Source organism: Streptomyces sp. NPDC048270, assembly GCF_040652335.1.
GTDB lineage: Bacteria > Actinomycetota > Actinomycetes > Streptomycetales > Streptomycetaceae > Streptomyces.
Map to the genome: position 1 here is coordinate 1 of NZ_JBEZLV010000023.1, position 112,188 is coordinate 112,188.

General features: G+C 74.2%; 99 protein-coding genes and 5 pseudogenes (1 of these 104 only partly in view). 55 read left to right on the forward strand and 49 right to left on the reverse strand.

Features of this window, described 5'->3' with window-relative positions:
• The first annotated feature begins 804 nt into the window (after window positions 1-804).
• The 3 genes from AB0D66_RS21050 to AB0D66_RS21060 all read left to right on the forward strand — a co-directional run bounded on the left by AB0D66_RS21050 (window position 805) and on the right by AB0D66_RS21060 (window position 4,700).
• Window positions 805-2,253, forward strand: coding sequence for a hypothetical protein (locus AB0D66_RS21050; protein ID WP_362305435.1), 1,449 nt, complete (start codon window positions 805-807; stop codon window positions 2,251-2,253).
• A gap of 20 nt (window positions 2,254-2,273) precedes the next feature.
• Window positions 2,274-3,755 (forward strand): hypothetical protein, encoded by a 1,482-nt coding sequence (locus tag AB0D66_RS21055; protein ID WP_362305438.1) that lies wholly within the window; start codon window positions 2,274-2,276, stop codon window positions 3,753-3,755.
• Between the two features lie 159 nt (window positions 3,756-3,914).
• A complete protein-coding gene (locus AB0D66_RS21060) occupies window positions 3,915-4,700 on the forward strand; it encodes a lysophospholipid acyltransferase family protein (protein ID WP_362305441.1) in 786 nt (261 codons plus the stop codon).
• 184 nt (window positions 4,701-4,884) lie between these two features.
• Here AB0D66_RS21060 and AB0D66_RS21065 read toward each other — a convergent pair whose 3' ends face one another.
• From AB0D66_RS21065 to AB0D66_RS21080, 4 genes are all read right to left on the reverse strand, one after another.
• Window positions 4,885-5,508: an ATP-binding protein gene (locus AB0D66_RS21065; RefSeq protein WP_362305444.1), complete on the reverse strand. Its 624-nt coding sequence runs from the start codon at window positions 5,506-5,508 to the stop codon at window positions 4,885-4,887.
• 26 nt (window positions 5,509-5,534) lie between these two features.
• Window positions 5,535-6,560: a glycosyl hydrolase gene (locus tag AB0D66_RS21070; RefSeq protein ID WP_362305447.1), complete on the reverse strand. Its 1,026-nt coding sequence runs from the start codon at window positions 6,558-6,560 to the stop codon at window positions 5,535-5,537.
• 422 nt (window positions 6,561-6,982) lie between these two features.
• On the reverse strand, window positions 6,983-7,246 hold the full coding sequence (locus AB0D66_RS21075) for a hypothetical protein (protein WP_362305450.1): 264 nt from the start codon (window positions 7,244-7,246) through the stop codon (window positions 6,983-6,985).
• Between the two features lie 36 nt (window positions 7,247-7,282).
• Window positions 7,283-7,900, reverse strand: a complete 618-nt coding sequence (locus tag AB0D66_RS21080) for a TIGR03086 family metal-binding protein (RefSeq protein ID WP_362305453.1) — start codon at window positions 7,898-7,900, stop codon at window positions 7,283-7,285.
• Between the two features lie 195 nt (window positions 7,901-8,095).
• Here AB0D66_RS21080 and AB0D66_RS21085 point away from each other — a divergent pair, with 195 nt between their 5' ends.
• On the forward strand, window positions 8,096-8,401 hold the full coding sequence (locus AB0D66_RS21085; RefSeq protein WP_362305456.1) for a hypothetical protein: 306 nt from the start codon (window positions 8,096-8,098) through the stop codon (window positions 8,399-8,401).
• 121 nt (window positions 8,402-8,522) lie between these two features.
• Here the strand turns inward: AB0D66_RS21085 and AB0D66_RS21090 are convergent, their stop codons facing one another.
• Together AB0D66_RS21090 and AB0D66_RS21095 are read right to left on the reverse strand one after the other, a co-directional pair.
• The gene (locus AB0D66_RS21090; RefSeq protein WP_362305459.1) at window positions 8,523-9,812 is read right to left on the reverse strand and encodes a cation:proton antiporter; all 1,290 of its coding nucleotides are present in this window, start codon (window positions 9,810-9,812) and stop codon (window positions 8,523-8,525) included.
• A 594-nt stretch (window positions 9,813-10,406) separates the two neighbouring features.
• Entirely contained in the window at window positions 10,407-10,958 is a 552-nt protein-coding gene (locus tag AB0D66_RS21095) for a hypothetical protein (protein WP_362305736.1), read from the reverse strand.
• 523 nt (window positions 10,959-11,481) lie between these two features.
• Between AB0D66_RS21095 and AB0D66_RS21100 the strand changes: the two genes are divergently transcribed.
• A complete protein-coding gene (locus AB0D66_RS21100; protein ID WP_362305462.1) occupies window positions 11,482-12,060 on the forward strand; it encodes an HPP family protein in 579 nt (192 codons plus the stop codon).
• A 97-nt stretch (window positions 12,061-12,157) separates the two neighbouring features.
• Window positions 12,158-13,201: a sulfotransferase gene (locus tag AB0D66_RS21105; RefSeq protein ID WP_362305465.1), complete on the forward strand. Its 1,044-nt coding sequence runs from the start codon at window positions 12,158-12,160 to the stop codon at window positions 13,199-13,201.
• Between the two features lie 35 nt (window positions 13,202-13,236).
• Here AB0D66_RS21105 and AB0D66_RS21110 read toward each other — a convergent pair whose 3' ends face one another.
• Complete coding sequence (locus AB0D66_RS21110) at window positions 13,237-13,494, reverse strand: DUF5133 domain-containing protein (RefSeq protein ID WP_362305468.1); 258 nt, start codon at window positions 13,492-13,494, stop codon at window positions 13,237-13,239.
• A gap of 205 nt (window positions 13,495-13,699) precedes the next feature.
• On the opposite strand from AB0D66_RS21110, the gene AB0D66_RS21115 reads away from it, so the two are divergent.
• Together AB0D66_RS21115 and AB0D66_RS21120 are read left to right on the forward strand one after the other, a co-directional pair.
• Window positions 13,700-14,152 carry an SRPBCC family protein gene (locus tag AB0D66_RS21115; protein ID WP_362305470.1) on the forward strand — a complete coding sequence of 151 codons (453 nt, stop codon included), beginning with the start codon at window positions 13,700-13,702 and terminating at the stop codon, window positions 14,150-14,152.
• Window positions 14,145-15,734, forward strand: a complete 1,590-nt coding sequence (locus tag AB0D66_RS21120; RefSeq protein ID WP_362305473.1) for an NAD(P)/FAD-dependent oxidoreductase — start codon at window positions 14,145-14,147, stop codon at window positions 15,732-15,734. Before AB0D66_RS21115 ends, AB0D66_RS21120 begins: the two co-directional genes overlap by 8 nt.
• A gap of 33 nt (window positions 15,735-15,767) precedes the next feature.
• Here the strand turns inward: AB0D66_RS21120 and AB0D66_RS21125 are convergent, their stop codons facing one another.
• From AB0D66_RS21125 to AB0D66_RS21165, 9 genes are all read right to left on the reverse strand, one after another.
• On the reverse strand, window positions 15,768-16,196 hold the full coding sequence (locus tag AB0D66_RS21125) for a hypothetical protein (RefSeq protein WP_362305476.1): 429 nt from the start codon (window positions 16,194-16,196) through the stop codon (window positions 15,768-15,770).
• Window positions 16,197-16,289: 93 nt separating this feature from the next.
• Window positions 16,290-16,529: a hypothetical protein gene (locus tag AB0D66_RS21130; RefSeq protein WP_362305479.1), complete on the reverse strand. Its 240-nt coding sequence runs from the start codon at window positions 16,527-16,529 to the stop codon at window positions 16,290-16,292.
• 66 nt (window positions 16,530-16,595) lie between these two features.
• Complete coding sequence (locus AB0D66_RS21135; RefSeq protein WP_362305482.1) at window positions 16,596-17,081, reverse strand: DUF6328 family protein; 486 nt, start codon at window positions 17,079-17,081, stop codon at window positions 16,596-16,598.
• Between the two features lie 221 nt (window positions 17,082-17,302).
• Window positions 17,303-19,030: a thiamine pyrophosphate-dependent enzyme gene (locus AB0D66_RS21140; RefSeq protein WP_362305485.1), complete on the reverse strand. Its 1,728-nt coding sequence runs from the start codon at window positions 19,028-19,030 to the stop codon at window positions 17,303-17,305.
• Window positions 19,031-19,079: 49 nt separating this feature from the next.
• Window positions 19,080-20,663, reverse strand: coding sequence for an FMN-binding glutamate synthase family protein (locus tag AB0D66_RS21145; RefSeq protein ID WP_362305488.1), 1,584 nt, complete (start codon window positions 20,661-20,663; stop codon window positions 19,080-19,082).
• Between the two features lie 40 nt (window positions 20,664-20,703).
• Entirely contained in the window at window positions 20,704-22,071 is a 1,368-nt protein-coding gene (locus AB0D66_RS21150) for a mycothione reductase (RefSeq protein ID WP_362305491.1), read from the reverse strand.
• Between the two features lie 215 nt (window positions 22,072-22,286).
• Window positions 22,287-22,649 (reverse strand): PRC-barrel domain-containing protein, encoded by a 363-nt coding sequence (locus AB0D66_RS21155; protein ID WP_362305494.1) that lies wholly within the window; start codon window positions 22,647-22,649, stop codon window positions 22,287-22,289.
• Between the two features lie 133 nt (window positions 22,650-22,782).
• Window positions 22,783-23,049 (reverse strand): DUF4235 domain-containing protein, encoded by a 267-nt coding sequence (locus AB0D66_RS21160; RefSeq protein ID WP_362305497.1) that lies wholly within the window; start codon window positions 23,047-23,049, stop codon window positions 22,783-22,785.
• Between the two features lie 342 nt (window positions 23,050-23,391).
• Window positions 23,392-24,702 carry an MFS transporter gene (locus AB0D66_RS21165; protein ID WP_362305500.1) on the reverse strand — a complete coding sequence of 437 codons (1,311 nt, stop codon included), beginning with the start codon at window positions 24,700-24,702 and terminating at the stop codon, window positions 23,392-23,394.
• Between the two features lie 99 nt (window positions 24,703-24,801).
• Here AB0D66_RS21165 and AB0D66_RS21170 point away from each other — a divergent pair, with 99 nt between their 5' ends.
• A complete protein-coding gene (locus tag AB0D66_RS21170) occupies window positions 24,802-25,887 on the forward strand; it encodes a DUF5937 family protein (RefSeq protein WP_362305503.1) in 1,086 nt (361 codons plus the stop codon).
• A gap of 31 nt (window positions 25,888-25,918) precedes the next feature.
• Here AB0D66_RS21170 and AB0D66_RS21175 read toward each other — a convergent pair whose 3' ends face one another.
• A complete protein-coding gene (locus AB0D66_RS21175; protein ID WP_362305738.1) occupies window positions 25,919-26,557 on the reverse strand; it encodes a DNA alkylation repair protein in 639 nt (212 codons plus the stop codon).
• Between the two features lie 305 nt (window positions 26,558-26,862).
• Between AB0D66_RS21175 and AB0D66_RS21180 the strand changes: the two genes are divergently transcribed.
• The 6 genes from AB0D66_RS21180 (at window position 26,863) to AB0D66_RS21205 (ending at window position 32,097) form a co-directional block, all read left to right on the forward strand.
• A complete protein-coding gene (locus tag AB0D66_RS21180) occupies window positions 26,863-27,027 on the forward strand; it encodes a heme-binding protein (protein ID WP_362305506.1) in 165 nt (54 codons plus the stop codon).
• 268 nt (window positions 27,028-27,295) lie between these two features.
• Window positions 27,296-27,892, forward strand: coding sequence for an ankyrin repeat domain-containing protein (locus AB0D66_RS21185; protein WP_362305741.1), 597 nt, complete (start codon window positions 27,296-27,298; stop codon window positions 27,890-27,892).
• Between the two features lie 125 nt (window positions 27,893-28,017).
• Window positions 28,018-29,124: a YncE family protein gene (locus tag AB0D66_RS21190; RefSeq protein WP_362305744.1), complete on the forward strand. Its 1,107-nt coding sequence runs from the start codon at window positions 28,018-28,020 to the stop codon at window positions 29,122-29,124.
• Window positions 29,125-29,361: 237 nt separating this feature from the next.
• Complete coding sequence (locus AB0D66_RS21195) at window positions 29,362-30,627, forward strand: MFS transporter (RefSeq protein WP_362305747.1); 1,266 nt, start codon at window positions 29,362-29,364, stop codon at window positions 30,625-30,627.
• A 99-nt stretch (window positions 30,628-30,726) separates the two neighbouring features.
• Window positions 30,727-31,248 carry a hypothetical protein gene (locus tag AB0D66_RS21200; protein ID WP_362305509.1) on the forward strand — a complete coding sequence of 174 codons (522 nt, stop codon included), beginning with the start codon at window positions 30,727-30,729 and terminating at the stop codon, window positions 31,246-31,248.
• 231 nt (window positions 31,249-31,479) lie between these two features.
• A complete protein-coding gene (locus AB0D66_RS21205; protein WP_362305512.1) occupies window positions 31,480-32,097 on the forward strand; it encodes a TOPRIM nucleotidyl transferase/hydrolase domain-containing protein in 618 nt (205 codons plus the stop codon).
• Between the two features lie 24 nt (window positions 32,098-32,121).
• On the opposite strand, the gene AB0D66_RS21210 is transcribed toward AB0D66_RS21205, so the two are convergent.
• Entirely contained in the window at window positions 32,122-32,622 is a 501-nt protein-coding gene (locus AB0D66_RS21210) for a hypothetical protein (protein ID WP_362305515.1), read from the reverse strand.
• 153 nt (window positions 32,623-32,775) lie between these two features.
• On the opposite strand from AB0D66_RS21210, the gene AB0D66_RS21215 reads away from it, so the two are divergent.
• Window positions 32,776-33,735 (forward strand): glycosyltransferase family 2 protein, encoded by a 960-nt coding sequence (locus tag AB0D66_RS21215; protein ID WP_362305518.1) that lies wholly within the window; start codon window positions 32,776-32,778, stop codon window positions 33,733-33,735.
• A 13-nt stretch (window positions 33,736-33,748) separates the two neighbouring features.
• On the opposite strand, the gene AB0D66_RS21220 is transcribed toward AB0D66_RS21215, so the two are convergent.
• The 3 genes from AB0D66_RS21220 to AB0D66_RS21230 form a co-directional block, all read right to left on the reverse strand.
• A complete protein-coding gene (locus AB0D66_RS21220; RefSeq protein ID WP_362305521.1) occupies window positions 33,749-34,963 on the reverse strand; it encodes a hypothetical protein in 1,215 nt (404 codons plus the stop codon).
• Between the two features lie 134 nt (window positions 34,964-35,097).
• Complete coding sequence (locus AB0D66_RS21225; protein ID WP_362305524.1) at window positions 35,098-36,471, reverse strand: deoxyribodipyrimidine photo-lyase; 1,374 nt, start codon at window positions 36,469-36,471, stop codon at window positions 35,098-35,100.
• 74 nt (window positions 36,472-36,545) lie between these two features.
• Window positions 36,546-38,144 (reverse strand): SDR family oxidoreductase, encoded by a 1,599-nt coding sequence (locus AB0D66_RS21230; RefSeq protein ID WP_362305527.1) that lies wholly within the window; start codon window positions 38,142-38,144, stop codon window positions 36,546-36,548.
• Between the two features lie 269 nt (window positions 38,145-38,413).
• Between AB0D66_RS21230 and AB0D66_RS21235 the strand changes: the two genes are divergently transcribed.
• The gene (locus AB0D66_RS21235) at window positions 38,414-39,016 is read left to right on the forward strand and encodes a sigma-70 family RNA polymerase sigma factor (protein ID WP_362305530.1); all 603 of its coding nucleotides are present in this window, start codon (window positions 38,414-38,416) and stop codon (window positions 39,014-39,016) included.
• Window positions 39,017-39,020: 4 nt separating this feature from the next.
• Here AB0D66_RS21235 and AB0D66_RS21240 read toward each other — a convergent pair whose 3' ends face one another.
• On the reverse strand, window positions 39,021-40,046 hold the full coding sequence (locus AB0D66_RS21240; protein ID WP_362305533.1) for a MerR family transcriptional regulator: 1,026 nt from the start codon (window positions 40,044-40,046) through the stop codon (window positions 39,021-39,023).
• Between the two features lie 438 nt (window positions 40,047-40,484).
• Here AB0D66_RS21240 and AB0D66_RS21245 point away from each other — a divergent pair, with 438 nt between their 5' ends.
• Window positions 40,485-41,282: a VOC family protein gene (locus AB0D66_RS21245; protein WP_362305536.1), complete on the forward strand. Its 798-nt coding sequence runs from the start codon at window positions 40,485-40,487 to the stop codon at window positions 41,280-41,282.
• 135 nt (window positions 41,283-41,417) lie between these two features.
• Here the strand turns inward: AB0D66_RS21245 and AB0D66_RS21250 are convergent, their stop codons facing one another.
• Entirely contained in the window at window positions 41,418-41,843 is a 426-nt protein-coding gene (locus AB0D66_RS21250; protein WP_362305539.1) for a Rieske (2Fe-2S) protein, read from the reverse strand.
• Window positions 41,844-42,054: 211 nt separating this feature from the next.
• Here AB0D66_RS21250 and AB0D66_RS21255 point away from each other — a divergent pair, with 211 nt between their 5' ends.
• The 11 genes and pseudogenes from AB0D66_RS21255 to AB0D66_RS21305 form a co-directional block, all read left to right on the forward strand.
• Complete coding sequence (locus AB0D66_RS21255) at window positions 42,055-42,525, forward strand: DNA starvation/stationary phase protection protein (RefSeq protein ID WP_362305542.1); 471 nt, start codon at window positions 42,055-42,057, stop codon at window positions 42,523-42,525.
• Between the two features lie 113 nt (window positions 42,526-42,638).
• Complete coding sequence (locus AB0D66_RS21260) at window positions 42,639-43,490, forward strand: arylamine N-acetyltransferase (RefSeq protein ID WP_362305545.1); 852 nt, start codon at window positions 42,639-42,641, stop codon at window positions 43,488-43,490.
• 48 nt (window positions 43,491-43,538) lie between these two features.
• The gene (locus AB0D66_RS21265; protein WP_362305548.1) at window positions 43,539-43,946 is read left to right on the forward strand and encodes a DUF3224 domain-containing protein; all 408 of its coding nucleotides are present in this window, start codon (window positions 43,539-43,541) and stop codon (window positions 43,944-43,946) included.
• A gap of 188 nt (window positions 43,947-44,134) precedes the next feature.
• Window positions 44,135-44,938 carry a cupin domain-containing protein gene (locus tag AB0D66_RS21270; protein ID WP_362305551.1) on the forward strand — a complete coding sequence of 268 codons (804 nt, stop codon included), beginning with the start codon at window positions 44,135-44,137 and terminating at the stop codon, window positions 44,936-44,938.
• Complete coding sequence (locus AB0D66_RS21275) at window positions 44,935-46,008, forward strand: hypothetical protein (protein ID WP_362305554.1); 1,074 nt, start codon at window positions 44,935-44,937, stop codon at window positions 46,006-46,008. Before AB0D66_RS21270 ends, AB0D66_RS21275 begins: the two co-directional genes overlap by 4 nt.
• Window positions 46,005-47,105 (forward strand): hypothetical protein, encoded by a 1,101-nt coding sequence (locus tag AB0D66_RS21280; RefSeq protein ID WP_362305557.1) that lies wholly within the window; start codon window positions 46,005-46,007, stop codon window positions 47,103-47,105. The genes AB0D66_RS21275 and AB0D66_RS21280 overlap by 4 nt, the downstream gene beginning before the upstream one ends.
• Complete coding sequence (locus tag AB0D66_RS21285; protein WP_362305559.1) at window positions 47,102-48,022, forward strand: hypothetical protein; 921 nt, start codon at window positions 47,102-47,104, stop codon at window positions 48,020-48,022. Before AB0D66_RS21280 ends, AB0D66_RS21285 begins: the two co-directional genes overlap by 4 nt.
• A gap of 43 nt (window positions 48,023-48,065) precedes the next feature.
• The gene (locus tag AB0D66_RS21290) at window positions 48,066-48,611 is read left to right on the forward strand and encodes a hypothetical protein (protein WP_362305562.1); all 546 of its coding nucleotides are present in this window, start codon (window positions 48,066-48,068) and stop codon (window positions 48,609-48,611) included.
• A gap of 59 nt (window positions 48,612-48,670) precedes the next feature.
• Window positions 48,671-50,458: an asparagine synthetase B family protein gene (locus AB0D66_RS21295; protein WP_362305564.1), complete on the forward strand. Its 1,788-nt coding sequence runs from the start codon at window positions 48,671-48,673 to the stop codon at window positions 50,456-50,458.
• Between the two features lie 233 nt (window positions 50,459-50,691).
• Window positions 50,692-50,889: pseudogene (locus AB0D66_RS21300) on the forward strand (helix-turn-helix domain-containing protein); the annotation flags it as partial.
• 120 nt (window positions 50,890-51,009) lie between these two features.
• A pseudogene (locus AB0D66_RS21305) lies at window positions 51,010-51,426 on the forward strand (MarR family transcriptional regulator); the annotation flags it as partial.
• Window positions 51,427-51,451: 25 nt separating this feature from the next.
• Here AB0D66_RS21305 and AB0D66_RS21310 read toward each other — a convergent pair.
• Entirely contained in the window at window positions 51,452-52,141 is a 690-nt protein-coding gene (locus AB0D66_RS21310) for a DUF5701 family protein (protein WP_362305567.1), read from the reverse strand.
• Between the two features lie 147 nt (window positions 52,142-52,288).
• A complete protein-coding gene (locus AB0D66_RS21315; RefSeq protein WP_362305570.1) occupies window positions 52,289-52,822 on the reverse strand; it encodes a DoxX family protein in 534 nt (177 codons plus the stop codon).
• Window positions 52,823-53,079: 257 nt separating this feature from the next.
• Between AB0D66_RS21315 and AB0D66_RS21320 the strand changes: the two genes are divergently transcribed.
• Together AB0D66_RS21320 and AB0D66_RS21325 are read left to right on the forward strand one after the other, a co-directional pair.
• On the forward strand, window positions 53,080-54,690 hold the full coding sequence (locus AB0D66_RS21320) for a PHB depolymerase family esterase (RefSeq protein WP_362305573.1): 1,611 nt from the start codon (window positions 53,080-53,082) through the stop codon (window positions 54,688-54,690).
• A 179-nt stretch (window positions 54,691-54,869) separates the two neighbouring features.
• Window positions 54,870-55,355, forward strand: coding sequence for a VOC family protein (locus AB0D66_RS21325; RefSeq protein ID WP_362305576.1), 486 nt, complete (start codon window positions 54,870-54,872; stop codon window positions 55,353-55,355).
• Window positions 55,356-55,643: 288 nt separating this feature from the next.
• Here the strand turns inward: AB0D66_RS21325 and AB0D66_RS21330 are convergent, their stop codons facing one another.
• The gene (locus tag AB0D66_RS21330) at window positions 55,644-56,219 is read right to left on the reverse strand and encodes a TetR/AcrR family transcriptional regulator (RefSeq protein WP_362305579.1); all 576 of its coding nucleotides are present in this window, start codon (window positions 56,217-56,219) and stop codon (window positions 55,644-55,646) included.
• Between the two features lie 266 nt (window positions 56,220-56,485).
• Here AB0D66_RS21330 and AB0D66_RS21335 point away from each other — a divergent pair, with 266 nt between their 5' ends.
• The 4 genes from AB0D66_RS21335 to AB0D66_RS21350 are packed head-to-tail and all read left to right on the forward strand — an operon-like array spanning window position 56,486 to window position 61,392.
• Window positions 56,486-57,052, forward strand: a complete 567-nt coding sequence (locus AB0D66_RS21335; protein WP_362305582.1) for a 2Fe-2S iron-sulfur cluster-binding protein — start codon at window positions 56,486-56,488, stop codon at window positions 57,050-57,052.
• Complete coding sequence (locus AB0D66_RS21340; RefSeq protein WP_362305585.1) at window positions 57,049-58,041, forward strand: xanthine dehydrogenase family protein subunit M; 993 nt, start codon at window positions 57,049-57,051, stop codon at window positions 58,039-58,041. Before AB0D66_RS21335 ends, AB0D66_RS21340 begins: the two co-directional genes overlap by 4 nt.
• Entirely contained in the window at window positions 58,038-60,173 is a 2,136-nt protein-coding gene (locus AB0D66_RS21345) for a xanthine dehydrogenase family protein molybdopterin-binding subunit (RefSeq protein WP_362305588.1), read from the forward strand. The genes AB0D66_RS21340 and AB0D66_RS21345 overlap by 4 nt, the downstream gene beginning before the upstream one ends.
• The gene (locus AB0D66_RS21350; RefSeq protein ID WP_362305591.1) at window positions 60,166-61,392 is read left to right on the forward strand and encodes an XdhC/CoxI family protein; all 1,227 of its coding nucleotides are present in this window, start codon (window positions 60,166-60,168) and stop codon (window positions 61,390-61,392) included. Before AB0D66_RS21345 ends, AB0D66_RS21350 begins: the two co-directional genes overlap by 8 nt.
• An 88-nt stretch (window positions 61,393-61,480) precedes the next feature.
• On the opposite strand, the gene AB0D66_RS21355 is transcribed toward AB0D66_RS21350, so the two are convergent.
• The 3 genes from AB0D66_RS21355 to AB0D66_RS21365 form a co-directional block, all read right to left on the reverse strand.
• On the reverse strand, window positions 61,481-62,254 hold the full coding sequence (locus tag AB0D66_RS21355; protein WP_362305594.1) for a hypothetical protein: 774 nt from the start codon (window positions 62,252-62,254) through the stop codon (window positions 61,481-61,483).
• A 132-nt stretch (window positions 62,255-62,386) separates the two neighbouring features.
• The gene (locus AB0D66_RS21360) at window positions 62,387-64,471 is read right to left on the reverse strand and encodes an FG-GAP-like repeat-containing protein (protein WP_362305597.1); all 2,085 of its coding nucleotides are present in this window, start codon (window positions 64,469-64,471) and stop codon (window positions 62,387-62,389) included.
• A 109-nt stretch (window positions 64,472-64,580) separates the two neighbouring features.
• A complete protein-coding gene (locus AB0D66_RS21365; RefSeq protein ID WP_362305600.1) occupies window positions 64,581-65,357 on the reverse strand; it encodes a DUF2071 domain-containing protein in 777 nt (258 codons plus the stop codon).
• A gap of 249 nt (window positions 65,358-65,606) precedes the next feature.
• On the opposite strand from AB0D66_RS21365, the gene AB0D66_RS21370 reads away from it, so the two are divergent.
• Together AB0D66_RS21370 and AB0D66_RS21375 are read left to right on the forward strand one after the other, a co-directional pair.
• A complete protein-coding gene (locus AB0D66_RS21370; protein WP_362305749.1) occupies window positions 65,607-66,071 on the forward strand; it encodes a DM13 domain-containing protein in 465 nt (154 codons plus the stop codon).
• Window positions 66,072-66,151: 80 nt separating this feature from the next.
• Window positions 66,152-67,387, forward strand: coding sequence for a glycosyltransferase (locus AB0D66_RS21375; RefSeq protein ID WP_362305603.1), 1,236 nt, complete (start codon window positions 66,152-66,154; stop codon window positions 67,385-67,387).
• Between the two features lie 128 nt (window positions 67,388-67,515).
• On the opposite strand, the gene AB0D66_RS21380 is transcribed toward AB0D66_RS21375, so the two are convergent.
• Window positions 67,516-68,064 carry a hypothetical protein gene (locus tag AB0D66_RS21380; protein ID WP_362305606.1) on the reverse strand — a complete coding sequence of 183 codons (549 nt, stop codon included), beginning with the start codon at window positions 68,062-68,064 and terminating at the stop codon, window positions 67,516-67,518.
• Window positions 68,065-68,298: 234 nt separating this feature from the next.
• On the opposite strand from AB0D66_RS21380, the gene AB0D66_RS21385 reads away from it, so the two are divergent.
• From AB0D66_RS21385 to thpR, 3 genes are read left to right on the forward strand one after another with little or no spacing between them, the layout of a single operon-like run.
• Entirely contained in the window at window positions 68,299-69,663 is a 1,365-nt protein-coding gene (locus AB0D66_RS21385; protein WP_362305608.1) for a cytochrome P450, read from the forward strand.
• Window positions 69,664-69,704: 41 nt separating this feature from the next.
• Window positions 69,705-70,799, forward strand: coding sequence for an amidohydrolase family protein (locus AB0D66_RS21390; protein WP_362305611.1), 1,095 nt, complete (start codon window positions 69,705-69,707; stop codon window positions 70,797-70,799).
• Between the two features lie 60 nt (window positions 70,800-70,859).
• Window positions 70,860-71,444 carry an RNA 2',3'-cyclic phosphodiesterase gene (thpR, locus tag AB0D66_RS21395; RefSeq protein WP_362305614.1) on the forward strand — a complete coding sequence of 195 codons (585 nt, stop codon included), beginning with the start codon at window positions 70,860-70,862 and terminating at the stop codon, window positions 71,442-71,444.
• Between the two features lie 61 nt (window positions 71,445-71,505).
• Here the strand turns inward: thpR and AB0D66_RS21400 are convergent, their stop codons facing one another.
• The 6 genes from AB0D66_RS21400 to AB0D66_RS21425 form a co-directional block, all read right to left on the reverse strand.
• On the reverse strand, window positions 71,506-72,027 hold the full coding sequence (locus tag AB0D66_RS21400; protein WP_362305617.1) for a hypothetical protein: 522 nt from the start codon (window positions 72,025-72,027) through the stop codon (window positions 71,506-71,508).
• A 60-nt stretch (window positions 72,028-72,087) separates the two neighbouring features.
• On the reverse strand, window positions 72,088-73,023 hold the full coding sequence (locus AB0D66_RS21405; RefSeq protein WP_362305620.1) for an arginase family protein: 936 nt from the start codon (window positions 73,021-73,023) through the stop codon (window positions 72,088-72,090).
• Between the two features lie 105 nt (window positions 73,024-73,128).
• A complete protein-coding gene (locus tag AB0D66_RS21410; protein WP_362305623.1) occupies window positions 73,129-73,749 on the reverse strand; it encodes a nucleoside/nucleotide kinase family protein in 621 nt (206 codons plus the stop codon).
• A gap of 58 nt (window positions 73,750-73,807) precedes the next feature.
• Entirely contained in the window at window positions 73,808-75,247 is a 1,440-nt protein-coding gene (locus AB0D66_RS21415; protein WP_362305627.1) for an extracellular solute-binding protein, read from the reverse strand.
• On the reverse strand, window positions 75,244-78,075 hold the full coding sequence (locus AB0D66_RS21420; RefSeq protein ID WP_362305630.1) for a VWA domain-containing protein: 2,832 nt from the start codon (window positions 78,073-78,075) through the stop codon (window positions 75,244-75,246). Before AB0D66_RS21420 ends, AB0D66_RS21415 begins: the two co-directional genes overlap by 4 nt.
• Before the next feature lie 4 nt (window positions 78,076-78,079).
• On the reverse strand, window positions 78,080-78,445 hold the full coding sequence (locus AB0D66_RS21425) for a hypothetical protein (protein ID WP_362305633.1): 366 nt from the start codon (window positions 78,443-78,445) through the stop codon (window positions 78,080-78,082).
• Window positions 78,446-78,764: 319 nt separating this feature from the next.
• Here AB0D66_RS21425 and AB0D66_RS21430 point away from each other — a divergent pair, with 319 nt between their 5' ends.
• Together AB0D66_RS21430 and AB0D66_RS21435 are read left to right on the forward strand one after the other, a co-directional pair.
• Window positions 78,765-78,977 carry a hypothetical protein gene (locus AB0D66_RS21430; protein WP_362305636.1) on the forward strand — a complete coding sequence of 71 codons (213 nt, stop codon included), beginning with the start codon at window positions 78,765-78,767 and terminating at the stop codon, window positions 78,975-78,977.
• 16 nt (window positions 78,978-78,993) lie between these two features.
• Window positions 78,994-80,304 (forward strand): cytochrome P450, encoded by a 1,311-nt coding sequence (locus AB0D66_RS21435; protein WP_362305639.1) that lies wholly within the window; start codon window positions 78,994-78,996, stop codon window positions 80,302-80,304.
• A gap of 31 nt (window positions 80,305-80,335) precedes the next feature.
• On the opposite strand, the gene AB0D66_RS21440 is transcribed toward AB0D66_RS21435, so the two are convergent.
• Window positions 80,336-81,373, reverse strand: coding sequence for an NAD-dependent epimerase/dehydratase family protein (locus AB0D66_RS21440; protein ID WP_362305642.1), 1,038 nt, complete (start codon window positions 81,371-81,373; stop codon window positions 80,336-80,338).
• A 139-nt stretch (window positions 81,374-81,512) separates the two neighbouring features.
• Here AB0D66_RS21440 and AB0D66_RS21445 point away from each other — a divergent pair, with 139 nt between their 5' ends.
• Together AB0D66_RS21445 and AB0D66_RS21450 are read left to right on the forward strand one after the other, a co-directional pair.
• Window positions 81,513-82,226, forward strand: a complete 714-nt coding sequence (locus AB0D66_RS21445; RefSeq protein WP_362305645.1) for a response regulator transcription factor — start codon at window positions 81,513-81,515, stop codon at window positions 82,224-82,226.
• A gap of 5 nt (window positions 82,227-82,231) precedes the next feature.
• Window positions 82,232-83,392, forward strand: coding sequence for a HAMP domain-containing sensor histidine kinase (locus AB0D66_RS21450; protein ID WP_362305648.1), 1,161 nt, complete (start codon window positions 82,232-82,234; stop codon window positions 83,390-83,392).
• A 36-nt stretch (window positions 83,393-83,428) separates the two neighbouring features.
• Here AB0D66_RS21450 and AB0D66_RS21455 read toward each other — a convergent pair whose 3' ends face one another.
• The 3 genes from AB0D66_RS21455 to AB0D66_RS21465 form a co-directional block, all read right to left on the reverse strand.
• On the reverse strand, window positions 83,429-84,073 hold the full coding sequence (locus AB0D66_RS21455; RefSeq protein ID WP_362305651.1) for a dihydrofolate reductase family protein: 645 nt from the start codon (window positions 84,071-84,073) through the stop codon (window positions 83,429-83,431).
• 57 nt (window positions 84,074-84,130) lie between these two features.
• Window positions 84,131-84,781 (reverse strand): M15 family metallopeptidase, encoded by a 651-nt coding sequence (locus AB0D66_RS21460; RefSeq protein WP_362305654.1) that lies wholly within the window; start codon window positions 84,779-84,781, stop codon window positions 84,131-84,133.
• Between the two features lie 89 nt (window positions 84,782-84,870).
• Window positions 84,871-85,176: an acylphosphatase gene (locus tag AB0D66_RS21465; protein WP_362305657.1), complete on the reverse strand. Its 306-nt coding sequence runs from the start codon at window positions 85,174-85,176 to the stop codon at window positions 84,871-84,873.
• A 29-nt stretch (window positions 85,177-85,205) separates the two neighbouring features.
• On the opposite strand from AB0D66_RS21465, the gene AB0D66_RS21470 reads away from it, so the two are divergent.
• Window positions 85,206-85,592 (forward strand): VOC family protein, encoded by a 387-nt coding sequence (locus AB0D66_RS21470; RefSeq protein WP_362305660.1) that lies wholly within the window; start codon window positions 85,206-85,208, stop codon window positions 85,590-85,592.
• 67 nt (window positions 85,593-85,659) lie between these two features.
• Here the strand turns inward: AB0D66_RS21470 and AB0D66_RS21475 are convergent, their stop codons facing one another.
• The gene (locus AB0D66_RS21475; protein WP_362305663.1) at window positions 85,660-87,159 is read right to left on the reverse strand and encodes a long-chain fatty acid--CoA ligase; all 1,500 of its coding nucleotides are present in this window, start codon (window positions 87,157-87,159) and stop codon (window positions 85,660-85,662) included.
• Window positions 87,160-87,399: 240 nt separating this feature from the next.
• Here AB0D66_RS21475 and AB0D66_RS21480 point away from each other — a divergent pair, with 240 nt between their 5' ends.
• Both AB0D66_RS21480 and AB0D66_RS21485 read left to right on the forward strand, forming a co-directional pair.
• The gene (locus tag AB0D66_RS21480; RefSeq protein ID WP_362305666.1) at window positions 87,400-88,107 is read left to right on the forward strand and encodes a hypothetical protein; all 708 of its coding nucleotides are present in this window, start codon (window positions 87,400-87,402) and stop codon (window positions 88,105-88,107) included.
• Between the two features lie 57 nt (window positions 88,108-88,164).
• Window positions 88,165-88,998, forward strand: coding sequence for a dienelactone hydrolase family protein (locus AB0D66_RS21485; RefSeq protein WP_362305669.1), 834 nt, complete (start codon window positions 88,165-88,167; stop codon window positions 88,996-88,998).
• A 34-nt stretch (window positions 88,999-89,032) separates the two neighbouring features.
• On the opposite strand, the pseudogene AB0D66_RS21490 reads toward AB0D66_RS21485, so the two are convergent.
• A pseudogene (locus tag AB0D66_RS21490) lies at window positions 89,033-89,131 on the reverse strand (carboxymuconolactone decarboxylase family protein); the annotation flags it as partial.
• Window positions 89,132-89,193: 62 nt separating this feature from the next.
• Between AB0D66_RS21490 and AB0D66_RS21495 the strand changes: the two are divergent.
• Window positions 89,194-91,449: an FUSC family protein gene (locus AB0D66_RS21495; RefSeq protein WP_362305672.1), complete on the forward strand. Its 2,256-nt coding sequence runs from the start codon at window positions 89,194-89,196 to the stop codon at window positions 91,447-91,449.
• A gap of 81 nt (window positions 91,450-91,530) precedes the next feature.
• On the opposite strand, the gene AB0D66_RS21500 is transcribed toward AB0D66_RS21495, so the two are convergent.
• The gene (locus AB0D66_RS21500) at window positions 91,531-92,739 is read right to left on the reverse strand and encodes a cytochrome P450 (protein ID WP_362305675.1); all 1,209 of its coding nucleotides are present in this window, start codon (window positions 92,737-92,739) and stop codon (window positions 91,531-91,533) included.
• 367 nt (window positions 92,740-93,106) lie between these two features.
• Between AB0D66_RS21500 and ctaD the strand changes: the two genes are divergently transcribed.
• Both ctaD and AB0D66_RS21510 read left to right on the forward strand, forming a co-directional pair.
• On the forward strand, window positions 93,107-94,765 hold the full coding sequence (gene ctaD / locus AB0D66_RS21505; RefSeq protein WP_362305678.1) for a cytochrome c oxidase subunit I: 1,659 nt from the start codon (window positions 93,107-93,109) through the stop codon (window positions 94,763-94,765).
• The gene (locus AB0D66_RS21510; RefSeq protein ID WP_362305681.1) at window positions 94,762-95,160 is read left to right on the forward strand and encodes a cytochrome c oxidase subunit 4; all 399 of its coding nucleotides are present in this window, start codon (window positions 94,762-94,764) and stop codon (window positions 95,158-95,160) included. The genes ctaD and AB0D66_RS21510 overlap by 4 nt, the downstream gene beginning before the upstream one ends.
• A 70-nt stretch (window positions 95,161-95,230) precedes the next feature.
• Here the strand turns inward: AB0D66_RS21510 and AB0D66_RS21515 are convergent, their stop codons facing one another.
• The gene (locus AB0D66_RS21515) at window positions 95,231-96,811 is read right to left on the reverse strand and encodes a cytochrome b N-terminal domain-containing protein (RefSeq protein WP_362305752.1); all 1,581 of its coding nucleotides are present in this window, start codon (window positions 96,809-96,811) and stop codon (window positions 95,231-95,233) included.
• A 448-nt stretch (window positions 96,812-97,259) separates the two neighbouring features.
• On the opposite strand from AB0D66_RS21515, the gene AB0D66_RS21520 reads away from it, so the two are divergent.
• Window positions 97,260-99,950 (forward strand): exo-beta-D-glucosaminidase, encoded by a 2,691-nt coding sequence (locus AB0D66_RS21520; RefSeq protein WP_362305755.1) that lies wholly within the window; start codon window positions 97,260-97,262, stop codon window positions 99,948-99,950.
• Between the two features lie 96 nt (window positions 99,951-100,046).
• Here AB0D66_RS21520 and AB0D66_RS21525 read toward each other — a convergent pair whose 3' ends face one another.
• Window positions 100,047-101,885 carry a hypothetical protein gene (locus tag AB0D66_RS21525; protein WP_362305684.1) on the reverse strand — a complete coding sequence of 613 codons (1,839 nt, stop codon included), beginning with the start codon at window positions 101,883-101,885 and terminating at the stop codon, window positions 100,047-100,049.
• Between the two features lie 170 nt (window positions 101,886-102,055).
• On the opposite strand from AB0D66_RS21525, the gene AB0D66_RS21530 reads away from it, so the two are divergent.
• The gene (locus AB0D66_RS21530) at window positions 102,056-102,805 is read left to right on the forward strand and encodes an RICIN domain-containing protein (RefSeq protein ID WP_362305687.1); all 750 of its coding nucleotides are present in this window, start codon (window positions 102,056-102,058) and stop codon (window positions 102,803-102,805) included.
• Window positions 102,806-103,038: 233 nt separating this feature from the next.
• Here AB0D66_RS21530 and AB0D66_RS21535 read toward each other — a convergent pair.
• Both AB0D66_RS21535 and AB0D66_RS21540 read right to left on the reverse strand, forming a co-directional pair.
• Window positions 103,039-103,749: pseudogene (locus AB0D66_RS21535) on the reverse strand (IclR family transcriptional regulator C-terminal domain-containing protein); the annotation flags it as partial.
• Between the two features lie 908 nt (window positions 103,750-104,657).
• The gene (locus tag AB0D66_RS21540) at window positions 104,658-105,236 is read right to left on the reverse strand and encodes a sigma-70 family RNA polymerase sigma factor (RefSeq protein WP_244291365.1); all 579 of its coding nucleotides are present in this window, start codon (window positions 105,234-105,236) and stop codon (window positions 104,658-104,660) included.
• 450 nt (window positions 105,237-105,686) lie between these two features.
• Between AB0D66_RS21540 and AB0D66_RS21545 the strand changes: the two genes are divergently transcribed.
• From AB0D66_RS21545 to AB0D66_RS21555, 3 genes and pseudogenes are all read left to right on the forward strand, one after another.
• Window positions 105,687-107,102 carry an MFS transporter gene (locus tag AB0D66_RS21545; protein ID WP_362305691.1) on the forward strand — a complete coding sequence of 472 codons (1,416 nt, stop codon included), beginning with the start codon at window positions 105,687-105,689 and terminating at the stop codon, window positions 107,100-107,102.
• A 29-nt stretch (window positions 107,103-107,131) separates the two neighbouring features.
• Window positions 107,132-107,794: pseudogene (locus AB0D66_RS21550) on the forward strand (response regulator transcription factor); the annotation flags it as partial.
• A 131-nt stretch (window positions 107,795-107,925) separates the two neighbouring features.
• A complete protein-coding gene (locus AB0D66_RS21555) occupies window positions 107,926-109,308 on the forward strand; it encodes a HAMP domain-containing sensor histidine kinase (protein WP_362305694.1) in 1,383 nt (460 codons plus the stop codon).
• Window positions 109,309-109,326: 18 nt separating this feature from the next.
• On the opposite strand, the gene AB0D66_RS21560 is transcribed toward AB0D66_RS21555, so the two are convergent.
• Window positions 109,327-110,295: a TAXI family TRAP transporter solute-binding subunit gene (locus AB0D66_RS21560; protein WP_362305697.1), complete on the reverse strand. Its 969-nt coding sequence runs from the start codon at window positions 110,293-110,295 to the stop codon at window positions 109,327-109,329.
• Window positions 110,296-110,315: 20 nt separating this feature from the next.
• On the reverse strand, window positions 110,316-112,188 hold the 3' portion of the coding sequence (gene fxsT / locus AB0D66_RS21565; RefSeq protein ID WP_362305699.1) for an FxSxx-COOH system tetratricopeptide repeat protein. 1,733 nt of this gene lie beyond the right edge of the window; only the last 1,873 of its 3,606 coding nucleotides appear in the window; the start codon falls outside the window, past its right edge; the stop codon is at window positions 110,316-110,318.

The window sequence follows — 112,188 nt, forward strand, 5'->3', positions numbered from 1 at the left end:
CTTCTTCGAAGCGGCGATGCGGCGGATGACGGTGTGGGACACGGATTGACCTTCCGAAGGGGACAGGGACGGTCGCGGCACACCGAAGCGTGCGTAAGCCACTCACGCGGAGGAGAGGGGTTCGTCGGCGGGGGGTGAAGCACCCCGCTGCCTTGCGACTCATCCAGTTCTACAGACCCCCCGACCCCCTGGCAACGACCCCTCCTACTAGTGGACCTCGCAGCCGGGGTGCAACGGCCCCCGTCCGCCGGGGACGGCGTCCGCGCAGGTGGCGGCTGGTGTCAGGGGGTGTGCGGGGGACCTTCTGGGACCACTATCCCGGTTCGTATGTGACCTAGGTCCTGTGGGGCGGGTCACCGCCGAGGCGCCGGAATGTCACCTTCTGTGGTCGATTCATGCCTTTTGTCGGTGTGGTCCGGGCCACTCCCCGCCCCCGAATCGAAGGAAATCGGCACCCGGCAGCCCCGATCCCCGAGGCCGGCCGCCGCCGCGACGGGACGGCGGCACCACGAAGCCGGGGGCCGCCGGGGGGCCGCCGTCAACACCATGATCCGCCGCTCATCCTCCCGACCCGGCGGAATCTCGCGGGCCGGATCCGACGCGGCCCTGCCCCGCGGGCACCCGTGGAACCGGGCTCCGAGGGCCGTCGGCGCGGGCCGAGCGGGGTCCGGAGGCGGGGTCCGGAGGCGGGACGGCACCCGCCGGCGGCCTCACGCGTGCGCGAAGTGGATCTCTTTCGGTGCCAGCATGCCTGGCGAACAGGGGGCAGCGCGGTGGAACCGCACAGCGATGAGAGGGAGGACCGTGACGCTTCAGGCAGCCGATGAAGCAGTACAGCCCATTCCGGGGCAGAGCAGGCCGACCGTCCACCCGCTGGGCGCGGCTACCGGCGCCGGGTCCACGACGGCCGGCCCCGACGCGGAGCTGCTGGTCGCCGCGTCCGTGCTGCTGGCGGACGCGGCCCTCACCGCGAAGCGGGCCGGCGGGGACCTGACCGGGGCGTTGAGCAGCTGGCGGTTCGGCCTGGCCGCCCTGCGCCGTCCCGGGTGGGCGCTCGGTACGGCGGTGTCCTGCGCGAAGGCGCTGACCAGCCCGTCGGGGCTCGGCTTCGGTCCCAACGGCGGGCTCGTCGGGGAGCTGGCCCGGATGGCGGGGAACGTGACCTACCGCCGCCCGGCCGCGGTGACCATGGCGGTGGACGCCTTCGCGCTGCGGATCGAGGCAGCGGCGGTCGAGCACCCGAACCTCGACTCGGCACTGGCGAGGCGGCTCACCGACGCCATGGTGGCGGGAGACCGGTGGGAGGCGCTGAAGGCGCTGTACGCACTGGTCGAGCGGCTGGGTGTGACCCGGGCCCTGACGACCGTCAGCCCCGTGATCATGGAGCTGCTGGCGTTGCTGGGGCTGCTCGACGAGAACCCGGTCAACGACAGCTTCTCCTGGGTGACGCTCGCCGGCGGGGTGCCGGACACGGACCCCTTCTTCGGGCTGCCGAGTTCCGTGCTCCGCTACCTCAACCCCGGACCCGGACGGGCCGAGCGGACCGAGCCCGACGCCATCCTCGCGAAGGTGCTGAGGACCTCCCGCAACGACATCGTCAGCTACATCAACGACATCGGCGCACTCGGCAACCACGGGCTGGCCCTGCTCCGGCGCGTGGAGTGCGCCGACGGCCGCGTCAGGTTCGTACTGCTGCTGCCCGGTACGAGCTTCGGCCTGCCGAGCAACAGCACCCCGCAGGACCTGATCGGCGCCTTCGACGGGTGCCTGCGCTCCGACACCACCTACACCCGCGCCGCCGGCAAGCTGCTGCGTCGGGCGGGGCTGCCCGCCGGGGCCGAGCTGATGCTCGTCGGGCACAGCCTGGGCGGGCTGACGGCGATGAACCTGGCGATGGACGTGGAGCTGGCATCCACCTACCGGATCACGCACGTGGTCACGCTCGGCTCCCCCATCGACAACAAGCGCCCGGCCGACCACACCACCCAGGTGATCAGCCTGGTCAACAAGCACGACGTGATCCCCATGCTCGACGGGCGCGGTCCCGCCTCTCCCAACGACATCCCCGCCGCCTGGGTCGAGCTGACCTGGCTGGACGAGTCCTACGACTACCCCCTTTCGCACGCGCCGCAGGCGTACTCCGACACCCTCCGCGGGGACATGGCGCACCACCGGGACCGGGTGAACGAACTGATCAAGGTCTACGACGGTGAAGTCGTCGGGAACCAGCCGTACATGCTCCGCGACAAGTGACCACGAGGGAGACCCGACCCATGACCGAACCCGACGGCACGACCGCGACCGCGACGGCCACGGCGTCACGGCCGGAAGCGGCCTGGCCCCTGGAGAACATCCTGTTCAGCGCCGCGCTGGTGGCCCGGCGCCTGCCCTGGGCGGACCTGCCCGCGCGCACGCTCGGTCTGGAGGCCCTGACCCGTGAGGGGCTGACCCGCCGGCTGACGACGCACCTGCGGGGCGGCCGGGAGGGACGCCCGGTGCGGCTGCGCACCCCCTTCGGCACCTTCGTCGTGCCGCTGACCCGGGCCGGCGCCGAGGGCCTGCTGGCCGGTGCCGACGGCGCGGGGGCGCTGGGCCCCGCGTCCGGTCTGGCCGCCGACGGGCGCCGGTACACCCTGTCGCCGCACGCGGCGCCGGCGGGCGCCTGGGACGTGCCGGCGCGGGACGAGCTCGACGGGCTGACCGCCCGGGTGTCCGAGCAGCTGGTCCAGGTGCTCGCTGCCCGGCGGGAGGACGGCACCCTGGATCCGGCCCGATGGCACGACGGGATGCTGCGGCTGAGCCGGCACGTCGTGCTGGGTGCCGGCGCCGCGGAGGACACCTTGCTGAGCGAGCTGGTCTCGTCGGCGGGCGCCACGGGCGGCCGTAGGCACGAGGCGTCGCGGGCGGCGGCCGTGCGCCGGCGCCTGGAGCCGTACCTGGCGGACCCCGAGCCCGGCTCCCTCGCCGATCGGCTCACGGCCCGCGGCCAGGCAGACCCCGAGAGCCACCTGGCCGTCGCGCACGCGCTGGCCCTGGTGTCGACGGCCACCAGCGCGTCGGCGCTCCACGCCCTGGCGCTGCTGGGTGCGGGTGCGGGTGCGGGTGCGGCCGGCGCAGGGTCCGAGGAGGACCCGGACGCCGTGGCAGCGGCCCTGGACCGGTATCCGCCGCTGTCCGCCGTGGTGTATCCGGTCCGCGCGCCGTTCGAGGCCGACGGCGCGGCCCTCCGAGCCGGCGAGGAAGTCCTCTACCTCCCGGCGTTGTGGGGGGCGCGCGCCGGGGGCGCGCGCACGGACGCCTCCCGGTCGCTGTGTGCGAACCCGGCCGGGTGCGCGCTCGCGCGGTTCGCCGCGCTCGTCTGCGGCGCGGTCGTCCGCGGGATCACGGCCGAGGCGCGCCCCGTACTGCTCGCTCCGCGGTTCACCGCGGACCGGCTGCCGGACGTCCTCGATCCGCGCACCGTGGCCGTGGCCCTGACCGCGGCACCCGGGCCCGGGGCCGCTCAGGCCGGGCACGGTGCGTCGTCCGCCGGGCCGGCGGGCGCCGCGCCGCTCTCCGGGTACGGCGTGCTGGGGCACGCCGGCGCGGACCGGCTGGAGGGGCACGCCGAGAGCCTCGCCGCCTGCGCGGCCGACACCGGCTGGAACGGGAGCGAGGCCGGCGAACGGTTCCGCATGGTCCTCCTGTCCCACGCCGACCGGTGTGCGAGGGCGGCAGCCGACGTACGGAGTGCCGCGCGGCGGCTGTCGGGCTGAACCCGGACGCGGACGCCGCTCCGCCCCGGCCTCGAACGAAAGAATTCACGCGGTTGTATCGCGAGCGGCCGTGATCAACAGACCGCAGAGCCGTTGAACCGGCGGAAACCGTGTCGCCGACACCTGGTCGTCCGACGTGCGATGTGACAGTGAGGTCCGATGGTGAAGGACAGCGTGGCCGAGATGATCAAAGCGACGGGGGCGGAATTCAGCTCCGTCAAACGGTTGCTCGGCGAAGCCGGCGGTGTGGCGTGGGACCGCCTCCTCGACTGGCTCGTCGACGACTACTTCCGGGTGGTCGCGCTCGGCCTGGAGAACATCCCCGCCGAGGGCCCGGCCGTGATCGCCGTCAACCACTCCGGCGCCTGGGGGCTCGACGCGTTCGTACTGGACAAGGTCCTGGGCCGCGCCCTGGACCGCCGGGTCCGATTCCTCGCGGCCCCCTTCGTCTTCCGCACCCCCATCCTGGGGCAGCACGCCCGCCGCAACGGTGCGCTGCCCATCGGTCCCACGGCCGGCGTCGACCACCTCAACGCGGGGCGGCTCGTGGGGGTGTACCCGGAGGGCATCGCCGGCCTGGAGAAACCGTTCACCGAGCGGTACCGCCTGCGCTCCTTCAGCCCGGGTTTCGCGGTCGCCGCCATCCGCTCCGGTGCGCCGGTGGTACCCGTGGGAATCGTGGGCGCGGAAGAGGCCTGCCCGAAGCTGGGCGAGGTGCCGACCCTCGCCCGGATCCTCGGTGTGCCGTACTTCCCGGTCACCACGCCCTTCCCGCTGCCGTCCAACTGGACGATCACCATCGGGGAGCCGATCCCGGCGCCGGCCCGGCCGGACGGCCTGGCCGCCCGCCGGGACGCCGCCCGGGGGCTCAGCGAGACCACGCGCAGCGCCGTCCAGGAGCTGATCGACCGTGAGCTGGCCGAGCGGGAGACCCTGTTCGACTGAATCCCGTCGGCGCGCGGCACGGCAGGAGGACGGGCTCAGCGAGCCCGCGGACCTGCCGCGCGCCTGCGTTCGAGCCAGACGCCCAGCCGGACGGCGGGGTCCTCGACCGCGCTGACCTCGACCGGGCCCTGGACCGCCTCGCGGAGGTCCTGACCCGGCCCGTCACGGCGGTGACCGGGCCCGGTCACCGCCTCCGGTCTTCGATGCGAACCTCCAACTGCGGCCAGTGCGCGGCCAGGAGCGCGAGCCCGGCGGCGGCCGGCCCGGTCAGCGGCCCGACCGACCCGCCCGGCCGGAAGTGGACCAGCGTCCCGGTCGTGCCGTCGGCCTCCACGGGCTCGAGACCGGTGACGGGGACGCCGTGTTCGTAGCGCTGGGTCCAGGAGCCGTCGAGGCGGTGGTTGGTGTGGACGAGCCACTCGCTGAGCGCGGCCACCACGGACATGCCGCGCCGGGGGTGGCCGTCGGGCAGCACCTGGGCCTGCGGGAAGTCGAAGAACCGGAGGTCCTTCGTCGCCATGACCGGTTTCCGCACGCTCCGGCCGTGCCCGTCCACGCGGGTGTCGGTGCCCCGACCGTCGTCCCGGACGGACAGGGAGCCGTCGGGATGGAGGACGACGACGCAGCTTCCCCCGCCCCTGCCGGAGGCCTCGTCGGCGGCGTAGGCCAGGACTTCGAGGAGCAGGTGCCGGGCTCCCTCCGGAGAGAACTCCGCGGGAGTGCGCCGGATATGCGCCAGATGCTCCGCGTCGACGACACCGGCCCAGTCGTGTGTCGTGTTGGTCCAGGAAGCTCGCGATACGTCCATGGGGCCGATTGTCCCATCGACCGCGGTCAGTCCGGAGGGCGGAGCCCGGCGGCCCAGCGGCCGTCCTGTGATGAGGACAGGAACTCCTGGAAGACCTCGGCGGAGCGCGGGTTCTCGTCGCACTGCCACACACCGTGCGGGCAGTAGTCGGTGATGCTGTGGTAAAGCGGCCGGTGCTCGGCGATCCAGCCCAGCATGTCCCGCATGTACTCGGGGTTGTCGCCGTTGCGGAACAGCCCCCACTCGGGGTACGAGATCAGCTTGCGATGCGCCTTCGCGAAGTCGACCTGCTGGCGGAGCCCGTAGGGCTGGGTGACCTGTTCGTCGAAGGAGTGGCCGGGCGGCTGGTCGTAGGAGTCCATGCCGATGATGTCGACCACGTCGTCCCCGGGGTAGCACTTGGTCCAGGCGATCGCGTCGCCGCCGCGGTTGGGGGCGAAGTCGAAGCGGAACCGCTGGCCCTTCACCGTGCGCATGGCGCCCACGATGCGCCGCCAGTACCTCTTCCAGTTCTCGGGGTCGGGCCGGCAGCGGTGGGTGTAGTTGAAGCCGTTCATCTCCCAGCCGAGCACGATCACGGTGTCCGGCACCCCGAGGGCCACCAGCCGCTTGGCCAGCCGCTGGAAGTGGTGGTCGTTCTGGCCCCGCGCGCCGGCGCGGATCAGCTCGGCGACCCGGGCGTCGGGGACGCCTGCCTCGTTGCGCTCCTGCATGGGCACGTTCAGGACGAACAGCCGATCGGCCCGCTCCTTGCGCCAGCGTGCCCAGCTGTGCAGGGAATCGGGCGCACCCTCGATGTTGGCCCAGGTGTCGCCGGGCAGGTAGGTGTGCCCTGCGCGCAGCTCCGTACCGCCCAGCCAGTGCGAGAGTTCCTCCATCCTGTCGACGCCGGGCGAGCCGTAGTGCAGGTAGGCGCCCACCGCGACCTCGGTCCGGGCGTCACCGCCGGCGGCCTGTCGCGGCGGCGGGGCGAGGGCGCCCCCGGTGACGAGCAGGCCGACGGCGACCGTGCTCATGCAGGCGCCCGTTATCCAGCGACCTCGTTGGGACATGGGGTCTCCACAAGCCTCGCGAACGAATGTGTCTGTCTGCGACGGTAGGCACCTCCTGCGACTCGCGGCCTGTCCGGTGTCCCGATGCTGGGCCATTCGCGGCAGCGGGCCGCCCTCGGCTTGGCCCGGCCGGGTGGCGGTCCCCGGCCGCGCCTGGGCCGATTCGGCGGGCGCGTGCTTCCATGAAGGCGTGGAGGGCATCACCCGGCGCCTCCTGACGAAGGGCTGAGCGCCGTACGCGCCCAGGGAGTGTGCCGTACTCGATCAGGGGGTGCGCCGTACGCGATCAGCGGGTGCGCCGTACGCGGCAGGGGATGCACACCCGGCACCCGTTCGGCGGCACCCTGCCGGGGAGGCACCGGGAGGCGGAGCGGCGGCCCAAGGGCCCGGGGCCGGCCCGGGCGGACGTCCAGGTTGCCTGCCTACTGGCCGGACAGCCGCTGCCTGACCAGGAATTCGGCGTGGTCGGACAGCTCGGCGCGCCGGCTCTGCACCCTCGCGATCTCCGCCTCCCGTCGCAGCGCCAACTCGGTCCGCAGCACCGTGGGCCTCGGGACCGGTACCCGCTGGCCGGGCTTCTCCGTGAACGGCCTCAGCTCCTCGGCGACCGCCTGGGCGCCGCCCGATGCCCCGCGCCGCAGGGCGAGGAACACCCGGGTCAGCCAGTCCGCGGGGATCTGCACCATGAAATCAGTCATGCTCGTGCAACGACGGGACACTGGTCACGTATCGCTGGACAGCTCGTCCGGCCCAGCAGCGGTCCACTCCGGGTCGCGCCCGCTCAGACCGACGGTCCGGTCCAGCAGCGGGGCGCCGTCCGGTAGGGGTACGACGGGGCCGAAGATCTCCCCGCGGCCCTCGTCCTCGACGCTCGCCAGCAGGAAGGCGTGCGAGGCGTGCAGCGCGGCCTGGTCGGGTGCGTACTCCTGGCCGGTGGCCCGGGCCAGGTCCCAGCCGTGGACCACCAGTTCGTCGACGCACACCGCGCCCGCGATGTCCCCGGGCAGGTCCACGCCGCCTGCGCGGGTCATGCCGGTCCAGGCGGCCGGATCCTCCCAGGCCTCGGCCAGTTCACCGAGGACGCGGGGCAGTGCCTCGCGCCAGTCGGCGGGCAGGGTGGGCGCGTCCTCGCCGGGCTCCGTGTCCGTGGTGGAGCCCAGGTCCTTGCGGGCGGCGTCACGGAAGGCGATGGCCAGGCCGGTGATGTGGCCCAGCAGATGGCCGACCGCGTAGTCCGGGCAGGGCGTCGGGTCGTCGAGCCGGGCGTCCGGGACGCCCGCCGCGAGACGGGCCACGATCCGGGTTTGTGGTCCGAGGTCGATGGTGGTCGTGTCGGTCATCTGGCGCTCCTCCGGGACGATGGGCCTGAAGGGTAGACCGGCGGCGGTGCCCGATCTCATCGCCACACGGACCGCGGATTCCTCCGAGCGGATGATCGGGCACCTCTCCGCCGGACCTGGGTATCCGCGGGGTGGACGACGGCCTGGACGTACCCGCTGCGCCCGCCGCAGCCTCGAACGGAAGGCGCACCACCCATGACCCATGACACCGCACCGGCGAACGTCCCGCACGAGCCCACCCCCGAGGAGCGGAGCGCCCGCGACCGGGTGCGCCGACGGGCCGAGGGCATGACGCACCACCAGACCGCCGAGGCGCTGGAGGCCGCCGAAGGGGCCGCGGGCGACCTGGAGACGGCGGACGAGGGGACGCGCGCGGAGGTGGCGGAGTGGCAGCGCATCACCGACCTGCTCTTCGACCACGGTGGCCCGTACACGCCGGAGGCCGACGCCTTCGTACAGGGGCAGCTCACCGCCCGCGCGAACCGGCGGTCCTCCCGCTGAGCGAGGTGGACCCCGGTCCCCCGGCCGGCAACGGCCGCGGCCGCACGCCGTCGGGCGGGGCCGTCACCGGTCGGTGACGGCCCCGCCCGTCGGGCACCTGCCCTCCCGGGCCGGCGGATGGCTAGAGGCTCGTGCGTACCGCTCCCGCCGTGCGCTCGGCCGCGGCCGGCGCCTCGGGGGCCTCGAACCCCTTGGGCCGCTCGCCGTCCGTCGGCCGGCCGAGGAACCAGGTCAGCAGCGGGCCGGCCATGGCGGTCGTGACCACGGCCATGACGACCATGAGCGAGTAGAGGCCCTGGGAGAGGAAGCCCAGTTGCAGGCCCACGTTGAGGACGATGAGCTCGGTCAGGCCGCGCGTGTTCATCAGCGCGGCGAGCGCGGCAGACTGCCGCACCGGCATCCGGTTCAGCCGGGCGGCGACGTACGCGCCCGTGAACTTGCCTCCGACGGCCACCAGGAGGATCAGCGCCAGGGCGCCCAGCCCGCTCATGTCCAGCTCCGAGAGGTCGACCTTGAGTCCGGCGACCAGGAAGAACACCGGCAGCAGCAGGGTGCCGTTCATCTCCCCGAGCCGGTCGTGCACCTCGGAGCGGAGCCGCTCGGTACCGGTACGCGGGAGGACCACGCCGAAGAGGAACGCGCCGAAGATGTAGTGCAGGCCCACCCATTCGGTGACGGCGGCGGACAGCAGCAGCCCGGCGACGACGCACGCGAACACGGTCGGGGTGAGGCGCAGTTCCGGCCGGCGCTCGACGAAGCGCCGCAGCATGGGCCGCAGGACGAAGAGCATGCCCAGCAGGTACGGGATGGCGAGCAGGATGCGCCACTCGTCCGAGCCGGCCGATCCGCTCATGGCGACCACGGCGGCGAGCACGGTCCACGCGAGGACGTCGTCGATGGAGGCGCAGGCCAGGGCGACCGCGCCCAGCGGGGTGCGGGTCATCTTCCGGTCGGTGAGGATACGGGCGAGCACCGGGAAGGCGGTGATCGACATGGCGATGCCCATGAACAGCATGAACGCGGTCTGGTCGTCGGTGCCGTACTCGTCCATCAGATAGAGCGCCAGCACCATGCCGAAGCCGAACGGCACCAGGATGGAGCTGAACGATACGGAGGTGGCAAGGCTTCCGCTGCCGCGTATCAGCTTGGCGTCCCATTCCAGGCCGACGATGAACATGAAGACGGCGACGCCGACCGCGGCCAGCGCGCCCAGCAGGGGCCTGATGGATCCGGGGAAGAGGGCGTCGGATATCGCCCCGTGGAACAGGGTCGGGCCCAGCGCGATGCCGGCGAGGACCTCACCGATCACCGGAGGCTGGCCGAGTCGTCGGGCCAGCGCACCGAGTACGCGTGCCAGGATCACGATCACGGCGAGGCCGAGGAGGAGTGACGTGGTCTGATGCATGGTCATACGGTCGGTCTCCGTAAGTCAGGGTCTGTCCCCCCGGAGGCCGCCGAGGCGGTCCCCGGACTCCGGTCGAAGTACCTCGGAGTGGCAGCAGTTCGCGGGACTGCTCGAGACTCTGCACCTTCTCGAAGGAGCGGTGGTCCAGTCCCGCCGGAGGATCATTCGAGAACCGGGGGGTGGAACGGGCCCTGACGCCGGGGAAGGCTGCGCATCCGGCGATGGTGACCTCTCCTCAGAACCTGTGGGGGGAGAGGGTGTTTGACGGAGGGAAGCCGGGTTAGACGCGTGGATACCGGAAGCTGCCGCCCGCGGGTCGGGGGCTTCCGGAGCGGGCCTCGGCCGCGGGGCGTACCTCCCCCGGCGTCGTGCGGCCGGCCCGCCCGCACGACGGGCTGCCGCCCGGCTCCGTACGGAACCCGGCCGGTCCGGGTCCCCGGCGCCCTACCGGCCGGGAACCCGGGCCGCGCCCGGCGCACCCCCGACGACGGCGCTCGTACCGCCGTCCCCGGGCAACGGGTCCGACGGCAGCAGCCCGGCACTCGCACGCCGCACCACGCCGCCCGCACCGCACGCCCCGCAGCCCGCACGGAGCACGCTTCAGCGGGTGCGCCGGGGGCCGCCGCGGTGCGGGCGGCGGCGGGCGACGGCTTCCGGAGCGGCCTCGGGTGAGGAGAAGCCGCCCGCCACGGCCGCTCGGGCCGGAACCGGTGCGGCGGGGACGTGCGCAGCGGGAGCCGAGGCCGCGTCAGGCCGGGCAGCCGTCGGACCGCCCTGGGCACGGCCGAGGACGGCGGTGTGGGAGATCAGGGGCGCGCAGCCCTGGCAGATCTCGGCGAGGGTCCAGACCTGGCCGACGGCCGGGTTGTGGATGAGGACGAGGAGCGGGGCGCCGGTACAGGAGGCTCTGGTGTCCTCGTGGAAGCCGCATTCGGCGGCCCGGCAGGCACACGCGGCGTGCGGGCGCACGGTGGCGAGCCGGCCGTGGGCGCGTGCGTGCTCGGCGGCGAACCGCCGCATGGCCGCGGTGTCCTTGGAGCGGGGCGGCATGCGGCACGCCTCGGTGCTGCAGCTGACGGAGACGGTGTGGTCGCCGTGGCCGGTCAGACGGACGATCCAGGTCCGCCCGGGGACACGGGATCCGGGAATCATGGTCAAGGCAGAGTTGTCCGTTCACATATGCGGTGGATTGCCCGCTGTTTGACGAGTCTCAGGCAGGAGACGGTGAGTTGCACGCGACGTCGGCCCCGACCCCGGCCCCGGTGAGGGCACCGGCAGGTGCGGCGGCCCGGTCATGAGGAGAAGCGCACCCCAGACGAGGAAGCAGTTGGCGAACACGCCCTGAAGTCTTTGTCGCACGCCGTCCAGCAGGTGTCAACAACGCGCCGTACCCGTACCCGTCGGTCGTGCCGCGCGTTGACCCGGGCGTTTGAGCGGCGGTCCGTTCACGAACACCGCCCGGACGTTCTCCGGCCGGCCGCCCGGCACGGTCCGGTGGACCGTCCCGCCCGGCCGAGGACCCTCGCGGAGCCGTCGGGCACCGGACGGATAGGGTCGTAGCGGACGTCCCCGGCCGACACCCGCCCCGGGCCACGCCCGCCTCGGCACCACCCTCGCCCCGGCGCCCTCCTGTCCTGCCCCGGCCCGCCGGCCGCCCGTCCCGGAAATGTCGCACATGAGTACCGACGCGGCGCTGCGTCCGCAGCCCACGCCCGCCCCGGCCGACACCGCCCCCTCGGACCCCGCCGCGCCGCGCCGGCGCCCGAGGGGATCCGCCCGGGCCCCGGCCAGGCCGACCCCCGCGGCGGCCCTGCACAGCATCGGTGCGGCGACCGCCGTCCTGCTGGCCCTCGTCGCGATCGGCGCGATGATCCACGAACCGGTGCTGATACCCCCGCTGGCCGCCAGCGCCGCCTTGGTCCACAGCGCCCCGACCCTGCCGCTCGCCCAGCCGCGCAGCGTCGTCCTCGGCCACCTGGTGGGCAGTGTCGCCGGCTACGCGGTACTCGCGGCGGCCGGCAGCAGCGCGTGGGCCGCGGCCGCGGCGGCCGGTGTCACGCTGGCTCTGAACATGGCCGCCCGCACCCCGCATTCCCCGGCCGTCGCCACCGCCGTGATCATCGTGCTCCAGACCCCCGCGCCCGGCCGTTTCATCCCGCTCCTCCTCGGTTCGGCGGTCCTGCTGGTCCTCACCGGGTACGCCGCTTCCCGCGTGCGCCGCAAGGCACCGAGGTACCCGGCCTATTGGTGGTGAGCAGGCGGAGCCGAGGAGTCGGGCGGCCGTGTACGGGGAAGTCTGCCGGCATCGGTACAGGCATCGGTACGGACCGTCGTCGAAGGAGACTGCCGGCATGCGCACGCTGACGTTCGTTGTGGGTACGGGCCGCAGTGGGTCGACCGCGCTGTCGGGCATCGTCAACGCGCATCCGGACGTGCTCAGCCTGAACGAGCTGCTGTCGTCGGTGCAGAGCCGCGGCTTCCCGGCGGGCTCCCTGGGGGGCCCGGAGTTCTGGCGGCTGCTGGCCGACCCCAATCCGGTGTTCGAGCGGATGATCCGCAGCGGGGTCCCGATGCCCGAGTTCGTGTACACCCGCCGCCCCGGACGCTTCGCGACCGACACCACCGGTATCCCCGCCCTGTCCCTGATGGTGCTTCCGCACCTGACCGACGACCCGGACGGCCTGTTCGACGAGCTGGAGAAGGAGGTGTGCGGCTGGCCGGAGCGGACAGCCGTCGGCCACTACGAGGCTCTGTTCTGCCTGCTGTGCACGCGCTTCGGGCGCAGCGCGGTGGTGGAGCGGTCGGGCTATTCACTGGAACGGGTGCCGCTGCTGCGCACCGCCTTCCCGCAGGCCCGCTTCGTGCACCTGTTCAGGGACGGGCCGGACTGCGCGCTGTCCATGAGCCGGCACACGGGCTACCGGCTGATCTTCCTGCTGCGGGACATCCTCGTCCGGACCGGCGCCGCACGCGTCGAGGACCTGACCGAGGACCAGGTCCGGTCCCTGCCGCCCGAGCTGTCGCAGCTGCTGGCCGAGCGTTTCGATTCCGCGCTGGTCCTGAACCGCGACCTGCCGTCGGCCGGATTCGCGGCGCTGTGGTCGGACATCATCGTCCGGGGGGTGGCCGGCCTCGGCGAGGTGCCCGCGCCGCTGCGGACCACGCTCTCCTACGAGGACCTCCTCGACGGGCCCCGCGAGGAGCTGACGCGCCTGGCCGGGTTCATCGGCGTCGAGCCGCTCCCCCGGTGGCTCGACGCCGGTGTCGCGCGCTTGGACGGCAGCCGGCGCGGCGCGTCCCGCCGCCTGCCCGCGGCCGAGCTGGCGGCGCTGCGCGAGTGCTGCGAACCCGGCACCCGCGCGCTGGCGGGCGCCCGGGGCGACGCCCGGGGATAGGGGACGGGCGCGCCGCCCGGGCCGGGGCCGCCGGGTCAGGCGGGCGTGCGGTGCCGGGTGGCCGACCGGGGGCCGAGGATGGAGTCGTCGAAGGTCCGCGCGCCGGGGAGCCGGTAGCGGGCCGCGGTCAGGGCGGCGTGCACGTCCGAGGTGCCCGTCGCGACGCACAGCGTGGCCGCCACGTCCTGCAGCCGGCCGTGGGCTTCGGGGCTCCCGCTCTCGGCGCTCAGGACCGACAGGGCCCAGTAGCGTTCGACGAGGCCGGAGAGTACAGCCGGATGGGCCATGAGCATGAGCGGTTCCTTTCGCGATTCCGGTCGCACGTGGTCATCGGCTGCCCCTGATCGCAGTGCCTACACCCCCCGCCCGTTGCACGGCCCCGGTCCGGCCCCGTGGCCGCGGTGAGATGCGCGGCGGTTCGGGTGCGCGCACCATGACTGTGACACCGGCCCCGAGCGCGAGCGTCCGTACGGGGCGCCCCGGCAGGAGGACCCCCTCATGGCTGTCCGGCACCAGTTGATCCGGCGTCCCCCGCACGCGGTGTGGGCGGTGCTCGCCGACCCCGCGCGGTACGGGCAGTGGGTGGTGGGCCCGTCCGAGTCCACGCCCCTCGAGGGCGCCTGGCCGGAGGTCGGTTCCCGGCTGCGCTACACGCTGCGGCTGGGTCCCTGGTCGACCGAGGGGGTGACGACCGTCCGCCACCGGGAACCCGGCAGGGAGCTGGAGCTGGAGGCCGCCTTCAAGGCGCTGGGGACCGCGCGTATCTTCCTGCAGCTCCGGCCGTGGGGCGAGGAGACCCTCGTCGTCTGTGACGAGCACCCGCTGCGCGGCATCGGCGCGGCGCTCCACAACTCGGCGAGCGAAGCGCTCCTCCAGCTCCGCCACCGCGGCATGCTGGCCCGCCTGGCCCGGGTCGTGGAGCAGGACCGCGAGGGGGCCCGCCGTGCCTGACGCGGTGGTCATCGGGGCGGGCCCGAACGGCCTGGTGGCGGCGAACCTCCTGGCCGACGCCGGCTGGAGCGTGGAGGTCCTGGAGGCGCAGCCGGAGCCCGGCGGGGCGGTCCGCAGCGACCGGGGCGTCCATCCCGACTACGTCTCGGACGTCTTCAGCGCCTTCTACCCGCTCGCCGCCGCCTCCCCCGTCATCGCCCGTCTCGACCTCGCCGCCGAGGGCCTGCGGTGGAGCCACGCCCCGTCCGTGCTGGCCCACCCGCTGCGCGACGGGAGGTGCGCGGTGCTGGAGCGCGGCGTGGACGGTACGGCGGCCGGGCTGGCGGAGTTCGACGGGGCGGACGGGGACGCCTGGCGGGACATGTACGACGTGTGGCGGCGGGTCGGCCCGGCCCTGGTGCAAGGCCTGTTCACCCCCTTCCCCCCGGTCCGCGCCGGCCTGCGCCTGGCGGCCCGGCTCCGCACCTCGGGCGGGCTGCGGCTGGCCCGGAAACTGACCCTGCCCGTGCGCCGGCTGGGTGAGGAGGAGTTCCGGGGCGAGGGCGGGCGGCTCCTGCTGGCCGGCAACGCCCTGCACGCCGACCTGGCCCCCGAGGCCGCGGGCAGCGGCGGATTCGGCTGGCTGATGTCGATGCTCGGACAGAGCCACGGCTTCCCCGTCCCGGTCGGCGGGGCCGGCGCCCTGACCGCGGCGCTCGTGAGCCGTCTGCAGCGCCGCGGAGGGGTCGTGCGCTGTGGGGAGCGCGTGGTGTCCGTCGTCGTCCGGGGCGGGGTGGCCGTGGCGGTGCGGACGGCCGGCGGGGAGACCGTCGGCGCGCGGCGCGCCGTGCTGGCGGACGTGTCCGCGCTGTCCCTCTACCGCGACCTCGTGGGCGGGGAACACCTGCCGAACCGCCTCCTGCGGGACCTCGAGTGCTTCCAGTGGGACTTCTCGACGTTCAAGGTCGACTGGGCGCTGACCGGCCCGGTGCCGTGGTCCGCGCCCCAGGCGTCCGCGGCGGGGACGGTCCACGTGGCCGACGGCATGGACGGGCTGACCCGGTTCGCCTCGCAGATCGCCATGGGCCAGGTGCCCGACGAGCCGTTCGCCCTGTTCGGCCAGATGACCACGGCGGACCCGAGCCGCTCGCCGGCCGGCACGGAATCGGCGTGGGCCTACACCCACCTGCCGCAGCGCATCGTCTCCGACGCCGGGTCCGACCGCATCACGGGCCGCTGGGACGCCCGGGAGCAGGAGGCGATGGCCGACCGCGTCGAAGCACAGGTGGAGCGGTTCGCGCCCGGCTTCCGCAAGCTGATCGCAGCCCGCCGCATCCTGGCCCCGACCACGCTCCAGGCAATGGACGAGAACCTCCACAACGGGGCCCTCAACAACGGCACCGCCGCCCTCCACCAGCAGGCGTTCTTCCGGCCGGTGCCCGGCACCGGCAGGCCCGAGACACCCGTCAGGCACCTCTACCTCGCCTCCGCGGCCGCCCACCCGGGCGGCGGCGTGCACGGCGCGCCGGGGGCGAACGCCGCCCGGGCGGCCCTGCGACCCCACGGGCTGCACATGCTGCTCCACCGCGCCCAGCGCCTCTGAGGGCCGTCGGCGCACTCCGGGGCGGGGGTGTGGTCAGAGGTCGGCGCGCGCGGCGGACTGCGCGGCGCGCAGGGCGACGTTGGCCGCGTCCTCCACGAGCGGCGCGACCGGCCGGTCACCGCCGGTCAGGGTCCAGCCGCACAGTGCTGCCCAGGTCAGGGACGCCGTGGCGGCCATGGCGCGCTCGGAGCGGCGGGCCAGGAAGGTGCCGAAGAGCAGCGCGTCCGCCGCGTCGACCGCGACCCGGCACAGGACGGCCGTACGCAGCGCCGCGCCTTCGGGGACGCTCACCATCGCGGCGCCGATGACCGCGTCCCGGACTCCCAGGGCGCGGATCAGCAGTGCCGAGGAGCCCTGTTCGGACAGGCCGCAGGGGCGTGCCAGCAGCCCGGGGCGCCAGGCGACCGCCACTCCTGATGCGAGGGTGGCCGCGCCCATCGCCCTGGCCTGTGCGGTACGCATGCAGATCACTCCTTTCGCCGGACCGCGGCCACGGATGGGGGCTGCGGGCGGAACAGGCCCGTGCGGGGCCGGCAGGCCTGCTCGAGGCCCCTGTCAGTGGTCTTCGCCGCCCGAGGGACGGCTGCCGTCGGGGTCCGGCCGGGCCTGCTCCTCGCGGCCGATACCGGGGCGCGAGCGCTTGGCCTCATGGCCTCCGGCATCCGCCTCGTCCGCGCCCGAGCGCGGGACGACGGCTTCGTCCGCCTGCTGCCGGGCTTCGCGGTCCCCGCTCTCCCCGACCGCCTCGGACGGGGTGGTGCGCGGGTGACGCCGGGACTTGTCGTGCGCCGTCATGTCGGCCTCCTCCGGTGGTGGTCTCCAGCGACTACCCCGCCGCTTCGCTCTCAGACGGTCCGGCCGTCAGTTCTCGGTGGTGTCGCGGATCCGCGCCCACAGCGGCAGCGCGAACCAGCACAGCAGGTACCAGGCCAGTACGCCGCCCACGAGCCACGGCACCAAGGCGTTGTGGGTCGCGACCCGCAGCACGAGGAAGAGGGCCGCGGTGCAGGTGGCCAGCAGCAGGACGAGGCCCGTCAGGGTCATGCGCCCGGCCCAGGCGACCGCCTCGGGTTTGATGCGGCGGCCGGTGACGATGCGGTGGAGGGCGACCGGTCCGATCAGGGCGCCCGTCGCCAGGGATCCCAGCACCACCGTCACGATGTAGATCGTCTTGTCGGTCTGCGCGAGACCGTGGAATACGGGGGTGAACGCGACCGTGAGCAGGAATCCGAAGAGGATCTGGACGCCGGTCTGGGCGACGCGTATCTCCTGGATCAGCTCCTGCCACTGCCGGTCCGCGCGTTCGTCCACGGTCTCGTTCCGGCCGTCCGCGCCGGCGTCCCGCATGTCGGCTTCCTGGACGCCGGTATTTCTCGCGTGTGGCTCCGTGGTCGTCATCGGGGTGCCCCTCCCTGAAGTGCTTCGCGTCCGTAGGGGCGGCGGGGCGTTCCCGCCGCCCTGCAACGCCCGTGCTCCCGCCGGGCGTTGCCTGCCCGGCGGGGTACCGCGCGGTTACCCCGCAACGGGCCGGTCACACGTGCGAAGCCGGAACACCCGGGCGGGTCCGGTCAGCCTTCCCGGCTCGGGAGGATCTCCCTGACCTTGGCGATGGCGAAGCCCCAGCCCTGGCTGACGGTCGGCTTCCCGGGCACGGCCACCTCGTCGGGGTTGGTCAGGACGTCCAGCAGGACCGGCCCCGGGGTCTCCAGCGCCCTGCGCACACTGTCGTGGAGGTCGGCCGGGTCGGTGACGCGCATACCGGTGATGCCGAGTGCGGTCGCGACGGCCGCGAAATCGGGGTTGTCGAGTTCGGTGCCGAACTCGGGCAGGCCGGCCTGCTCCTGTTCGAGCTTGACCATGCCCAGGCGCCGGTTGTCGAAGACGACCAGTTTCACCGGCAGCCGGTACGTCTTGATCGTCATGAGGTCGCCCAGCAGCATGCTCAGGCCGCCGTCGCCGCAGAAGGCGACGATCTGGCGGTCGGGCGCCCAGAGCTGCGCCCCGAGGGCCTGGGGCATGGCATTGGCCATCGAGCCGAGGTTGTACGAGCCGATCAGGCGCCGGCTGCCGCGCATCGTGACGAAGCGGGAGAGCCAGACGGTCGCCATCCCGGTGTCGGAGGTGAACACGGCGTCGTCGGCGGCGTACGCGTCCACCGCGGCGGCCAGGGCCTCCGGGCGGATCTGGTGGTCCCTGTTGTCCAGGGCCGCCCGCAGCCTGCCGGCCCAGCGGCGTTCGTGGGCCGGGTCGGCCAGCCGCTGCTGTCCTTCCTGCCACTGCGCGAACCGGTCCCGGGCGTCCTCCAGGTGCGTGCGGTCGGGCGTCTCCTTCAGGAGCGGCAGCAGGGCCCGCAGCGTCGCCCCCACGTCCCCGGACAGACCCACGTCCACGGGCACCCGGCGGCCCAGGTTCTCCTCGCGGGTGTCGATCTGGACGACCTTGCAGTCCTTCGGGTACCAGTCGCGGTACGGGAAGTCGGTGCCCAGCATCAGGAGCGCGTCGCCGTGGTCGAGCGCGTGGGAGGCGGCGGGGTTGCCGATCAGCCCGGTCTGGCCCACCTGGAATTCGTTGCCGTCCTCGAAGCCCTCCTTCGCCTTGAGGGTGAGCACCATGGGCGCGGCGAGGAGCTCGGCGGTACGGAGCACCTCGGCGCGGGCGTCGCGGGCTCCGCGGCCGACGAGCAGGGTGACGCGGGAGGCGGAGTTGAGGAGTTCGGCCGCCTCGGCGAGGGCCGGATCGTCGGGGCGGGTGACGGCGCGGTCGAGGGCGAACCGGGTGGGGCGGTCCTCGCTCAGCTCCTGGTCACCCAGGTCTCCGGGCACGGTCAGGACCGCCACCCCGCCCTGGCTGACGGCCGCGCGCACGGCGGACTCCAGCATCCGGGGCATCTGCTCCGGGGAGGTGACGGTGGCGCGGTAGACGGCCACGTCGCGGAAGAGCAGGTCGTTGTCGACTTCCTGGAAGTAGTCGCTGCCGATTTCGGCGAGGGGCACCTGACCGCAGATGGCGAGGACGGGGGCCCGGCTCTTGGCGGCGTCGTAGAGACCGTTCAGGAGGTGTACGGAGCCCGGTCCCACCGTGCCCATGCAGACCCCGAGGGTGCCGGAGAGCTGGGACTGCGCTCCGGCGGCGAAGGCCGCGGCCTCCTCGTGCCGGCAGCCGACCCAGTCCAGGCCGTCGGTGGTGCGGATCGCGTCGGTCAGCGGGTTCAGGGCGTCTCCGACGACGCCGAAGACGTGCTGCACGCCCAGTTCCTTGAGCGAGTCGACGATGACGTGGGCGACGGTACGTGCCACAGGAAGTGCCCCTTCGGTCCGGTGCGGCCCCGCGGTGCGGTGGCCGTGTTCAGTGCGTGAAGCGGTCCGGGTCGGCCGCCTGCCAGTCGCATGCCCAGTCGGCGGGCGCCGATGCGAGCAGCTGTCCCGGGGTGAGCCAGGTGTGGAGTTCGGCGTAGGAGCGGACGGTGTGCGGATCGACCCGGTGGAGCAGCATGTGGGGGCCCAGCCCGCGCGGGTCGTCGACCCCCATCGAGGCCATGATCTGGAGCGCGCTCTTGACCGTGGCCTCCTGGTAGCGCCGTACGCGCTGTGACTTGTCGGTGACGTCGACGGCGCGGGCGCGCCGCTCGTCCTGCGTGGCGACGCCGACGGGGCAGGTGTTGGTGTGGCAGCGCTGGGCCTGGATGCAGCCGATCGCGAACATCATGGCGCGGGCGGCGTTGGTGTAGTCGGCTCCCTGGAGGAGGCGTTTGACGAGGTCGCTTCCGGTGGCGACCTTGCCGCTGGCCCCGACGCGGACGCGGTCGCGCAGCCCGCAGCCCACGAGGGCGTTGTGCACGGCCATCAGTCCTTCGCCCAGGGGCAGGCCGACGTTGTCCACGAACTCGAGCGGCGCCGCGCCCGTGCCGCCCTCCGCGCCGTCGACGACGATGAAGTCCGGGGTGCAGCCCTCCTCCAGCATGGCCTTGCACACGGCCAGGAACTCACGGCGCGATCCGACGCACAGTTTGAACCCGACGGGCTTGCCGTCGGCGAGCTCGCGCATGCGGGCCAGGAAGCGCACCAGCTCGCGGGGGGTGGAGTACACGCGGTGGAAGGGCGGCGAGAGGACGCTGCGACCCTGCGGGACGCCGCGGACCTCGGCGATCTCCGCGTTCACCTTGGCGCCCGGCAGGACGCCTCCCATGCCGGGCTTGGCTCCCTGACTGATCTTCAGCAGTACGCACTTCACCTGCTCGTACGCCGCCTTCTCGGCGAACTTCCGCTCGTCGAAGCCGCCTTCGTCGGTCCGGCAGCCGAAGTAGCCGGTGCCGATCTCCCAGACCAGGTCCCCGCCGGGGCGCAGGTGGTAGTCCGAGAGGCCGCCCTCGCCGGTGTCGTGGGCGAAGCCGCCCAGCCGTGCTCCGGTGTTGAGGGCGAGTACGGCATTGGCCGACAGCGAGCCGAAGCTCATCGCCGAGATGTTGAGCAGGGCCATGTCGTAGGGCCGGGTGCAGTCGGGGCCGCCGATGCGGACCCGCGGCGGGTCGGTGCTCACCGGCCGGGGGGCCATGGAAGGGACGAGGTATTCGCTGCCGGACCGGTAGAGGTCGAGTTCGGTGCCGAAGGGCTCCTCCGCGTCGGTGCCCTTGGCGCGTTCGTAGACGATGCTGCGGGTGTCGCGGTCGAAGGGGCGGCCGTCGAAGTTCCGCTCGATGAAGTACTGCTGGAGCTCGGGCCGCAGCGCCTCCATCGCGAAGCGGAGGTGTCCGAACACCGGGTAGTTCCGCAGGACGGAGTGCTGTCGTTGCACGAGGTCGTGGACGGCCACCAGCGTGAGCAGGAGCAGGGGGACGGCCGCCGCCGACCACCAGGGCGAGGCCAGGACGGTGGCGAGCGCGGCGCCCGCCGCGAGCAGGCCGAGGACGGCGACCACAAGTATTTTCAGCACATCGCGCTTGTGTCCCGACCGGGCCCGCTCACGCGCAGGGTCACAGGTCGAGGTCGAGGAGGGCGTTCTCGACGAGCTCGGTGGGCGCCGGGTGGATCCAGTACGGGGACGTGGCGAGGGTGGACGCGTCGATGCCCAGGGTCATCGCCAGGACGAGGGGCTGGATGAGGGCGGGGGCCTGCGGGCCCATCAGGTGGGCGCCGAGGAGGCGGCCGGTGCCCCGTTCGGCGAGGACCTTGCAGAAGCCCGTGGTGTCCTCCATCGCCCAGCCGTAGGCGACGTCCGCGTACCGCGCCTGCCCCACCAGGGGATCCAGCCCCCGGTCTCGGCACTCCTGCTCGGTGGCGCCGACCGAGGCGATCTGGGGGCGGGTGAAGACGGCCGCCGGCACCAGCCCGTGGTCCGCCGCGATCAGGTCGTCCGGGTGGCGGAGGTTGTGGGCGACGACCTGCGCCTCGCGGTTGGCGACGTGCTTGAGCGGCACCGGTGTGCATACGTCCCCGAGTGCGAAGACGCCCTCCGCGGTCGTGCGCTGGTGGGCGTCGACGACGATGCGGCCGTCGTCGTGGGTGGCGACACCGGTGGCTTCGAGGTTCAGCCGGTCGCTGTTGGGCACCCGGCCCGCGGCCACCAGCAGCATGTCCGCCTCGACCGTCGAACCGTCGTCGAGGCTCAGCCGCAGCGCGCCGGGACGGCCGCCGACCTCGGTGACCTCCCGGCCCAGTCTGAGGTCGTAGCGGTCACGGGCCAGTTCGGTGAACCGTTCGGCGACCGTCTCGTCCTGGGGGCCGAGCAGGCGCTCCTCCTTCTCGACGATGACGACCGAACTGCCGGCCGCGGCGAACACCTCCGCGAGCTCGGCCGCGATGTACCCGCCGCCGAGGACGGCCAGGCGCCGGGGCGGTGCGTCGATCCGCATGACCGTGTCGGACGTCTCGTACGGCAGCCCGGAGTCGGCGACGGGCGGGGGCACCGAGGGCCGGCCGCCGACGGCGATGACGATCTGCCGGGCCTTGATGTCCACGGCACCCCCAGGGCCGTCGATCCGCAGTTCCCGGGGTCCGGTGAAGCGCGCCGTCCCCTCGTACACGGTGACGGAGTCCGCCTCGCGGCGAGCTCGGCGGCCCTCCTCGCGCTCGGCGTCCAGGCGCTCGAACACCCGGTCCCGCACCGCCCGCCAGCGCACGGCGAGCAGTTCCGCGTCGATGTCGTAGGTGCCGGCCTCGCTGACGGTCCGGGCCACGTGCGCGGTGTAGACGAGCATCTTGCTCGGGATGCATCCTGCGTTCAGACAGGTTCCGCCGAACCACCTCTCCTCGACGACGGCCACGTCGAGACCGGCGAACGAATCGTCGATGACGGCGTTGCCGGATCCCGCACCGATGACGACAAGATCGTGCTCACGCATGCCGCCAGGCTACGTCGGCGACCGGCGGGCTGCCCCCGGGCGGGGCCGCGCACGCCGGCGCCGTCACCGGGCCGAGCGGTGACGCGCGCACGGACCCGGCTCCGCCCGGTCAGCCGGCGAGGGGTCCCGTGGGCGAGGTGCGCGGCGGACACGGCCGCGGCCCCGGACCCCCCGCAGGGGTCCGGGGCCGCGGGGCACCGGGCGGGCCGGAGCCGTCAGAACCGGCCGAAGGTGCCGCCGATGCCGTAGTAGGAGCCCAGCTCCGCGCGGTACGCCGCGTCGTCGAGGTGGTTCTCCCGGTGGAACTCGGGGGCGGCCTTGACCTGGTCCTTGGTCCGGTCGACGTAGATCCGCTGCTCCTCCGGGTCGATGCTGACGACCGTACTCGCGGGCAGCAGGACTTCCTTCCCGAAGATCCACACGCCCGTGTCGACGACCAGGTAGGCGTCGGTGGCTTCGTCGGAGTGCTTGTCGACCTTGCCGATGCTGCCGTCCGTGGCCTCGACCTTGTAGCCGGTGAGGTCGGTGCCGGTCAGACGGCCCGCCGCCGGCCGGTAACTCCACACGTTCTCGGTCACGCGAAAACAACTCCTCCGGTACGTCAGAGATTTCCGTGCTGTGCATGACGGTGCATGCGTTCCGTCTCGCGCTCGCCTTCCCCGCAGGCGCGGAATGAACCAGTGCGGCATCACTGGGGAAAGCGAATTCCCGTCAGGCCGGCCAGGTCCCGGTGAGGCGCCGCACGCCGGTCGCCCCGGCGCGGTCGACCGCTGCCTTGACGGCCGCGAAGACCGCGCCCTGGATCGCGGCGGCGATGAGGATCTCGCGCCAGGAACGGCTCTCGTCCATGGCATCGGGTGCGTCGTCCTGGTGGCCCATGAGCTTCCACGCCTGTTTGAAGACCATTCCGGCGGCGAGACCGCTCGCGGCGCCCAGGGCGAGCCCCACAGGCCGGTAGGCGATTTTTGCGGTGTTCATGTCGTCCTCTTCCTGTGAGTCATCTCTGCTTCTGCCCGGGGATGCGGCCGGTATGACATCGGGCGCCCGGGCAAACCGCGACGGGCAGCGACCTCTGGCGTGCGGCACAGGCCTCCTGGACCTCCTCGGCCCGGTCGGTCCACCAGGGCGGCAGGGCCTCGTCCGCCAGCGTCGGCCAGGTCCGCCCGGGGCCGGTGGAAGTCGCCGTGCGTCCACCCGTACGGTACGCCGACCCCGCTGCGGCCGGAACGGCGTGCCGTGGCCCGGGGGCCCCCTTTCCCACCGGGTTGCGGGTTGCCTCGGCGCGTTTCGGGAAGTGGGCGCCGAATCGACAACGGAGCACTACGCCTGGGGGTTGGAGCGACACGCCAACACGACATCGCGGGTGGCCTTCGGCTCCGCGGGCGGGCCGCAGGTCCCGTCGCCCTCACAGCCGCCGGGCCGCGCCGGTGCGGGCTGCCGCGGGTCCTTCTCGGTGGCGACGGCGCCGGCGGAGAGCAGTGTCGCGGCGGCGAGGCCGCCCCAGAGGGCGGCCGGCCCGTGGGGGGCGAGGGCGGTGATGGCCGCCGGGGAGACGGCGAGGCCGAAGCCCGAGGAGAGTTCGAAGCGGGCGAGGGTGCGTCCCAGCACATGGGCCGGGGCCAGGGCGGTGACGAGGGCGGTGGCGCTGCCGGCGTAGACGATCTCGCCCAGTGTGCAGACCACGGCCACCGCGGCGACGGCCGGGGCGCCCCAGCCGGGCCCGAGGGAAGTGGCCGCGAGGAAGCCGAGGTAGGACACGGTGAGCACCACGCCGGCGAGGGCGAGCACGGTGCGGCGCGGGAAGCGGGACAGCAGGAGGGTGACCGGGACCTGCAGGGTCACCACCAGCACCGTGTTGGCCACGAAGATGGCCGCCGACCACACCGGGGACGCGTTCAGCTGCGTCAACAGGACCAGGGGGAGGGCGATTTCCGGCACGTTGAGGCAGAAGACGTAGATCACGTTGGCCGCCAGCAGGGCGCGCATCCGGGGCGCCGGCCCGGCGTCCGCGCCGTCGGCCGGGGCCGCGGCCGGACGTGCCCGGACGTGCACCGACCACGCCAGGGCCGCCGCGGTGAGGTAGGCGAGCCCGGTGGCGGCTGCCAGGGCCCGCAGGGCGCCGGTGCCCCCCGCCAGGCAGACGGTGGCGAGCAGCGCGCCCACGCCCAGGCCGGCGTTGCGCAGGGCGCGGCCGGCGGCGAGAGCGGCGTCGCGCTCCCGGCCGTGGGTGACGGTGGCCACGAGGGCCGCGTGGGCGGCCGGCCACGCCTGGTTGCCGGTGCCGAGGAAGAGCGAGGCCGTCGCGAACAGCCAGGCGTTCCCCGTCGGGGTGGCCAGCAGCAGCGCCACGCCCGCCACCCGCACCAGCATCGAGGCGGCCACGACCGTGCTGCGCGCCCCCCGGTCCAGCCACCGGCCCACCGCGGGCATGCACACCAGGCCCACGACGACCCCGGCCGTCATGGCGATGCCGGTGGCCGGCGCGGACAGCCCCAGCACCGTCACGCCGTAGATCAGCAGGAAGGGCCGCAGCAGGCCGGTGCCCAGCGCGTCCACGGCCAGGGCGACGGCGTAGCGCGGGCCTCCGGAGGCCCGGACGAGGGCACGGGGACGCATCGTGGTGGTTGCCATGGCGCCCACCCTGCGGCCGGTCCCCGGAACGGCTGCGCCGGTTGACGGTGTCCGTCAATCGGCGCCGCCGCCGGCCGCCCGGTCGGTGATGATGAGGGGGTGACGTTGAGGATCGACATCAGCGGCCTGCGCTCCGGGCACCTGCGGTTCGCCGCCTCCCCGCTGGCCGAACTGACGGCGATGCTGCACGTGCTGGCCGAGCCCGGGCACCATCCGCAGCACGCGGGCTGGGCCGGGGAGGTCTGGGCCGGGCTGCCGCCGGAGCTGGCCGAGCGCTTGCGGGAGGCGGAGTTCCTCTGGCGTTCCTCACAGGCCGACTTCCTGCTCCCGGCCCGGCCCCGGCCGACGCTCGCCGAGGAACTGGACGACGTCGACCGGATCGACGACGGAACGTACGTGACCGCGGCGCTCGTGACCACCTGCGGCGGCAGCCGGGTCCACTTCGCGGCGCCGTCCCCGCTCACCGACCCGACGGCGCGCGAGCGGGCCCTGGACCTGGCCCAGGCCCGCGGCGCGCGGCAGGAGGCCTTCGCGGAGCGGCTGCTCGCCGACCCGGCCGCCGTGCGGGAGCGGGTGCGCCACACCCTCGAACTGTGCGCCGAGGCCTTCTTCGACGCTGCCTGGACGGGCGTCGCCGTGCGGCTCGCCACCGACCTGCGGCTGAAGAACGACCTGCTGAAGCGCCAGGGCATCGGGGCGGCGCTCGCGTCGGTCTCCGGCTCGGTCACCCTGGCACCGGACGGCGACTGCATCATCGTGGACAAGCTGCAGGACAAGGCGACCGCCGCCCGTGGCACCGGGGTGACCTTCATCCCCAGTGTCTTCAACCGCCCGCACCTGGTGGCGGTCCACGCGCCCGGGTGGCAGCCGGTGGTGCAGTACCCCGTGTCCGGGCCGGGTCCGTCGGAGCCGGTGCCGCTGGAGACCGTCACGCTACGGCTGGAGGCACTCGCCCATCCGGTACGGCTGCGTCTGCTGCGCACCCTGGCCCGCGGCCCGCACACCACCGGTGAACTGGCCCACGCCTGGGAACTCTCGCCCCCGGAGGTGTCCCGCCACCTGGCCGTCCTGCGCCGCGCGGGCCTGCTCACGGGCCGGCGCGACGGGCGTTACGTCCGGTACACGCTCAACGTGCCCGATCTGACGGCTTTGGGCTCCGACCTGCTGACGGCCGTACTGCGCTGAGTGGCGCGGGACACCGCCGCCATCGGGGCGGTCACGCCCGCCGGCGCACCAGCTCGGTGATCCACACCGGCGCGAACGGGGACGTGCAGCCCGGGGACGTCGGGTAGTCCTTGAGCACCTCCAGCCGCTCGCCGATGTCCAGGGCGCGGGCGCGGTGCTCGGCGTGCTCGATCCCGATCTGGGCCAGGCAGTGGTTCATCGCCCACTGCAGTCGGTCCGGGGCGTCCTTCATCTGCGCCTCGATCACATCGAGGAGTCCCGCGAGGTCGAGCCCGCCCGGCTGCTTCGCCACGCGTTCGGTGGTCAGCGCCCAGCCCGCACTCGCGACCACCGGATCCGGATCGGCGGACCAGGCCACGCGCAGTTCCTCGGCGTGCGGGTTCTTCTTCACCACGTAGTTCACGAGCCAGTCGTGCACCTTGGGCGTGCGCGCCTCGCGCAGCATCGTGTCCAGCGCGTCGCGCCCGAAGGCCTTCGGGCGGCAGATCAGCAGCGCGAGCAGCCTCGCCGCGGTGTCGTCCGTCACCCAGAGCCGGCAGGCGAGTTCCTGCTGCGTCTTCAGCCGTTTCGCGATCGCGCGCAGCCTGCCCAGGTTCACACCGTGATCGTCACCGTGCTTCTCGTTGACCGCGCGCGCCTTCGGGTCCTCGAGCCCGGCCAGCTCGGCCATCACCTCGTCGACCGTCGCCCCGGTCGGCGTCGTCCCGGCCACCTCAGCCTCCTCCGGCTCCCGCCCGCCACGTGCGGGTTCACCCTACGACGGAGCCGGCTTCCCGTCGCACACGCCGGCCGGACGGCGGGCGGGCGGACGGGGGTCATCCGATCGGTTGACCCCCGCGTCAGCCGTCCGCGCGCGCCGTGCAGCCGGAACGTCGACGGGGCCGGGCCCCGCGCGGGCCCACCATGGATGTCGGAGCGGGGCCGGCCGGACCGGCCGACCCCCAACCAGGCATCCGAACCCGGGAGTTGGCCCCCATGAAGCACATCGAGAAACTCTCCGGGCGTACCCGCGCCCGCACCGGCGGCGCCCCGGTGACCGCCGAGGGCGCCCCGGTCGCGGGCATCGGCGTCGCGGGCGCGCCCTCGGGCGACCTGGACGAGAGGTTCGCCCGGGCCGGTGTCGCGGCGCTGGACGCATAGCCGCGCCCGCGGCGACGCGCTCCGCCGACGGTCCCATGACCCCGTTCCCACCACCCACGATGTCGCGGAGGTCCGGGTGACCACGTCCAGCAGGGTTTCCGCACCGACCCCGGCGGCGCGCGCCGCCCCCCGTACCGTGCGCCGCCGGCCCTTCGACCCCGCACGGATCCGCGCGAGCATCCGGCCGGGGATCCGCTTCACCGTGCGTACGAGGACCAGGAAGGCCCTGGCCCCGCTGCGCCGCCTGACCCACCCGAGGAGCACCGCCATGCCCCCTGCCGACCGAGACCTGCTGGCCGCCGTCCGGGACGATGACGCCGACGCCGTGCGCGCGGCCCTCGCCGACGGCGCCGACGTCGAGGCCCGCGACGAGCACCGTCGCACCCCGCTCCTGATCGCCGCCCTCGGCGACCACGTGGCGGCCGCCGTCGCCCTCGTCGCGGCGGGCGCCGACCCCGATGCCCAGGACGACCGCGAGGACAGCCCCTGGCTGGTCACCGGCGTCACCGGCAGCGTCCGGATGATGCGCGCCCTGCTGCCGGCCGGACCGGACCTCACCCTGCGCAACCGCTTCGGCGGCAGCTGCCTGATCCCCGCCGCCGAGCGCGGCCACGTGGACTACGTACGGGCCCTGCTGCGGGAGACCGACGTCGACGTCGACCACGTCAACCGGCTCGGCTGGACCGCGCTGCTCGAGGCGGTGATCCTCGGCGACGGCGGCCACGCGCACGAGGAGGTCGTGGAGCTGCTCATCACCGCCGGCGCCACCCCGCACCTTCCCGACGGCGAGGGCGTCACCGCGCTCGAACACGCCGAGCGCCGCGGCTTCGCCGGGATCGCGGGCCTGCTGAGGGCCGTACGGTGATCCGCCGCACGGACACCGGACGGACGGACACCGGACGGACGGACTCCAGCCCCACGGGCCGCCCCCGCAGGGCCCGTCACCGGACCGCGCTGTCCGCGGCGGCGGTCACGGCCGCCGTTGCCGCGCTGCTCGCGGGCTGCACGCAGCCGGGCCCTCCCGAGGCGGCCGCCCCGGGTCCCGCCGCGTCGGCCGGGCCGGGTGCGGGCACCCCTCCCGGGCCCGGAGGCGGCAGCGGCACCCGCGCGGAGGGCAGGACCCCGGACGGGACCCTCCTGGTCGCCGACTTCGGATCGGACACCGTCACCTTCGTCGACCCGGCCGAAGGGCCCGTGGACTCGGTGAAGGTCGGCACGGCACCCTACGGCCTGGCCGTCGGTGCGGACGGCCGCGCATGGGTCGCCACGGCCGAGGGCGTCGCGGTGGTCGACACCGCCGCCCGCACGCGCCTGGCCGTCGTCCCCTACACGACGGCGGGCCTGGGCCCCGCCACGCACGGCGAGTACCGCGGCGGCGGCATGGGCATCGCGCTCGCGCCGGACGGCGGCCGCGTCTACGTCGGCGTCAACGTCCCCGGCGGCAACGGCGCGCTGGAGGTGATCGACACCGGCAGCCTGAAGGTCACCGGGAGCGCGGGCACCGGCCGCCGCCCCTTCGACGTGGACGTCTCCCGGGACGGCGCCCAGGTGTACACCACGGACCACGACTCCTTCGCCGTCACGGTCGTCGCCGCGGACACCCTGGACACGCGCCGCATCGAGGTCGCCCCCTACGGCACCGAGGGCGGACTCGGCTCGTGGCTCAAGCCGCACTACACGGCCGTGCGCCCCTCCGACGGCCGCCTGCTGCTGCCGTTCGAGGGCGAGAAGCTCGTCGTCGTCGACCCGGACACCGGCAGGACCTCGGTCGAGCGGATGACCGCGAACACCCACCAGCACGGCGCGGCCGTCACGGCCGACGGCACCCTGCTCGTCGTCGGCACCGGCCCGATCGACCCGGCCGCCGACGGGGGCCCTTCGCTCACGGTGCGCGGTCCGGACGGCAAGGAGAGGGTGATCCCGCTCGGCGGCCCGCACGAGGACGTCGCCGTCTCGAAGGACGGCCGTACGGCGTACGTCACCGGGGGTTTCACGCGCGACGGCCACTGGAACGGCATCACGGCCGTCGACCTGGACTCCGGCGCGGCGCGCAGGCTCCCCGCGGGCCACCGTCCGCTGGGCATCGCGGTCCTCTGAGCCCGGCTCGCGCTGCGGAGCGCCGTGCGCCCGGCGGGGGGGCTTCGCGAGCTCGGGCTGCGCGAGCTCGGGCTGCGCCCGGAGTCCGGCGGCGCCGGCGCCGCCGGGTCCCGCCCGCGCTCCGGGACCCCGTGCCGGATATTTGACCCGCCGGTGTGCCACTCGCTTTGATCTCGCTGGTCGATGTTCGGCCAGGTCGGCCGTTCGGGCCGCGAGGACGGGGAGGGCGCGCTGATCATGGCGGCGAGGAGGTCGCTCGGGCGGCAGTTCGGCTGGCTCTGGGCGGCGTACGCGGTCAGCGCCCTCGGCACCTGGCTCGCGTTCGACGCCTTCCCACTGATCGCGATCCTCGTGCTGGACGCCGGGACGACGGAGGTGTCGTTGCTGGCCGCCGCGGGCACGGCCGTCGCCGCGGTGGTGGCGGTGCCGCTCGGCCCCTGGGTGGAGTTCCGCCGCAAGCGGCAGGTCATGGTCTCGATGGACCTGGTCCGCTGCACGGCGCTGATGACCATCCCCGCGGCGTTCGCCCTCGGCCGGCTCGGCTTCGCCCAGCTCCTGGTCGTGTCGATCGTCGTCGGGGCAGCCGACATCGCCTTCACGGCGGCCGGCGGCGCATGTCTGAAGACCCTGGTGAGGCCGGCGGACCTGCTCGTCGCGAACGGCCGGTTCGAGTCCACGACCTGGACCGCCACCGTACTCGGACCACCGCTCGGCGGGGCCGCGATCGGGCTGTTCGGCCCGGTGCTGACCGTGCTGGCCAACGCGGTGAGCTTCCTGCTCTCGGCCGTGGGGATCCGGGCGATCGGCGGACGGGAGCCGCGCCCCGCACCTGCCGGGGCACCGCGGCTGCGGGCCGGCGACCTGCTCGACGGGTGGCGCTACATCCTGGCCGACTCCGCGCTGCGGCCGCTGTTCGCCAACACGGTCCTGGTCAACGGCCTGATCATGGCGGCCTCTCCGCTGCTGGCCGTCCTCATGCTCGGCCGCCTCGGGTTCGCACCGTGGCAGTACGGACTCGCCTTCGCCCTGCCCTGCCTCGGCGGCCTGATCGGCGCGCGCCTGGCCCCGCGGCTCGTGGACCGGTTCGGGCGGCACCGGGTCATGCGCACCGCCGGGGCGCTACGGGCCTGCTGGCTGCTCGGGCTGGCCTTCATCGGCCCGGGCCCCGCAGGACTCGTACTCGTCATGGCCGTGGAATTCGGGATGATCACGTGCATGGGAGTGTTCAACCCGGTCTTCGCGACCTACCGACTCCACCGGACCCCCTCGGACCGGGTGGCCCGCACCCTGTGCGCGTGGTCGGTGACCGGCAAGGCCGGCATCGCCGCCCTGACCGCCCTGTGGGGCCTGCTGGCCGGCGTCGCCGGTCTCCGCCCCGCGATCGCGATCGCGGGGCTCCTCATGCTGGCGACCCCGTTCCTGCTCCCCCGTCACGACGAGCCGCCCCGGCACGGGCGTGAGCCGGCCCCGGGGCCCGGTCAGGTGCGGCACGAAGGCGCCTGACGGTCCGGCAGCTCACGTGTCCGCGGCCGGTGGTCCGTCAAGATCAGTGGGGTGGGAGACTGGCGGACCCTGCGGAGAACCGAGAGGACGGACACCATCGTGGGACGACGACACGGGCGCGCGGCCCTGGCGCCCCTGGTCATGGCGGCGTTGCTGGCGGCGTCGGCGACGGCCTGCGCCCCGATGCTGCGGGACCTCGGCCCCCTGCCCCCGCGTTTCACGGGTCCGCCGTTGTCGGCGGACGCGGTGGTGTCGGAGATGACCTCGGTCCTGGCGGCCGAGGGCATCACCGTGCGGCGGGAGCCCTCGGGCACGTGGGGCCGGTGCACCGAACGGCTCTCGGGACGGCACGAGCCGCAGACGGTGGACGCCGCCCTGAAGGCGGCCCTCGCGCGGGCCCGTTCCGAACACGGCTGGCAGACCGGTCCCGACACGGGCGGCGAGACGCTCACCCTCACCAAGGGCAACTGGACGGCCGTGGTCGGCTTCCACGGCGAGCCCGCGCAGGGCATCCAGGCACCGGTCGTCATGTCGCTGATCTGCCTGGACGGGGGCGACACCTCCACTGCCCCCACGGCACCTTCCGGACCGGCGTTCACACCCGTACCGACGTCGCCCTGAAACCGGTCCCGGCGACGCCCGGGAAGCCGCGCGGGGTCGGGCCCGGTTCGGGCGTGACGTCACGCCCGCCCCGTCGTTGATCCCCACGGTCAGCGAAGTGACACCACCAGGCCCCGGGGACCCGTTCCCCGGGGCCTGGTGCGCGTGCCGGCGGGGGCGGGGGGCGCGGTCCCAGTGTTCGGCGTCGAATAATTCCGTGCCGTCGCCTGGGCGGAGATGCAGACTCGCACCATGGTGGACATGCAGACGTTCCGGCACGAGGTCGGTCTCCGTGCGGCGGGCGGGCCCGGCGGGCCCGCGAGTGAGCTGGCCCGGCGGCTGGGGGTGCGCACGGCGGTCCTGTTGGAGGGGGCGAGCGACCTCGCCGCCGTCGAGGCACTGGCCGAGCGGCGCGGCCGGGACCTGGCCGCCGAGGGGGTGTGCGTGGTGTCGATGGGCGGGGCGATGAGCGTCGGCCGCTACGCCGGGCTGCTCGGGCCGACCGGCCTGGGCCTGCGGCTGGCGGGTCTGTGCGACGAGCGGGAGCGGCCCTTCTTCGACCGCGGCCTGGCGCGGGCGGGAGCGCGGCGCGAGGACGTCTTCGTGTGCGTCTCGGACCTGGAGGAGGAGCTCATCCGCGCGCTGGGCACGGCGAAGGTCGAGGAGATCGTCCAGGCGGAGGGCGATCTGCGGGCCTGGCAGACCTTCGTGCGCCAGCCCGCCCAGCACGGCCGCCCCACGCACCAGCAGCTGCGCCGCTTCCTCGGCACGAAGAAGGGCCGCAAGATCCGCTACGGCCGCCTGCTCGTCGAGGCCCTCGACCAGAGCCGGGTACCGGCACCCCTCGACGACCTCCTCGCGAGCCTGTGACCGGGGCCGGCCGGTGTGCCGGGGTCAGCGGCCGGCGCGGTGGTCGTAGACCGTGAGGGACAGGTCCTTCATCGCGGCCTGGGCGCGGTCCGCGTCGAGGCCCTGGTCGAGGGCTTCCAGCGCGGCCGCCGCGGAGACCCGTACCGCGAGGGGCAGGCCGTCGTAGGCGGAGACCCGGTAGGCCACGGTGCGGCGCGCGTCGCGCTCCTCCTCGCTCACGCCGTCCCGGGTGAGGGGGAAGACCGCGGCCTGGTAGGTCGCGATGCTCACGAGCACCGCGTCGGCGATCCCCTCCGCGTACCCGTCGGCCCGCAGGGCGCCGGGCTCCGGCTGGAGGAAGGCCACCACCTGGCGGCGGGAGAGGAACGAGCCGATCCCGGCTCCCAGGCCGGCCGCGCCGCCGGCGACCAGGGCCGTCGTCCTGCCGCCCAGCAGAAGGCCGAAGCAGATCCCGCCGACCGCCCCGCACATCACCAGCACGAAGGTGATCATCAGATGGATGCGGGCGGGGATCGAGGACGTCATGCCAAGCAGTATGCACGGGCCCGCGGGCACCGCCGGGAGTCATCTGCGCCACAGTCCGCGGATGTGAGGAACCCGTCATGAGGTGCGGCCAGGTGCGGGCGCGCTGCGGTTCTCGGAGTGCCGGGTCCAGGTGCGTCCCGCATCATCAGTGCTGTGTACGACACAGGCACGGGATCGATCGCACTGTCGGTCGTGGTTCCCGTCTTCAACGAGGAGGAGGCCCTGCCTGTGCTGGCGGCGCGGCTGCGGCCCCTCCTGGACGGGGGCGGCGAACCGTACGAGGTCCTCGCCGTCGATGACGGCTCGACCGACGGCACACCGCGGCTGCTGGAGGACCTGCGTACGGTCTGGCCCCAGCTCCGCATCGTCACCCTCCGCCGCAACAGCGGCCACCAGGCCGCCCTCACCGCCGGCCTGCACCGGTCCCTCGGTGCCTACGTGATCAGCATCGACGCGGACCTCCAGGACCCCCCGGAACTCATCCCCGACATGCTCGCCCTGGCCCGCGCGGACGGCCTCGACATCGTCTACGGCGTGCGGACCGACCGGTCCACCGACAGCGGGTTCAAACGCCGGACGGCCGCCGTCTACTACTGGCTCATGCGCCGCCTGGCAGGCTCCTACGTCCCCGCCCAGGCCGGGGACTTCCGCCTGCTGTCGCGCGCCGTCGTGGAAACCCTCAAGACGCTCCCCGACCAGCAGCAGATCTACCGCCTGCTCATCCCGTGGCTCGGCTTCCCCGGCGGCCAGATCACCTACCAGCGCGCGGAGCGGGTGGCCGGCACCACCAAGTACCCGCTGCACAAGATGGTCCTGCTGGCCCTGGACAGCGTCACCAGCTTCTCGGCGGCGCCCCTGCGCCTGGCCACGGCGATCGGCGCCTTCAGCCTCGTCCTCTGCCTGGCCTTCCTCACCTGGGCCCTCACGGTCTACGCCATGGGCAACACCCTGCCCGGCTGGACGTCCTTGATCATCACTGTGCTGTTCTTCGGCGCCGTCCAGCTCTTCTGCCTGGGCATGCTCGGCGAGTACGTGGCCCGTATCTACACCGCCGTCCAGGGCCGGCCCACGTACTGCGTCGCCGGCGACACGGAGGACGAGCACCGGCAGTAGCCCGTGCGGGCGGTCACACCAGCACTCCCGCGAAGAACATCGCGCCCAGGAAGAAGTACTGGACCGTGCAGAGCAGCAGCAGCGGCACCTGCACCCACCGGGACATGCGCGCGACCAGGATGAGCCCGACGAACATCTGCGCGTGGTTGCGGTACCACGACATCTCCGCGCCGGCGAAGAACGGCGCGAAGAAGACCGCGACCGTCAGGACCAGGGCGGCCCACTCCGGGACGGCCAGCCGCCGGTCGCGCAGGAGGCGGACCGCGGCCGTGGCCAGGATCAGCAGGACGAAGGCGGTGTTCAGCCAGAGCTGGGGCCGGTGCGCGGCGAGGCTGTGCTCCACCAGCCAGGGCAGGCGCCCCTGGGGCGTGTACCAGTGGCTGAACGGGAAGCCGTAGGCGTTCCGCATCTCGCCGAAGGGCTCGTGCAGATCGCCCTGCCGGTAACTGGACCGCTGGAGGACCTCGTAGGCGTCCCAGCGCCCCGTGCCCTGCCACATGAGCCATCTGGCCCAGAGCATGCCGCAGCCGGCGAGCGCCGCCGACGATCCGGCCTTCGCGAACCGGATCGGCCAGGCATCCCCCCGCCAGGCGAAGAACGCGCTCGACAGCAGCATGCCGACCGCGACGGCACCGACCGGATGGCAGGCGACCGCCACGAAGCCGGCGGCGGCGGCAAGGGCCCAGGAACCGCGTGCGACCCCGACGACGCAGAGGAGCAGCGCCAGCGTTCCCATGGCGATCGGGAACATGGCATGGAAGTACATGCCGCCCGGGAAGACCGTGCCCACGGCGAGGGTGAGGCCCGTGGCCCAGGTGAGCCGGGCGCCCAGCAGCCACCACAGCACCGCGAACATGCCGAGCAGGGACACCTCGGTGACGAGGACGGCCGATATCTCGTAGGACAGGCCGGTGGCGGAAGTCGCCCGGACCGACATGGGGTAGCCGGGAAACCAGGCGACGTTGCCGCACATCACGTCGCGGAAGCTGGGGTAGCGGTCCCGGCACCAGAACATCTCGTAGCCGGACCTGGCGATGGACAGATAGTGTCCGGAATCCCAGCGGTGGCGGCTGTCCGTGGACCAGTAGGCCACGGGAGATCCGTCGCCGGCGACGGACGCCTTCGCGACCAGCCAGCTGACGAGGTTCGCTACCAGCCAGGCGGCGACCGGCGGAAGCAGACGGCGGACCCCGTCCCGGCGACGCACCCGCCGGGTGGGTTCGGTCATCTCCACCCCCGCGATCGTCTCGCCGGTGAGCCCCGGTGACCGCGGGCCCCTGGACGGCCACCGGTACGGCGCCGTGCCTCACGATCAGTCTGGCGAACCCCGCACGGAGCTGCATCCGGAGGTGCCCGTCCGGCTCAGCCGATGCCCCGGCTGTGGCGGAAGCGGCCGAGGCCGTCGGCCAGGTCCACGATGGGCTCGGGGTAGTCGAGCGCGGCGCGGTCCGGGCCGGAGAGCTTCCACGGCTGGTGGACGTAGGGGACGGACAGGGCGGCGAGTTCCGGGACCCAGCGCTGCACGTAGGCGCCGTCCGGGTCGAAACGGCGGGCCTGGAGCAGCGGGTTGAGGACCCGGTTGGGGCGGGTGTCGGTACCGGTGCCGGCCGCCCACTGCCAGTTGAGCTGGTTGTTGGCGATGTCCCCGTCGACGAGCAGGTCGAGGAAGTGCCGCGCGCCGATGCGCCAGTCCACGTACAGGGTCTTGGTCAGGAAACTCGCCGTCAGCAGCCTGGCCCGGTTGTGCATCCAGCCCTCCTGGCGCAGCTGGCGCATGGCCGCGTCGATTACCGGGTAACCCGTGCGGCCCTCGCGCCACGCCTGGATCTCCTCCCCGGCATCCGCCTCGGTGCGCCAATGGTCGTGGCGGGGCCGGTAGTCCGCCGCGGCGGCGTCGGGGCGCGCGGCGAGCACCTGGTGGTGGAAGTCCCGCCAGCAGATCTGGCGTACGAAGGCCGACGCGCCGAGCCCGCCGCGCTGCTGGGCACGCCGGACGGTCTCGGTGGCCGAGACGGTGCCGAAGTGCAGGTGCGGCGAGAGGCGTGAGGTCGCGTCGCCGGCGAGGTCGTCATGGGTCTGCGCGTACTGCCGGATGCCGCCGCCCAGCCAGCGGGCCAGCAGCTCCCGGCCCTCGGACTCACCGCCCCGTGCCAGCAGATCGGACACGCCCCGGACGGCGGCGCGCTCGGGCAGGGCCTCGGAGGCGATCCCCTCGGGAACGGGCACATGGCGCGGGGCGGCCGAGAGCGCGCGCAGCGGGAGCCCCGCCCAGCGGCGGAAGTACGGGGTGAAGACGGCGAAGTGGTCGGAGCCGGCCGGGGCCACCTCGCCGGGGGCGACGGCGGTGACGACCCCGTCGTGTACGTACAGCCGCCGGCCCTCCCGCTCCAGGGCGTCGCGCAGGCGTGCCTCGCGCGCCCGGGCGTACGCGCTCACGCCTGCGGCCATGTGGACCTCGTCGGCATCGGCCTCCTGGGCCACCGCCGCGACCGCCGCCACGGGGTCTCCGGAGCGCACGACCAGCCGGCCGCCGCGGGCGCGCAGCCCGGCGTCGAGGTCGGCCAGGCAGTCGGCGAGGAAGGCCTGCCGGTTGGGGGCGCCGAAGCCGCCCGCCTCGATGCGGCTGTCGCGGACGAACAGCGGCACCACCTCCTGTGCGGACGAGAGGGCCGCGCGCAGCGGCGGGTGGTCGTGTACGCGCAGGTCGGAGGTGTACAGGACGATGGCCACGGTCATGGGAGCGCGCTCCGTATCGGTAGGGCGGATGCCGGCTGTGAAGGTCTTCGCCGGTGCGGGCGTCTCCGGATGCGCTATCCGTCGCGGGTGGCGGACGCGGGGGCGGAAGCGGAGGAAGCGGAGGGGGGAGCGCCGTCCGCGCGTTCGGCGGCCCGGGTGATGTTGCGGGCCATGCCGCCGAAGACCACGGCGTGGAAGGGGGCCACGCTCCACCAGTAGAGGTGGCCGAGCAGCCCGCGCGGATGGAAGAGCGCGCGCTGGCGGTAGGTCGCGCCGCCCGTCCCGGGGGGCCCGGGGTGCGGATCGGCGTACATCTCCAGCCAGGCCAGTCCCGGCAGCCGCATCTCCGCGCGCAGCCGCAGCAGCCGGCCCGGCTCGATCTCCTCGACCCGCCAGAAGTCCAGCGAGTCGCCCACCCGCAGCCGCGACGCGTCGCGCCGGCCGCGCCGGATGCCGGCTCCGCCGACGAGCCGGTCGAGCCAGCCGCGGACCGCCCATGCGAGCGGGAAGGAGTACCAGCCGTTGTCGCCCCCGACTCCCTCGATGATCCGCCACAGCGCCTCCGGGGAGGCGTCCGTGGCCAGGGTCCGGTGGTCGGTGTAGAGGCTGCCGCCCGCCCAGTCCGGGTCGGTGGGCAGCGGATCGCTCGGTGCGCCCGGCAGGGAGGCGTTGGACCAGCGGGTGGCGACCTTGGCCTCGCGCACCCGTTCGAGGGCCAGGGCCAGGGCCCGGTCGAACGGGATGGGCGTGCCGGCCGGGTCGGGGACGTACCGGGCCACGTCGTGCTCGTCGCAGACCACCTCGTGGCGCAGCGATTCGGCGAGCGGCCGGGCCAGGCCCCGCGGGACCGGGGTGACCAGGCCGATCCAGTGGCTGGACAGGCGCGGGGTGAGCATGGGTACGCGCAGGATCAGCCGGTGGGGCAGGCCCGCCACGACGGCGTAGCGCCGCATCATCTCCTCGTAGGTCAGCACGTCCGGTCCCCCGATGTCGAAGGCCCGGTTCACGTCGGCGGGCATGCCCGCGCTGCCCACGAGGTAGCGCAGGACGTCGCGGACCGCGATCGGCTGGACGCGGCTGCCCACCCAGCTCGGGGTGACCATGACCGGGAGCCGCTCGGTCAGGTAGCGCAGCATCTCGAACGAGGCGGAGCCGGATCCGATGACGACGGCCGCGCGCAGCACCGTCGCCGGGACCTCGCCCTCCAGGAAGATCCGGCCGACTTCGGCGCGGGAGCGCAGGTGCGGGGACAGGCGGCCGGCCGGCACCCCGGCGGGCACCAGCCCGCCGAGGTACACGATGCGCCGTACGCCTGCCAGGCGGGCCTGTTCGGCGAACGTACGGGCCGCCGCCCGGTCCCGCTCCTCGAAGCCGGGTCCGGAGTTCAGCGAGTGCACGAGGTAGTAGGCGACGTCGACGCCGCGGAGCGCGGCGCCGGTCGACGCGGGGTCGGCGACGTCTCCCCGTACGACCTCGACCCGGTCGGCCCAGGCGTGGTCGCGCAGCCGCTCGGGCGTCCTGGCCAGGCACCGCACGTGGTGGCCGGCGTCCAGCAGGTCCGGCACCAGGCGGCCGCCGATGTAGCCGCTGGCCCCGGTGACCAGGCAGCGCAAGGGGCCCGGCCGCTGCTCCGGCTCCCTCGCGGGGCGGGGTTCGTCACTGCGTGCGGGCATGGGGGGCCTCCACTCCGAGCGGCTTCGTCCGATGAACCGGCCGGTTCGCCACGGCCGGGGGACCGGTGGGACGAGCCGGCCCGTGAACCGTTCTGCAAGTGCCTTCCCCGTGGGAGGCCCGCTCGGATGCACCATCCGCGGGACGGGCGGGCCGCGGCGCCCCCGGATATCAATGCGAAAACGATGCAAGTTGCGGCCCGCTGCCGGGCGGAGTCAGGCTCGTCGGGCCGCAGCATCCAGCCCGTTCTCGCCACGAGGAGCCGGACATCATGGTTCTCGCCAGCACCACGGCACCCGGTCCCACCGACGAGGTGCGCGAGCTCGTCGACCTGTCCAGGCGGTTCAGGGAGGGCGACGAGGAGTCCTTCGCCGCCGCCTACCGGCGTTGGGGCGGCATGGTGCACACCATGGCCTGGCGCACCACGGGCGACCGGCACACCGCGGAGGACATCACCCAGCAGGTCTTCTTCGACGCCTGGCGGGGCCGTCACCGCTACGACCCGCAGCGCGGCGACCTGGCGGCCTGGCTCGCGGGGATCACGCGGCACAAGGCCATGGACGCCCTGACCGCGCGCACCCGGACCACGATGGCCGTCCGCGCCGCCCTCCCGGACGGCGACGCCCGGCCCGAGGCGGCACGCGGCGACAGCCCCGAGGCGGCACTGGACCGGGTGCTCGTCCTGGACGCCCTCGCCGCCCTGCCCGCGACCCAGCGCGAGGTCCTGTGCCTCGCCTTCTACGGCGGACTGACCCACGTGCGGATCTCCGAGTGGACCGGCATCCCGCTGGGCACGGTCAAGAGCCACGTGCGCCGGGGGCTGCTGTCACTGCGCCGGAGCCTGGGCGGCCCCCGCGGGTACCTGGAGTGGTGATCCGTCAGCCGTCCTTCAGGGCCGGCCCCGTGCCCACGATCCCGCGGATCACTTCCAAGCCCGAGCCGAGCCCGGTGAGCAGCCGGGATCCCGCGTCGCGGACGCCCGCCCACCCCGGTCCGGCCAGCAGCAGCTTCGGGTGCGACCGGGCGCCCTGCACCCCCCATTCCACGCCGGCGACGGAATCGACGACCCGGCCCAGGTCCACACCGGCCGGCTTGACCTGCGCCCACAGCACGACGACCGAGGGGCCGACCCTGCGCACCGCCTCGCGCAGCGCGTCCACCGGCAGCGCGGGGCCGAACATCCGCCGGGGCAGCCCGGCCTCCGCCAGGGCCGCGTCCAGGGCCTCGAGCGGCAGGCTGTGCTGCTCCCCCGGCACGCAGGCCAGCAGGACGGGCGGCACTCCCGCGGTCTCGGCGGCCTGCCGCCCGCGCCGCAGCGCCGTGGACACGTGCCACGACAGCAGGTGCTCGACCTCCACGTAGCGCTCCCCCGAGGAAGCCCACTTGCGCCCCACGGCGTGCAGCGTCGGCGCGATGATCTCCTCCCAGGTGACGACGCACCCGTAGGCGTCGAGCGCTCGTTCGAGGAGTTCGCCGACGGCTGCCGCGTCCAGCCTCACCGCCGCACGGGCCAGCCCCCGGCACTCCTGGCGCACGGTTCCCAGCGGCAGCGCGCCCCGCCCCCCGGGCGTGTGGAGGCCGGCGCCGACCGGGACCTGCCCCGCCCCGTCCGGCTTCTCCCCCAGGGCATCGGAGGCACGGCTCATCGCCGCCCGGGCCGCTTCGGCGGGGGGCACGCCCTGCGCGGTGAGCAGACACATCAGTTCGAGCCGGGAGACGTCGGTGGGCGACCACCGCCGATGCCTGCCGTGCTCCCTGTCCGCCGGTCCGATCCCGTACCTGCGCTCCCAGGAGCGCAGGGTGGTCGCGGACACCCCGAGCCGCCGCGCCACGGCTCCGGTGCTCAGGCCCACCCCGCCCGCAGCGCCGGGGCGGGCGCCCGGGGCGGGCTGGTCGAGGCTCATCCCGTCAGCGTAGTGGGATGGCGTGCCGCCTTCGGTGCGACGGCGGTGCGGGCCCCCCACCCCCGTGGGGGGGCTCCGCGCTCCGTGTCCACACGAACGGCCCCGGGCAACCTGGCCGGCGGCGCCGACGGGGCGCCGCCAGGATGGTGTGGAGCACGCTCCGGCCGGCGGCGCGCCGTGTGGGAACGACCGCCACGCTACGGCCGGGGAGCCGGCCGGCCCAGGACCGCACGCGCCAGGCAGGGGACCGTACGCGCCACGGGCGGCCCGCCGCGAGGGGACCGTACGCGCCACGGGGCGGGGACCCGCCGCGCCGAGGGCGGGGACACCGGGCGCCGGGATCCGGTGATGAGCGCTCCCTTCGCTCGATACCGACGGGCGCGTGTCAGTGGCCGGTGCCACGCTGGGGTCGTAGCCGATCCGTGAAAGGCCATGGCCATGATCACCACTGACTTCGCCCCCGGTTCACCCTGCTGGCTCGACCTCGGCGCTCCCGACGTCCGCGCGGCCGCCTCCTTCTACGGCGCCGTGCTCGGATGGGAGTACGAGTCCATGGGCGAGGGGGAGGACATGGAAGGCGGCATGTTCCGCAAGGACGGCAAGATCGTCGCCGGGCTCGGCAAGCTCACCGAGGAGGGTGCGCGCTCGGCGTGGATGATCTACTACAGCGTCCCCGACGCGACCGCCGCGACCCGGGCCGTGGAGAGCGCCGGCGGCACGGTGCGGGTGCCGCCGAGGGACCTCGACGAGTGGGGCCGGATGGCGCAGTACACCGACCCGCAGGGGGGCCAGTTCGCCGTCTGGCAGCCCGGGACGAGCAAGGGCGTCGACCTGGTGGACGAGCCGGGCTCGCTGTCCTGGACCGAGCTGTTCACGAGCGACGCCTCCGCCGCCAAGGAGTTCTACGGCGGTGTCTTCGGCTGGCAGTTCGGAGAGATGGAGCTGCCGGGCGGGTCGGGCACGTACACCCTGATCACCCCGGCCGGCCTCCCCGAGGAGCGCATGCACGGCGGCCTCATGCAACTCGACGGGGAACGGCTCGCCCTGACGGAGGGGCAGGCGTACTGGCACCCGGTCTTCCACGTCACCGACTGCGACGCGGCGGTCGCCCGGGTCACCGAGAACGGCGGCAGCGTGCAGATGGGGCCGGAGGACGCCGAAGGCGTGGGCCGGCTGGCCGTCTGCCTCGACCCGTCCAACGCCGACTTCGTGCTGCTCACCCCGGTCTCGACGTAGCCCCGCGCCCCCGGGGATGCCGGATCGGCCGGGTCAGGCGCCGACGCGGGACGCGTACGACGCCCATGCCCGCCGTCGAGGCCCCGGCCCGGCCGACGCAGCGGTCGGGGCGGACGAGGAACACGCCGGCGAAGGTCAGACGAGGTAGATCACACCGCCGGCGACGCGGATGCGCTTCGGCGCCAGGGGTTCCGAGGCCGGCCCGCGGGCCACCGAGCCGTCGGAGACGCGGAACATGCTGCCGTGACAGGGGCAGTGGGCCGCTGCGCCCGAGACGCCCGAGAGCGTGCAGCCCTGGTGCGTGCAGGCCGCGCTGAACGCCCGGAAGGTCCCTTCGGCGGGCTGGGTGACCACGACTCCCTTGTCCTCGAAGACCTTTCCGCCCCCGACCGGGATCTCCGCGACCCGCGCCAACCGCACCCCCCGCCCGCCGGGCCGCTCCGCGTGAGCGTCGCCGCCCGTGGCGGCTTCGGCCTCCCGGACCCCGGCGCACGCGGACACGGCGACCGCGGCCCCGACCGCCGCGGCCCCGTGCAGGACGTCCCGTCGTGACGCTTCCATCGGCGAACTCTCCCGCTGCGGGCGCTCGGGGTGAGCACCGGGAGCCCCATCCTTAGCAGCTCGGACGAAGCCGCATGAAACCACCTCACTCGGACGGCGCAACCGGGCTGCCTGCGCAGCGCCACGTTAACGGCCGCGGATCAAGGGTATGGGATGGTTCGTACAGAATTCCGGCCGTCTCCCGCTGACGGCCTTACGAAACGGAGATGCTGTGTCCGTCGTCAAGAACGCCCTCCCGGAAGCCGATCTGAAGGTCGTCGGCGACGCCCTGCAGGGCGCCCTGGTGGACCTGGTGGACCTGGCACTGGTCGCCAAGCAGGTGCACTGGAACGTGGTGGGCCCCCGCTTCCGGTCCGTCCACCTCCAGCTGGACGAGGTCGTCACCTCGGCGCGTACCCACTCCGACGTGGTGGCCGAGCGCGCGTCCGCTCTCGGAGTGACGCCCGACGGCCGCGCGGCGACGGTGGCGTCGTCCAGCGCGATCACCGGCGTACCCGAGGGATGGGTGAAGGACACGGACGCGGTCCGCATCCTGGGGGACGCCCTCGACGTCGTGATCGACCGCATGCGCGAGCGCATCCGGTCGACCGGGGAGGCCGACCCCGTCACCGAGGACATCCTGATCGGCCTGACCGGGGACCTCGAGAAGCACCGCTGGATGTTCCGCGCCGAGAGCGCCTGACCTGCCGAGCGGGCGGGCGGGCCGCCCGGGCGCCGGCCCCGGCCGACAAGGCCGGGATGACCACGGCGTGGAACCCGGGGCCCGCCCCGCTCCCCGTTGCGTAGGGTCGGGGCATGACGAGCAACGACGCCACCGCCCAGGACACCGCCCCGCGGTGGGACCCGGCCGCGTACCTCGCCCGCATCGGCTGGACCGGGGAGCGGCGCCCGGACGCCTCGGCGCTGCGGTCCCTGCACCGTGCTCACATGTACGGCATCCCGTTCGAGAACCTGGAGCCGCTCGGCGGCGCGGCCCCCTCCCTCGCGCTGCCGGACCTGGAGGCGAAACTGGTCCGCGGCGGGCGGGGCGGCTACTGCTATGAGCACAACACCCTCCTGGCCGCTGCCCTGGAGGCCTTCGGCTTCGGCGTCACGCGCCTTGCGGCGCGGGTCGTCCTGGGCGCCGACGGCGCGGTCCGCCCGCGCACGCACATGCTGCTGCTCGTCGACGTCCCCGGCGAGCCGGGCCCGTATCTGGCGGACGTCGGCTTCGGCGCGGGCGGCGCGCTGCTCGAACCGGTCCCGCTGGTCGCGGACACCGAGTTCCGGGACGCGCCGCGGCGGCACCGCCTGGTCCACCGGCCGCACCGCGGGCCGCTGGAGCTGTGGGTGCTCCAGGCGTACGAGGACGACGCGTGGGCGGATCAGTACGCCTTCACCCTGGAGCCGTACGAGGCACCGGACTTTGAGGTCATCAACTGGCACATCGCGACCAACCCGCGTTCCCCGTTCTCCCACCTCCTCTACGTCCAGCGGACGACGCCCGAGGCCCATCTCGCGCTCAGCGGCCGCCACCTCGTCGAGACCCGCCCGGACGGCTCCCGCAAGGAGCGGGAGCTGTCGGGACACGACGAGATCGCGCGCGTGCTGACGGCCGACTTCGGCATCGCGGTACCGGAGGGCCTGGAGCTGGACGCACGGACGTGATCCGCCGTCCGGGCCGGATGTGTCGGACCTCTTCGGTACGGTCGGCACATGAGAGCTACGGCAACTTTCAAAGTCAACTCGTTCGTCCCGGCTGAGCTGAAGGCCGAGCCCGCGGTGTCCACCGGCACGCCGGTGGGTGTGGCGACCATGGAGAAACTCTTCGAGGGAGAAGTGGTGGGGCGCGCGGCGACCCTGTTCACCGCCGCGTTCGACGACACGACCGGGGTCGGCACGTATGTGGCCATGGAGTCCTTCGAGGGCACGGTGCGAGGGCGCAGCGGCTCCTTCAACTTCGTGCACTCGGCGTCGACCTCCGGCAGCGACCGCACGGCGGAGTTCTTCACCATCGTGCCGTCGAGCGGCACCGGCGAACTGACCGGGATCTCCGGCGCCGGAGGACTGGTCGTCGACGCCGACGGAACGCACCGCATCTGGTTCGACTACGAGATCGGCTGACCGGCGGCTCCGAACGGGAGGCACCGGACCGCGCCCTCCGGCCCCGCCGCCGCGCGGGCCCGGCACGGGGCGGTCACCCCCCGGTTGCCCGGGGTACGTCCCGAGTCCTCCCGTTCGTGGCCGTCAGGGACCTACGATGCGGACGCGGGGCGCCCGGAGCGCACCGCGGGGCGTCAGGGGGAGGCGCGATGGCCGCACGACCGTACGACCGCACACCCGGACCGCGCGCGAGGTCCGGGGACGGGCCGGAGCCGACCGGGCGCGGACTGCCGGGCGGAGTGGAGCTCTACCACCTCAGGCCGGACGGCGGCATCCTGCTGGCCGACCGGGAGGGGTCCCGGGAGCTGGGGCCGGAGCGGGAGTTCCTCCGGTTCATCGACGACGGGCAGTTCGCGCACTACCTCGTGGGCGACGCCGGCACCTCGCCGGAGCGGCCCTCCAACGCCACCGTGAAGCTCGGGGTGGTGGGGCCGCGCAGTGCCTTCACCCCGCACGCGCACGGCGGCGAGCACTTCGTCCTCAGCCTCGGCCACGCCGCCTGCGGTCTCTACGACGCGGACCGCGACCGTGTCACCGAAGTCCTGCTCGCACCCGGCATGTTGATCCGCATCCCGGAGATGATGCCGCACTCCTTCGCGAACCGGGGCGCGGCCCCGCTGACGATCCTCGCCGCCAACACGGGGTTCGGGATCGACCACGAGGACTACGCGATCACTGCGGCGGAAGCCGAACGGCGTGCCGCCCCGGATGCCGCGCGGCCCGGCCCTGCGGGCATCCGCGGCGCGGTGGGGCCCGGCGCGGCCGGGCTCGCCCCGGCGGCGGCCGCCCACGCCACCGCGCCGGCGAGCGCCACGGACTACCGGGCCCTCGCCGCCGCGCTGCGCGACATCGAGCGCGCCCAGCGGCTCCACGGCATCGCCGCCACCACCGTCCGCGAACGGCTGGCCGCACGGCTGCGCCGGGTGGCGACCGCGCTGGAGGTCCGCAGATGATCTGCCCGCACTGCGAACGCGACCTGCTCCGCAAGGAGCGCACCGGCAATATCTGCGGCCGCTGCAAGCGGCCGTACGCACTGGACCCGAAGACCAACTCCCTGCGCCTCGGCGACCTCCGGGTGCGCCGGATCACCGACGGCCTCACGGACGACGGCCGGATCCGGGTCACCCCGGGCCAGTTGTGGTACGCGCTCACGCGCAGGCGGCTCACGGCGAGCGCCTTCGCCCCCGGGTGCGCGGGCTGGGCGCTCTTCGGCGGTGTGCTGTTCGGCCTCTGGGGCGTCTTGGGCGGGATGACGTACATGCTGTACGCCGCCGGCGCCCTGCTGGCCGCCGCGCTCGGCGTGCTGGTCGCCCGGGAGACGGGCGCGGGCCTCGGCATCCCGCCCATGAGCCGCGCGGCCTTCCGATCCGAGGCCCTCGCCGCATGGCTGCGGGTGTACGGGAGCCTGCCGCCGGGCCTGGTCGACGACGGCGGCCACCCCTGGCCGCGGCGGCCGGCCAACGCGCCTGCGCCGACGGCGGTGCTCGTCTGCCCCGATGCCTCCATCGCCGCCTTCCTCGCCGCCGACGGCCTGCCCGAACGCCACGGCATCGCCCTCGTCCAGGGCCCCGAGCAGGTCACGCCCCTGCTCCCCGCCCTGCCGGAGCGCGCCCCGGTCCTGGTGCTCCGCGACGCGGACGCGCACGGTGAGCTGCTCCTGCACCGGCTACGCGAGACCCTCCCCGGCCGCCGGGTGGTGGACGCCGGAGTGTCGCTGCGCACGGTACGGGGGCTGGCGAAGGCCGTTCCGTACCGCGATCGCGCCCGGAAGCCCGCGCCGGAGGAGATGCACCGGCTGGCCGCCCTCGGCCAGTTCACTGCACAGGAGCTGAAGTGGCTGGCGCGCGGCTGGCGGTTCCCGCTCGTCGGCCTGCCCCCGGCCCGGCTGCTCGCCGTGGTCGACGGGCTCGCCGAGCGGATCGGCCGCAGCGTCGACCCCGAGCGGCGCGACGCCGCGGAGGTCGGCTTCATGACCTGGCCCGGGGCTGCCGGCGGCGGCCCGGATGCGGCGGGTGGGCGGTGATCTGCCCGAACTGCTCGACCTCGCTGAAGCTCCGGGAGCGCACCGGCCAGGTGTGCTCGCACTGTCGCCGCCGCTTCGCCCTCGACCCCAAGGTGCACGGCCGCGGCATGCACGACCTGCGGATACGCCGCTGTGCGGACTCCCTCACCGACCGCGGCCGGCTCGAGGTGACCGTCACCCAGCTCTGGTACCGCTGCCTGACGTCCAGCCGTGCCTGGCCGGCGCGTGAGGCGCGCGGGGTCCGGCCCTGGATCCGCCGGCTCGTGGCGCTGCCGCTCAGCGCCGGGTTCCTCGTGTGCTGGGCCCTGACCGGCGGAACCCCCGCCGTACTGGCCGCGGCCGCCGCCGTCGGCGTCCTCATCGCGGCGCCCCGGCTCCTCCCGTACCACCCGGCCCTGCCCGCGGGCTCGTATCTGAACCCCGCCGAGCAGCATTTCCGGCAGCTGATGACGGGCGAGTGGTCGGCGGTGTACGGGGCGCTCCCGCCGGGCGTGGTCGACGACGGGCGGCGCGGGCCCGGCCACCGCGCACCGCGGCCGCCCCGGCCCAGGGCCGTGATCGTGTGCACCGACCCCGCCGTCGCGGTGTTCCTCGAGGCCAACGGCATGCCGGAGCGGCTGCGCGCGGTGCTGGTGGAGGCTGACCCGGGCTCCGCCCACGACGCCCTCGTGGACCTTCCGGGCCGGCTGCCGGTCGTGGTGCTGCACGACGCGAGCGCGTTGGGCGCGCTGCTGGCACCGCTGCTGCGCATCGCCCATCCGGACCGGGCCGTGGTGGACGCCGGGCTTCCGGTGGCCGCGGTCCGCCAGCGGAGGGGCGCCGTCCACCGCATCGGGCGCGTTCCGTCCGGCGGGCGCGCCCCGGCTGTGGACGCCGGGGAACTGCGGGCCGTGGCGGGCCTGTCCGAGGAGGACGCCGCCTGGCTGGCCCAGGGGTTCTGGAGCCCCGTCGCCGCCGTCCCCCCGCCGCTGCTGGCCGCCGTCGTCGAGGAGGCCGTGGAACGGGCCGCGGCCTCGGGGCCCCTGGACACCGGCCCGGCGCACGGCTTCCTGACCTGGCCCGAAGCCCCCGCGACGAAAGGCACTGCGACCCCATGAGCACGCGTACGAGGACGCCGAGCCGGATCGGCTCCCCGTCCCACAGCACCGCGGGCCCCGCCTTCGGCGACCGCCTCCTCGACCTGGCCATCGGCGTGGCGGCGGCCCGCGCGGGCGACCCCGGCGGGCTGCGGTTCACGGAGCGCCAGCTGTACTACGAGACCTGCCGCGTGCTCAGCCCGGCCGCGCCGCTGCTGCGCCGTGTCGTCCCCGGCAGTCCGCGGCCGGCGCTGCGCCTGACCTCGTTCACCCGCGCGCTGCACGGGCGCGGCCGGGAGGCCGTACCGGGCCTGCTGGCGGACCCGGCTCCCCCGGCGGGCGCCGAGGCACCCCCGGAAGACCCCGCCCGGTCCCGGCCGTCCGAACCGGACCTGTACGACTACGGGCTCCCCCGCCTGCTGCTCTGCCAGGACCGCTCGATCGCCGCGATGCTGCTCGCCAACCACGTCCACCTGGAGGCGGCCTGCCCCGTCCTGGCGGCGCCCGACGCGCTGCCCCTGGCCCCGCTCCTGCTGGCGGCCCTGGCCCGGGCGGAGGGCGCCACGGTCTACGTCCTGCACGACGCGAGCCCCGGGGGTGTGAGGCTCCCGGCCCGGGTGCGGGCCGCACTCGGCCCCGTCCCCGGGGTGCGGGTCGGCTCGCTGGGACTCGTACCGCGGCACGCCGCCGCCCTGCGGCTGCCTTCGGGGCGCGGCCCGGCACCGGCGGCGGGCGCCGACTGGCCGGGTGCCCTGCGGCCGCGCGAGGCCGCCTGGCTGGCGCGCGGCCGGTTCGCCGAGGTGGCCGCCGTACCGCCCGCCGCGCTCGTACGGACGGTGCTGCGCCTGGCCCGGGGCCCGCGGCCGCCCCGCGACTCCCTGTGGGGCGAGCTCAGCGGGCTGCGCGCCGCCGGCTTCATGACCTGGCCCGCCGCGTGAACGGCCCCCGCGATCCCCTCCAAACACCCGAGGTACGCACACCATGATCCGTCCCCAAGAGATCGGCTACGCGGACGAGCTCCTCGCCGACGGCACGGTCCACCGCAGGTACGAGGACGGCCTCGAGGAGTGGCGCAGCCGTAGCCCCGGCCGCCCCCACCTGGTGACCTGGCACGACAACCGCGGCGGCTCGGGCACCGACGAGCTGCTCGGCGGCCGCGTCGTCAAGCGCACCCTCGCCGACGGCACCGCCACCTACGCCCGGGACATCGGGTACGGCCGCACGGTCTGGGCGCGCGGCGAGCGGGTCACCGTCAACCGGAGCTCCCTCGGCGGCCGGGTGGGGGCGCTGCTCACCGGACTGGGGGTGGCGGCCCTCGCCGTCACGGCCGCCCATCTGCCGCCGCTGAGCATGACCCCGCAGGAGGAAGAGGCCCTGCGCCGCCAACAGGAGCAGAGCCAGGCCTCGTCGGGGTCCGGCGGGGACGGCGGGGGCGGGGACGCCGGCGGGGACGGGGACTCGGGCGACGACAGCTGGGAGACCGGCTGGGACGACGTGGACACCTGGAGCGACGACGACTTCGGCTGAGCCGGAGCGCGGAACACCGGCCCGGAGCAGTACGCGAGCACGAGGAAGGGAAGCCGTCCGTGGCACGTTTCGCCGCCTGCCTGGCCGACACCACCGGGCAGGCCCACGCCCATCTGGAGGCGATGGGCGCCGCCGGGCCGGGGCCCGTCCCCGTGGACGTACCGGGAGCCGCGCTGCGCCTCCTCAGCGGGGAACCCGGGCGGGCCGCGGGCCCGTTCACGGCCCACGGACGCACCGCGGTCGGCGAGGTCACCCTCCACAACCGCCCGGTGCTGCTCGCCGCCCTCGCGGCCCGGGCCGCTGCCCCGCCGCCGGCACCCGACTGCCCGGACGCCGAACTCCTGCTGCACTGCTGGGCGTTGCTGGGCGAGGCCGGAGTGGCGCTCGCCGAGGGGATGTTCGTACTCGCCGTGCTGGACGGCCCCGACCTGGTGCTGATCCGCGACCACGTCGGCGCCCGCACCCTCTTCTACGCGCGGGCCGCAGGCGCCTGGGCCGTCTCGACCTCGCTCCGGACGCTGCGCCGCTGGCCGGCGCTCGGCACGTCCGTGAACCTGTCGGCGGTGCGCTCCTTCCTCACCTTCGCGTACCTGCCGGGCGAGGAGACCCTTCTCACCGGGGTGCGCGAAGTACTGCCCGGACGCGTGCTGCGGCTGGCCCGCGACGGCGGGGTCGGCGAATCGGTCCACTGGGAGCCCCGGGAGCGCGTCGAGGACCCCGGCCCCGCCGGGCCCGCCGGCCATGTCCTGGCCCTGCGCGCCCTGTTGGAGCAGGCCACGGCGGCCCGGCTGCCCGTGGCGGAGCCTGCGGCGGTGCTGCTCTCCGGCGGCATCGACAGCTCCCTGGTCACGGCCCTGGCGGCGAAGCTCCACTCGCACCCCGTGCACACGTACTCGATCAGCTTCGGCGACGACCTGCCGAACGAGCTCGGCTACTCCGGTCTGGTGGCCTCCCACTGCCACACCCGGCACCGGATCCTGAACGTCTCGGGGGCGGCGGTCGCGGCGCGGCTGGCCGAGGCCGCGGCGCTGCTGGACAGCCCGGTCGGAGACCCGCTGACGGTGCCGAACCTGATGCTGGCCGAGGCCGCGGCCACGGACGGTGCTTCCGTGGTCCTCAACGGCGAGGGCGGCGACCCCGTCTTCGGCGGGCCCAAGAACCTCCCGATGCTGGTGCAGGAGATGCACCGGACGCCGGGCGCCCCCTGGGACGAGGACCGGGCGACCGCGTACCTGCGCTCGTACCGCAAGTGCTGGACGGACCTCCCGGTCCTGCTGGCGGCGCCGGCCCTGGAGGCACTGCGGGACGCCCCGCGCCTGGAGCGGCACGTGGAGCCGTACCTGCTGCCGCGGGCGGGCGGCGGCGGTCCGTACGCCATGGAGCACCTCCTGAACCGGCTGCTGCACTGCAACCTCCGGACCAAGGGCGCGCACCACATCCTGACGAAGGTGGAGCGCCTCACCTCCTCCCGGGGCGTGGAGGGCCGCTCCCCGCTCTTCGACCGGTCGGTCATCGATCACGCCTTCGCCACGCCGCCGGGGTACAAGCTGCGCGGGACGGCCGAGAAGTGGATCCTCAAGGAGGCCGTACGGGACCTGCTGCCGGACACCGTGGTCGACCGCCCCAAGAGCGGGATGCGGGTGCCGGTCCAGCAGTGGCTGACCGGTCCGCTGCGCGACCTCGGCCACGAACTCCTCCTCGGCAGCCGGTCCCGGGATCGGGGACTGTTCCGTCCGGACACGATCCTTACCTGGCTGAAGGGCGGAGGCGCGCTCCTGCCCCGCCAGGGCGGCAAGCTGTGGCTGGTGCTGACGCTGGAGCTGTGGCTGAGGTCGTACGACGTATGAGGCGCGGGTGCCGCCTCGCGGTCTTCGTTTCCTGCATCAAAAACGCTACGTTGCCTTTCGTGAGTCGACCACCCCATCGTTGCGCTCGGCCTTCAACATCACAGGCAGACGCCCTCTTTCGTTGCAAGGGATGTGAACGCAACGCAACGATCCCGGCGCGGATCATTGCAATGAACTCGGAATAAACGCTACGCTGGCGGCCTCACCCACCCGCGGCCGCGAAGGAGACCCCGATGCCGGGAGGCAGGCTCACCCAGCAGGAGCGCCAGCAGATCGCCCTGGGGCTGGCCGACGACCTCGCCTACGCGGAGATCGCCAGGCGTCTCGGCCGCCCCACCTCGACGGTCACGCGCGAGGTGATGCGCAACGGCGGCCCCACGTCCTACCGCGCCGACCTGGCCCACCGCGCCACCGGGCAGCGCGCCCACCGGCGCAGGCGCCCCGTCCCGCGGGACCCCCACACGCCCCCGCAGGCCCACGGACGCGACGCCGAGGCCGTGCGCGAGTACGAGGAGGTGTTCGCCACGGTCTTCATGCAGTCGGGCCTGCCCAGGATGACGGCCCGGGTGCTGGCCGGCCTCTACACCACCGACGCCGGCAGCCTCACCGCCTCCGAACTCGCCGCGCGCCTCCAGATCAGCCCGGCGTCCGTCTCCAAGGCGATCGCGTTCCTCGACGGCCAGGGCCTCATCCGGCGGGAGCGCGACGAACGCCGCCGCGAGCGCTACGTCGTCGACGACGACGTGCTCTACCAGTCGACGATGGCCGGCGCCCGCGCCACCGCCCACCTCGGGGAGATCGCCCGGCAGGGCGTGGACGTGCTCGGCCCCGGCAGTCCGGCCGCCGCCCGCCTCGAAAACATCGCCCGGTTCGTCGACTTCGTCTCCGAGAGCATCGCCCGCGCCGCGGACCAGGCGCGCGAGATCCTCCACTCGAAGCCGGCCCCGGCCCCGGACACCACCGCCTGAGCGGCGCGGGGAACCGGGGGCGGCCTCACCCGGTCCGGCCGGAGCGCCCCTCGTCCACGCGGCCGGTGGCGGAGGCGAAGCCCAGCCAGGTGTGGCGGTTGCCCCACCAGCACCAGCCGACCTTCGGTGCGTCGCGCCGCTCGCCGCCGTCCCGCCCGAGGCCGTTGCTGATCCAGATCGCCGGGGTACGGGCGTCCAGGGTGCCGTTCGGCTTGCGGAGCCGGGAGCCGATGGTCATGAAGCAGCGGTTGCGCTCGAGCGCCGCCGGCTGCTGGAGCAGCCAGTGGATGCCCTCGGTGAGCACCAGCGGGGTGCGGTCCGCTTCGGCGAGGGCGGGCAGCGCCTCGGACGGACTCCAGTTGGCCATGTGGTCGCCCCGGTCGAGGCCGGTGACGAGGTAGAGGGGAGCCCCGGGCAGTGCGACGGCGCAGGGGGCGAAGCCGTCGACGTCGGGCATGTCGGAGACGACGAAGCCGGGCTTGTCCTGGCGGCGCAGCAGCGGTGCGAGGGCGGAAGCGGGGGCGCGGTCCGGGTGGACGGCGAGCAGGGCGCCGCCGTGCCCGCGGCCGGCACCCTCGGCGAACCCGCGCAGCTCGTCGGCGGGCATCCCCGCGAGCTCGTGCACCCCGAGCCCGATCAGGCGTTCCGCCTGGGCGGTGAGCGGGGGGAGGGCGGGCACGGTGGTGGGGGGCGGGGTGTCGGGCACGGTACTCATAGGCTCCCGATCTGCGGCGGCGGACCCCAGGTGAACGAGGCAGGCCGCTGCGGGGTTCCCGGTACGGCGCCTACCGCCCGCGGGCCGGCGCGCACGGGGGCCGGGCCGACGGCAGGGGGCTCCCCCGAGCGGGAACGGACCCCCGGGTCAGTCCCGCAGCAGCAGGACCACCACCGCCAGGACGACGGCCAGCAGGAGGGCCAGGACTCCGTGGATGACGCGGTGGTGGCGCAGGACCGGCAGCAGGCTGTCGACGGCGTAGCGGCCCGGGCCGGTGAGGGCCAGGGTGACGGCCGCGGCGGCGATGAGGGACTCGAACTCGACGCCCTCCACGCCCAGCACGGCGCCGACCCACTTGACGGAGATGGCGTTGATCATGATGCCGACGACGGCGGCGGCGGCCAGCGGGGTGAACAGGCCGAGGATCAGGCCCAGGCCGCCCAGCGTCTCGGTCAGGCCCGCGATCACCGCCATGGTCTCGCCCGCCGGGTAGCCGGCCTTGGCGAAGAACATGCCGGTGCTCTTGACGCCGAACCCGTCGAACCACCGGAACAGCTTCTGCGTTCCGTGGACGATCATGATCGCGCCGAGCACGATGCGCAGCACGGGCAGGCCCACGTCGAAGGGGGTGGTGGCTGCGGCCGTCGTGCGGGGGCCGGGATAGGACGGGGTCACGGTCATCGTGGGCGCCTTCGGTCGGGGGCGGGTGGGAGAGAGGGAGCTCTCCGATGGCGTCAGCCAGACCCAGGGTGACGAATGGCGGGAGGAAATGCCCGGTATGCGGATGTGCGAGTCGCCCGGCCGGAGGGCGTCCAGGGCGGCAACCGCCACACCTGTGCGGCCTGTTGTGGTCGCCGCCACCGTGCGTACGCGCCGCGGCCCGTGGCTATCGTCGCAGCCATCCGGACCAATGGGCTGTTCACGGCAGTGGAGGGTGCATGCATCCAGTTCTCGGAAGGCTCGGCGGGGCCGCCGCGGCCCTGCTGCTCGGCGTCGGCGTGCTCGCCGGCGGATCGGGACCGGCGGCGGCCGGAGCAGGCGCGGCAGCCGCCGAGCCCGTGGCCGGCGCGCTCGAGCGGTACCGCGTCGACGGTGTCTACAGCGCCGGCGTGTCGTCCGGCGGGTACATGGCGACCCAGTTGCACGTGGCGTATTCCGGCACGTTCGACGGGTCGGCCGCCTTCGCCTCGGGGCCTCAGTACTGTGCGCAGAATGACCTGGGCAAGGCCCTGAACGCCTGTATGGAGGTCTACCAGGACCTCCAGCTCGCCGCCCTGAAGCAGACCACCACGAACTGGTCGGCGCAGGGCGTCATCGATGACGCGGCCGGGCTGCGCGGCGACCCGGTCTACGTCTTCAGCGGCGCCAACGACTCGACCGTCGAACGCCCCGTGTCCACCGCGCTCGACGACTACTACCGGCACTTCGGCGCCGACGTGCTCTACAACAAGAGCACCGCCGCGGGCCATGCCTGGATCACCCCGCTCGGGCCGAACGCGTGCACGGTCACCGCCAGCCCGTGGCTCAACAACTGCGGTTTCGACGCCGAGCGAGAGTTCCTGGGGCACCTCCTCGGCCCGGTCAGCGCACCCGCGGCCGCGCCGGGCGGACGCCTGATCCGGTTCGACCAGAACAGGTACGCGCCCGGCGGCGCCGCGAAGCCGATCTCCATGGACGAGAACGGCTTCGTCTACGTCCCCACGAGCTGCGCGAACGGCGCGGCCTGCAAGGTGGTCGTCACGCTCCACGGCTGCAAGCAGGGCTACTCGTACCAGGGCTTCGGCACCCGGTTCATCGACAAGGCCTATCTCAACGAGTACGCCGACACCAACGACCTGATCGTCCTGTACCCGCAGGCCGTCCCGACCACGACCCTCGACAACCCCAACGGCTGCTGGAACTGGTGGGGCTACCTCGGCGACCCCGCGTACGCGCGGCACGGCGGCAAGCAGATCGAGACCATCATGGGCATGGTCAAGGCCCTCGGCGGCGCCGGCCCGACGCCGCCGCCCACGGGCCGGCTCACCCTGCCCAGCCTGGATGCCGAGGACGGCTACATCAAGGCGGCGGGCGACGGCTCCGGGCCGGCGGTCGGCACCCTGGAGGACACCTACGGGCTGGCGCTGGGGCGCGGCACCGACGGCCGGACCAACCGGAGCGTCCTGTCCTTCGACACCGGCGCCGTCCCCGCCGGGAAGGAGATCACCCGGGCCTGGGTGACCCTGACGAGGAGCAGCGGTTCCGGCGACCCGTGGGCCGTGCCCGCCGGCAACCGGCTCCTCGTCGACGTCCACACGGGCTGCCTCGGCGGCTGCACGGTGGAGCCCGGTGACTGGGCCGCGGCCACGACCGCCGCCGGGGCCGCCGACATCGGCGCCTTCGCCTCGGGGAGCAAGGCCTCCGGCGACCTGTCGGCGGCGGGCCTGTCCGCGGTCAACCGCTCCGGGCGCACCCAGGTCCGCCTCCGGTTCGACCAGAACCCGGCGGCCACGGCGTACCTCTTCGTCAACAGGGACGCGCGGGCGACCCTGACCGTGGAATACCGGTAGCGGGCGGCGCGCCGGCCGCGGACCCGTCGGGCCGCGTGCCGCGCACGGCCGACCGGCCCTTCGGGGCAACCGCGGCCCGGCTGCCGCGCGGCGCGGGCGGCCGGGCCGAGGCTTCGGGATATCTGTGGGGCAGGCGGCGGTCGCAAGGGGCCGTCACTGTCCGGAAAGGCGGGAGCCCGGTGGCCGTCCAGCCCGTTCCCGAGGGATATCCGCGCGTCACTCCGTACCTCTGTACCGACGGAGCCGCGGCCGCGATCGACTTCTACGTCGCCGTGCTCGGCGCACGCGAGCTGATGAGGATGCCCGCGCCGGGAGGCAAGATCGGCCACGCCGAGCTGGAGCTCGGCAACTCGGTCGTCATGCTCGCTGACGAGTACCCGGAGATGGGGTTCCGTTCGCCGAAGTCGGTGGGCGGCACGCCCGTCACCCTGCACGTGTACGTCGAGGACGTCGACACCGTCTTCGCCGCGGCCCTCGCCCGGGGCGCCACCGAACTGCGGCCGGTGAGGGACGAGTTCTACGGTGACCGCACCGGCCAGTTCCTCGACCCGTTCGGCCACCGCTGGAGCGTCGCCACGCACGTCGAGGACGTTCCCGCGGAGGAGATGCAGAAGCGGTCGGAGGAAGCCCTGAAGTCGACGGAGTCCACCCCCGACGGCGGATGATCCGCGGACGGGCGGATCCTCCCGACGGCGCCGGCGGCACCGGACGGCTGACCCCGGCCCGCGTCGCGGACCTCGGCCCCCGCCTCCGTGACCGCTCCCCGGCGGCGTTCCGTGAGCCCCGCCGGCGCTAGTGCTGTGGCCGGAAAGGTTTGCCGGGGCGCGGCGTCCGGTGCGGTGCATCGCAAGGCGGAGGGCCACGGCTCGTACTGGACGTACGTGCGCGGTCCGACAACGCAGCGAGGTGCCGTGCCGGGCGTCGCGACCCGGTGAACCTTTGCGGTCACAGCACTAGCCGGGCGCTCCCGCGCGCAGGCCGTCCATGACGAGGTCGAGGAGCCAGGTGGCGCGGGGCTGCCAGTCTCCGTGGGGGTCGATCAGCCAGAGGCCCGCGATGGCGAGGATGAAGTCGTCCGCGCTCACTCCGGGACGGATGGCGCCGGCCTGCTCGCAGGCGCGCAGCAGCAGGTCGGCCGCGGAGGTGAGCGGCTCGTGTCCCGGCTTCGCGGGGCCGCCCGGTGCGCTGGCCGCCTGGCGGATCGCGTCCGCCAGGCCCGCCTTGGCCATCGCGAACCGGGCGAGGCCGTCCATCCACTCCCGCAGGGCCTGGTCCGGCGGCCGGGTCGCGACCAGGTGGGCGGCGGAGTCCGCGACCTGCCGCATCTCGTGGCGGAAGATCTCGAAGACGAGGGATTCGCGGTTGGGGAAGTTGCGGTAGAAGGTGCCCTGGCCCACGCCCGCCTTCTTGGCGATGGCGCTCAGCGGGACGTCGGCGGAGCAGGTCAACTCGGCCAGTGCCACTTCCAGGATGCGCTCGCGGTTCCGTTGCGCGTCCGAGCGAACGGGAGCGCTTCTCTTCTCCTGCACTCGTCCTCCTCGCGGGTACGCCGACGGACCCGGCCTTGCTAACCGGACAGCTGTCCGGTACGTTCTCGAGTAACGGACAATTGTCCGGTTGATTCCACCTTAGCCGTGGACGCGGCCGACGGGGACCGCCACCGCGAGCGCGGCCGACGCCCCGTTCCCCGCATCCTGCCCTCTCCCGAGCCGGCACCGCCACGTACAGCGCCATCTCTTCACCGCCCGCAGGGTCCCGCCTCGGCGTGCCCCGGATCCGCGAAAGAAGGCTGATCATGGTCGCATCGACGTCCAGCGCCATCGTCCTGAGCGTCAACGGCGAGAAATACCCGCTCTCCGTCGACCACCGCACCACCCTGCTCGACGCCCTGCGCGAGCGACTCGACCTGACCGGCACCAAGAAGGGCTGCGACCAGGGGCAGTGCGGCGCCTGCACCGTCCTGCTCGACGACCGCCGGACGGTCTCCTGCCTCCAACTCGCCGTGGCGGCCGAGGGACGCGAGATCACCACCATCGAGGGCATGGCCGACGGCGACCGGCTGCACCCCGTACAGCAGGCGTTCCTCGACTTCGACGGGTTCCAGTGCGGCTACTGCACACCCGGTCAGATCTGTTCGGCCGTCGCGGTGATCCAGGAGCATGCCGCAGGCTGGCCGAGCGCGGTCACCGGGGACGTACGGCCCGAAGCGGGGCCGCCGCCGCTGACCGCCGAGGAGATCCGGGAGCGGATGAGCGGCAACCTGTGCCGGTGCGGGGCGTACGTGTCGATCGTGCAGGCGGTGGCCCAGGCCGCCACGGCCGGAGCCGGGGCGGCAGCGGCCGACGAGGAGGCGGCGGCATGAGGGAGTTCGGCTACCAGCGCGCCCATGACGTCGCGGGTGCGGTCGCACTGCTCGAAGCCGACCCGGACGCGCGCGTGCTCGGCGGCGGCACCAACCTCGTCGATCTGATGAAGACCGGCGTGGAACGTCCCGCGCACCTCGTCGACGTGCGCGAACTGCCGCTCCAGCACATCGAACCGACCGCGGGCGGCGGCCTGCGCATCGGCGCGACCGTCACCAACAGCGACCTCGCCGCCCATCCCGAGGTCCGCCGCCGCTACCCCGCCCTGGCCCAGGCCGTGCTCGCCGGCGCCTCCGGACAGCTGCGCAACATGGCCACCCTCGGCGGAAACCTGCTCCAGCGCACCCGCTGCGGCTACTTCGCCGACGTGACCCAGCCCTGCAACAAGCGTTCTACGGGCAGCGGTTGCCCGGCCATCGCCGGTGAGCACCACAACGCCGCGATCCTGGGCGCCTCCGGCCACTGCGTGGCCGTCCACCCGTCCGACATGGGCGTGGCCCTCACCGCCTTCGACGCGGTCGTGTCGTTCGAGACCGCCGACGGGCCCGGCGAGCTGCCGCTCGCCGACTTCTTCCTCCCCGTGGGCCGCACCCCGCACCGGGAGACCGCCCTGCCGCCGGGCGCGCTGATCACCGGTGTCACCCTGCCGCCCGCCCCGGTCGCCGCGACCTCGCGCTACCGCAAGGTGCGCGAACGCGCCTCGTACGCCTTCGCGATCGGCTCGGTCGCCGCCGCGCTCGAAGTGGAGGCAGGGGTGGTACGCGACGTGCGCATGGCTCTGGGAGCCGTCGCCTCGCGGCCGTGGCGGGCCCGGGAGGCGGAGCGGGTGCTGACCGGCGCACCGGCCGACGCCCGTACCTTCGCGGCCGCCGCGGACGCCGAGCTCGCCGCCGCGCGACCGCTGCCCCACAACGGATACAAGGTGACCCTGATGCGCAACCTCATGGTGGCCGTACTGACCGAACTCGCCGAGGAGGACGCCCGATGACCACCGTCACCCCCTTGCAGGGCTCCGTCGGCACCGCGCACACCCGCGTCGAGGGACGCGACAAGGTCACCGGGGCCGCACGGTACGCGGGAGAGATCCCCTTCGCCGCACTCGCCCACGGATGGCTGGCGTTGTCCACCACGGCCCGCGGACGCGTCCGCTCGGTGGACACGGACGCCGTCCTGGCCATGCCCGGCGTCCTCACGGTGCTGCACCACGGGAACGCCCCGCGGCTGGAGACCGGCTACCCGGGTCTCATGGGGATGCGACCCGACGTCTCCATCGCCCTGTTCCAGCACGACCGCGTACCGCACGCGGGCTGGCCCGTGGCGCTGGTGGTCGCCGAGACCTCCGAGCAGGCCAGGGAGGCGGCGGAGGCGCTCGTGGTGGAGTACGACGAGGAGCCGCACGACACCGACTTCCACGCCGACCGGCCCGGTACGTACGCCGCCTCGGACGAACCGCACGCCGCGGCACAGACCTCCAAGGGCGACCTCGAGGCCGAACTCGCCCGGTCCGCCGTCGTCGTGGACGCCCGCTACACCACGCCCGAGGAACACCACAGCCCGCTGGAGCCGCACGCCGCGACGGCCCGCTGGGAGGCCGGCCGGCTCGAGGTCGTCGACTCCAACCAGGGCGCCGTATGGGTGCAGGGCGAACTCGCCGGCCTGTTCTCGCTCGACCCGGCATCGGTGCGGGTGCGCTCCGAGCACATCGGCGGCGGCTTCGGCTCCAAGAGCGTGCGCGCCCACCAGGTGGCCGCCGTGATGGCCGCGACCGTCCTGCAGCGCCCGGTCCGGGTGGTCCTGACCCGCCGCCAGATGTTCTCCCTCGCCGGCTACCGCAGCCCCACGGCGCAGCGGATCAGGCTCGGTGCCGACGCCGACGGGCGGCTGCGCGCACTGGGCCACGACGCCCTGAACCTCACCTCCACCGTGCACGAGTACCTCGAGCCGAGCGCCATGCCGGGCCGGGTGCTGTACGACGCCGACGCCCATCACACCGCGCACCGGATCGTACGGCTGGACGTGCCGAGCCCGACCTTCATGCGCGCGCCGGGCGCCGCACCGGGGTCGTTCGCCCTGGAGTCGGCGCTCGACGAGCTCGCCGCGAAGTGCGGCGTCGATCCGATCGAGCTGCGCGCCCGCAACGAGCCCGGGGCGGGTCCGGTGTCCGGACTCCCCTTCGCCGGCCGCACGCTGGTCGCCTGCTTCCGGGAGGGGGCCCGCAGGTTCGGCTGGGCCGACCGCGATCCGCGTCCCGGCCTGCGCCGCGACGGCCGGTGGCTGCTCGGCACCGGCACGGCGTCCGCCTCCTACCACGCCGGGACCGCCCCCTCCACGGCGGCGGCGACCGCCGAGGCGGACGGCACCTTCACCATCCGGATCTCGGCGGCGGACATCGGAACCGGCGCCCGGACCGCGCTCACCCTGATCGCCGCGGACGCCCTGGAGGTGGCCCCGGACCGCGTCCGCGTGCTGATCGGGGACAGCGACTTCGGGCCGGCGATGATCGCGGGCGGCTCCATGGGCACCAGCTCCTGGGCCTGGGCGATCACCGCGGCGGTGGCGGAGCTGCGCGAGCGGCTCGCCGGCAGCCTCGTCATCCCGCCGGAGGGCGTCACCGCCCGCGCCGACTCCACGGCCGCCATCGTCGCCCTGCCGCCGAAGGAACGGCACTCCTACGGCGCGCAGTTCGCCGAGGTGGCCGTCGACGTCGGCACCGGCGAGGTCCGCGTGCGCCGGATGCTCGGAATCTTCTCGGCGGGGCGGATCGTCAATCCGCTGACCGCACGGGGCCAGTTCGTCGGCGGCATGACCTGGGGCATCTCCATGGCCCTGCACGAGGAGGCGGTCCGGGACCGGGCCTCGGGCGCCCACGTCGGCGCCGACCTCGCCGGCTACCACGTGGCGGCCCACGCCGATGTCCCGCACATCGAGGCGGACTGGCTGCCGGCCGAACGGGACGAGGACGACCCGATCAACATCAAGGGCATCGGCGAGCTCGGCATCGTGGGCGCCGCGGCGGCGGTCGCCAACGCCGTCTGGCACGCGACCGGCGTACGCCACCGCCACCTGCCGATCCGGCCCGACCGCGTCCTGTCCGCGGGGATCAGCCCCGAACATGCTTGACATCGCGGTGGAGTTGGACCGCTGGATCGGTGAGGGGCGGGACTTCGCCGTCGCCACCGTCGTGGGGACGAGCGGCAGCGCGCCGCGCGGCCCGGGCGCCGCCCTCGCCGTCGACGGGGGCGGCGCCGTGATCGGCTCGGTCTCCGGCGGCTGCGTGGAGGGAGCGGTGTACGACCTCTGCCTCCAGGCGCTCGCCGACGGCACGACGGTCCTCGAACGGTTCGGCTACAGCGACGAGGACGCCTTCGCGGTCGGCCTCACCTGCGGCGGGGTCATCGACGTCCTGGTGACCCCGGTCCGCGCCGACGCCCCCGCCCGGCCGGTGATCGCGGCGGCCGTGTCGGAGGCCGCCCGCGCCCGGCCGGCGGCGCTCGTCCGGGTGGTACGCGGGCCGGCCGGGTTCCCGGGCCGGTCGCTGCTGGTCCGCCCGGACGGCTCGTACGACGGCGGTCTCGGCGGCGGGCCGGCAGCGGGCGGGGCGGCGCGGGACGGGACGGCCCACGAGGTGAGGGCCCACAACGGGGCGGGCCACGACGGGACGCCGCTCGACCGGAGGGCGGTGGCCGAGGCCGGGGCCATGCTGGACCTCGGCCACACCGGCACGGTCGAGGTCCCGGAGGACGGCTCGGGCTGCCCCGGCGGGCTCACACTCCTCGTCGAGGTGCGCGTACCACCGGCCCGCATGATCGTCTTCGGCGCGATCGACTTCGCCGCCGCACTCGTCCGCGCGGGCCGGTTCCTGGGATTCCACGTGACCGTCTGCGATGCCCGGCCCGTCTTCGCCACGCGTGCCCGCTTCCCCGAGGCGGACGAGGTCGTGGTCGACTGGCCCCACCGCTACCTGCGGCGCACGGCCACCGACGAGCGGACGGTCCTGTGCGTGCTCACCCATGACACCAAGTTCGACGTGCCGCTCCTCGAGGCGGCCCTGCGCATGCGGGTCGCGTACGTCGGCGCGATGGGCTCGCGCCGCACCCACGCGGACCGCGACCGGCGGCTGCGCGAAGCCGGCCTCGGCGAGCGCGAACTGGCCGGGCTGAGGTCACCGATCGGCCTCGACCTGGGCGCCCGTACGCCCGAGGAGACGGCCCTGTCGATCGCCGCCGAGATCGTCGCGGCCCGGCGCGGCGGCACCGGCCTGCCGCTGACCGGATCCCGCCGCCCCATCCACCGGGCCGCCGGTCCGCCTTCGGAGCGGGTGCGGGAGGCCTCGGTGTGACCGAGGTACGGGCAGGTCCCGGCCGCAGGGGCCGCCGCTGGTGAAGGCGGCCACGGTCAGGCGTGGCCGGCGCGGTCCGACGTGCGCTTCAGGGCGTTCCGTCGTCACCCGGCTCGCGAGGGGGCGCGGGCGGTCCCGCGCCGGGTGACCCGTGGGGACCCGGCCCGGGCTCGACGGCCGGCGGTCCCGCCGGATCGGGGCCTGGTCCCGGAAGGGGTTCGAGGCCCTTCTCCGCGCGCAGGTACTCCGCCTCGGCCCTCAGGCGCTCGGCCTCGGCCCTCATCAGGGCGGCCCGGCCCTCGTACTCCGCGGTGACCTGCGCCGCCCTGCCCTCCGCCTCGGCCCGGATCGCCGCCGCCTGGCCCTCGTACTCGGCCTGCGCCCCCTGCCCCCTCGCGTGGCGCTGGGCGCCCTCGGCGCGCAGCACCCGCGACACCGCCAGGCTCACGGCCGTCAGGAACGCCGAGAGCGCACCTCCGGCCACGAGGAGGTCGGGCGCGTCCTGCGGACCGAGGCGGCCGCTGCTCTCGTAGCCATCGAGGACGTTGCGCATCGCGAACCACGCCAAGAGCGCGAACACGACGATCAGTTGCACGTCCATCCGGCCCACAGCCGCAGGTCGCCCACCGGTTGTCCGCCCGGCCGAACCCCCACCCTGCCGGCCCGGCACCGCGGAACCGCGCAGGAGCCACTCCGCCCCGAGGACGACCAGCATGACGGCGATCGCCGCCGGGTACACCCAGCCCGGATACCCCACCCCCCGCATCGCCTCGTAGAGGACCAGGGCGAAGCCGGCGAGGGCGAGGACCACCGCCGGCATCCTGAAGGCCTGGAGGAAAAGGGATCGTCTTGGCGTGGACATGCGTCGAGTATGCCGCCCACGGCACCAAGCCCGGCCCGGTGTCGGCGGGTTGCCCGAGCGGCAGACCGCCGCGCGGGGAAGGGCCCCCGGTCGCCGCGGCGGCCGAGGGCCCTTCCACCTGTCCGTCGACGGTCAGCCGAGGACCACCGGGGTGGCGTCGATGCCGCTGGCCGTACCGCGGAACAGCACGGGCCGGCCGTCGGCGGCGACGGACCACAGGTCCGTCAGGCCGTCGCCCGTGAGGTCGCCGGTCGAGCCGAGGACCGGGTGGGCCGCACTGGCGATTCCCGAGGCGATCTTGGTCCGGGCGGCGCTCCAACTGGCGGGTACGAGCTTGCCGTCGGCGCCCTTGGCCCCCGCGACGGCGAAGACGTCACCCGTGGCGTCCTCGCGCAGCCAGAGGTCGGCCGCGCCGTCACCGTTTACGTCGCCGGGGGCGACGACGGTGACCGAGTCCCAGCCGGTCCCGCCGACCAGGACGGGAGGGGTGTTGTCCAGGTACGGGAAACCGCCGTAGTACAGCCAGAGTTCCGAGCCCTGCCTGACGAGCAGGTCCGGCCCGCCGTCACCGTCGACATCGCCTGCGGCGGCGATCTGCTGGGCGTTGAACCAGTGGTCGTCGGCGGTCTCGCAGCCCTGCTCCGGGTCCTGCACCGGGCAGGTGACCGTCAGGGAGGACCGGCTGGCCTCCGTGACCTTCCCCAGCCCGTCATTGGTGTACGTCCACAGCATCTTGGTCCGCGTGACGTCGTTGTGTTCCAGCACCACCAGGTCGTTGTAGCCGTCGCCGGTCCAGTCACCGCTGGCGACGGCCTGCGCGCCGGCAGCGAGGGTGAGACCGCCGTCCACCGGGGCGGCGAAGGTGCCGTCGCCCTTGCCGGCGCGGAACTGGAGGCGGTTCGCGGGGTCCACGGTCCAGAGGTCGCGGTGCCCGTCACCGTTCAGGTCGCCGGAGGCGTCCGGAGCCGGGCTGCCCTTGGCGAAGAAGGAGTACGTGGCGGTGTCGGACACGTTGCCTGCCTTGTCCAGGCTCTGCGCCCGGACCGTGTGCGGGCCCGCGGTCGGCGGAACGAGCGTCACGGCGGCGCCCGGCGCCACCGACACCCGGCGGGAGTCCCAGTCCGTCCAGTAGACGATCTCGGAGACGACTTCGACTCCGCCGGCGGCGAAGGTGAAGGTGCCGGGCGTACGGGCGTTGCCGGTCTGCGCGGGCACCCCGTTCGACGCATCGGGGAACTGGACCGAGCTGATCACCGGCGGTGCCTGCGGCCGCGTCCGGTCTACGGAGAACGCGCAGGTCTGGGACCAGGCGGAGGTCTGTCCTGCGGCGTTCACACCACGGACGTTCCAGGTGTAGTCCCCGGTGGGCAGGTCCGCGTCGGGAATCGACCAGGTCGCGGCCTTGCCCTTGAGGGCCGGGATCGCCTGGGTCAGCAGCGGGGCGCTCTGGCCCGGGCGGAAGACCTGGAACTCCGCGGTGAGGTTGCCCGCCTCCGGGCTGTCGACCGTGGCGAAAAGGCTCAGCGGGGTGTTTCCGACCAGTCCGCCGGTGCACGCGGTGGCCGGGGAGGTGCCCGGGTCCGAGACCGTGGGCGCGGCCTCGGTCCTGGTCTCCAGCACCGCGGTGCGGGCGTCGAAGCGCTTCCACGCCGTCGGGTCGGTTTCGTCGGAGGCGTACAGGCCGATCGTGACCTCGGCCTGATGCTTCGCCGCGGCCTCCTTCACCAGGGCCGTGGCGTCGAACTCCAGGTTGCCCGCCGCACAGCCGGGGCGGCCCTTGGCTGCCGTGACCGTGGCCAGCTTGATGCCCTGGGCGGGCTGCGTGTTCCACGTGGTGTTCGCCGAGATCGCGCCGGTGCTCCACAGCTCCACCGGGGTGGCGGTGCAGGATCCGGAGCCGGTGTTGCGGATGCGCAAGGTCGCCTGAGCGACCGGAGCGCCCTTGACGCCGCTGGTGTCGAGCCGGATGAAGGAGCGGTGCAGGCCCTCGGCCCGACCCTCGCTGCCGGTCCGCAGAGCCTCCGCGGACTTCCAGGCCGTGCGGTTCGGAGACTTCTTGGAAACCTGGGTCCAGGCCTTCGCGCCGCCGAACGTCTCCCCCGCGTTCGTGACGCTCGCCGTCGGCCCTGACGCGGCTGCTGCCGGTGCCAGCGCGACGACCGCCGAAGCGGCCAGCGCGCCGGCCAGCGCAAGCGCGGCCGCATTTCTTACGGACATGCACACTCCTGTTGTCTGATGGACAAGCAGACCCTAGAGCACGTGTGCGAGCCCGCCCTACCCATTAAATGCGCAGCTCAGCGGGCACCCACCGGTCAGGCCGAGGGGGTCACGGGGTGGGGAGGCCGCCGGGGCGGCGGGGTGGGGGGCCGAAGCGGACGGGGACGCCGGGCGAGTAGAGGACGCTCGCCGGCGGGCCGGCCGGGGCGGGCAGGCCCGCGGCCGCGACCAGGTTTTCGTCGCAGTCGAGGAGTTCGGCGCGGTGCAGGGGCCACCGGGGGTGGGTGTTCGGGAGGTAGAGCGGCCGTCCGAAGAAGGTGCTGTGCATGCCCCAGCGGGCGGTGAGGAAGTGTTCGAGCGCCGTGGGGTGCCCGATCCGCTCGCCGACGCGCACGGAGACCCTGCAGTGCGCGCCCCGGGGCCCGGGCAGGCGCCGGGTGCTGGTGTACGTCACGGTGTCCCCGTCGTGGCGGACCGCCATGCGCGACCAGGCGTACGGGAGGCGGAACACGGACCGCGCGACGGCCACGGGAATCAGGCGGGCGGCGTCGAGCGAGCGGAAGACCACGCCGCGGCGGCCGTGCGCGTCCACGGAGTAGAGGCGGACGTTGGTCTCGGGGAAGCTGCCGAGGTAGGGGACTCCGGGGAGGTGGAACCATCCGACCTTGTGCATGCGGAAGGCGACGAGGCCGACGTACGTGACCCCGTCCAGCGTGTCGGGCACGGTGCCGGGCGGGAGCAGCGGGGCGACGTCGGCGGGGTCGACGGCCCAGTGCAGGAAGGCCAGGTCCAGCCAGGACTGGGTGAGCAGCGGACGGTCCGCCGGGTGCGGCGGATCCGCCGTTATGGGTTCCGGGTGCGCGGACCGCGGCGGGGTCTTCGGCATGGCGCCAGTATCGCCGCACGGGTGCGGGATGCCGCGGCCCCTGCGCGCCGGGAGCGGCCCAAGAGCGCCGGGAGCACCGGGAGCGCCGGGAGCGCCGTAAGACTTTCGTCATCGGGAAAGGCCTGGTCCCGGCGGTGCGGGTGCCCTTGAATGCGGGGGAACGGTTCCGTGTGGAGAGGACAGGCAGTGGCAACGAAGAAGTGGGGCGGCCGGAGGCTCGCCGGGATCCTGGTCCTCGCGACGCTGGCGATGGGCGCCGGCCTGTACTGGTTCCAGCCGTGGAAGCTGTGGCAGGACGACACCGTCCGCGAGGCGCTCCCGGCGGCGGCGCCGGCCGGTCCCTCCCCCACCTCGGCGGCGCCGAGGACCGTGGCCGAGGGCACGTTCATCAGCCACGAGCACGCGACCACGGGCACCGTGAAGCTGATCCGGCTCCCCGACGGCTCCCACACCCTCCGGCTGGAGGACCTCGACACGAGCAACGGCCCCGACCTGCGCGTGTTGATCACCGACGCGCCGGTGAAGGAGGGCACCGCGGGGTGGCAGGTGTTCGACGACGGCAAGCACGTGAGCCTCGGCAAGCTCAAGGGCAACAAGGGCGACCAGAACTACGAGATCCCGGCCGCGCTGGACCTGGCCGAGTACTCCAGCGTCTCCGTCTGGTGCGACCGATTCGACGTCTCCTTCGGCGCGGCCGCCCTCAAGGCGGTCTGACCCGCCGCCCGCCCGGGGCGTGTTGCAGAATCACTGGCCGAGGCCGAAGGCCAGTACCTGCAGAAATGGGAGTCCCGGAAATGCGCGTGTTGTTGTCTACCTACGGGTCGCGTGGCGATGTCGAACCACTGGTGGGACTCGCGGTGCGGTTACGTGAACTCGGCGTCGACGTAAGGGTGTGCGCGCCGCCGGACGAGGAGTTCGCGAGGCTGCTGGCCGGCGCCGGGGTGGAACTGGTGCCGTTCGGGCCGTCGGTGCGGGCGCTGGTGACCGGGGCGGCGGCTCCGCCGGCGGGGGGCGCGCCGCAGCGTGCGGCCGAGCTGGTCGCCGCGCACTTCGGCACGATCGCCGCCGCGGCCGAGGGCTGTGACGTGGTGGTGGCGTCCGGCCTGATACCCGCCGGTGTGCGGTCGGTGGCCGAGAAGCTGGGCATCCGCTACGTGTACGCCTGCTTCCACCCCTTCGAACTGCCGTCGCCGCACTACCGGCCGTCGCTGCGGCCCGGCCGGCCGTCGCCGCCGGAGGTGACCGACAACCGGGCGCTGTGGGACCTGGACGCCGAGCGCGTGAACGCGCTGTACGCGGAGCCGCTCAACTCCCACCGGGCGTCGATCGGCCTGCCGCCGGTGGACGATGTCCGCGACCACGTCTTCACCGCCCGGCCGTGGCTGGCGGCGGACCCGGTCCTGGGCCCGTGGCAGGCGATGACCGATCTCGACGTCGTCCAGACCGGCGCGTGGATCCTGCCGGACGAGCGCCCGCTGCCGGCCAAGCTGGCGGCGTTCCTGGACTCGGGTCCGGCGCCGGTGTACGTGGGCTTCGGCAGTATGCCGATGCGCACGTCTCCGGACATCGCCCGGGTGGCCGTCGAAGCGGTCCGCGCACAGGGCCGGCGCGTACTCGTCGGGCGCGGCTGGGCGGAGCTGGCCCTCACCGACGGCCGGGACGACTGCTTCGCCGTGGGCGAGGTCAACCAGCAGGCGCTGTTCGGCCGGGTGGCCGCCGTGGTGCACCACGGCGGCGCGGGCACGACGACGACGGCCGCCCGGGCGGGCGCGCCCCAGGTGCTGGTGCCCCAGATCGTGGACCAGCCGTACTGGGCCCGCCGGGTGGCCGAGCTGGGCATCGGGGCGGCACACGACGGTCCGACTCCGACCGTCGCGTCCCTGTCGGCCGCGCTCAGGACCGCGCTGGCCCCCGAGACCCGCGCCCGGGCCGGGGCCGTGGCCGCCTCGATCCGCACCGACGGGACGACGGTGGCCGCGAACCTCCTGCTCGACGCGGTCCGCCGGGACAGCTCGCCCGTCTCGGCCTGAGACCCGCGTCGCGGCGTACCGGGGCGGGCCCGCACGGGCCTGCCCCGGTGTGCCGGCGGCGCCGGTGTGCCCGTGCCGCCGGGGTGCCCGTGCGCCGGGTGCCCGTGCCGCGCCGGTGTGCCGGCGGGCTATTTGGGCGGGCGGGTGGTGCCGGGCCGGCAGGTCACCGCCGGGTTGTACGTCTCGAAGGCGCCCAGGGGGTTCTTCTTCCACAGCCACAGGTGCAGCGCGTAGTGCACCGGCTGGCCGGGGAAGTGGCCGCGCTGCGGTCCCTCGAAGGCTCTGCCGAACAGGCTGGGCCGGTCGTCGTCCGTCGCCGGGTTCTGGTCCCGGTCGTAGACCAGCCACTGGACCCCCACCAGGCGCTTGCCGCCGCGCCCGTCGTCCTCGTAGAACAGCGCGGCGGGCTTCGCCGGGTCGACGGAGTTGTCCAGCGTGTGGTTGAAGTTTGGGTAGCCGAGCGCCCCCGGGCCCTCCTTGTTGACGACGCAGTACTTGTCCGGCACGTAGCCCGCCTTCACCGCGTTGGCGTGGTGCTGGAACCTGGCGGTCGCCTCGTACGTGATCGCGCGGGCGGCCGCGCCCTTGCCGGCGTCGGCTCCCGCCGCCGGAGCGGCGGCGAGCGCCAGGGTCAGCGAGGCGGCGATCGTGAGGACCGGGGTGAGGCTTCGGGCCATGTTCGGACTCCTTGGGACGGGCTGGCGTCACCAGCAGCCTGTCCCGCCTGCCTGCTGCCCGCCACACCGTGCGACAGGTCGGCTGACCGCCGCCCGGGTGACGGCGGGCCGTGGCGGACAGCCCCCGGCGGGCCGCGAACGGCTCACCCCATCGAGCCAACGGTGGTTTCGCGTCCGACTCCCACAGGGAACCCGTGTGTCCGCAGAAGTCGAGTGGCACGGAGGGTGCGGAACATGACGCAGGACCACGCGGCACCGGACGACCACGGTGCGCTGCACGACCTCGTGTCGGCCGTGTCCAGGGGCGCGCCCGAGTACCGGGCGTGCCCCCATCCCGTCTACGCCGCACTGCGCGAGCAGGCCCCGGTGTGCCGGCTGACGCCCGCGCACGGGGTCGACACCTATCTCATCACCCGCTACGAGGACGCCCGGGACGCCCTGTCGGACCCGCGTTTCAGCAAGGACATGCGCGGGGCGATCGACACCTACCACGCCGTGTACGGCAGCTTCTTCGACGCGCTCGACGACAACGTCCTGAACTCGGACCCGCCCCGGCACACGCGGCTGCGCCGGGTCCTGCGCAGCGGCTTCACCCCCCGGCGGGTGGAGGAGATGAGGCCGAAGGTCACCGCGATCGCCGAGGGCCTCCTCGCCGCGTGCGGCAAGACCGAGGCGGTCGACCTGATGTCGTCGTTCGCCTTCCCGCTGCCCATCGCGGTCCTGTGCGACCTCATGGGGATCCCCGAGGGGGACCGCCCCGAGATCCTCTCCCACTTCGCGGTGGTGTCGCGCGCCCGGTTCGACCCCCGGATGGGGGCGGAGCTGCAGGCCGCCGAGGAGTGGCTGCGGGACCGGCTGGCCCGGCTCATCGCGCACACCCGCGCGCATCCCTCGGATTCGTTCCTCAGCGACCTGATCCGTGCGGAGGAGGAGCTGGACGATGCCGAACTGATCTCGTCGCTGTGGGTCCTCTTCTTCGCCGGCCACAAGACGACCGCGTTCCAGATCGGGAACTCGGTGCTGAACCTGCTGCTCCGTCCGGAGCAGTTGCGAAAGCTCCGCAAGGACCCGCTCCTGATTCCGCGGGCGGTGGAGGAGCTCCTCCGGTTCGAGGGATCCGTGGAGTCGTCGACCTTCCGGTACGCGACGCAGGACGCGGAGGTCCGGGGAACGGTGATCCCCAAGGGCTCCCTCGTCCAGATCGCCATCACCTCGGCCAACCGCGATCCCGGGAAGTTCGACTCGCCCGACGTCCTGGACGTGACGCGCGAGGGGCTCCAGAGCACGCACCTGGGCTTCGGCCACGGGACGCACTACTGCCTGGGCGCGCCCCTGGCGCGGCTCGAACTCGAGATCGCCCTCGCCTGCCTGCTGCGGGAGTTCCCGGAGATGGAACTCGCGGACGCGGAGGCGGGCAAGGGGGCCTGGCTCAAGGGCCCGATGCCGGCGTTCCGGGGGCTCCAGGAACTGCGGCTCGTCCTGGAGCCGTCCCGGCCGGCCGGCCCGCCCGCGGGACCCCTGGACTCCGCGACCTCCCTGTCCTGCGTGTCCCCCGCGGCCCCGGTGACGCCTGCGGCCTCCACGACTTCCGGAAACTGACCGACCAGCTGACCCAGCCCCCGACGGACGGTGGATTTGGCATGACGGATTCCGCGAGCACTTCCAGGCTAGGCCTCCTCGGACCCCCGACCGACGAGCCGCTGATCTCCGCCGTGGACACCGAGGAGGTCGTCGGCACCGCGCGGGACTCGTCCGCCCCGGGCACGACGGACGTACACGCGGCGACCTCGAAGATCGACATGCACCACCACTACTGCGCGCCGGAATGGCGCGAATGGGCCGCGCGGCACGGGCTGGTCAAGCCCGAGAAGCTGCCCCCGTGGTCACGGCTCGACACCGAGGCCGCGATCGGCTTCATGGACCGGGCGGGCATCTCCACGGCCGTCCTCAAACCCATGCTGCCGGCGCGCTACCGCTCCACGGCGCAGCTGCGCGAGGCGATCAACATCACGCTGCAGTCGATGCTCGAGGTGGCCAGTTCGCACCCGGGACGGTTCTCGTTCTACGTGCCGCTCTTCCTCGACGACCCCGACGCGTCCTCCTGGGCCGTACGCCGCGGGCTGGGGCAGCTCGGGGCCGTCGGCGTGAACGTGACGGCCAACTACGGGGGCGTCTACCTCGGCGATCCCACGTACGACCGGGTTTTCCACGAGCTGAACGAGCATGCCGCCGTGGTCGACACCCACCCGCACAACCTCCCGGACGGCGCGCCCGGCGCGGTGACGGTTCCCGGCATCCCGAACTTCATGTGCGACTTCCTGCTGGACACCACGCGGGCCGCCGTGAACATGATCGTCCACCGGACGCTCGACCGCTTCCCGAACATCTCGGTCATCCTCCCCCACGCTGGCGGCTTCGTCCCGTACATCGCGGGGCGTCTGGAGGCGCTCGGAGGCTTCTGCGACCCGCCCCTCGAACCCGCCGCGGTCCGCGACCACCTGCGCCGCTTCTACTACGACACCGCGGGGCCCATGGCCGGCGCCGCCACGCTCCTGGAGCACGTGCCCGCCGACCACATCCTCTTCGGCACCGACTGGCCCGCCGCCCCCGCGGACACCGTTCTGAAGCTGGCGTTCCCGGCTCTGGACGCGGACCCCGCCTTCACCGCGGACCAGCTGCGGGGCATCTACCACGACAACGCCCTGCGCCTGATCCCGCAGCTGGCGAGCGTCTGACGGGGCGGCCGCACGCCCGGAAGATGACTGGACCGTGCTTCGCACGGTACGAAGTCCTCTGTGAACGCACCGATCCAGTCCTCGACCGTCCGGATATTCATCGCCCTCGCCCCGCCCGACGACGCGAAGGAGGAGCTGGCGAGGGAGCTGTGCCCCGCCTACGAGGCGTACCCGCGCATGCGGTGGAACCGCATCGAGGACTGGCACATCACCCTGGCGTTCCTCGGCGAGCTCCCGGTCGAGACCGTTCCGCTGCTGCGGCCGCCGCTCGCGGCCCTCGCCGCGGGGCACCGGCCCGTACGGCTGGCGCTGCACGGCGGCGGGCACTTCGACGACCGGGTGCTGTGGAGCGGGATCGGCGGGGACCTCGAAGGCCTGCACTCGCTCGCGGCCGAGGTGCGGGCCGTGGTCAGGGAGTGCGGTGTGCCCTTCGAGGACCGGCCGTTGCGCCCGCACCTGACGCTGGCCCGGTCCCGCCGGAACGCACCGTCCTGCGCGGTGGAGGCGGCCGAGGCGCTGGACTCCTTCACCGGGCGGCTCTGGCTGGCCGAGCGCCTGCACCTGGTCGGCAGCAACATCGGCCGCGGGCCGGGGCCGATCCACTACCGCGACATCGAAGCGTGGGGCTTCGGCGGCGGGAGCTGAGGCCTTGCCGGTGTCGTGTCCCGCACCGGCAAGGCCCTCGATCCGGTTGCGGCCGGACGGTCTAGAGCGCGCTCTTCGAGGCGCTGGAGACGACGCACTCCTTGTACTCGCTGCCGTCGCCCTTGCCGGTGTACGGCGTCTTCGCCTCGGCCTGCTGGGAGGCGCCCGCGCTGACGGTGAGCGCTGCGACCCTGGCCTGGGCGGGGGTCGCCGTCGAGGTGGAGTCCCCGCGGAACTTCATGGTGATGTTGTAGGTGTAGCCGACGGAACCGCTGTTGGTGACGGTGATGCGGGCGACCAGGTTCTTGCGCGTGTCGTCCAGCTTGCAGCTGTCGATCCTGATGTCGCGCTCGGCCTTGTTGCTGCTGGTACCGCCCGTGACGGAGCCGCCGCTCGAACTGCCGCTGGTGCTGGTGCTGTCGCTGTCGTGGTTGCCTCCGGTGCTGCCCCCGCCGGAGCTGCTGGAGCTCGAACCGGAACTGCTGCTGCCGCCGCAGCTGGCGCCGTGGGAGCCGCGGGCTCCGGTAAGTGCGAACACGGCGATACCGAAGACGGCGACTGCGCGGACATGGCGAAGCTTCACGTTCAACCCCGTTGGAATGTCAGTAACTGAGACGGCCCGCCTTGACGGGCACACGTCACCCTAACAGCGAACTTGCCCAGCCCCGTCCCCGCTTGTGCCGTCCCCGCCGGTGCGCGTCCGCGCCGCCAGCGCTCGGCGCAGGCAGGCGGTCAGCCGTGCCGCGATGGTCCCTCCGGCGTCGAGGCGGGGGTTGAAGATGGTGACGTCGAAACCGACGGCCCGTTCGCCGGCCAGGGCCGTGGCCAGCACGTTCTCCAGTTCCCCCCACGACAGGCCGCCGTGGAGCCGGTAGTCGACGGCGGGCATGACCGCGTCGTCCAGGACGTCGGCGTCGAGGTGGACCCAGTAGCCGGCGCTCCCGTCGTGCGTGAGCCGGCCGACCGCCGTGCGCGCGGCGGCCGCCGCGCCGGCCGCGCGCACGGCGTCGAGGCCGATCGCGTGGAGCCGCGGCGGCAGCGGCTGCATCCCGGCCGCGTCGGACTCGGCGGAGTCCCGGAAGCCGAAGGCGACGGCGTCCTCGTCGCGGAGCAGGGGGCCGAGGCCTTCGAGGTCGGTGAGCAGCCGGGGTCCGCGGCCCGTGGCCAGGGCCAGTTCCATCGAGGCCGCCTCACCGGTCGGCTCCGCCGAGGGCTGGTAGAAGTCGGTGTGGCCGTCGAGGAACAGCAGGCCGTAGCGGCCGCGGCGGCGCAGGGCCAGCAGGTTGCCGAGCAGGATGCTGCAGTCGCCGCCGAGGACCAGCGGGAAGCGGCCGTCGTCGAGGACGGCGCCGACGGCGTCGGCGAGCCGGACCGAGTACGACGCGATCCCGACGGGGTTGAGGACCCCGGTCGCCGGGTCCCGCCGGGGGTCGTACTCCGGTGCTTCCACCCGGCCGGCGCGCACCAGCCCGGGGTGGTCGAGGAGACCGGCGTCGAGCAGGGCGTCCGGGAGGTCCTGGACGCCGGACGGGCGCAGCCCGAGTACGGAGGGTGCTTCGATGACCGCGATCCCTTGCACGACCCAGCCCCTTCGCCGCCGGCCGAGGGCCCCCGCACAGACCCATGGTCCCGCACGGCGGCCGCCCGCGGCGAGCCGGGAGCCGTGCGGCGGCCGCGGGGCGGGTCAGCCGGCGTCGAGGACGAGGTCGGCGCGGTGGCGGCCGGCGGCGACGAGGCGGGCGTTCGGTTCGTCCGAGCGGGCCACCCAGCCGCGTGCGTGCGCCGGGTCCTTGCCGTGGCGCACGTGCCGGTCGACCAGGCGCCGGACGCGCAGGTCCTCGTCGGGGGCGAGGTACCAGGCCTCGTCCAGCAGGGGCCGTACGGACGCCCACTGTCCCGCGTCGTGCAGCAGGTAGTTCCCCTCGGTGATCACCAGCGGTACGGCCGGGCCGACGGGGACGCTGCCCGCGATCGGTTCCTCGAGGGAGCGGTCGAAGGCGGGTGCGTACACCGTGCCGGCTTCGGATCCGCGCAGGCGGCGCAGCAGGCAGACGTACCCGGCGGCGTCGAAGGTCTCCGGGGCGCCCTTGCGGTCGGCCAGCCCCAGGCGGACCAGCTCGGCCTGGGCGAGGTGGAACCCGTCCATCGGGACGACCACGGCCGTCCGCGGCCCGAGCGCTTCGGCCAGCCGGGCGGCCAGGGTCGACTTCCCGGCCCCGGGCGGCCCGGCGATGCCGAGGATCCGCCGGCTGCCCGCGGCGGCCAGCGCGGCCGCCCTCCCCACCAGTTCCGTCGTCGTGTGCACCCGCCCATCCTGCCCGTCCCGGCCGAGCGGCACGCGCGGGCGGGTGCCGGGGTCCTCGTCAGGTGTGGGGCAGCGCGCTCTTCAGCTTCGCGTGCAGGTCCTGCGCCAGTCGCGCCGCCGAGGGGGGTTTGTCGGTGTAGAGGCGGCGCAGTTCGGTGGTGAAGGTCTGGGTGAACGCTCCGTACAGGGGCGTGCGGGGGCGCTGGACGGCGTTCTGCAGGGCGGGCAGCAGGATGTCGCGCGCGTACGTGGGGCGGCCCTGCTCGTCGCGCGGCATGCGGTCGGTGCTCTCCGCGTTCGGGGTGGCCGGAGCGGGGGGCTTGGCCACCCGGCACGCCGGCCCTTCGTGGTAGGCGGACAGCCGGGTGGCCGCGAACCCCGCGTCGAGCAGGCAGCGTTCGCTCTCCCGGCCGGTGAGGAACCGGATCAGCTCCTGGGCCGCGGAGGCCCGCCTCGATCCCTCGGTCACGGCCAGGTTCTGGCCGCCCAGGACCGCTCTGCCGGGCAGCGGGGCCACCCCGAGCTGCTCGCCGGTCAGGGTCTGGTGCAGGGTGCCGTAGGCGTACGGCCAGTGGCGCAGGAAGGCGGTCCGGCCGTCGGCGAAGTCGCCGAGGGATTCGGACTCGTCGGAGCGGCCCGCGTCGCCGAGCGTGTACGGGGCCTGGGTCCGGTCGCGCAGCTCCTCGATCCCCGACTCCAGGTCCTGCTCGGAACCGGTGTACCGGCCGGCGCCGTCGGTGAGGGCCTGCCCCTCGACGGCGGAGGCGAACGCCTCGATGCCGTTGACGGTGAGGCCCTCGTACGGAGCGAGCTGGGTGGTCCACCCCTTCTCGTAGCCGTCCGCCGCACTGCGGCCGGCCTCCCCCACGGTGCCCATCAGCCGCTGGACCGTGGCCCAGTCGGTGCCCTTGCCCAGCTCGGTGTCGGTGACGCCCGCCTTCTTCAGGTAGTCGCGGCGGTAGAAGAGCAGCCCCACGTCGCTGTTGAACGGAACGGCGTACACCTTCCCGTCCCAGCGGGCGGTGGCGGCGACGGACGGGATGACGTCCGCGTCCAGCAGGTCGTCGGAAAGCGGCCGGACCAGGCCGGCGTCGGCGAACTCCGGTACCCAGGTCACGTCGAGGTTGACCACGTCGTACTCCGCGCTGCCGGACTGGAGCGCGCCCAGCAGCTGGCTGCGCTGCTGGTCCGCCGAGCCCGGGAGTTCGACGAGCCGGGCCCGGGAGGCGGAGCCCTTCTCCTCCTGCTGCCGGTTCCACTGCTCGATCAGCTTCTGCCGGATGCCGCCCTTGCCGGTGACGTCCCGTCCGCTGGCCACGACGATGTCGCCCTCCGCGACGCCCGTGTCAGCCGACTGGCCGGCGGTCTCGGAGCCGCCGTCGCCGCTCCCGCTGCACCCGCCCAGCGTGAGGGACGCCATGAGGACGGCCGCGAGGAGCGGGGCCAGGGCCCGTGGTCGCCGGCCGGGCCTGCCGCGCCGTCTGCTGCCGCGGGTCATCCCTCGTCTCCCGTTCCCGCTCGGGCGACCTCGTCGCGCAGTCCCGCGACCAGATCGGTCCCGGTGTCCAGGCAGCGGCCGCCGCTCGCCTCGGAGAGGACGGCGTCCGGCTTGCCCTTGTCGCAGCCGCCGCTGTCCAACGAGGCCATGACCACCGGGACCTTCTTGTCCCGCGCGTAGGCGCGCAGGCCCTCGAGCCGTCCGCCCTCGGTCAGCCGGTTGTTGTCCTCGTCGTCGGTGATGTAGACGATCAGCTGCGGGCGGTCGTCGTCGGCGCCGCGCCGGGCCATGTCGTCCAGGGCCGCGGTGAGGGCCCGGTACGGATCCGCCTCCACGTCCTTGACCTGGGCGCGCTGGTCGAGGGCGCGTTCGGCTTCCTCGCGCCGGTACCGGCCGAAGGGCAGCAGCTCCTGGTGCGCGAGCGGGGCGCCGGGCGCGGCCGCGACCGCCCAGACGCCGTACTCGTCCTGGTCGCCCAGGCCGCCGAGCGCCTGTTTGACGATGCCGGGGGCGCCGCCGGGCCCCGTCCACAGGTCGCCCATCGAGCCGGAGCTGTCGAGCAGGAACAGCACCCGTCCGGGCCCGTTGGCATCCCGGTACTCCTTCAGGGCCCCGGCCATCGAGGCCAGGCGGGCGGGGGCGGCGAGGGCGCCGGGGCTGCCGACCGCGCCGAAGTCGCTGAAGGTGAGGTCGGCGGCGAGGGGCCGGTGCCCGCCCGCGGCGTGGCGGAACCCGTCCTTGCCGAACTCGACGAGCCCGCCCCGGACCTGCTCCCCGCCCGTCTCCTCGCCGGCGCCGGTCAGCCAGGCGCGGTACCGGTCGACCGCGTCCTGCCGCGCGGCCTTGTCGCGGTCGGCCTCCTGCCAGCGCACCCGCACGAACGTGGGGTCCAGTCCCGGCGCGTCGTCGGGATAGGCGGCCAGCCGCCGGGCGCGCGTCGTGCTGTCGCAGTCGACGCCGGACTTCAGCAGGAACTCCGGCACGAGGGCGGCGGTGCGGTCGTCGACGGAGTCGTCGTCGGGCAGGGCGCACAGCAGGGTCCCGCCGGTGGGCGACGGCGGGCCGGGCTGTGCGACGCGCCCTTCGGCGGCGGCCGCGCCCGTCGCTCCGGCGCCGTACAGGCCGATGGTCGCGACCAGGCCCGAGTCCGTGTGCTCCGGGTCCGGGCGGCGTACCTCCGCCTTCGGATCGCGCGCCCGCAGTCCGTCCATCAGCGCGGTGAGCCCGCCGGTCCGGTCGGCGACCGCTTCCGCCGCGATCTGCTGCGGCACGGCGAGCACGAGCGGCGAGTAGGCGAACGGGGCCGGGTCGACCAGGAGTTCCGCGTAGCTGCGCTGGTCCTGGGGCGGGCGGGCGCGGGCGGCGCTCGCCGAGGTCGCGGGGATCCAGACGTCCGGCTGGGGGCCGATGTCGCGCTGCGGATTGACCGCCTCGGAGGTGGGCCGCTGCCAGGGGTCGGACTGGTCGTGGAAGGCGGCGACCACGTCCGCGGCGCCCGCGCTGTACACGGTGATCCCGCTGCGCCGGCAGCCGTCGCCGGTCCGGTTCTCCCCCGACACCAGGTACACCTCGGTCGCCTTGCGCACGGTGGACTCGATCTCGGGGTCGGTCAGCAGCCGCAGTTCCAGCGGCGGCCTGCACGGCTCCCCGTCGCCGAGGAGGCCGGCGACCAGGAAGTACCCGGCGGGGACGAGCCCCGCGAGCACGGTCAGCACCCCGGCGGTGACCGCGACCGCACGGGTCCTGCCGGTCCGGCGCCGACGGGCGGTCCGGCGCGGATCGTCGGCCGGGAGCGGGCGGCGGGCGCGGGGCAGGGGCCACGGCGACCGCCGGGGCCGCGGGGGCCGTGGGGGCCGTGGGGGCCGTGGGGGCGGGTCCGTCGCGTCCGGCGCGCGGCCTGGGCTCTGCGGGGTACGGTCGGGGGCCCGGCCCGGCGTGTCCGGCATGCCCGTCACTGATGCCACCGGGGGCACCGCCGTAGCCGCTGCCGCCCCGCCCACCGCTGCCACCGACGTCACCGCTGCCCCATCAGGCGCCGCTGCCCCATCAGCCGCCGCTGTCACGGCTCCCGCGGCGAGCAGCACGTCCGTGCCGGAACCGGCCGGACGGCTCTGCGGCTCCCAGGGCTCCGCGGGTTCGCGCAGCGTCGTGTGGTGCGCGGACATGTGGGCCCGCAGCCGCTCCGCGAGCCCCTTGAAGCCCACGGGAGCGCCGTCCCCGCCGGCCCGGAGGCCGCGTATCAGCTCGGCGGTGAAGGGGGTCGCCGTGGCGTCGTCGCCCGCGTCGATCCGGTTGTTGGCCTGCACGCTCATCAGCAGCGAGATCCGGTGCCGCTGCGCGGTGTCGAGTGCGTCCCAGGCCGCCGACGCGTTGCCCGCGTAGCAGCAGTCCAGTACGACGACCACGTGCTCCGCCCTGGTCCGGGTCAGCACGGTCAGGACGCTCTTCCAGGGAACGGCACCCCGGAACACCGATTCCGTCCCCGCGACGATCGTCGCAGCCCGCATCAGGAGCCACAGCTCGTCACCGGTGCTGGGCACGGCCCCGTGCCCGGAGAAGTAGAGCAGGAGCAGGCCCTCGGCCTCGTCGACGGCACCGTCCAGGCGCCGGTCGAACTCGTCGACGTTGCGCGGCCGCACGACGCCGATCTCCTGCTCGGCGAACACTCCGCCCGTACGCAGGGCGGCCGCGAGGCCGACGAGGTTGTGCTCGACCGCCTCCAGGTCGCCGGGCACGCCGAAGGGATGGCGGGGCTGCGTGAACTCGTACGCGGGCACGCCGACGAGCAGCGCCCGGTTCACCCTCCCGCGCGGATCGAAGCGCGCCACCGGACTACCTCGCGTCGCCGTCCGGGACGACCTCGACCTCCGGCGGTTCGCCCGCCTCCACGGAGCGACGGTTCTGCCGCCAGGCCCGTACCCCGCTCTTGGCCTGCTCGTACACATCGTCGAAGATCTTGGGGCCGACGATGGCGGCCAGGACCAGCCCGATCTCCAGCCCCGCGCCCATCGGGCTGCCGGGGCGCTCCTCGCCCCCGGCACGCTCCGTGATCTCCAAGTCGCCGCTGTTCCTCAGCGCCTCCAGCCTGTGTTCCCGTTCCAGCCACGCCTTCAGCGCATGGACATCGCTCGCGCCCGCGCCCTGCCCCAGGCGTACGCGGATCACCCACTTCTTCGCCGAACCCTCCCCGTCGTTCATAACTCAGCATCATCGCATGTGAGTTGGGGGCGCGGGGAGACATCGGACCGGCTCGGGTCCACGCCCGCGCGCACCGGGGCCGCCGTCGCGCCCGTCCTCCGGATCCGGCCGGGGCCGCCTTCGCGGCGACGGCGGCGGACCGGGCGGCGCGGATCGCCCGCGCCGGGTAGCTCGCGCCCCGACCCCGGCCCACGGGGCCCTCGGCCCCGCGGCAGTGCCCGGGCCGCCCGTGCATGGCGGGGACGAGGGCGGGCAGGCGCCGCAGGACAGCCCGGCCGGCGGGACCGTCGGCACCGGACCGCGACGGAGGAGAACGGCCATGGACGAGCAGGGCGGCGCGGGCGGAATCCCGCGGCACGAGGAGCACGAGCAGGCCGAGGCCCGGAAGCGCACCCAGCGCTCCGACCGCCACGGCGAGGAGAAGAAGACCCCGGCGGCCGACACGGACGAGGCGAGCCGTCTCGACCGGCCGCAGCAGCCCGAGAAGCCGGACGGGAAGGGGACGCGCTGGGTGAGCCCCCGCGACCGGTGACCGAGAGGCGCAGACCATGTCCGCTCTGCTCACCGACAGCACCTTGTCCCTGCTCGCCCACGGCTACGCGTGGGCCCCGGACCTGCGGCGGGCCCATGAGGGGGCGCCCCTGGTCCGCGCCCACCTGTTCGGCCGTCCCGCGGCGCTGCTGCACGGACCGGAGGCCGTCGCCTTCTTCTACGCGGAGGGCGGCGTCCAGCGCCACGGGGCCCTGCCCGCTCCGGTGGTCGACGTCCTCTTCGGCAAGGGCGCGGTGCACACCCTGGACGGGCCGCCGCACCGGGTCCGCAAGGAGCTGTTCACCTCGATGCTCATGTCACCGAGCGCCGTCGGCGACCTGACCGAGGGCGTCGGGAGCGCCTGGGACGAGGCCGTGGCGGCCTGGGAGGGCCGCCGTGTGGTCCTCTTCGACGAGGTGGCCACCGTCCTGACCGAGGCGATCTGCGACTGGGTGGGTGTGCCGGTCCCCGAGGACGCGGCCCGGGAGATCGCCGAGGACTGCGTGGCCATGGTCGACGGCTTCGCGAGCGCCGGACCCCGGCACCTGCGGGCCCGCCGGGCCCGGCGCCGCCAGGAGCAGGCCCTCGCGGCCGCCGTGGCCGACCTCCGCGGAACCGGACCGCACCCGGACGGCATCTTCTCCCCGGCCCTGCACGCCTCGGTGGCCGGGAGCCCGCTGGAGGCCGTCGCGTACCACCGCGGCCCGGACGGCACCCTGCTCGATCCGCACACGGCGGCCGTCGAGCTCCTGAACGTGATCCGGCCCGCGGTCGCCATCGCCTGGCCCGCCGTCTTCGCCGCGCACGCCCTCCACCGCCATCCCGGCCGGCGCGACCAGCTGCGCGCCGAAGGTCCCGGCTCCGCACCCGCCCGGGCGTTCGCCCACGAGGTCCGCCGCTTCTACCCGTTCGTGCCGTTCATCGGCGCCGTGGCCGGACGCGACCTCACCTTCGCCGGTGACGAGCTCACGGCCGGTACCCTCCTGCTCCTCGACGTGTACGGGCACCACCACGACCCGGAGCTGTGGGAGCGGCCCTACCACTTCGACCCCGGCCGGTTCCTCGGCCGGGAGCCGGGCCGCGACGACCTCATCCCGCAGGGCGGCGGCGACGCGCGCACCGGCCACCGCTGCCCCGGGGAGGACATCACCGTCTCCGTGCTCGCCGCGCTCGCGCCGGCCCTGGCCGCGCTGGACTTCGCCGTACCGCCGCAGGACCTGTCCATTCCGCTGAACCTGATTCCGACCCGGCCCCGCAGCGGCTTCGTCATCGAAGGCGCGCACCGGCCCGGCAGCCACCGCCCCCTCAGGCTCCAGCCCCAGCACTGAGCGCCGGGGCGTACGACCGCGGTGCCGCCGGTCAGGCGGCCAGGGGCACGGTGTCCATCCCCGCGCCCTCGCGCAGGCCCGCCAGGAACTCCTCCAAGGCCTCCACCGCCGTGTACTCCGGGCGCCAGGCCAGCTCCGTACGGGCCCGGGAGGAGTCCATCAGGGGCAGCCGCAGGACGGCGTCGAACAGGTCCGGTGACGCGGGCGCGAGGTGCAGCCGCCAGGCGGCGGCGAGGGCGGCCCGGACCGGGGCGCTCGACAGGGGGAAGCGGCGGGCGTGCAGGATGCCCGCCAGGACCTCGGTGTCCAGGGGCGGGTCGGCCGCCAGGTTGAAGGCGCCCCGTACCGGACGGGTCACGGCCGCCAGGTAGGCGGCGGCCGCGTCGTCGGTGTGCAGGGCCTGGAAGGCCAGTCCGGGCAGGTCGGGGACGGCGGGGATGAGCCCGGGCCGGATGAGCCGTCCGGGCAGGAGCCTGCCGGCGAAGATCCGCCGCTGCTCGGAGGCCGAGGTCCGCTTGAAGAGGAACGCGGGGCGCATGCGGACCACCCTGATGTCCGGGTGCGCCTGCTCGAAGGTGTCGAGGACGCGTTCGAGGTAGGCCTTCTCGCGGGTGTACGCGGCCTGCGGCCAGCCGTGGGTGGGCCAGGACTCGTCGACGGCTCGGTCCTTGGGGCCGGGTGAGTAGGCGCCGACGGAGGAGGCGTGGACCAGGGCGGGCACCCCGGCCCGTGCCGCGGCCTCGAAGACGCGCACGCTGCCGAGGACGTTGGTCAGCCAGGTCTGCGCAGGGTGGTGGGTCGGCTGGAACCGCCAGGCGAGGTGGACCACCGCGTCGGCTCCGGTGAACAGCGGCACGAGGTCCGGGCCGTCCGGCTCGATGTCCGCGGCGGCCCAGGCCGTCTTGGCGGGCCGCCACCCGGGCACCCGGCGCGCCAGGCCGAGGACGGACGTGACGGCCGCGGTGTCCGCGCAGGCCTGGACCACGCTGGTGCCGACGTTTCCGGTGGCACCGACCACCACGACCCGCAGGCCGCCGTCACCGGGTTCCATGGGGAGGGGGCGAGTCATCGCGTGGGCTCCCTTGCTCTCTGCGGAGTCACTCGTACGACGCGCCTAACCCGCATCCGGGCGGGGCAAACCTCGCCGCCCACCCGGAGCGGCCGGCCGCACGGGCCCCGCTCGGGGAACGGCGTGCGAGGCTGGCCGCATGCAGCCTGAACCACCGCGTCGGATCCTTCTCGTCGATGACGACCCGACGGTCACCGAAGTCGTCACCGGCTATCTGGAGCGCGCCGGGTTCCTCGTCGACACCGTGGCGGACGGACGGGAGGCGCTGGCCCGCGCCGCCGCCGGCCGGCCCGATCTCGTCGTGCTGGACCTGATGCTCCCGGGCCTGGACGGCATCGAGGTGTGCCGCTCCCTGCGCCGGGAGGAGCCGGCGCCCGCCGTGATCATGCTGACGGCCCGCGGCGAGGAGGAAGACCGCGTACTGGGTCTGGAAGTCGGCGCCGACGACTACGTCACCAAGCCCTTCAGCCCGCGCGAACTCGTCCTGAGGGTGCGGTCCGTGCTGCGCCGCCGGGCCGCCGCGGTCGAGCCCGCGGCCGGAGCCCTCCTGCGCGCCGCGGACCTGGTGGTCGACGCGGCAGGGCGCCGGGCCCTCAAGGGCGGCCGGGAACTCGCGCTCACCCTGCGCGAGTTCGACCTGCTCGTGCACTTCCTGCGCAATCCGGGGCAGGCCGTGAGCCGGGAGCAGCTCCTGCACGCGGTGTGGGGCTGGGAGTTCGGCGACCTGTCGACCGTGACCGTCCACGCGCGACGGCTCCGTACGAAGATCGAGGACGATCCGGCGGACCCCCGGCTCATCCAGACCGTGTGGGGTGTCGGCTACCGCTTCGACGCCTCCGCGCAGAAGGGCTGACCGCGATGCGGGAGCAGGACATGGTGCTCATCGCCTCCTACGCCCTGGGCGGCGCGGCGGCGGCCGGTGCGCTCGGAGCCGCCCTGCTGCGTGCGGTACGGCACCGCTCGACGGCGGTTTCGCTGGCCGTGGTCGCGGCCGTCCCCGTGTCGGCGATGCTCGCCGGAACCCTCGCCGTCGCGTGGGCGATGTTCCTGTCGCGGCACGACCTGGCCGTCGTCACCACGGTCCTCGCGACGGCGGCCGTCGTCTCCTTCGCGGTGACGCTCGTACTGGGCCGCTGGGTGGTCGCCCGCAGTGCGGCTCTGACCCGGGCGGCGCGCTCCTTCGGCGAAGGCGGCTTCTTCGCCGCCCCGCGGGAGGCCGGGACCGCGGAGCTGGCGGCACTGAGCGCCGAACTGGCCGCCACCAGCGCCACGTTGCACGCATCCCGCGAGCGCGAGCGGGCGCTGGAGGCCTCGCGGCGGGAGCTCGTCGCGTGGATCTCGCACGACCTGCGGACTCCGCTGGCCGGTGTCCGGGCGATGGTGGAAGCCCTCGAGGACGGCGTGGCCACCGACCCCGAGCGGTACTTCCGCCAGATCCGCGCGGAGGCGGAGCGGCTGGACACCATGGTCGGCGAACTCTTCGAACTCTCCCGCATCCATGCGGGCACGCTGTCGCTGGCGCCGACCCGGATCTCGACGTACGACCTGGTGGGCGACGCGCTCGCCGGTGTCGAGGCACTCGCGCGGCAGCGCGGTGTCCGGCTCGTCGGCGAGCGGGTCGCGTCGGTGCCGGTCGAGGTCGACGGCAGGGAGATGACGCGCGTCCTGTCCAACCTGCTCACCAACGCGCTGCACCGGACGCCGGCCGACGGCACGGTCGCCATCGCCGCGGAGAGCGGGGAGGACGGCACGGTGGTGCTCTCGGTGACCGACGGCTGCGGCGGCATCCGCGAACAGGACCTCCCCCGGGTCTTCGACACCGGCTGGCGCGGCACCGAGTCCCGCACGCCCCCTGGCGGGGCAGGGCTCGGCCTGGCGATCGTCCGGGGCATCGTCGAGGCCCACGCGGGGCGCGCCGGCGTGCGCAACGTGGCCGGCGGCTGCCGCTTCGAGGTGACGCTGCCCAGGGCGGGCAGCGCCCCGGCGGCGCCGGCCGGGGCTGCCGCCGGCGGCGCGTGAGCCGGGCCGGGGGCGCCGGGAGGGTCCTCGGGCCGGTCACTTCCGCCAGAACAGGTGGTGCGTCACGCCGCTGGGGCTGGGCACGATCTCGAGGTGGAAGCGGTCGAGCAGTTCCTCGGGGGACTCCCACAGGCGCGAGCCGGATCCGATCCGCACCTGTGAGACCGCGACGTGCAGGGTGTCGACGAGGTCGGCGTCGAGGAACTCCCGGATGGTGGCGGCCCCGCCGCCGAGGCGGACGTCCTTGCCCCGCGCCGCCTCCTTCGCCTGTTCGAGGACCTCGGCCGGGTCGCCGTCGACGAAGTGGAACGTGGTGTCGGAGAGCGTGAACGAGGGACGCGTGTGGTGGGTCAGGACGAACACCGGGGTGTGGAACGGGGGCTCCCCACCCCACCACCCGCGCCAGTCGAGGTCCTGCCAGGGACCGCGCTGGGGCCCGAACTTGTTGCGGCCCATGATCTCCGCGCCGATGTGGTGTGCGAAGTCGCGCGTGAAGTAGTCGTCGAGGCCGCGGCTGCCCCCGGGGTCGGTGCGGTGGGGCCAGCTCGCCGTGGCACCCGCCCAGGCGAACATGGTCCCGGGATCGGCGTCGCCGAACGGCCGCTCGAGGCTCTGGTGCTCACCGGCACCGAAGCCGTCGCTCGACACGTTGAAGTTCTGGACCCTCAGCAGCTGCTCCACGCGTTTCCTCCTGCGTCGTCCTCCGCGTGCGGCCGGTCCGCGCGCGGGTGCGGCGGTTCAGCCACCGGTCGCCGAGAAGTGCTGGTAGTCGGGGTTGGACCAGTCGCCGCCCCAGTGCCAGCCCACGTCCTCGAAGGCCCGGGAGACGACGTCGCCGGGGCGGATCATGCCCGGGGCGGGCGGGTCGCGCCGCAGATGCCGGCGCCCGGCGGCCGGATGGGGGGTGCCGCCGCGGTCCACGTACGGGTTCTCCACCGGGTTGACGTCCACGGCGTCCCCGTAGGCGTGCCGCGAGAGGCGGCCGGCGTCGCCGGTGACCTGCCGGCAGTTGAAGGCGGAGGTGTTGTCGTCGGCCATCGAACGCTCGTCGTCACCGCCGTAGGCCGCCGCCGGCCGCATCCGGCGGATGGGGAACTTCGCCTCGAAGGCCTCTGCGAAGACCTTCAGGAGCGGCTGGACCGCCCGCTCGTGGACGACGAGCTCACCCCGGTGGACCTTGCCGTCGAAGCCCCAGTGGTTCATCCGGATCAGCCGCAGCCGGTCGGGCCCGACCGGGCAGCCGGGCCGGTAGGTGGCGCCCAGCGCGGCCGCCGGCACCCCCGTCACCTCGGCCGCCAGCCCGGTGTGGGCCTGCACCCTGCCCGCGGGCGGGGGCGGTGGCAGGGACGAGGGGGCGGCCGTGCAGCCGAGGGTGGCGGTGCACAGCACGACGACCGCCGCTCCGGCGGTGGAGGCGAGCCGCGCGGCGCCGCGGCAGGGGGCCTGCCGGGCCGCTCCGCACGCCCCGCGGGCCGGGCTCAGGCCGCGTCCCGGGGAGTGGGGCGCACCTCGAAGCCGCGCAGTTCCTCCGGCGCGCTCTCCTCGCGGGCCTCGACGGCGTGGACCTCGACGGCGCGGACCTCGGCCGCCGGGGGGCCCGTACGCGCCCACCGCACCATGGCCTCGACGGCGCCCTCGCCGCCGTCGAACAGCGCCTCCACATCACCGTCGGGCAGGTTCCGCACCCAGCCGGACACGCCCTGTGCGAGCGCCTCACGGCGGCAGGTGTCCCGGAAGAACACCCCTTGCACGGCGCCCGACACGATCACGCGCTTGCGTACCATGCTCCGACCATAAGGCGAGGCTGGGAGTCATGGTGCACGTACTGAGCGGCAGGACCCTGCTGACCCCGACGGACCCCGAGCGCTCGCGCGCCTTCTACGGGGACACGCTCGGGCTGGCCGTCTACCGCGAGTTCGGGACCGGCCCCGAGCGCGGGACGGTCTACTTCCTCGGCGGCGGGTTCCTCGAGGTGTCGGGGCGCGCCGAGGAGCCGCCCGGGCCGGGGATGCGGCTGTGGCTCCAGGTGGCGGACGTGGCGGCGGCGTACGAGGAACTGCGCGGCCGGGGCGCCGAGGTGCTGCGGCCCCCTCGGCGCGAGCCGTGGGGCCTGATCGAGATGTGGATCGCGGACCCCGACGGCGTGCGCATCGCCGTCGTGGAGGTGCCCGCGGACCACCCGCTGCGCTTCCGCCCCTGAGCGCCGGACGGGCTTGCTCCGTTCGGGTGACAAGCCGCGGGGGGAGGGAGCCTGCTGCCGCCCCGCGTCAGTCCTCGAGCGTGATCTCCCGCTTGAGGATCTTGCCGGTGGGCCCCTTCGGCAGGGCCGGTACCAGCTGGACGATCCTGGGGTACTTGTACGGGGCCACGCGGGCCTTCACGAACGCGCGGAGTTCGTCCGCGGTGACCTCGGCGCCCGGCTTCAGCGTGACGACGGCGGCGACCTCCTCGCCGTGCACCTCGTGCGGAACTCCCAAGACGGCGGCCTCTGCTACGGCCGGGTGCTCGTAGAAGACCTCTTCGATCTCGCGCGGGTAGACGTTGTACCCGCCGCGGATGACGAGGTCCTTCTTGCGGTCGACGATGAAGTAGAAGCCGTCCTCGTCGCGCCGCGCCAGGTCGCCGGTGCGGAACCAGCCGTCGGCGAACGCGGCCGCGTCGGCCTCCGGTCGGTTCCAGTAGCCGGGCATGACGTTCGGGCCCTGCACCGCGATCTCGCCGACCTCGCCCTCGGCGACCTCCTTGCCCTCGTCGTCGACCAGGCGCACCCGCACGCCGGCGATCGGGGTGCCGATCGAGCCGGGCTTGCGGGGGCCGTCGAGGGTTCCGAACGTGACCACCGGGGCGGTCTCGGACAGGCCGTACCCCTCGACGACCGGGCATCCGAACGCCGACTCGAACCGGTGCAGAACCTCCACCGGCATCGCCGAGCCGCCGGTCACGCTCAGCCGCAGTCCGCCCCCGCCCGTCAGGCCGGTCGAGCCGGCCGCGTCGGCGGCGGCGAGCAGGCCCAGGAACATGGTGGGCACGCCCTCCATCACCGTGACCCGGTCGCGGGAGAGGATCTCGAGCGCCTTCGCGGCGTCGAAGCGCGGCAGCAGGGTGACGCGGGCTCCGGTCAGGACCGCCGCGTTCAGCCCGCAGGTCTGGCCGAAGACGTGGAAGAACGGCAGGCCCCCGAAGACCGTGTCCGAAGCCGTCAGGTCCAGTACGCGTGCCACGGTGGCCGTGTTGCTGCCCAGGTTTCCGTGGGTGAGCCGGGCGCCCTTGGGGCGGCCGGTGGTGCCGGAGGTGTAGAGCAGCACGGCGAGGTCGTCGGTGTCCCGGTCCACGACCTCGTTGCGCGGCTCGGCGGCGGCCAGGGCGGCGCCGAACTCCTCGGCGGTCACGTCGACGCAGTCGATGCCCAGCTCCGCCGCCGCGGGGCCGGCCTCGGCCCGCGCCGGTCCCCAGGCCAGGATCAGCCGGGCCCCGCAGTCGCCGGCGCTGTAGCGGATCTCGGCGGACTTCAGCAGCGGGTTCATCGGGACGGCGACCGCGCCGGCCCGCAGGACTCCGTAGTAGGCGACCGCGAAGTGCGGGATGTTGGGCAGCAGGATCGCCACGCGGTCGCCCGGCCCCACGCCCTGGGCGGCCAGCCAGCCGGCCACGCGGGCGCTGCGCTCGTCCAGCGACCGGTAGTCGAGTGCCAGGCCGTCCAACTGGATCGCCGTGCTGCCGGGGTTCGCCGCGGCGGTGCGGGCCAGGTTGAGGGCGAGGTTGGTCATGGTGACCTCTTTCTTTCTGCTGGTGCGGTCCACAGGTCGGCTCCGGTCGCCGCGGTGCCGGCCCGCCGTCGGCGGCCCCGCCCTGCTCAGCGGCCAGGTTATCGGTCAAGCATCCGATGTCCGCGGCGCACCGGACCAAGGGGGTTGCGGGTGGCCGGGGCAGGTCGGGGCAGGTCGGCCGGTTGGCCGTGGCGTGTGTGACCATGGCTCGTCGTCACATCCGCGCCTCATGGGGGGACCATGCGCACCCGCACCACCACTGCCTCGACCGGCCTCGTCGCCGCGCTCGCGGCGCTGCTCGTCCTGGCCGGCTGCACCGCACCGGCGGGAAGCCCCGGCGGGGCCGTGAGCTCCGGGCCGTCGGTGCCCGCGCCGGCCGGTGGTTCCGGGTTCGAGGGGCCTCGGCCGCAGGACCAGAACCTGCTGGCGTGGACCGGCGACCCCAACGACGCGGGGCACGTGACCGCGCAGACCTCCGCGGGCGTCGGGGGTCGGATCACCCTGGTGCGGATCGTCCTGCGCGAGGAGATCACCTGGTCGAACATCTGGCTGGGCCTGGCGGGCCTGGACCCGAACGCGCAGCTCGCCAACTGCCAGCTCGGCGTGTACGACGCCAAGGGGTCCCTGGTCGCGGCCACCCCGGACATCTCGCCCCAGCTGATGACCGACGCCATCGCCAAGCCGTTCCCCCTCGCCAAGCCGTTCGCCGCCGCGCCCGGCACCTACTTCATCGCCCTCCTGCTCAACGGAAGTTGGGCCACCAACGCCCTCACCCTGAAGTCGACCGGCGCGGGCATCTCCGTCAACGCCGGTCTGACACCGCCCAATCTGCGCTACAGCACCGTCCTGACCGGTCAGACCTCGCTGCCGGCGAGCGTCAACCTGGCCGAGCAGTCGACCAGCACCATCAACACCGGCTGGGCCAGCCAGTGGTACGCGATCTCCTGAGCCCGCGGTGTAACTTGCCGGTGGACCGGAGGAGTCGAGGCAGGAGGGAGCGAGCCCGTGGCGGACCACGACCTGGCCGGCTTCACCGAGGACGCGTTCACCCACGACGGCGCCTCGCGCCGCGTACTGCGCCGGGGGACGGGTCCCGCGGTGATCGTCATGGCGGAGATCCCGGGCATCACCCCCAAGGTCGTCGAGTTCGCCGAACGCGTGGCGGAGGCCGGCTGTACGGCCGTGCTGCCGGTGCTCTTCGGCACGCCCGGCCGTGACGCGCATCCCGCGGCCCGGGGCTGGCCGAGCACCGGGCGCTACATGGCCTCGTCCCTGTGGCGGGTCTGCGTGAGCCGGGAGTTCACCCTGCTGGCCACGGGGCGCAGTTCGCGGGTCGTGCGGTGGCTGCGCGCGCTGGCGGCCGCGGAGCACGAGCGCTGCGGGGGCCCCGGGGTCGGCGCCGTCGGGATGTGCCTGACCGGCGGGTTCGCCCTGGCCATGGCCACGGACGAGCGGCTGCTCGCCCCGGTCCTGGCGCAGCCCTCGCTGCCGCTGGCGTGGACCGCGAGCCGGGCCGGCCGCGTAGACATCAGCCCCGGGGACCTCGCGGTGGTCCGGGCGCGCTGCGAGCGCGAGGGCCTGCAGGTCCTGGGGCTGCGGTTCCGGGGGGACCGGCTGGTGCCCGCGGAGCGGTTCGCCCACCTGCGGCGGGAACTGGGCGAGGCCTTCGTCGCCGTCGAGCTCGACGACGGCGCGGCGAACCCCGCCGGCGTCTTCGCCCCGCACTCCGTCCTGACCGAGCACCTGGTCGACGAGCCGGGACAGCCCACCCGGCACGCGCTGGACACGGTCCTCGACCTGTTCCGCACCCGGCTGCTGGGCGAACCGCCCCGGGTCTAGGCAGCCGCCGGCACGATCCGAAGGAGACGGCCTGGCCGAACTGACCGGGCTGGTGGTCGCCGGCGGGCTGCCGGACGCTGACGTTCAACCGGTTGCAGGCGTTGACCAGGGCGGTCAGGGACGTCACGGCAGCGGCGAGTCCGCGACCACCCCTCGCCGCGTGCCGGGCGGCCGGGACCGGGGGATGCTGGTTGCATGGCTGGCGTCCCCGGGTTTCGGCTGCCCGCCGCCTACCGGGCGGCGGCCCGGCGGTCGGCGCGGGTCACGGTGGCGGCCGGCGCCGCCTTCTACCTGTTCCTGTACGGCTTCGGCCTGCCCGACGCCGCGACCTACGCGGTGTTCGCGGCCGTGGCCATGGCGGGCCTTTCCCGCATCCCCGGTACCGGCCGCCAGCGCGCCGCCGTCGTCCTGCGGCTGCTGCCCGTCTGCTGGGTGCTGATCACGATCGGCACCTATCTGGCCGTACGGACCTGGAGCGCGGTCGTGGGCATGCTGCTGGTCGGGTTCGCGCTGGCCTTCGCCGCCGTGGGCGGGCCGCGCCCGGCAGGGGCCGCGCCGGGACTGCAGCTGATGTACATCCTGCCGTCCTTCCCGCCGTACGACCCCGGTTCGCTCGGCGAGCGCCTGGCGGGCGCGACGACGGGCCTGGCGTTCCTGGTCCTCGCCGAGGCGTTCCTGCTGCCCGATCCGCCGACCGTCCCGTACCGGGAGCTGGCCGCGCGGGCCGCCGACAGCGCGCGCGCTTGCGCCGACGAGCTGACCCGGGGGAACTTCACGCTGTCCGAGGCGGCGGCGCGGGCGGCGCTGGCGGCGGGTACCGGCCTGCGGGCCTCGCTGGTCCCGGAGGCCGAGCGGCCGGCCGGCGCGAGCGTACGGGACCGGGCGCTGTCCCAGACCGGGCTGTCCCTGCGCACCCTGCTGAGCAGGCTGTCGCTGCTGCCGCCGGTCCCCGGCGGGCCGGATCCGAGCCGGGCGGGGCTGGACGCGCTGCGCGCGGTACGGGACGCGGCGGAGGAGACGGCCGGGCGCCTGCGCGGCCGGGCGCCCGCCGGGGACGCGCACGCCGAGCTGCTGCGGGCCCGCTCGGCCCTGGCCGCGGGTCCGGAGGCCGGCGCTTCCCCGGCGGTGCTGCGGCGGCACGCGGCGGTGCTGGAGGCGGCGGACGCCGCGCTGGCCATGTCGACGGCCGCGTGGATCGCCGTACGGGGCCGGGCGGGCGCGGAACGGGCCGCGCCGGGGCGGTTCTGGTACGCGCGGATGCCGGCCCCGCTGCTGTGGTGGCGGCGGCTGGAGGGCCATGCCGGCGGGCGGTCGGTGTTCTTCCAGAACGCGGTCCGGATCAGTCTGGCGCTGGCCGCGGCCCGGGTGATCGCGGGGGTGGACTCCCTGCCGCACGGGTTCTGGGTGCTGCTGGCCACCCTGACGCTGACCCGGACGACCGTGCGGGAGACCAGGTCGACGGTACGGGTGGCGCTGACCGGAACCCTGATCGGCGCCCTGGTGGTGGCCGGGCTGCTGGCGCTGGTGGGCACGGACATCGCGGTGTACGCGGCGGCGCTGCCGCCGCTGATGCTGGTCGCCTTCACGCTGGGGCCGGTCAAGGGGGTGGGCTGGGCCCAAGCGCTGTTCACGCTGGTGGTCGCGCTGGTGTTCGCCCAGCTGGCACCGGCGACCTGGCAGCTGGCCGAGTTCCGGTTGCTGGACGTGCTGACCGGCAGCGCGATCGGCGCCGTGTTCGGGCTGCTCGCCTGGCCCCGGGGCGCCCAGGACGAGCTGCGGCGCTCGGTGGCGGTGCTGCTGCGGGGCGCGGCGGAGACCGTGGTGGCCGTGACGGCCCAGCTCGCGGCGGGCGGAATGCGGGAGCCCGCGCCCTCCGCCGCGCCGGGGCACCGGTCGCTGCAGCACGCGCTGATCATGGCGGAGTCCGCGTACGCGCAGTTCCAGAGCGAGCCGAAGGAGTCGGCGGCGCCGGCTCCCGGGCAGGACCGGCAGGACCGGCAGGACCGGCAGGACCGGCAGGACCGGCAGGACCGGCAGGACCGGCAGGACCGGCAGGACCGGCAGGACCGGCAGGACTGGCAGGCGACGCTGATGGCCGGCCACCACACGCTGTGGGGCGCGGACCGGCTGCTGGTGCCGGCCGAGCGGGTCGACGTACCGCCCCTGGCGCGGGATCCGGCGAGGGCGGTGACCCGGCTCGGAGACCGGGTGGCCGGGCGGATGCTGCTGGTCTCGGCGCGCCTGGACCCGAGCGGCGACACCCCGGAGGAGCCGGTGCCGCTGCGGGATCCGGATTTCGACGGGTTCTCGGCGGAGCCGCCGGGCGCGCCGACGTCGTACTACGCGGCCGTGGAGTGGCTGGACTCCCTGATGACGGACCTGGAGCGCATCACCGGACAGTCTGGTGGCGGGCGGGCCGGATCCGGCGGGCTGCCCGCGGAACGCACCTGATGCGGTCCGGTGGCGGGAGGGTGCGGGCCGCTGGGCCGGGCCGCCGGCGGGTGTGCGGCGGCCCGGCCCCGGGCCGTCGGGTCACCAGCGCACGGGCAGTTCGCGTACGCCCCTGATCAGCATGCCGGGGACCCAGGACAGCTTCGTCTCGTCGGCGTCACCGGTCAGTTCCGGGAAGCGCTGCAGCAGCGAACGCAGCGCGATGCGGCCCTCCATCCGGGCCAGCGGGGCGCCGAGGCAGTAGTGCAGACCGTGTCCGAAGGCTATGTGGCCGCGGGCGTCCCGGCGGATGTCGAAGCGGTTCGGGTCCTCGAAGCGCGCCGGGTCGCGGTCCGCGTCGGCCATGGCGATCAGGACGGCCGAGCCCGCGGGGATCACCACCCCGCCCATCTCCACGTCCTCCAGGGCGAGTCGCTCGGTGCAGGTCTCCACCGGGCCGTCGTAGCGGAGCATCTCCTCGATCGCGCCGTCGAGCAGGCCGAGGTCCGCGCGCAGGTCGGCGAGCTGGTCCGGGTGGGCGAACAGGGCGCGCATCCCGTTGCCGATCATGTTGACCGTGGTCTCGTGGCCGGCGATGAGCAACAGGACGCTCATGCCGATCAGTTCGGCGGGCGACAGCCGGTCGCCGCCCTCGTCGACGGTGTGGATCATCGCGCTCAGCAGGTCGTCGCCGGGAGCGGCGCGCTTGGCCTCGATGAGCTCGGTCAGGTACCGGGGCATCTGCGCGTACGCCTCGGCCTCGGCCTCGGGGCTGGTGCGGGCGACCATTTCGCTGGACCACTTGCGGAACGCCTCGCGGTCCAGCTCGGGCACGCCGAGCAGCTCGCAGATGACGGTCATCGGGAGCGGGAAGGCGAAGGCGTTGACCAGGTCGTCCCGGCGCTCCTCGTTGGCCTCCATGGCGTCGAGCAGTTCGTCGGTCACCTGCTGGATGCGCGGCGCCAGCGCCTCGATGCGGCGCGGGGTGAACTCCCGGGCCACCAGGCGGCGCAGCCGGGTGTGGTCCGGCGGGTCGGACATGAGCATGTGGGCGAGCGCCGGGTGGTCCTGGTCGGCGTTGATGATCTGGCCCATGTCGCCGGAGCCGCGCCAGTCCCTGCTGAGTCGCGGATCGGTGAAGGCCGTGCGGCAGGCGTCGTGTCCGACGACGAGCCACATCTCCTCGTCGTCCGGGGTGCGCACGTGGTGCACGGGGCCCTTCTCCCGCAGTGCCGCGTAGACCGGATACGGGTCTCGCGTGAAGTCCGGGCTGAGCTCCAGCAGATCGACAATGGCGGGTCGAATCCCCATGCCATTCCCCCTGAATCGAATGCGTCGAAAAATCATACGCCGGTGTATGCAACGACGACCAACAGTAGTCGTCGCGATGTTCAGCCGCAGGTCGGGCCCCGTTGAGGCCCTGCTGACCCCTGTTGACGGTACGTCGCGGGGCGGGCCCGTGCCCGCCCCGCCGACCGGGGCTCCAGCGGGACTCCACCGGGACGCCGTCCGAGCCCGGTAGCGCACGGCCTGCGCCGCGCCGGCGCCCCGGCTGCGCGGGTCCCCGATCTGGCTAACCGCCCGCGGCACGCCGTCCGGCTACCGGGCGGGAGCGGGCGCGGCTGCCAGGGTGGGCGGGCGACGCAGTACCCGCCCGGCACGCACCCCTGGAGTCCGCATGGCCTCGGTCGACAGCACGGCGCAGCGGGCGGGCGGGGATCCGGGTACCGAGCGGCGCGTGGCCTCGGGGAGCGCCGTCCTGCGGCTCCTGTCGACCACCGATCACAAGGTGATCGGCAACATGTACCTGGTCACGGCGTTCGCGTTCTTCCTGTTCGCCGGGGTGCTGGCGCTGGTCGTGCGGGCCGAGCTCGCCCGGCCCGGTCTGCAGATCGTCTCGGCCGAGCAGTACAACCAGCTGTTCACCGTGCACGGCACGGTCATGATGCTGCTCTTCGCGACCCCGACCTTCACCGGCTTCGCCAACGCGGTGATGCCGCTCCAGATCGGCGCGCCGGACGTGGCCTTCCCCCGGCTCAACGCCCTCACCTACTGGGTGTACCTCTTCGGCGGGCTGATGGTCGTCAGCGGGTTCCTGACCGCGAACGGATCGGCCTCGTTCGGCTGGTTCGCCTACGCCCCGCTCAACAGCGCCGTCTACACCCCCGGGGTGGGCGCGGACCTGTGGGTGATGGGCCTGGTCGTCTCGGGGCTGAGCACGATCCTGGGGGCGGTCAACTTCATCACCACCATCGTCTGCCTGCGCGCGCCCGGCATGACCCTGTTCCGGATGCCGATCTTCACCTGGAACGTGCTGTTCACCTCGATCCTGGCCCTGCTGGCGTTCCCCGTCCTCACCGCGGCACTGCTCGCGCTGGAGGCGGACCGGAAGTTCGGGGCGCACGTCTTCGACGCGGCGAACGGCGGTGCACTGCTGTGGCAGCACCTGTTCTGGTTCTTCGGCCACCCCGAGGTGTACATCGTGGCGCTGCCCTTCTTCGGCATCGTCAGCGAGATCCTGCCGGTGTTCAGCCGCAAGCCCGTCTTCGGATACGCCGCCCTGGTCGGTGCGACGATCGCCATCACCGGGCTGTCGGCCACCGTCTGGGCCCACCACATGTTCGCCACCGGCGCGGTCCTGCTGCCCTTCTTCGCCCTGCTCTCCTTCCTCATCGCCGTCCCGACCGGGGTGAAGTTCTTCAACTGGATCGGCACGATGTGGAACGGCTCGCTGTCCTTCGAGACACCGATGCTGTGGTCCATCGGCTTCCTCGTCACCTTCCTCCTCGGCGGCCTGACGGGCGTGCTGATCGCCTCCCCGCCGATGGACTTCCACCTCACCGACAGCTACTTCATCGTGGCGCACCTGCACTACGTGCTCTTCGGCACGATCGTGTTCGCCACCTTCGCCGGCTTCTACTTCTGGTGGCCCAAGCTCACCGGCAAGCTGCTCGACGAGCGGCTGGGGAAGATGCACTTCTGGCTCCTGTTCACCGGTTTCCAGCTCACCTTCCTGGTCCAGCACTGGCTCGGCGAGCAGGGCATGCCGCGCCGGTACGCCGACTACCTGGCCCAGGACGGGTTCACCCTCCTCAACTCGCTGTCCACGGTGGGCGCGTTCCTCCTGGGCCTGTCCACGCTTCCCTTCCTCTACAACGTGGCCAGGACCGCCCGGCACGGACGGCGGGTGGAGGTCGACGACCCGTGGGGCTGGGGCCGTTCGCTCGAATGGGCCACGAGCTGCCCGCCGCCCCGGCACAACTTCGAGGCCTTGCCGCGCATCCGGTCCGACTCGCCGGCGTTCGACCTGCACCACCCGGAGGTGAAGGCGGTATGAAGGCGGAGGCATGGCTGTTCAGCGGGGTCGCGGTCTTCTTCGCGGTGACCGGCGGCGTCTACCTGCGGTACGCGGACGACCCCGCCGGGATCGCCGCCCTCGCCGTGTCCTTCCTGATGTCCGCGCTCATCGCCGCCTTCCTGTGGCGGCAGTTCCGCCGCGACGGCTACCGCCCCGAGGACCGCGGGGACGCACAGGTCCGGGAGGCCGCGGACCGGCGGTTCTCCTTCCCGGCCCGCAGTTACGCCCCGGTGGTCTCGGCCGTGGGCACGGCGCTGGTGGGCCTGGGCGTCGTACAGGGGCTGTGGCTGGCCCTCATCGGGTTCGGCGTCCTCGTCCCGGGTGTCTTCGGGTTCGTGTTCCGGCCCGGCGCGGACCGTGAAGGCGGAGCGTGAAGGCTGAGCGTGAAGGCTGAGCGTGAAGGCTGAGCATGAAGGCTGAGCGTCAGGGCCCGTACCGCGCAGGTCAGTGGCCGGCGGTGGCGTCCCGTGCGTCGGGGCCCGCCAGGATCGCGTCGACCGTGCGCCGGTCCTCCTCGGACAGGGGCGGCGCCAGTACATCCCTGTCATACCAGCGGCTCAAGGCGGCGCGCAGCCGCTCCGCGAGGCCGCGGATCCGCCCGCCCCGGCCCGGGGCGGCCGGGCGCACGGATCCGGCGACGGGTCCGGCGACCGGGGCGGGAACCCGGTACACCAGCAGCGGGTAGCGCCGCTCGGAGCTCAGCGGCCGGTGGACCGGGTGGTATCCGCCCTCGACCGACTGGCGCACCTCGTCGGTCTCCTCCCCGTGCGTCAGGGCGTCGATGTCCTGGCGCTGCAGGGCCAGGCAGATCCGCCGGGTGAGCCAGAAGGCCGCCGGGGGTACGAGGAACAGCGCGCAGCGCAGCGCCCACGTCAGCCCCGGCAGCGGGAGGTCGAGGACGAAGGCGATCAGGTCCTGGGCCCCGGCCAGCAGCAGCACCGTGTAGGCGCAGAGCACCGACACCGCCAGGGCCGTGCGGACCGGCCGGTGCCGGGGCCGGTCGCACAGGTGCTGTTCGCCCCGTTCACGGCTGATCCAGCGCTCGAAGAACGGGTAGGCGTACAGGCCGGTGAACAGGGCGCCGGGCAGCAGGACGCCGGCCACGAGCGGGTTCCACGTCAGGGTGTGGCCCCACAGCCTGGTCTCGACGCCGGGCATCAGCCGCAGGGCCCCTTCCAGGAAGCCCACGTACCAGTCGGGCTGGGCACCGGTGGAGACCTGGTCCGGCAGGTACGGCCCGTAGGCCCACACCGGGTTGATCTGGGCCAGCGCGGAGAGCGCCGCGAGCACGCCCGCGACCAGGAAGAAGAAGCCCGCCGACTTCGCCGCGTACTGCGGGAGGAAGGCCTTGCCGACGGCGTTGCGGCCGGTCCTCCCGGGCCCGGGCCACTGGGTGTGCTTCAGGTGGACGACCAGCAGGAGGTGGAGCGCCACCAGGGCCAGCAGCAGACCCGGGACGAGGAGGATGTGCACGGGGTAGAGCCTGGCCACGATGTCCTCGCCCGGGAATTCGCCGCCGAAGACGAAGAGGCTCGCGTACGTGCCGATGACGGGGACGGACAGCATGATGCCCTGGGCCGTGCGCAGGCCGGTTCCCGAGAGCAGGTCGTCGGGGAGCGAATAGCCGGCGAACCCCTCGACCAGGGCGAGCAGGAACATCGTGACCCCGACGATCCAGTTGAGCTCCCGAGGCCTGCGGAAGGCTCCGGTGAGGAAGACGCGCAGCAGGTGCACGGCGATCGCGGCGACGAACACGAGCGCCGCCCAGTGGTGCGCCTGGCGGATCAGCAGGCCGCCGCGCACCTCGAAGCTGATGCGCAGGGTGGAGGCGTAGGCCTCCGAGACGCGCATGCCGCGCAGCGGGCCGTAGGGGCCGCTGTAGACCACCTCGTTCATGGACGGCTGGAAGAAGAACGCGAGGTAGGTCCCGGTGAGCAGCAGGACGAGGAGGCTGTAGAGGGCGATCTCGCCGAGGAGGAAGGACCAGTGGTCCGGAAAGGCCTTGCGCACCGCCCCCTTGGCCATCTCGCCCAGGGGCAGCCGGGCGTCGAGCGCGACGGCGTACCGTGCGGCCGCACGCCCGGCCCGGCCCCTCGGCCGCGCCCTCCGCTGTTGCGCATGCACCGATCCACGCCTTCCCGCCGGAGGTCGCCGAAGTCCCGGCCCGTGCGTTCGAGCATGGCCCCGCGGCATTCGGCGGGCAGGAAGGCACGCAGTCCGGCCCCGGAATGCGCCTCCCATGGCGGACCCGCTGCGGCAGGCGGTCGAGCCGCCGCTCCGCCGTGGCCTGTCGCCGCCGGGTGCGGCCCCTGCCGTGTCAGACTCCCTCCGTTCCATCCCGTTCTATCCCGTTCCATCCTGTTACGCCTCGTTCCATCCCGTTGCGCCCCTGTACCGGGTGGCGTCCGACCCCGTCCCCGCGGGAGGCCCCGTGTTCCGCTGCCCCGCTCTCGCACGCGGCGCGGTCGCCGCCATGGCGGCCGCCGGCCTGGTCCTCGGGCTCACGGCGGGCGCCACCCGGGCGGCGCCCGGCGAACCACCGGCCGCGACGGCCGCCACCGTCGCGCCGGCCACCACGGTCTCGTCCGCCCCGGGAAGCACCACGGTCCTGTCCGGGTACGCGATCCGGTCGACGGCCGAGGTCACCGATCCGGCGGCCGCCGTGTCCAGTCCGGGCTACCCGGCGACCGGCTGGTACCCGGCCGGGCCGCGCTCCACCGTCCTCGCGGCGCTGCTCGCCGCCGGCGTGTACCCGGACCCCTTCTACTCGACCCGGCAGAAGCTGATCCCGGCCGCGGACTTCACCGTGCCCTGGTGGTACCGCTCCGACTTCACGGTCGCCGACCCGACCGCCCGTACCCACCTGGACTTCAGCGGGGTGATCTCCGCCGCCGACGTCTTCGTCAACGGCCGCCAGGTCGCCACCGCGAGCACGGTCGCGGGCGCCTACACCCGGCACGAACTCGACGTCACCGACCTCGTCAGGGCGGGCGCCAATACGGTCGCCTTCCGCATCCAGCCCAACAACCCCCGCAAGCGGCTCACCATGGGCTGGCTCGACTGGCTGCAGCCGCCGCCCGACGAGAACATGGGCATCGTCCGCGACGTCACGGTGCGCCGCGGCGGGCCGGTCGCCCTGCGCGACGCGCACGTGGTGACCGCCCTGGCCATGCCGTCGATGTCCGCGGCCGACCTGACGGTCAAGGCCCGGGTGCGCAACGACTCACCGGACACCGTCACCACGACGGTGTCCGGCACCGCCGGTCCCGCCGCCGTCAGCCGTACCGTCACCCTGGCGCCCCACGAGGCCAGGACCCTCGTCTTCACCCCCGCCGACCACTCCGCGCTCAGGCTGAGCCCGCCGCGGGTGTGGTGGCCGGCCTCGATGGGCGAGCAGCCGATGTACGCACTCGACCTGACCGCGGCGGTGGGCACCGCGACCTCCGACACCGCCCACCAGTCCTTCGCCGTCCGCGACGTACAGGCACCCCTGAACGCCGACGGCGCCCGCCAGTACCGCATCAACGGCCGACCGCTGCTGATCAAGGGCGGGGGCTGGTCCCCCGACGAGTTCCTGCGCTGGGACCGCACCTACGCCGAGGACCGTCTCAAGTACGCCCTCGACCTGGGCCTGAACACCCTGCGCCTGGAAGGGCACATCGAGCCCGACGAGTTCTTCGACCTCGCCGACCGGTACGGGGTCCTCACGCTCCCCGGCTGGGAGTGCTGCGACAAATGGGAGGGCGAGGTCAACGGCACCGAGGCCGGGGAGAGATGGGAGAACGCCGACTACGCCGTCGCCCGGGCCTCGATGGCCGCCGAGGCGGCCCGGCTGCGCCACCACCCCAGCGTGATCTCCTTCCTGATCGGCAGCGACTTCGCACCGAACGAGGAGATCGAGGAGATGTACGTCGACGCGCTGAAGGCCGCCGACTGGACGGCCCCGGTGGTCCCCGCGGCCTCCGACGCCTCCGCACCGATCACCGGACGCTCCGGCATGAAGATGACCGGCCCCTACGACTGGGTGCCGCCCGCCTACTGGTACGGCAAGCGGGAGGGCGGCGCGACCGGATTCAACTCCGAGACCAGCGCGGGACCCGACATCCCGACCCTCGACACGCTGCGCCGCATGATGTCCCCGGCCGAGCTGGAGACCCTCTGGAAGGACCCGTCCGCCCCCCAGTACCACCGCTCCCCCTCCCCCACCTTCGCGACCCTCGAGCTGTACGGCTCCGCGCTGGCCGGCCGCTACGGCCCGGTGACCGGCCTCGAGGACTACGTGCGCAAGGCGCAGCTCGCCCAGTACGAGAACGTGCGCGCCCAGTTCGAGGCGTACGCCCGCAACACCAAGGACGCCTCGCGGCCGTCGACCGGCGTCATCTACTGGATGTTCAACAGCGGCTGGACCTCGCTCCAGTGGCAGCTGGTGGACCGGTACCTCGACCAGGGCGGGGCCTACTTCGGCGCGAAGAAGGCGAACGAGCCCCTGCACGTCCAGTACGGGTACGACAACCGGGCGGTGACCGTGGTCAACCACCGGAGCGCGGCCGTCGACGGGCTGACGGCGCGGGTGACGCTCTTCGGCACCGACGGCACGCAGCGCTACGACCGGACCGTGACCGGGGTGAGCGTCGCGGGCGGCGGGGCGAGCAGCACCGCGCTGACCGTCCCCGCATCGGTCCCCGGCCTGGCCGGCACCTACCTGGCCCGGCTGCTGCTCACCGACTCCGGGGGGCGGGAGGTGAGCCGCAACGTCTACTGGCTGTCCACCACGGCGGACGTCCTCGACTACGCGAACAGCACCTGGTACCACACGCCCACCACCGGCTACGCGGACCTGACCGGGCTGAACACCATGCCGAAGGCTCCCGTCGCCGCCACGGCCTCGACGACGGCGGACGGTGCCGGGACGTCCACGACCACGGTGACGCTGCGCAACACGGGTACCGGGAACACCCCGGCCCTGCTCACCGATGTCCACCTGGTCTCGGCGCAGGACGCGCCCGTCCTGCCCGTCCGGTGGAGCGACAACCAGATCAGCCTGTGGCCCGGCGAGTCGGCGACGCTGACCGCGACCTACCGGACCGCGGACCTGCGGGGATCCGCTCCCCGGCTGCGGATCTCCGGCTGGAACACGCCCACCGCCACGGTCCCCGCCGCCTGAGCCGGCGCGCCGCCCGCCCGTGCGGGCGCCCGAGCCGCCGGGCCCGCCGCCGGCCCGTCGGCAGGCTCGCGCGCGCCCGCCTGCCGGCCCGGTGCCTCAGCCGGCCGGCAGCCGGGCCGCCACCAGCGCCAGGCCGCGCCGCAGCCTGCGGAAGTAGGTCGCACGGCTCAGGTGGAGCCGCGACGCGACCTGGTGGTGCCGGCGGTCCCGCCCGAGGTAGTACGCCTGGAGGATCGCGCCCGCCTCGGCATCGGCGCGCTCCTGCGCGTCCGCCAGGTCCAGTACGGCGCACCTCAGCCAGCCGCGCAGCTCGTCCGGGGACTCGAACCGCGGGCCCGACAGCAGCGGGCTCGCGGCCAGCGCCGCCCGATCGCCGAGCCTGGCGAGCGCCCACGCGACGAGGGCCGCCACGTCCTGGCCCCCGTACGGCGCGCCCGGCGCCGCCGGTGCGAGCGCCCGCATCCACCCGGGCAGTCCCGCCGGGCTGAAGTCGTGGCTGTAGACCTCGGGGCGGCGTCCGCACCGGTACACGTCGTCGCGGATGCCGCCGTGCGGCCGGAAGGTCAGCGTCCGCAAGAGTGCCTGGTAGTCCGGGCTGGCGGTGGAGACCACCAGATGACCGGCGTGCACGGCGTTGACCAGGATGTACCGCAGGATCTGCGCGTGCGTCACGGGATCCGCCCCGTACGCCGCGCCGAGGAAGAGCCCAGGCCGGCCGCCGCGCCCCAGGGCCGCCGTGTGCTGCTGGAGCAGGGGCTCGATCCCGCCTTCCGTGCCCGCCCCGATCGGCACCAGCGCGGCGAGGCCCACCGGCCTGCCCTCCCGGTCGCGCGCCAGCTTGAAGGACGAGGGATCGTCCGCGAGCCAGCGTTCGGTGATCGACCGGGACCGGCGTACGTCGAACCCCCCGCGCACCGCCCACCGGTGCATCAGCCGTTCCACGTCCTGCGCCTCCTCCTGGCGCGCGGGGCCGATCAGCGAGCCGTCCTCGGCGGGCGGGAACAGGGTGCTGCGCAGCAGCGGGTCGCCGCTCAGGAAGAGTCCCTGCTCCACGAGTCCGGCCCGCTCCTCGGGCCCGGCGGCGTGCTCGGCGAGCAGTGCGCCGCGGTACTCGGCCGCCCGGGTGCGCACCTGTGCGTGCGCCTTCGGCCGGCGCCACTGGTACGCCAGCTCGAACAGGCTGCGGTAGGGCTCCCGTACCGCCAGGCCCAGCCGTTCGCGCCGTACGACGCTCAGCCCGGCCAGTGTCGAGAACAGGGCGGGCCCGCCCGCGACCAGGTGCTCGTCCCCGGCCCGTACGGTCGCCAGCAGGCGCAGCGCGTGGCGCCAGCGCCGGCCGGGCAGCTCCCGGCCGAGCCGTTCCAGTACCTCGCCCGTCATCCGGTCGGCGGCCGCGCCCGGCACGTCCGGTGCGATCCCCGAGTGCAGGGCACGGCAGGCCAGTTCGGCCAGCAGCGGCACCCCTCCGGCCAGCCGCACCACCAGCGCCAGGCCCTGCGGATCCGTGATGCCCGCGGCCCGTGCCTGTGCCTCGACCGCCTCGGCGGGCCTGGTCCCGACGGTGACGGTGGCCGGGCCCAGCTCCGCCCACCCCGCTGCCGCGCGCAGCGGGAGCCTGCTGACCAGCAGCACCGGCCGCGGCGGGTGGGGCGCGGACGGCGGCGGCAGCGGGCCGCGCGCCTCGTGCAGGGCCGCGGCCAGGGCCTCGGCCTGCCCGGGCCCGTCCACCCCGTCGATCAGCAGCAGGCCGCCGGGCCCGGTGACGGGCCCCCGCAGCACGGCGGGATCGCAGGCCTCGGCCGGTTCGAGCGCGGCGGCGACCGGCAGACGCGCCGCCAGTCGGCTCTTCCCCGTCCCCAGCGGGCCGGCCAGGTTGACCAGGGCGTGCTGCGCCAGGGCGGCCCGCAGGCGGGCGAGATCATCGGTGGTCTCCACGGTCCCGGGACGATACCCACCGTGATCACGCCAGTCACGGCGGGAACAGGCCGTTCGATGACCGGAGTTGATACTCCGGTGAGACTTCACGGCGGTGGGGCGCGGCTAGTGTCGTCACCACCGCGGGCCCGGCGGTTCCGATCTTCCCGATCCTCGTGAAAGGACCCCTCGTGAAGTTGGCTCGATGGCTGTCGACCGCGGCCGCGACCTTCCTGGCCGGCGCGACGCTCTTCGCCGGACCGGCCGCGGCCGCACCCGGTCCGGCAACGGCACCCGCCGCTGCGGCCCCCGCCGCCGCCGTGAACGTCCCGACGGCGCCCAAGTACTTCCTCGGCGTCGGCTACGGCCCGCTCAACATCGCCACCGACGCGGCCTGGAACAGCGCTTACGCCCAGGCCGCGGCGGAGGGGTACCCCGCCGCCAACTGCGCCCGTTCGGCCGGTCCCGTGGCCGCGCCGATCGGCAACGGCGGCTACTACCAGGTCTCCCTGGAGATCTACTGCGTGCCGCCGCCGCCCCCGGGCTCCGGGCAGATCGTCGGCGTCCACTCCGGCAAGTGCCTGGACGTGAAGGGGTCCAAGACCGCCGACGGCACTCCCATCCAGATCTACGCCTGCAACGGCTCCTCCGCGCAGGCCTGGAAGCTGGAGGCCAACGGCACCGTCCGGGCCCTGGGCAAGTGCCTGGACGTCCAGTACGGCAAGACCGAGAACGGCTCGCTGATCGGCCTCAACTCCTGTCACGAGGGCCTGAACCAGAAGTGGGAGCAGCTCCCGAACGGCCTGCTGCGCAGCATCCACTCGGGCAAGTGCCTCGACGCCCTCGGCTGGGCCACCGGGAACGGGGCCCGCGTCGGCATCTGGGACTGCACCCCGCACCACACCAACCAGCAGTGGCGCGGCTCCGCCCTCGGCACCTGACGGTTCGCGCCTGACGGTTCCGGGAACCGCCCGCGCGGCCCGCCGGATGCCTCCGCCCGGACTTCCCGGGCGGAGGCGTCCGCGCCTGACGTCGCGGGGGTGCCGGGCGCCGTGGCGTCCGGTCCAGGCCGCCTCTAGGCCGTCGGGGACAGCAGGCCGCTGCCCAGCCCCGCGGGGCCGTTGCCGCCTTCCCGACCCGCGCTCTGGGCCGTTGCGGGCTGTGTGCTGCCGATGACGATCAGGGCGATGAGGACGGCCGCGGCCTCACTCTGCAGGATCCGGGCCGCCTGTTGCAGGCGGCGGGGGTCGGTGGCCGGGATGGACAGGGCCACGCATTCCGCGTTCGGGCCCGCGGTGATCGGGACCGCCGCGCAGACCGTGCCCAGCGCGTACTCCTGGAGGTCCAGCAGGGGGGCGCTGGGCCGGCGGCCGTCGAGCTGCTGGAAGAGGGCTTGCGGGGTACCGAGGGTGTGGGCGGTGAAGCGGGTGAGCCGGTGACGGGAGAGGTGGTCCTTCCGCTGGTCGTCGTCGAGCTGGGTGAGCAGGGCCTTGCCGACGGCGGAGGCGTGGGCGGCGGCGCGGAAGTCGACCCACTCCTCGACGAGGGGTGTGGCGGGCCCGTCGGCGTACTGGGTGATGCAGACCTCTCCGTCGGCGTAGCGGGCCACGTAGACGGCGGCTCCCACCGCGTCCCTCACCCAGGCGAGCGTCTCCTGCAGGTGGGCGCGGCCGTCCTCGCCCGGGCCGAGCCGCAGGGCGCTTCCGGCGACGTAGGCATCGGGCCCGACGGGTGTGACCAGCGCCGCCCGGATCAGCTGCTCCACGGCCCGGGCCAGGGCCAGTTGGGGCAGGTCCGTCTCACGGGCGATCTGTGTCAGGCTCACACCGCCCGCGTGGCGGTTGACCGCCTCCAGGACGCGCAGGGCCCGGTGGACGGATGCCATCGCGGCCGGTGCGGGGCACCGTCCGGGTGAGCTGCGGGGGGCCCGGCCCGGCGGGGGCTCCTCGAGTACGTCGAGGGCCCAGGCGTGCGCCGCCTCGTCGGTCAGGCGCAGGGGGTCCAGCCGTGCGTGCTGGGCCACGGCGGCGGCGACCTGCGGGCCGGGGATCGGCACCTCGCCGAGGTCCGGGTCCTCGGACCAGACGTGTGCCGTGACGGCCCGCCGCAGCCGCGGGGGCAGCCGGTACGGGGGGCGTACGAAGCGGCCCGCGTCGGCCAGGGCGGTGAGGTCCTGGGTGGTGATGGGCGGGGAGGTCCAGATGATGGAGGCCCGCAGGGCTTCCTCGAGGGTGTCGGGGATCTCCGGCAGGGCCGGCAGGTGGTCGTCGGGCGGCAGGGCCTGTGCCTGCCGCTTCCAGTGGCGGGCGGTCTTCACCTCGGCGCGGGCCAGGTGGTGGAGGTAGAGGCAGCGGGCGGCGGTGCGCGATCCGGCGCCGGCGGCGTACTGGAACCAGAACTGCGCGCCCTCCTCGTCCTCCAGGTGCAGGAGACAGCCGAACAGCAGGGCCGAGTCCGCTCCGTGGGGCCACGAGTCGGCGCCCAGGGCGGTCTCCGCGAAGGCCCGGCTCTCGGCGAGCGCCCAGGCGATCTCGTCCAGGGTCCTGGCCGCCCGCACGTGGCAGGTGGCGTCGAGGACGAGGTCGTCGACTGCGGCGGAGCGGGGCGCGGGCAGCGGGCCGCCCTCCGCGCCGATGCCGGCCCGGGCGCGGTCGGCCGCGATCCGGCGGGCGATCCGGCGCCGTGCCGCGCCCTCGTCGTAGCCGGCGTACTCCTCGACCAGGACCTCCGCTTCCCGCAGTGCCGCGTCCAGTCCGTCCCATGTCACAGGGTCACGGTCGCGAGTCACATCGCTCACTGGTCCTTCTCCTCTCCAGGGACCCAGTCCACCCCGAGTTTCCGGGACAGGGTTCGGCGCGCGCCTCGGATGTGCGAGCGGACGGTCGCGGAGGAGATGCCCATCATCCGGGCGACCGTGTCGTTGTCGTTGCCCAGCAGGAAGGCCAGCAGCACCACGTCGTACTGCCGCTCGGACAGGTCCGCGATCGCCGCGTACAGGCCGAGCTTCGACTCCAGCAGTTCCATCCGCTCCCGGGAGGCGCGGCGCAGCGCCGCGAACCACGCGGTCTCCACCATCGCCACCGACCGGGCCGAGACCGCGAGCCTGCGCTCGACGTGCTCGCGGAGGACCGCCCACGCGAACCCGTGCAGGCTCGCTTCCTTCAGGGCGTGCGGCCACACCTTGAGCAGGAAGGTGAACACGTCGTCGACGACGTATTCGGCGTCCTGCCGGGAACCCAGCTGCAGATGGGCGTAGCGCAGGTAGGCGCGATGCTGCTGGGAGTGGAAGGCGGTGTAGTCCACCGGCAGGACACCGGCCAGCTCGCTGGAAACCGCCTGGTCTCCGGATGGGTCGAACTCGCCCTCACTCATGCACTCTCCCACGGCTGCTGGTCGCCACCCACCGGGTCGGCAACACCCTGACCACGTCAAAAGCGAAAACACGTACCGCGGTAGCGGCTATCAGCACGAGGGCAACGACCTCGACCATCACGTCTGCGTGAAACCTTCCCCATGGCATGTGGAGCACGTCTGCCGACCCCCACCTCCGGCAGCCGCGGAGCACGAAGGGCTCCTCATTCACCACCCCATCGGAAAGCGGGCCCGATCGTGCAAGCCGGTCTCCGGGAATCTTTCGGAAGTAGCGCATCCGCTTCCTCGAGCGCCCCTTGGCGCCCGCGCACGCCCCCGGCTTTCTTAGCGGGACGTTAGATCTGGGTGGCGGACCTTGTCCGCGGGTGTCCCCGGCCGCATGCTCTGGGCACTCCCCCGCCTCCGGGGCACCTCCCCCGTCCCCGCCAGGGACTTCCGTCTGGAGCCGCCATGTCCTCGTCCACCGTCACGCCCGCGTCGCCGCCACCCGGGGACGAGCGGGGGAAGCGCCGTCTCGCCCTGGTCGGCGGGTCGCTCGGCAATCTCGTCGAGTGGTACGACTGGTTCGTCTACGCCAGCTTCGCGATCTACTTCGCCGACTCCTTCTTCCCCGGCGACAACCCGACCACCCAGCTGATGAACACGGCGGGCATCTTCGCGGTCGGCTTCCTGATGCGGCCCGTCGGCGGCTGGGTCCTCGGCCGCGCCGCCGACCGGCACGGGCGCAAGAGCGCGCTCACCCTGACCGTCACCATGATGTCGGTGGCCGCCCTGCTGATCGCCGTCGCCCCGACCTACGGCCAGGCCGGCTACTTCGGCGCCCTGGTGCTGCTGCTCGCGCGGCTGCTGCAGGGCATGAGCATCGGCGGCGAGTACGCGGCCAGCGCCACCTACCTGACCGAGGCCTCCGCCCGCAACCGGCGCGGCCTGGGCTCTTCCTTCCAGTACGTGTCGATGACGTGCGGGCAGCTCCTGGGCCTCGGCATCCTGATCACGCTGCAGCACACCCTCACCACGGCCCAGTTGGAGAGCTGGGGCTGGCGGATCCCCTTCGTCCTCGGCGCGTTGTTCGCGGTGGTCGTCTTCTGGCTGCGGCGGCGGCTCCAGGAGACCGACGCCTTCAAGGAGGAGGCCTCCGGCGAGGACGCGGGCGACGACAGCGCCCGCGGCACGCTGAAGGTGCTGTGGCAGCACCGCCGGCAGGCCGGACTGGTCATGGCGCTCACCCTGGGCGGCACCGTGGCGTACTACACCTACACCACCTACCTCACCAAGTACCTGGTCGGCAGCGCCGGCATGGAGAAGACCACCGCCACGCTGGTCAGTTTCACCGCGCTGACCCTGTTCGCCGTGCTGCAGCCCTTCGCCGGGATGCTGTCCGACCGGATCGGCCGCAGGCCCCTGCTGATCACCTTCGCGGTGGGCTGTACCGTCGGCACCTACCCGATCATGACCGCCCTCGGGTCGGCCTCCTCGTACTGGTCCGCGCTGGGGCTGTCGCTGCTGGCCCTGGTGATCATCACCGGCTACACCTCGATCAACGCGGCCGTCAAGGCAGAGCTGTTCCCGACCCGGGTGCGCGCGCTGGGCGTGGCACTGCCGTACGCGATCGCCAACGCGCTGTTCGGCGGCACGGCGGAGTACGTGGCGCTGTGGTTCAAGAGCAGCGGCCACGAGACCCTGTTCTTCTGGTACGTCTCCGGGTGCGCGCTGGTCTCCCTCGTGACGTACGTGCTCATGCCGGACACCCGTGACGCCGCGCTCAGCCGCGCCGAAGCGCAGGCCGACGCCGAGGCCGAGGCCAAGGCCAAGGCCAGGGCCGATGGCGGCCCGGACCGGCCCGCGGCGGCTCCCGTAGGCTTCTGACCCCGGTCACAGTCGCGAGGTAACTGTCTATGCACGCGCTTCTCGTCGAGGACGACGACCGCATGGCCCAGGCCCTCGGCACCGCCCTCGCGCAGCGCGGGCACAGCGTCCGCAGGGTGGGCCGTGCCGTGGACGCCCTGCGGCACGTCCACGAGGCGGACTTCGTCCTGCTCGATCTGGGGCTGCCCGATCTGGACGGGCTGGAGCTGCTGCGGCGGCTGCGCACCGTCTGCGACGCGCCGCTGATCGTGGTGACCGCGCGCTGCGAGGAGCGCGACATCGTGCAGGGGCTGCGGGCGGGGGCCGACGACTACGTGGTCAAGCCGTTCCGGATGGCCGAGCTGATCGCCCGCATCGACACCGTACGGCGGCGGACGGGCGTGCCGTCCGGCCGGCCCGAGGCCGAGGGCGGGCCGGTGCGCGCCGGAGACGTCGAAGTCGACCCGGCGGGCCGTACGGTGACGGTGGCGGGGGCCGACGTCCGGCTGACCCGGCGGGAGTTCGACGTACTGGCCTTCCTGGCGGCCCGTCCCGGCGAGGTGCACTCCCGGGAGGAGATCCTGGACCGGATCTGGGGCGACGCCTTCCTCGCCGCGTCACGCTCGCTGGACGTCCACGTGGCGGGGATCCGCGCCAAGACCGGCCGGCCCGGCCTGGTGCGCACGGTCCGCGGGTTCGGCTACCAGCTCGGCTCGCCGGCCGCGCGGGACGGACGTGCTGACGGCCGTGCTGACGGACGTGCTGACAGACGTGGTGGCGCACGCGAGGACGGGCGCGGGGACGGGCCGGCGGACGCGCGCGGGGACGGGCGGGGCGGCGAGCGGTGAGGCGTCGGCTGCTCGCGGTGCTGATGGTGCTCATGGGGGCGGCGGCGCTGCTGCTCTGCGCGCCGCTGGCCGACGCCTACGCCCGGGGCCGCACCGAGCACCTGCTGCTGCAACGCCGTTCGGAGGCCGTGCGGTTCGCCGATCTCGCCGACCGGATGCGCACCGGCGCCGACCGGCAGGAGCTGTCCGCCGAGATCGGGCGGTACGTGCAGCTGTACGGAGCCGGGGTGGTCGTGGTCGACACGGCGGGCGACCCGGTCGCGCGGGCCGGGACCGGCCCCGCCTGGGAGGAGGCTCCGGACGCGGCGGACGCCCGGCGCCGCGCCCTCACCGGACGCTCCACGGACCGGCTGCCCACCGTCCGCCCGTGGGGCCCGAGGACGGTGGTGCTCGCCGAGCCGGCGGGCCGGGACGAGCGGGTGAGCGGGGCGGTCCTGATGGCGGTGTCCACCGATGCCGCCCGGCTGGACGTCACGGTCCGGTGGTCGGTCATCGCCGCCGGGGCCGTCGCCGCCTTCGCGGCTGCCGCCCTGGTGGCCGCGGGGATCGCCCGCTGGCTGATGCGCCCGGTCCGCGATCTGGACCGGGCGGTGGAGGGGCTGGCCGCCGGCAGCCTCCAGGCACGGGCCGTCTCCGACACCGGACCGCCGGAACTGCGCCGGCTGCGAAGGCACTTCAACCTCATGGCGGAGGCCGTGTCCGACTCCATCGGCCGCCAGCGCGACTTCGTCGCCGACGCCTCCCACCAGCTGCGCAATCCGCTGGCCACCCTGGTCCTGCAGCTGGAGAACGTCGAACCGCACATCGCCCCGGGGCCCGGCCGGGCCGAGCACACCCGCGCCCTCGACGAGGCGGAGCGCCTGGAGGAGCTGCTCGACGGCCTGCTGGCCCTGGCCCGGGTGGAGTCCGGCGGCGCGGAGCCGGCGGACCAGGACGTGGCGCGGGCCGTACGGGAACGGGTGCGGGCATGGACCCCGGTGTTCCGCGACGCCGGGTTGGAGCTGACGGCCACCGGCCCGGCGGACGGCCTGTGGGCACGCGCCCTGCCCGACGCGGCCGGCCGGATCCTGGACGCCGTCCTCGACAACGCCGTCAAGTTCGTGCCGCGGGACGGCCGGGTCGCGGTGGCCGTCGCGCGCGCCGCGGACGGGGCGGCCGTCGTACGGGTCGCCGATGACGGCCCGGGGGTACCGGAGGACCAACTACCCCTGCTGCTACGCCGTTTCGCCCGCGCTCCAGAGCACCAGAACGTGCCCGGCAGCGGCCTGGGGCTGGCCATCGCCGACGAGATCGCCCGGCTCAGCGGCGGCCGGCTCGGCGTCAGCGGCAACGCGCCGCACGGCCTGGCGGTCGAGTTCCGGCTCCCGTCCGCCCCGTAGCCGATCAGCCGTGGCCGGTCAGCCGTAGACGGACCGGTAGTAGCCGATCGCGCCGGGGTGGAGCGGCACCTGTCCGGTCGAGATCGCGAACCGGGGCTCCAGGCGCGCGCCCGCCGTCACCTCCCGCAGCAGGTCGCTCCACCGCTCGAAGACCACCTGGAGCAGTTCCCGCGCGGCTCCCCGCGGTACGTCGTCGCGGGCCAGGAGGTAGTTGCCGACCCCGATGGTGCCGACCGGCTCGGCCAGGCCGTACACCCCGGCGGGCAGCGTGACCGCCGTGTAGACGGGGCCGTGGCTCTGGCGCAGCGCGCCCACGTAGCCGTCCAGCGGGAGGAAGCGCAACGGCAGTTCGCGCGCCAGGTCGGACAGTGCCGGGGTGGGGACTCCCCCGGACCAGAACAGCGCGTCGACCGCGCCCTCGCGCAGCGCGGCAGCCGACGCGGCGAGTCCCAGCTGCTGCTCGCGGGCGGCCGCGGAGCCGGCGCCCAGGCCGGCCGACCGGAGCACCCGCCCGGCCACCACCTGCACGCCCGACCCGCTGGCGCCTGCCGCGACCGGGCGTCCGGCGAGGTCGTGAAGGGACCGCACCGGCCCGTCCGCCGGGACGAGGAGGTGCGTGTAGTTGACGTAGACCCGGGCCAGCGCCGTCACGGCGGCCGGGCGGGTGAACGACTCGCGCCCCAGCACCGCGTCGTCGGCCGCGTCCGCCATGGCCAGCGCCAGCTCGACGGAGCCCTCGTCCAGCTTCCGCAGGTTGTTCACGCTCGCCGAGGTGCTCACCGGGACGATCTCCAGCCGGCTGCCGCTCGCCGCGACGGCCTGGGCCAGGGCCTTGCCGAAGGCGTTGTACGGACCGCCCTCGGGCCCCGTCGCGAGCCGGAGCCGCCGGACCGGGCCGGAGCCGCCCGAACATCCGGCGAGGGCCGCCGCGACGGCGCCGAGCCCGGCGCCCATCGCCCGTCGGCGGGTCACCTCTGCACTGGTCACGGCGGCAGCGTAGCGGGGGGTCACACGACCACGGGCTCCAGGTCGCGGTGGATCCTGCGTTCGCCCCGGGCCGCGCGGGTCAGGCCGTGGTCCTCGCCGAGCAGTCGCGCCAGTTCGGCGACGGACTCGGCCCGCAGCCGGGCCGCCTCCTCGGTGCGGCCCGTCCCGTCCAGGCTGACCGCCAGGTTGGATGCGGCAGCCAGGGTCTCCGGGTGGTGGGCCCCGAGCGTCTCGCGCAGCCGCGTCACGGCCCGCCGGTCCAGCTCCAGGGCGCCCTCCGGATCGCCGAGGCCGGCCAGGGCGTTGGCCAGGTTGAGCTGGGCGACGAGGCGGTGCGGGTGGTCGTCGCCCAGCACGTCGCGCAGGGTGCGGACGGTCTGGCGGAGCAGGAGCTCCGCCGTGCCCGCGTCCCCCGTGCCGCAGTGGAAGACCGCGAGGTTGTTGACGGCGGCCAGGGTGTACGGGTGGCGCTCGCCCGGCGCCCTCGCGAACGCGTCGACCACCTCCTGCGCCAGGTCCAGCGCCCCGCCCGGGTCTCCGGTCGCGAACAGGTCGGCCGCCAGGTTGAGTTCACAGGCCAGCAGGTCCGGGCCGGCCGGGGTGCGGGCGGCCCGGTAGCGGTCCCGGGTGGCCGTGGTCAGCCGCAGCGCGTCCTCCAGCCATCCCGCGCGGCGCAGCGACACCGCGAGGCTCTTCGCGGCCGACAGGGTGCCGGGGCAGGCCTTGCCCCGGGTGCGCTTGTAGCTCTCGTAGGTCCGGCTGAGCAGCTGCACCGAGTCCTCGTAGCGGCCCGCCTCGCGCAGGTCGCGGGCGAGGTGCCGCGCGGAGGACAGGGTGTACGGGTGGTCCGGGCCCAGCATCTGCGTGCGCAGGTCGAAGACCTCCTGGTCGATCTCCCGGGCCCGCGCGTACTGCCCGACCGCGCGCAGGTTCAGCGCCAGGTCGTTCGCGGCGGCCAGGGTGCGCGGGTGCGCCTCGGGGAGGATGCGGCCGAAGCCCTGGTGGGCGTCGGTCGCCAGCTCCACCGCCTGCGCGTACCGGCCGAGCGCGCCCAGGGTGTGGGCGAGACCGCTCATGGTCGTGTAGGTGTCCGGGTGCGAGGGGCCCAGCACGGCCCGCCGGCGCTCCAGGGTGACCTCGTCCATCTCCTTCGCCTCCGCCAAGCGCCCTTGCGAACGCAGGATGTTCGACAGGTGGAAGCGCAGGTGCAGGTACTGCGGGTCGCCGCTGCCCGGTATCTCCCTCCAGGCTTCGAGCAGTTCTTCGCCGAGCTGGTGGGCGGCCTTGGAGTCGCCGCGCTTCCACAGGTAGCGGACCCGGTCGAGGAGCAGCCTGCGGGTCTGCGGGTCCTTGCAGTACCGGGCCTCGGACGGGGCCAGGTGCGGCCAGATCGCGTGGAACAGCGGCCAGGTCTCCGGGTTGTCGATCGGCTCGTCTTCGTCCGGCCGGGCGCCGGCCAGGATCCGGTGGACGGCGTGCCGGGCCTCCCGCTGCTCCTCCTCGGTCAGCCGGGCCCGGATCACCGCCTGGACCAGCCGGTGCACCTGGATGCTGTCGTCGGCCTGGTCGATTCGGGCCAGCCCGAACCGGCCGATCTCCCGAAGCACCCGGCCGAGCCCCGGATGCTCCCGCAGCGAGGAGTCGTACGGCGCGAGGGCGTCGGTCATCTCCTTGCCGTAGAGCAGGTTCGCGGAGATCGGCTCGGGGGCGAGGAAGGCGCACAGCTGGAGCAGCCGGGCCGCGGCCGGGGAGCGGGACCGCAGCCGTTCGATGGAGATGTTCCAGGTGGCGGCCACCGGCTCCGGATAGCCGGGCGGCTGGTTCAGGGCCAGTACGCTCGCGGCCTGCTCGGCCAGCTGCTCGACGTAGGCGGCCGCCGGGGTGGCGGTCTCC

Bases quoted from the DNA above. Each gene is read 5' to 3' on its own strand.
- AB0D66_RS21055 (WP_362305438.1), top strand. From the start codon at position 2,274: ATGACCGAACCCGACGGCACGACCGCGACCGCGACGGCCACGGCGTCA.
- AB0D66_RS21060 (WP_362305441.1), top strand. From the start codon at position 3,915: ATGGTGAAGGACAGCGTGGCCGAGATGATCAAAGCGACGGGGGCGGAA.
- AB0D66_RS21065 (WP_362305444.1), bottom strand. From the start codon at position 5,508: ATGGACGTATCGCGAGCTTCCTGGACCAACACGACACACGACTGGGCC.
- AB0D66_RS21070 (WP_362305447.1), bottom strand. From the start codon at position 6,560: ATGTCCCAACGAGGTCGCTGGATAACGGGCGCCTGCATGAGCACGGTC.
- AB0D66_RS21075 (WP_362305450.1), bottom strand. From the start codon at position 7,246: ATGGTGCAGATCCCCGCGGACTGGCTGACCCGGGTGTTCCTCGCCCTG.
- AB0D66_RS21080 (WP_362305453.1), bottom strand. From the start codon at position 7,900: ATGACCGACACGACCACCATCGACCTCGGACCACAAACCCGGATCGTG.
- AB0D66_RS21085 (WP_362305456.1), top strand. From the start codon at position 8,096: ATGACCCATGACACCGCACCGGCGAACGTCCCGCACGAGCCCACCCCC.
- AB0D66_RS21090 (WP_362305459.1), bottom strand. From the start codon at position 9,812: ATGACCATGCATCAGACCACGTCACTCCTCCTCGGCCTCGCCGTGATC.
- AB0D66_RS21095 (WP_362305736.1), bottom strand. From the start codon at position 10,958: ATGATTCCCGGATCCCGTGTCCCCGGGCGGACCTGGATCGTCCGTCTG.
- AB0D66_RS21100 (WP_362305462.1), top strand. From the start codon at position 11,482: ATGAGTACCGACGCGGCGCTGCGTCCGCAGCCCACGCCCGCCCCGGCC.
- AB0D66_RS21105 (WP_362305465.1), top strand. From the start codon at position 12,158: ATGCGCACGCTGACGTTCGTTGTGGGTACGGGCCGCAGTGGGTCGACC.
- AB0D66_RS21110 (WP_362305468.1), bottom strand. From the start codon at position 13,494: ATGCTCATGGCCCATCCGGCTGTACTCTCCGGCCTCGTCGAACGCTAC.
- AB0D66_RS21115 (WP_362305470.1), top strand. From the start codon at position 13,700: ATGGCTGTCCGGCACCAGTTGATCCGGCGTCCCCCGCACGCGGTGTGG.
- AB0D66_RS21125 (WP_362305476.1), bottom strand. From the start codon at position 16,196: ATGCGTACCGCACAGGCCAGGGCGATGGGCGCGGCCACCCTCGCATCA.
- AB0D66_RS21130 (WP_362305479.1), bottom strand. From the start codon at position 16,529: ATGACGGCGCACGACAAGTCCCGGCGTCACCCGCGCACCACCCCGTCC.
- AB0D66_RS21135 (WP_362305482.1), bottom strand. From the start codon at position 17,081: ATGCGGGACGCCGGCGCGGACGGCCGGAACGAGACCGTGGACGAACGC.
- AB0D66_RS21150 (WP_362305491.1), bottom strand. From the start codon at position 22,071: ATGCGTGAGCACGATCTTGTCGTCATCGGTGCGGGATCCGGCAACGCC.
- AB0D66_RS21160 (WP_362305497.1), bottom strand. From the start codon at position 23,049: ATGAACACCGCAAAAATCGCCTACCGGCCTGTGGGGCTCGCCCTGGGC.
- AB0D66_RS21165 (WP_362305500.1), bottom strand. From the start codon at position 24,702: ATGGCAACCACCACGATGCGTCCCCGTGCCCTCGTCCGGGCCTCCGGA.
- AB0D66_RS21175 (WP_362305738.1), bottom strand. From the start codon at position 26,557: ATGGCCGAGCTGGCCGGGCTCGAGGACCCGAAGGCGCGCGCGGTCAAC.
- AB0D66_RS21180 (WP_362305506.1), top strand. From the start codon at position 26,863: ATGAAGCACATCGAGAAACTCTCCGGGCGTACCCGCGCCCGCACCGGC.
- AB0D66_RS21185 (WP_362305741.1), top strand. From the start codon at position 27,296: ATGCCCCCTGCCGACCGAGACCTGCTGGCCGCCGTCCGGGACGATGAC.
- AB0D66_RS21195 (WP_362305747.1), top strand. From the start codon at position 29,362: ATGGCGGCGAGGAGGTCGCTCGGGCGGCAGTTCGGCTGGCTCTGGGCG.
- AB0D66_RS21205 (WP_362305512.1), top strand. From the start codon at position 31,480: ATGGTGGACATGCAGACGTTCCGGCACGAGGTCGGTCTCCGTGCGGCG.
- AB0D66_RS21210 (WP_362305515.1), bottom strand. From the start codon at position 32,622: ATGACGTCCTCGATCCCCGCCCGCATCCATCTGATGATCACCTTCGTG.
- AB0D66_RS21220 (WP_362305521.1), bottom strand. From the start codon at position 34,963: ATGACCGAACCCACCCGGCGGGTGCGTCGCCGGGACGGGGTCCGCCGT.
- AB0D66_RS21225 (WP_362305524.1), bottom strand. From the start codon at position 36,471: ATGACCGTGGCCATCGTCCTGTACACCTCCGACCTGCGCGTACACGAC.
- AB0D66_RS21230 (WP_362305527.1), bottom strand. From the start codon at position 38,144: ATGCCCGCACGCAGTGACGAACCCCGCCCCGCGAGGGAGCCGGAGCAG.
- AB0D66_RS21235 (WP_362305530.1), top strand. From the start codon at position 38,414: ATGGTTCTCGCCAGCACCACGGCACCCGGTCCCACCGACGAGGTGCGC.
- AB0D66_RS21240 (WP_362305533.1), bottom strand. From the start codon at position 40,046: ATGAGCCTCGACCAGCCCGCCCCGGGCGCCCGCCCCGGCGCTGCGGGC.
- AB0D66_RS21245 (WP_362305536.1), top strand. From the start codon at position 40,485: ATGATCACCACTGACTTCGCCCCCGGTTCACCCTGCTGGCTCGACCTC.
- AB0D66_RS21250 (WP_362305539.1), bottom strand. From the start codon at position 41,843: ATGGAAGCGTCACGACGGGACGTCCTGCACGGGGCCGCGGCGGTCGGG.
- AB0D66_RS21260 (WP_362305545.1), top strand. From the start codon at position 42,639: ATGACGAGCAACGACGCCACCGCCCAGGACACCGCCCCGCGGTGGGAC.
- AB0D66_RS21265 (WP_362305548.1), top strand. From the start codon at position 43,539: ATGAGAGCTACGGCAACTTTCAAAGTCAACTCGTTCGTCCCGGCTGAG.
- AB0D66_RS21270 (WP_362305551.1), top strand. From the start codon at position 44,135: ATGGCCGCACGACCGTACGACCGCACACCCGGACCGCGCGCGAGGTCC.
- AB0D66_RS21275 (WP_362305554.1), top strand. From the start codon at position 44,935: ATGATCTGCCCGCACTGCGAACGCGACCTGCTCCGCAAGGAGCGCACC.
- AB0D66_RS21285 (WP_362305559.1), top strand. From the start codon at position 47,102: ATGAGCACGCGTACGAGGACGCCGAGCCGGATCGGCTCCCCGTCCCAC.
- AB0D66_RS21290 (WP_362305562.1), top strand. From the start codon at position 48,066: ATGATCCGTCCCCAAGAGATCGGCTACGCGGACGAGCTCCTCGCCGAC.
- AB0D66_RS21310 (WP_362305567.1), bottom strand. From the start codon at position 52,141: ATGAGTACCGTGCCCGACACCCCGCCCCCCACCACCGTGCCCGCCCTC.
- AB0D66_RS21315 (WP_362305570.1), bottom strand. From the start codon at position 52,822: ATGACCGTGACCCCGTCCTATCCCGGCCCCCGCACGACGGCCGCAGCC.
- AB0D66_RS21320 (WP_362305573.1), top strand. From the start codon at position 53,080: ATGCATCCAGTTCTCGGAAGGCTCGGCGGGGCCGCCGCGGCCCTGCTG.
- AB0D66_RS21335 (WP_362305582.1), top strand. From the start codon at position 56,486: ATGGTCGCATCGACGTCCAGCGCCATCGTCCTGAGCGTCAACGGCGAG.
- AB0D66_RS21340 (WP_362305585.1), top strand. From the start codon at position 57,049: ATGAGGGAGTTCGGCTACCAGCGCGCCCATGACGTCGCGGGTGCGGTC.
- AB0D66_RS21345 (WP_362305588.1), top strand. From the start codon at position 58,038: ATGACCACCGTCACCCCCTTGCAGGGCTCCGTCGGCACCGCGCACACC.
- AB0D66_RS21350 (WP_362305591.1), top strand. From the start codon at position 60,166: ATGCTTGACATCGCGGTGGAGTTGGACCGCTGGATCGGTGAGGGGCGG.
- AB0D66_RS21355 (WP_362305594.1), bottom strand. From the start codon at position 62,254: ATGTCCACGCCAAGACGATCCCTTTTCCTCCAGGCCTTCAGGATGCCG.
- AB0D66_RS21360 (WP_362305597.1), bottom strand. From the start codon at position 64,471: ATGTCCGTAAGAAATGCGGCCGCGCTTGCGCTGGCCGGCGCGCTGGCC.
- AB0D66_RS21365 (WP_362305600.1), bottom strand. From the start codon at position 65,357: ATGCCGAAGACCCCGCCGCGGTCCGCGCACCCGGAACCCATAACGGCG.
- AB0D66_RS21370 (WP_362305749.1), top strand. From the start codon at position 65,607: ATGGGCGCCGGCCTGTACTGGTTCCAGCCGTGGAAGCTGTGGCAGGAC.
- AB0D66_RS21375 (WP_362305603.1), top strand. From the start codon at position 66,152: ATGCGCGTGTTGTTGTCTACCTACGGGTCGCGTGGCGATGTCGAACCA.
- AB0D66_RS21380 (WP_362305606.1), bottom strand. From the start codon at position 68,064: ATGGCCCGAAGCCTCACCCCGGTCCTCACGATCGCCGCCTCGCTGACC.
- AB0D66_RS21385 (WP_362305608.1), top strand. From the start codon at position 68,299: ATGACGCAGGACCACGCGGCACCGGACGACCACGGTGCGCTGCACGAC.
- AB0D66_RS21390 (WP_362305611.1), top strand. From the start codon at position 69,705: ATGACGGATTCCGCGAGCACTTCCAGGCTAGGCCTCCTCGGACCCCCG.
- AB0D66_RS21415 (WP_362305627.1), bottom strand. From the start codon at position 75,247: ATGACCCGCGGCAGCAGACGGCGCGGCAGGCCCGGCCGGCGACCACGG.
- AB0D66_RS21425 (WP_362305633.1), bottom strand. From the start codon at position 78,445: ATGAACGACGGGGAGGGTTCGGCGAAGAAGTGGGTGATCCGCGTACGC.
- AB0D66_RS21430 (WP_362305636.1), top strand. From the start codon at position 78,765: ATGGACGAGCAGGGCGGCGCGGGCGGAATCCCGCGGCACGAGGAGCAC.
- AB0D66_RS21435 (WP_362305639.1), top strand. From the start codon at position 78,994: ATGTCCGCTCTGCTCACCGACAGCACCTTGTCCCTGCTCGCCCACGGC.
- AB0D66_RS21440 (WP_362305642.1), bottom strand. From the start codon at position 81,373: ATGACTCGCCCCCTCCCCATGGAACCCGGTGACGGCGGCCTGCGGGTC.
- AB0D66_RS21445 (WP_362305645.1), top strand. From the start codon at position 81,513: ATGCAGCCTGAACCACCGCGTCGGATCCTTCTCGTCGATGACGACCCG.
- AB0D66_RS21450 (WP_362305648.1), top strand. From the start codon at position 82,232: ATGCGGGAGCAGGACATGGTGCTCATCGCCTCCTACGCCCTGGGCGGC.
- AB0D66_RS21465 (WP_362305657.1), bottom strand. From the start codon at position 85,176: ATGGTACGCAAGCGCGTGATCGTGTCGGGCGCCGTGCAAGGGGTGTTC.
- AB0D66_RS21470 (WP_362305660.1), top strand. From the start codon at position 85,206: ATGGTGCACGTACTGAGCGGCAGGACCCTGCTGACCCCGACGGACCCC.
- AB0D66_RS21475 (WP_362305663.1), bottom strand. From the start codon at position 87,159: ATGACCAACCTCGCCCTCAACCTGGCCCGCACCGCCGCGGCGAACCCC.
- AB0D66_RS21480 (WP_362305666.1), top strand. From the start codon at position 87,400: ATGCGCACCCGCACCACCACTGCCTCGACCGGCCTCGTCGCCGCGCTC.
- AB0D66_RS21495 (WP_362305672.1), top strand. From the start codon at position 89,194: ATGGCTGGCGTCCCCGGGTTTCGGCTGCCCGCCGCCTACCGGGCGGCG.
- AB0D66_RS21500 (WP_362305675.1), bottom strand. From the start codon at position 92,739: ATGGGGATTCGACCCGCCATTGTCGATCTGCTGGAGCTCAGCCCGGAC.
- ctaD (WP_362305678.1), top strand. From the start codon at position 93,107: ATGGCCTCGGTCGACAGCACGGCGCAGCGGGCGGGCGGGGATCCGGGT.
- AB0D66_RS21510 (WP_362305681.1), top strand. From the start codon at position 94,762: ATGAAGGCGGAGGCATGGCTGTTCAGCGGGGTCGCGGTCTTCTTCGCG.
- AB0D66_RS21515 (WP_362305752.1), bottom strand. From the start codon at position 96,811: ATGGCCAAGGGGGCGGTGCGCAAGGCCTTTCCGGACCACTGGTCCTTC.
- AB0D66_RS21520 (WP_362305755.1), top strand. From the start codon at position 97,260: ATGGCGGCCGCCGGCCTGGTCCTCGGGCTCACGGCGGGCGCCACCCGG.
- AB0D66_RS21540 (WP_244291365.1), bottom strand. From the start codon at position 105,236: ATGAGTGAGGGCGAGTTCGACCCATCCGGAGACCAGGCGGTTTCCAGC.
- AB0D66_RS21545 (WP_362305691.1), top strand. From the start codon at position 105,687: ATGTCCTCGTCCACCGTCACGCCCGCGTCGCCGCCACCCGGGGACGAG.